Genomic DNA, 110,168 nt, shown 5'->3' on the forward strand with positions numbered 1-110,168 from the left:
TCCAACGCCCCAGCGACACCCGCGATGCGCGCACACTCAAACGCAACCTGCTCGACTCACTGTCATGGGCATGGCGCGCCTACCCCGACTCCTCGACCGCTTACGTCCCCTGCTAGGCCGCGTTTCGAAAGTTGTTTGCGTCGAGGGACAGCGCTACCCGGCGCCTTGGTGCGAATCGTGTGGGGCGACATAGTCTCGCGCGGTGCACTCTCATCTGAGTTTTGAGAACCCTCCTGCGCTGCCTCACGAGGACGAGGAGGACGAGGGTCAGGTGACGATGCGGACTGCGTAGGGCATGATGCCGTCTTCGCGGACGGCGGCTACGCGGACGACGTCGCCGCTTTGCGGGGCCTCGATCATCTTGTTGTTGCCGAGGTAGAGGGCGACGTGTTCGCTGCCGCCGGGGCCCCAGAAGAGCATGTCGCCGCGGGCGCGTTCGGCGACGGGAATCCTTGTGCCCATGGTGTATTGGTAGCCGGAGTAGTGGGGTAGGGAGACGCCGATGCCGGCGAAGGCGTAGATCATCAGGCCGGAGCAGTCGAAGCCGGTCTTGTTGTAGTCGCCGTAGCTGTCGGCGGTGCCGCCGTCGCGGATGCCGAGGGTGGGGCCGTTCTCGTCGCCGCCGCCCCAGGCGTAGACGACGCCCAGCTGGGACATGGCACGGTCGACCACGGTCTCGATGAGCTGGGAGTTGGAGCCCGGTGGCCGGCTGGGCTGGATGGAGCGCTTCGGTGGCGGTGAGGTGTCCTGCACGACGTGCGGGCGGTGGCCCTGGCCGACCTGGCTGGCGCGATCGGTGGCGGCGCGGTCGGCGGCCACGCGGGCGGCGGCGGCCACCGCGGCGGCGCGGGCCGCGGCCTCCTCGGCCTTGCGCTGCTGGTCCCAGGCGACGAAGGTGTCGCGCTGGCTCTGCAGGCCCGCCACATTGGCGCGGGCCGCGTCCAGCCGCTGCTGGGCCGAATCACGCTGCCCGACAATGTCGTTGCGGCGGAGGTTCTGCTGGTCGAGTTCGGCCTGAGCGGCAGTGACCGCGTTCTGGGCGTCGGTCTTCTTGGCGTCGGCGGCGGCCGCGGCGGCATCGGCGGCCTGCTGGGCCTGTTTGGCGGCGGAGGTCTTGTTGGCCTGGTCGATCTGGGCGTGGCGCAGGCCGTCGACCACCTGCTGCTGGTTCTTGGAGGCGATGGTCAGCACCTGCGCGCGGTTGAGCGCGATCTCGGGGCTGGGCGCGGCCAGATAGCTGACCAGTGAGGTGGAGCCGGGGCGCATGTAGACCTGGGCGACGTACTTGTCGAAATTCCCGTGCGCGGTATCGACTTTCGCGCCGGCATCGGTCAGATCCTGCTGGCACTGGGTGACGGCGCGGCCGGCGGTGTCGGCGGCGTCGCGGGCCATCTGCAGATCCACCAGGGCCTTGTTGACGGCCTCACGGCGACCGGCGACCGCGTCGTCGAGTTGCTGCAGCTGCTGTTCGGCGGCGGCCACCTGATTGATGAGGGCGCCGACCTCGCCGACACCGGCGTCGACCTGGGCGCCTGCGGCATTGAGGTCGCTGTCGCTGGGGTTGGGGGGCGGCGGTGGTACCGCGTGCCCGCCGGCCATGGGCAATGCCAGCACGATGAGCGCTACGAGCAATTCTGTAGCGACCCGCGCCGGGCGTCGTAGTCGCTTCGCCGGTCGTCGCATCGCACCTCCCTGGAGTCCCATCCGGCACAAAATCCCCAACCGTGCCATCGCGAAACCGTACGGCACGTTCAGGATCCCGCCGCTCAGGCACGCCACAATCACATGGATGCAATTCGCTGGTAGCCATGAAGTTGCAGGTAAATCCCACAATCACCACGCGTCACAACACGCGGCACTCGGTACGTTTTCGGCGTGTCGCGGACGAACCGGACTCTGCACACCCCGATCCGGGCATGAAAAAGGGGCCCGGGACGAACCCGAACCCCGAACGGAGACACCGCCTCCCAGCGTGAACGCGCTACCCGACCGGCGTCGGCGCACCCGACGCATGCTGCCCGCGCCGCACCTTCACCGCGTACAACCCGCCGATCGTCGCGATCAGCACACCGAGGATGACCAGCGTGATCACCGTCCACGACACGGTCTCCGGCTGCTCGAGCCGATCCACGAAAACCCGCGCGGCGTCGGTGGTGTGCTCGGGGCCGCGGTACTTGGCCTTGTCCTCGGCCCACTCCAGGTGCCCGCGGCTGAACTGGTCGCTGTAGGTGCCCACCCAGTCGTCACTGAAGACCACCACGGTGCCGTGCTCGATCTTGCCGACCTCGTTGGCCAGATCGCGCAGGTTCGCCTCGATCCCCGGATTGCCCTGCACCACAATGATGTCGAGCTGAACGCCGTGCTCACGCGCGTCGGCGGCGATGGCGGCGAGGGCCTCCTGATCGCGTCCGGTGGGGGCGGCGACATGATCATCGGCGAGATCGGCGATGATGGCATTCAGGTCGGTGTTCGGCGGTAGTTCCGCCTTCGAGGGCGTGAAAACCGAGGAGTGCGGAGCGGTCACGAAACGCAGGGTACGGGACGGCGTGTCATATCACCTCACCGCGCCGTGCGAATCACCTCACCGATCGCGCGAAATCGTGTCTCGCGCTGGGCGGAATCCCGGGCCCGACGGCCCGATAGCCCGCCCCCCCGATGTGCTCACAGGACAAGCGTACTGTTAATGTCGGAAAACGGACGAGGCCCGCGCCTCGACGAGCCATCGGCACAGCCCCGCCGGTGGCCCTCCCATTCACAGACGAGTGGAGCTGAACGTGACGAGTATCGATACCTTCGGCGCCAAGGGCACCCTCGAGGTCGGAAGCAACTCTTACGAGATCTTCCGCCTCTCGGCCGTGCCCGGCACCGAGAAGCTGCCCTACGCCCTGAAGGTCCTCGCGGAGAACCTGCTTCGCACCGAGGACGGCGCGAACATCACCGCCGACCAGATCCGCGCCCTCGCGACCTGGGACCCGAACGCCGAGCCGGACACCGAGATCCAGTTCACGCCCGCCCGCGTGATCATGCAGGACTTCACCGGCGTGCCCTGCATCGTCGACCTCGCCACCATGCGTGAGGCCGTCACCACCCTCGGCGGCGACCCGAACAAGGTCAACCCGCTGTCTCCCGCCGACATGGTCATCGACCACTCGGTCATCCTCGACGTGTTCGGCACCGCCGACGCCCTCGAGCGCAACGTCGACCTGGAGTACGAGCGCAACGGCGAGCGTTACCAGTTCCTGCGCTGGGGCCAGGGCGCGTTCGACGACTTCAAGGTCGTCCCGCCGGGCGTCGGCATCGTGCACCAGGTCAACATCGAGTACCTGGCCCCCACCGTCATGGTCCGCAACGGCCAGGCCTACCCCGACACCTGTGTCGGCACCGACTCGCACACCACCATGGTCAACGGCCTGGGCGTGCTGGGCTGGGGCGTCGGCGGCATCGAGGCCGAGGCCGCCATGCTGGGCCAGCCGGTCTCCATGCTGATCCCGCGGGTCGTCGGCTTCAAGCTGACCGGTGAGATCAAGCCGGGCGTGACCGCCACCGACGTCGTGCTCACCGTCACCGACATGCTGCGCAAGCACGGTGTGGTCGGCAAGTTCGTCGAGTTCTACGGCAAGGGCGTCGCCGAGGTGCCGCTGGCCAACCGCGCCACCCTGGGCAACATGTCCCCCGAATTCGGCTCCACCGCCGCGATCTTCCCGATCGACGAGGAGACCATCAACTACCTGCGCCTGACCGGCCGCAGCGACGAGCAGCTCGCGCTCGTCGAGGCGTACGCCAAGGAGCAGGGCCTGTGGCACGACGCCGACAACGAGCCGGCCTACTCGGAGTACCTGGAGCTGGACCTGAGCACCGTGGTGCCGTCCATCGCCGGCCCGAAGCGCCCGCAGGACCGGATCCTGCTGTCGGACAGCAAGACCCAGTTCCGTCAGGACATCCGCACCTACACCAACGACCCCGTCCCGCACACCGCCCTGGACGAGGCGCTGGAAGAGTCCTTCCCGGCCAGCGACCCGGTCGCCTCCGGCACCGCCTCCGACGGTTCGGCCGTGCCGACCGCCGCCAACGGCAGCGCCGGTCGCCCGTCGAAGCCGATCAAGGTCTCCGACCCGGAGCGCGGTGAATTCGTCCTGGATCACGGCGCCGTCGTGGTCGCGGGCATCACCTCCTGCACCAACACCTCCAACCCGTCGGTCATGATCGGCGCGGCCCTGCTGGCCCGCAACGCCGTCGAGAAGGGCCTCGCGTCCAAGCCGTGGGTCAAGACCAACATGGCCCCGGGCTCGCAGGTCGTCGCCGACTACTACGAGAAGGCCGGTCTCTGGCCGTACCTGGAGAAGCTGGGCTTCTACGTGGGTGGCTTCGGCTGCACCACCTGCATCGGCAACACCGGTCCGCTGCCGGAGCAGATCTCGGCCGCGATCAACGACAACGATCTGTCGGTCACCGCGGTGCTCTCGGGCAACCGCAACTTCGAAGGCCGTATCTCCCCCGACGTCAAGATGAACTATCTGGCCTCGCCGCCGCTGGTCATCGCGTACGCGCTCGCGGGCACCATGGACTTCGACTTCGAGACCGACGCCCTGGGCAAGGACCAGAACGGCAACGACGTCTTCCTGAAGGACATCTGGCCGTCCGCGCAGGAGATCGACGACACCATCAAGTCGGCGATCAGCCGGGACATGTTCACCAAGTCCTACGCCACCGTGTTCGACGGTGACCAGCGCTGGCAGGGCCTCAACACCCCCGAGGGCGACACCTTCGCGTGGGACGACAAGTCCACCTACGTCCGCAAGGCCCCCTACTTCGACGGCATGTCGATGGAGCCAGCCCCGGTCGAGGACATCAAGGGCGCGCGCGTGCTGGCGCTGCTGGGCGACTCGGTCACCACCGACCACATCTCCCCCGCCGGTCCGATCAAGCCGGGCACCCCGGCCGCGCAGTACCTGGACGCCAATGGTGTTGCGCGCAAGGACTACAACTCGCTGGGCTCGCGTCGTGGTAACCACGAGGTGATGATCCGCGGCACCTTCGCCAACATCCGGCTGCGCAACCAGCTGCTGGACGACGTCTCGGGTGGCTACACCCGCGACTTCACCCAGGACGGCGGCCCGCAGGCCTTCATCTACGACGCCTCGCAGAACTACCAGGCCGCGGGCATCCCGCTGGTCGTGCTGGGCGGCAAGGAGTACGGCTCGGGTTCCTCGCGTGACTGGGCTGCCAAGGGCACCCGTCTGCTGGGCGTCAAGGCCGTCATCACCGAGTCGTTCGAGCGCATCCACCGCTCGAACCTGATCGGCATGGGCGTTGTGCCGCTGCAGTTCCCGGCCGGCGAGTCCGCCGCGTCGCTGGGCCTGGACGGCACCGAGGTCTTCGACATCGAGGGCATCACCAAGCTGAACGAGGGTGTGACTCCGAAGACCATGAAGGTGACCGCCACCAAGGAGAACGGCGAGAAGGTCGTCTTCGACGCGGTCGTCCGCATCGACACCCCCGGTGAGGCGGACTACTACCGCAACGGCGGCATCCTGCAGTACGTGCTGCGCAACATGATTCGCGGCTAGTCACCGCGATACCGCCTCGGTTTCGAAGGGCTGTTTCGAAGCCGAGACGTGGTGGCAGGCGGTGGATCTCGCGATTGTCGCAGGTCCGCCGCCCGCCACGCGGCCCGCTCCCGGGCCGCTTCGCTCGTCGCTCGTGCGGGTTCCCCGATTTGGTCGCAAGATCGATAAGGAGAACCCGCACAACACGTTTCGGAGGAGCCAGTGCCCAAGGTCAGTGACGACCACCTCGCCGCCCGGCGCAGCCAGATTCTCGACGGAGCCCGCCGCTGCTTCGCCGAGTACGGCTACGAGGGCGCCACCGTGCGTCGACTGGAGGAAGCGACCGGTCTGTCGCGGGGCGCGATCTTCCACCACTTCCGCGACAAGGACGCCCTGTTCCTGGCCCTGGCCCAGGAGGACGCGGGCCGCATGGCCGAGGTCGCGGCCACCCAGGGCCTGATCCAGGTCATGCGCGATATGCTGGCCCGCCCGGAGGATTTCGACTGGCTCGGCACCCGCCTGGAGATCGCCCGCCGCCTGCGCAACGACCCCGAATTCCGGGCCAACTGGGAAGAACGCTCCGAAGAGCTCACCGCCGCCACCGTCGCCCGCCTCGAACGCCGCAAGGCCGCCGGCGCCCTGCGCGACGACGTCCCCACCGAAGTCCTCCTCGGCTACCTCGACCTGGTCCTCGACGGCCTCATCGCCCGCATCGCCTCCGGCCACGCCAACGACAACCTCGAAGCCGTCCTCGACCTGGTGGAAGCCTCCGTCCGCCGCAAGCAGTGACGAACCCGTAGATCGCCGGGCGCAGAGATCATCCCTCGGTGAGTTGCGCCGCGACCCGGCGGGGCGGATTGGGCAGGCCCAGTGTCTCATTCAGGCGATAAGCGCCACCGCGGCCGTGGAAGACGGCCATCACGAACGTTCCGGCACCTATACCGAGGACGGCGGGCCAGGGGTGCGCGGGCAGCTCCGTCGCATAGATCAGCAGGCCGGTGATGATGAGTCCGAGCCAGCCGGCGAGGGCGTTCCGCAGGGGCGAGTTGCCCAGGACGTTCGGGAACTCTTCACCGACAAGGCCTTTGATGAAGTGCGGGAGGGCATTCGCGCCCATGACTCCGGCGAGAACGGACAGCAGCACCGTGTACCACATGGGGCACCTCTTCAGTTTCAGTCAACAGCGGTAGACCGAAACTACGCCTGGGGGTTGAATCGAGTCAACATCCGTAGACTGAACAAATGGATCCCGCCACCACTCGCGCGCAGCAACGTCGAAATACCGAGGCCCGGATCCTGACGGCCGCGGGGCGGCTGTTCGCCGAATCAGGCTACGACCGCACCACGATTCGCGCCGTGGCAGCCGAGGCCGACACCGATCCCGCGCTGGTGATGCGGTACTTCGGGTCGAAGGAGAATTTGTTCGCACAGGTCGCCGTGGTGGGGAACGTGGAGGCGATCACGGGAACGCCCGAGCAGGCCGCGGAACTGCTGCTGAAAGCACTCGCAGCCAAGCTCACCGAGGAACCGGTGAACGCGCTGGCGGCGATTCGGTCCATGCTCACCCACCCGGACGCCACCGGCGAGGTGCGCGCGGCCATGGCCGCGCAACAGCGCCAGGCCGCCGGGCACCTCGCCGAGGGCGAGGCCGAGTTGCGCGCCGGGCTGCTCGGCGCGCTCACCATCGGCGTGGTGATCGGGCGCCACCTGCTGCACCTGGACGGACTGAGTGACGCGCCGCCGGAACGGATCACCGCACTGCTGCGCGGCGCGTTCCACGACATCGCCCACGGCCTCGCCCAGCCCGATCCCCTCGCCTGACCAGTCGCTCGCGGCACGCGTCCGGAACCCGGCCCGGTCAAATCACGCCGTGCAGTGGTGGAGGTTGAGTTCGGCTGCGGTACTGCGGGTTCCGCCGACCTCGAACACCGCCGCGGAGACCTCGTCGGCGGCGCGGTCGGCGCGCACCTTCACGCCGGGCGTGTCCGCCGGCCGCACCGTGCGCCCGGGTCAGCCCTCGCGTTCGAGCTCGGTCAGCAGGCGCCGGGTGAGGCGATCGAGGGAGGCGCGCTCCTGGTCGGAAAGCACGGAGAGGATCCGGGTTTCGTTCTCGAAATGCTCGGTGACGACGATGTCGATGAGGTGCAGGCCGCGATCGGTGAGCGCGACCTTGATCGCGCGCCGGTCACCCGGGTCGGCGATCCGCCGGACCAGTCCCGCCTTCTCGAGCCGGTCCAGGCGGCCGGTCATGCCGGCTCGCGACATCATGAGGGTGTCCGCGAGGCCGGAGGGGTTGAGCTCGTAGGGCTCGCCCGAACGTCGCAGTGTCGCAAGCACATCGAACTCGCCGCGCTGCAATCCGTGTGCCGTGAACACGGATTCGATCCGCTCGGTCGCCACCACGGTGAGCCGGCCCAGCCGCCCGATGATGGCCATGGCCGCGCCGTCCAGGTCCGGTCGCTCCCGCCGCCACTGCTCCTGGATCACGTCCACGGCGTCGGTCTTCTTCTCACCCATGGACAACACTCTATTCGATGACATATAGTTCGGTAGCGAATTATCTCCCATCGAATCACATGGAGTTCGACATGACCACCGCTTCCCGCCCCGCCGCCATCCGCCAGCCGCAGGACGCCGAGATCATCGGCGGCGAGCCCGTCTCGGTGCGGCTGCTCATCGACTCCAATGAGGCGGGCGGGTCGGTGAGCACCGTCGAGGTCACCATGACCCGCGGCGCCGACGGCGCGGCGCCGCACTACCACACCCTGTCCGACGAGCTGTTCTACGTGGCCGACGGCGAACTCCAGGTCATGGCCGGGGACAAGATCGTCACCGTCGGCGCGGGCGGCGCGATCGTCATCCCCAAGTTCATGCCGCACGCCTTCGGCGCGGCCCCCGACAGCCCGGCCCGCATCCTCATCGCCCTCATGCCCGGCGTCGAACGCCACGGCTACTTCCGCTTCCTCGAGCGGCTCGCCCATGGCGAGACCACCCCGGCCGATATCCAGGCCGCCCAGCAGGAATACGACAACTACTTCATCGACGCACCGCAGTGGTGGGCCGAACGCAACGGCAACCGCGCCTGACCCCGCGCACCACCCGCGCGGATCCGCGAAACCAGCACTGCCGCAGGCGAATCCGGCGAACCGAATCGGTGATCACGCGATTCCCGCGACGGGCCGTGCGGCACACCGGCTACACCGGCCGGTTCCCGTTGCACCGCCACGATCCCGAGCGCGCAATCCAGGGCACAATGACCGATCCGCGGGTCACGCACCGGCACCGAGAGCGGCACGGCAACCCGCCGCTATACGCGAGAACGCCGTCCTGACTCCCCAGTAGCCCGGCGGTCGCCGGCGGGGGTGTGCCACAGACCACCGAAAACGCGGAATGATCATTGCCGCGAGCCGGGTTGGTACGTTCATGGCATTCTCTGTCCCCATCACCGTCCGCGGGTACGAGCTCGATATCAATGGGCACCTGAATCAGGCCGTCTATCTGCAGTACGCCGAGCACGCGCGCTGGGAGCTACTACGGGCGGGCGGGCTGCCGGGCGAGAAGATGGTGGCCGCGGGAATCGGGCCGGTGGTGCTGGAACAGACCGTCAAATACCTGCGCGAACTGCATCTGGGTGACGAGGTCGCGGTGAGCTGCGAATTCGAATGGACCGGCGGCAAGATCTTCCGGATGCGCCAGCAGATTGTGAAACTCGACGGCACGGTGTCGGCGCAGATCGATGTCGTCTCCGGCATTCTCGATCTCGCCGCCCGCAAACTGGTTGCGGATCCCGGTGCGGCCCTGCGGGCGGTGGCCGACTCGCCGGACATCCTCGGCCTCTGATCGGACGCCGACCACACCGGCCGGTCCGGGTTTTTCTGCGAAAATCTTTCGGCGGGAGCGGTTTCCGAAAACCGGTCAGAGTTTGCCGGAGTAGCTGAAATCTTTCGTTGCGGACCGAATTCGGCGCCCAGCGGGATATGATTCAGATCACGCTCGGCCCCGCAGCAAATCCCGAGCAGATCGGAGTTCAGCATGACCGGCGCCCTGCACCGAACGGGATCGGCGATCCTTGCCAGCACCTCGCCATCGCTACCGGGCTATCTTGTCGCAGCGACCGAGCGAAGTATCAGCGTGCGTGTCGGCGACGGCACCACCTGGACCTTCCATCGGACCGATGTCCTCGACATCACCCGGTGGGATGCTGCGACGGCGCAGGGCAGCTGTGACGGCCGCCCGGTGCTGGTGCGCGTACGGTCCGGCGCCACTGCCGATTTCACGCGGCGCCGTCGTGTCGAGGTCACCGATCGTCCCCTCACCCTGTCGCCGGATCACAGTCCCGCACGGGGCGACGACGAACTGCGCGCGCTCACCGAAATCTGGGCCCGCGGACTGGATCTCACCACTCGTCCCGGTGCCGGCGGGGCCACCATGACCTGCTGCCAGACCCGGTCGCACCTCGGTAGCGACGACGGCATCGCCTGCGACAGCCTGGACTGACGGAAGCGCGCATGGCCGCCCGCACCATGGGATCGGTGCTCATCGTCACCGAGGCCGAGGACCTCCACGGCGACGCCCTCGCCGCCACCCTGCGCAAACACCACGGGCACAACCCGATTCGCCTCGATATGCGCGACTTCCCACGCGAGAACGGCACTTTCCGACTCGGCGGGGACGGCTCCTACCGCAGCCTGTCGCACATCTTCGGGCTCGACGACGTCACCTCCGTGTGGTGGCGTCGGCCTCACCCCTGCGCTGTACCGGCCGGTCTGTCCGAGGAGGACGACACCTACCGCCGCGCCGAATGCGACGGCTTCCTCCAGGGACTGCTGTGGTCGATCCCGGCCCTGTGGGTCAACGACCCCGGGGCCGACCGCACCGCGAGCCGCAAGGTCGTGCAGCTGGAGACGGCCTACCGCGCCGGCTTCGCCGTCCCGGAGACCCTCGTCACCAACGATCCCGACGAGGCGCGCGCCTTCATCGAATCCCGGCCCGGGTCAGTGGTTTACAAGCGCACCGGCACCGGGCGCGGCGCGTTCACCGAGACCCGGCTGTTCGCCCCGGCCGATTTCGACCGGCTGGCCACGATCCGCAACTCCCCCACCATCTTTCAGAACTACATCCAGGCCGAGAGCGATCTGCGCATCGTCTGGGTGGACGGCATCGAGTGGGTGGTGCGTATCGACTCGCAATCCGGTGTGGGACGGGTGGATTCGCGCCTGGACACGTCGGTGGCCTTCACCGCCGATCGCCTGCCCGCCTCGGTGAGCAAATCGCTGACCACGCTGATGGGCGCGCTGGGACTGGCTTTCGGCGTGCTCGACCTGCGGGTGGGTCTCGACGGCGAGTTCTACTTCCTGGAGGTGAACCCCCAGGGGCAGTTCGCCTATCTCGAAATCAAGACCGGTCTGCCGATCTTCCAGAGCCTCGCAAACCTACTGGTTCTCGGCGACGGGACCGTGATGCCCTAGCGGCCGCACGCCATCGCGAATCGTCGAACATCGCACCGTATCGTCCGAATTCGCCGCTGGTCGTCCTGAATCGCAAGTCGTCGACCGGCTTTCGCCGGTCGAGAACCCGCAATCCACTCCCGGAAAAGGGAAAGACGCTACTTGCCGGCCTTGGCGGCCTTACGGCGGTTCGCACCGCCCCGGCTGCGGAGTTGCACATGCGACTCCACGAGCACGTTGTGGATGAAGCCGTACGACCGCCCGGTCTCCCGGGCCAGGGACCGGATGCTGGCTCCGGCCTCGTACTGCTTCTTCAACTGGGATTGCAGGCGATCGCGGGATTTCCCGGTGACGCGCGTGCCTTTACCCAATACGGCTTTACCCTGTGCGGGCCTGTCACTCATGGCTTCCTCCGAGTCGCCGTGGGCGCCTCATTCCAGGTTAGAGACTCGGATGCCTGTGATCAACGAAACGCTGTGATGTGAGTCACCGACTTTTGGCGACCACGCGTTTTTCCGTGTGGGAGGCGCATTCTCACGCCAGCTGGATCAGTTCCAGGTAGTCCTGCGACCAGTGATCCTCGGTGCCGTCGGGGAGCATGATGACCCGCTCGGGGTTGAGCGCCTCGGCCGCACCCGGGTCGTGGGTCACCAGGACGACCGCGCCCGCGTAACTGCGCAGCGCGTCGAGCACCTGTTCACGCGAGACGGGGTCCAGGTTGTTCGTAGGTTCGTCCAGCAGAAGGACATTCGCGGCCGAGGAGACCAGACCGGCCAGTGCCAGACGGGTCTTCTCACCACCGGACAGGGTGCCGGCGGGCTGCTCCAGCTGCGGGCCGGAGAACATGAACGCGCCGAGCAGACCGCGCAGATCCTGTTCGCCCGCATCGGGTGCGGCGTGGCGGATGTTCTCCCAGACCGTGGCCTGATCGTCCAGAGTGTCGTGCTCCTGGGCGAAATATCCGACCTTCAAGCCGCGTCCGGGCTCGATCTGCCCCGCGGTCAGGGTCTCCACCCCGGCCAGCAGCCGGAGCATGGTGGTCTTGCCCGCACCGTTGAGGCCGAGGATCACGACCCGGCTGCCCTTGTCGATGGCCAGGTTCACGCCGGTGAAGATCTCCAGCGACCCGTAGAGCTTGGTCAGGTTCGTGGCCATCAGCGGCGTCTTGCCGCAGGGGGCCGGCTCGGGGAACTTGATGCGCGCGACCTTGTCGGCCACCCGGATCTCGTCGGCCTCGGCCAGCATGCGCTCGGCGCGCTTGACCATCTGGTGTGCCGCAGCGGCTTTCGTGGCCTTCGCGCCGAGCTTGGCGGCCTGCTGCTTGAGCGCGGACGCCTTCTTCTCGGCATTCGCGCGCTCGCGGACACGGCGCTGCTCGTCGGTGGCGCGGGCGTCGAGGTACTTCTTCCAGCCCATGTTGTAGATGTCGGCCTCGCCGCGCACGGCGTCGAGGAACCACACCTTGTTCACCACGTCGCCGAGCAGGTCGACATCGTGGGAGATGACGATCAGGCCGCCGTCGTGGTTCTGCAGGAAGCTGCGCAGCCAGGTGATGGAGTCGGCGTCGAGGTGGTTGGTGGGCTCGTCCAGCAGCAGCGTGGTGTCGGACTTGCCGCCACTGCCGTCGGAGGCGCTGAACAGGATGCGCGCCAATTCGATTCGGCGGCGCTGACCGCCGGAGAGGGTGCGCAGCTGCTGGTTCAGCACCCGATCGGGCAGGCCCAGGCTGTGGCAGATGCGGGCGGCCTCGCTCTCGGCCACGTAGCCGCCGAGGGCGGAGAAACGCTCCTCGAGCCGGCCGTACTTGCGGATGGCCTTCTCGCGTTCGGCGTCGTCGGCGACCTCGGCCATGAGCGCCTGCTGCTTCTCCATATCGCGCAGCAGGGCGTCGAGCCCGCGCGCCGACAGCACGCGATCCTTGGCGAGCACATCGAGATTGCCCTCGCGCGGATCCTGGGGCAGATAGCCGACTTCTCCGGAACGGATGACCTTGCCCGCGTAAGGTTCACCCTCACCGGCGAGAATGCGCAGGGTGGTGGTCTTCCCGGCACCATTGCGCCCCACCAGCCCGATCCGATCCCCGGCCTGCACCCGCAGCGCCGACCCCGGCGCTGTCAGCAGGGTGCGGACTCCGGCCCGGACCTCCAGGTCGGTCGCGGTGATCACAAGCGTCTCCTCGGGTACAGCGGGTGCTGGTAGTTAACTGAACGAGTGTGGGCCATCGCGGCACACAAGAACCACCGATTTTACCGGGGCCACCTCCCTGGGACCGAATCGAGCACATCCCTCGCTACCGCAGACCGGGAACCGGGTAACGGCGGTCACACTCCCGGAGCCGGTCGGCGCGCGGCGGGCAACCCCGGCGAGGGCCGCTCGCGAGGCGCATCGCCGATGGGTCGGCGGGGTGCGCACCGCCGTGGCGAACAGGGAACGACACGCATTCCAATCGACGATGCATTGGGATGTATGGCGGGCCGCATTGCCGCGTCGGCACCTATACCCACCCTGTAAATATTTGGATTCGCCATGGCTTGGGAGCGCAGCCATCGACTCTATTCGATTCAGCTCATGCGAGTCTCTCCCGACTCGGGAAGTCTGAACGTCAGCGTGCATTCGAATTATTGAGTCGCGTAATCGAACTGGACGGATGGTAAATTCCCATGTAGCGCGCACACCCGAATTCCACTCCGGTCGACAGGATCAACAATGAACGACTTTCCGCAGGGTGCCGGGCCGCGGCAGGGGCGCGATGGCACCTGGCATCCACCGCAGTCCATGCATCCTCGGCGTCGGGGCTCACCACCGAACAACAGTTCCTGCGCGATGCCGCGGCCACCGAGGTCATTTCGCGCGACCCGAATGTGAAGGCGGACGTGAATCTCCAGGCGGGATTCGAGTCGAATGTCGACATTTACTCCCTGGTGACCGCTTCTGTACCGACCTGAACAATGGCGCGAACAAGGCCAACGAAGTCAATGGTCGTTATCAGGAAGCGCTGGACGAATCCACCACCACCGGAATTCACCTCTCGCACGACGATGCGGCCAAATTGGTCGACCTCGCAATAAAGGACGTCTGCCCGACAGCAGGAAAATAGTCCGGACGCACCGGCCGGTTCTTGAACAGTGCGATCTCAGTAGCTGAAGGTGACGGCCGGTCACCGATCCACTGCCCACATCGGGACGGTGCCCTGGAGTTCTGGGCGTCGAACTAGATCGGACACACGCAATAGCGGCACCCCCCGCCTCGTACCGCTTGCACAGCTCGGCTGGCGGCGGGCGGCCGTCGCAGGCGACGCCGACCGCGCTACCGGACCCATGGGGCGAAGGCGGGCGCGGTCCGGCGACGTGTCATCGGGTGTTCGCCCGACGAATCCAGACCGATCCCGGCACCGGCAATTCTGGCTTACATGTTGACATTTCACGTTGATTTGTCACACACTCGCCAGGCTCAACGGTGATGAGGAGGGGTTCGGCGATGACCGATCACGCGCGGGCCGCGCTCGAGCTGTTGCGGGACAGCAGCGAGTTCAAGTGGTACGTGATTCCGCTGCTGCTGGTCGTCATCTACGTCTATGCGACCGAGGTCGAACGGCGGAACTGGAATGTGCTGTTCGCGGGGCTGGCCCTGTGGGGCATGGACTGGTTCAACGAGATCTGGAACTCGCTGGTCTTCCACGCCACCGGGCGCGCGCCGGTGTGGGGCGCGACCGGGCCCACGGCGTATCAGATCCTGATCGGCCTCAATATCGAGATCTGCTTCATGTTCGCCATCATGGGTGTGGCCGCGGCGAAGATGCTGCCGCCCAAGGAGGTTCGCATCCTGGGCCTGCCCAACCGGCCGGTCCTCATCGCGGTGAACTCCGCGGCCGCGGTCGGCGTGGAGGTGCTGCTGAACAAGGCGGGTGTGCTGACCTGGGATTGGTCCTGGTGGCACGCGGGCTTCCCGTACCTCATCTGGCTGTTGGGATACGTGCCGTTCTTCGTCGCCTGCTTCTATGTCCACGACCTGAAGACGGTGCGGGCGAAAGCCATTGCCGTGGGCGCGATTCTGGGGATCGACGCCCTCGCCCTGATCGTCTTCGGCTCCCTCGGGTGGTTGTGATGCCCGAACCCGCAGTGCGGCGCGGCGTGCTCGCCGCGGCCGCCGGGCTCGCGCTCGCGGTGGCGGCGCCCCCGCAGATCGCGTCCGCCGAACCGCCCGCGTGCACGCTGCTCGGCACGGTCGGCACGCCCGAGCCGGCCGCGGACGAGACCACGGCCGGACTCGACGCATTCCCGGCCGCCACCATCCCGCTACCGGATCAGGTCTTCCTGCGAACCACCGCGGAGACGTTCAACCGCCGCTGGTCCTTCGCCGTGCGCGACGGGTCCGTCTACGTGAAACAGGCGGCCGCGCAGGGCGGTTGGCGCACGCTGCCGCTGCCCGGGTGCATGGCGGGCCGGATCGCCGGCGTCTCGGCGGACGACGACGAACTCATGGCCATCGACGTCGACGGCCGCTTCTTCACCATGGACCACATCCTGAGCGCACCCGCGGACTGGAACTGGAGCAGCCGTTACGGCACACCGCTGTGGACCGGCCCCGGCAACACCCTGCCGCCGGGCACGATCGCCTGGACCTGGTCGGTGCTGTCGCCCAACGAGGATCACCTCTGGCGCGACACCGCCGGCAATGACCACAATGTCGGCGGCGCGAAGGTGTCGCACGTCTTCGCGCTCACCGACGACGGCCACCGTATCCACTACGTGGACCCGTGGCTGCCGCTGGACCACAGCTACGAGATGTCCACACCCGACCAGGGCCGCTTCCGCGCGGTGGCGCTGTCCACCAGCGGATCGACCACGCTGGTCGTGGATCGGTTCGGCAATCTCTACACGCGGCTCTACGATTTCGACATCTCCGGCGCGGACAAGGTGTTCTTCCGCTACTCCTACGAGGATCAGCGGGGACGGCCCGCGGCGCCCGACATGCTCGGTGAGCGGATCGACGATCACTACGCGGCGATCCAGCTACCCGCGCCGGACTGGCTGCGGCAGCCCAGGATTCCCGGCCGGATCACCGATCAGGTTTCCGTGCACAAGACCGGAATCGGTTCCGACGCACGCGAATTGCGTGTCGAAGGCGTCGACGGCGGGCGCACCGGCTGTTGGGTGAAGGAACTCACCGCCGACCATTGGGATTTCGTACCCACCGACCTTCCGCTGGCAGGCCGCCTGCTGGACAACACCGGCACCGACCACTCGGCCGATGACACCGTCGCGGCATCGCCGTACACCTACGCGGGCCGGACCGCGTCGGGCGTCGCCGTGCGGATCGAGTCCTTCGATGTCGCGGTCTCCCCCACCCCGGTGCGCCTGGACTTCGCCGACGGCAGCCACCTCGACCTGACCCTGCACACCGTGGACGGACTCCGCCAAACGGTCCAGCCGTCCGGAATCACCGATCAGTCCAGGGCTTTCGACGGCACCGTGGAGATCCCCGCGGACACCCTCGCGACACTCCCGGATCAGCCGGCACCGGTCCGCGAGTTCCTCCAGACCGCCCTCGCGGGACGCCGTTTCACCGATACACCGGTCCGCGTCACCACGAACGAGTTCAGTATCGAAGGGCTCGGACTGACACTGTCGCGCACCCGCTGAATCCCCGTGGTGTGACGGTCGACTCGCCCGCGATGACGCTGCGGGTCACAGGTAGATCCAGAAAGGCATACGGGACTCCGTGATCGATGGCGGTCGCCTCCCTCCAGCCGGGTCGGCTGGGCCGGATCGAGTTCGACGGTGACCACCCGGGGTTGTCCGCCAAGGGGCAGGGCTGGGAAACCGGCAGGGGTCGGTGGCCCGACTACCCCCGCGGCTCAGTGGTCGGGCAGCCAGTTGCCGTGGAAGCCGTACGGGATGCGGCGGGGCAGGTGGATGGTGGCCACCGGTGCGGCCGCCAGGTCGGTGGCGTCGAGGATGACGAGGTCGCTGCGGTCCTCGGCGGAGTCGTAGACGTAGGACATGAGATAGCCTGCGCCGCCGGGGGTTTCGTCGGCGGGGGCGAAGGATGCCTCGGCAGGGAGGCGGCCGGGACCGAAGGTGTGGGCGGTGCTCGAGCCGGTGCGCAGGTCGTAGCGGAGCAGGGCGCCGGCGCCGCCGCGGGAGACCGAGACGTGACCGTGGCGGGCGTTCAGGCCCGCGAGGCGGTCGTCGATGCGCGGGAATTCGGCGATGCGGTCGTCGAGTTGGTCCTCGCGGACCGCCCCGGTGGCGAGGTCGATGGTCCAGCGCCACAGGGTCGCGCCCTCGTCGAAGTCACGGGAGTCGGTGCGCCACATGCTCCGATAACGCATGGCGTGCAGCACGATCCGGCCGTCTTCCTCGTGCGCGTTGAGGGTGTGGAAGACGTAGCAGGGTTCGATGGCGAACCAGCGCACCTCACCGTGTGGGTCGTCGCGGCGCAGTACGCCGAGGCGGGCCTGGTAGTCGTCGCTCCACCGGAATGGCATGCCGGCGCCGGTCATGGCGGTCGGCAGGTCGAAAACCACCGGCAGATCCATGAATACGACGTGGTTCGCGGTGAGCGCGAAGTCGTGGTGCATGGTCGCGGCCGGGACGTCGATCTGGCGGCTGAGCTCGAGCGTGCCGGCCGCGTCGGCGCGGTGATAGGTCAGGTAGGGCTCGAAGAAGTCGTAGCCGAAGAAGTGCAGCTCCCCGGTGACCGGGCAGGTCTTCGGGTGCGCGGTCATGGCGGTGGTGAGCTTGCCGTCGAAATCGTGCGGTCCCAGAGTGTCCAGATCGCAGGTCAATTCGTAGGGAAACGAGGATTCGACGAGCGCGAACGTGCGTCCGGCGTGCCGGATGACGTGCGTGTTCGCCACGCCCGCAGTGAAATCCCGCCGGCCCTGCTCGTCGATGCCCCGGGCGCCATCGGAGAAGGTGCTGGTGCGCACCCACCGATTGCGATAGGACACCGCGCGCCCGCCTTCGATCCGCACGCCGTGCACCATGCCGTCGCCGAGGAACCAGTGTTTGGAGGCCGCCGCGTGCGGGTTGGGCCCGTTGCGCAGGTACCAGCCGGTGAGTTCCTCGGGAATCGTTCCGGTGCAGGGTAGGTCGTAGGTGGTGAGCTCGTCGGCGACGGGCGCGTAGTTGCCGGTGAGGTGGGGAGGTGTGGTCATGTTCGATACCTGCCTGCCGGAGGAGCCAGGCTCCTCGACGTCGCGACATTCCAATTCTGACATGTCCAAGACTGAGCCTCCATGCTCGACATGTCAATACTGGAATGTAAAGTAGGGGGCATGAGTCTCCGGTACGCCCTGCTCGGGCTGCTGTCCGATGGTCCCGCCAGCGGCTACGACCTGCTGCGGACCTTCAAGCACTCGCTGGCCAATGTCTGGCCCGCGACACAGAGCCAGATCTACACCGAGCTCACCAAACTCGCCGACACCGGATTCATCGCCGTCAGCGACGAAGGCCCGCGCGGCCGCAAGGAATACACCATCACCGACGCCGGGCTCGACGACCTGCGCACCTGGCTCACCACCACCCACCCGAAACAGGTGACGCGCAATGACACGCTATTGCGCGTGTTCTTCCTCGGCATCCTGCCGCCCGAGCAGGCCCGCGCCTACCTGGCCGGCATCGCGGAACGCGCCGAACGCGCCCACGCCGAACTGGGCGAACTCGAGCAGAACATCGACTGGACCGACAGCAACCTGTCACATTACGGCCACCTGGCGCTGGAATACGGCGCCCGGGCCACCGCCATGAACCGGGACTGGGCCCGATGGGCGCTGGAACAGCTACCGCCGGAACAGGATTGACCGGCTCGCGCTACAACCCGAGCCCGCGCGCCAGCACCGGCCAGGAGGCGGGCAGCTCGTCGTCCCAGTAACCCCAGGAGTGGGTGCCGTAGGGGTGCAGTTCCACGGTGGCCGGGATGCCCAGATCGGCGAGCCGATCGGCCATGGCGTGCGTGCACTGGTCGACGGCGGCCTCGAGAATGCCGCCCACCAGGATCTGGTTCGCGAGACTGTCTCCGGCACCGGCGAAGTGGCGGTCCCCCGCCTTGTCGTGCGGCCCGGGCATGCCATTGCCGCTGGACAGGTACAGGTCGAGCCCGCGCAGCGCCTCGGCGTGCAGGTAGGGATCGTTGGCCGCCCACATCGGGTCACCGGACGGGCCGTACATATTGCCGGCGTCGCCGCCGCCGAACCCGACCGTGATCCGGACAAACATCTCGCCCACCGGATCGGCGATCCGCGCGCAGCCGCTGAAGGCCGCCACCGAGCGGTACAGGCCGGGTTTGGCGATCGGCAGCTGCAGGACCGATGTCCCCGACATCGATACTCCGACCAGACCGTTCACGCCATTGGTCCCCAGCGCGGCATCGATGAGCGGGGGCAGCTCCTCGGTGAGGTAGGTCGACCACTTCATGACGCCCAGTCGCGGATCCGGCTGCCGCCAATCGGCGTAGTAGGACGCCGCGCCGCCGATGGGCTGCACGACATTGACGTCCTTGTCGGCCAGGAAGTCGAAGGCATTGGTGCGGCGATCCCAGGAGGCCGCGCCCTTGCCGCCGCTGCCGCCGCTGAGCATGTAGAGCACCGGGCGGGGCGCGGACCGGTCGGCGGGCAACTGCACGTCCACCGGAAAGTCGAGGTTCATGGCGGCGGAGTGCACGGTGAGTTGGAGGTGCCGCTCGTCGATGCGCCGGGTGCCGACAATGGCCGAACTGTCCGGCGCTGTCGGCGCGGTCCCCGGATCGGCGGGCGTCACCACATCCGGTTGGGCGCGCGCCGCCGGATCGAAGGGTGTCGCGGACAGCGAGACGAGCCCCGCCGCAGCCATTACTGCCATGCTGCACATGATCGAGCGGTAATGCACGTTCTGGGTCCTGGTTCTCGCGTGCCGCCGGCACGCATGACCTGGCGACTGTTCTGCTCCGTCGGCGACGGCCGTCCGCGGCCCGACGGGATGCTCATCGGGCGCGCGGCGGCAGTCTGGCAGCCGCAGTCTAACGGCAGGTTTCAGAATGTTGTCGGGCAGAAAACAGCTTGCGCACCGAAGGCTCAGCCAAGAGTGAGCAACCTCGCAGTCCCGGAGACGACGGTCTGGCTCTGATCGACCAGCGCGACCCGGACCTGCACGGGGGCGCCCGCTACCAGAGGCGTCTCCCCCGCCACCGGGGTGAGCGCGATGCTCGCGGCATGCTCGGCGCCGTCACAGGTGAACGAGTTCTGCTCGCCGGTGGCGGCCGGCCGATCCGCGTTCGGATCACCGACCATGGCCAGGATGCCGGCGACGCCCGCGGACGCCTCGCACGTGTAGTCGATGCCGATCGACGAGGCTCCCGCCGACTCGACCGTGATGGAGTTGGCGGCCAGCGCGGGTGCCGCGGTAAGCAGCGCTCCCGAGCCCAGGGCCGCGACGACAGCGGCGGTGACGGTGGAGCGGCGATGGTTCCGAATGATGACCATGGGATTTCGTTCCTCCTGTGTGACGGATCTGGATCGCTGAACACACCTGGAAAGACGCACAGCCAGTATCGCGCCGAAGCTTCGTCGTCCAACCCCCGGCCCCCGGGAAGCGAGAGAACCGCACCACGCGGCGAGTCCCGCATCCACCCCGCAACCACGCGGCAGCCATCGAACCGGGTGTGCAGGTGCGCGACAGGGGTCGAGGATTCGGGCCGCGGGGGTCACTATGGGAGCCGAGGCAATCGCATCCGGATCATGAGGAGCGCCGGTGGATTCCGACATCTGTTACGCGTCCGCGCGGGAGCTGGCCGGCTGGCTGCGCGCCCGCCAGGTCTCGGCCGTCGAGGTGGTACGCGCCCACCTGGATCGGATCGAGCGGATCAATCCCAAGGTCAATGCCATCGTCACCCTGGTCGGCGAGCAGGCGCTCGACGCCGCCCGCGCCGCCGACCAGCGCGTGGCCGCCGGGGCCGAACCCGGTCCCCTGCACGGAATTCCAATGGCGCACAAGGACACCCACGACACCGCGGGCATCCGCACCACCTACGGCAGCCCGCTGCTGGCGCAGCAGATCCCCGAGCGCGACGAGCTGCTGATCGAGCGGCTGCACGCGGCCGGGGTCATCACCGTGGGCAAGACCAATGTGCCGGAATTCGGGGCCGGCTCGCACACCGTGAATCCGATCTTCGGCGCCACCCGCAATCCCTACGATCTCGGCAAGTCGGCGGGCGGCAGCAGCGGCGGCGCCGCGGCCGCGCTGGCGTGCGGTCTGCAGCCGCTGGCCGACGGCAGCGATATGGGCGGGTCGCTGCGCAATCCGGCATCGTTCTGCAATGTGGTGGGCTTCCGACCGTCGCCGGGCCGGGTGCCGACCTGGCCGGATCCCCACGCGTGGGGAACGCTGACGGTGCCGGGGCCGATGGCGCGCACGGTGGCCGATGCGGCGCTGCTGCTGTCGGTGCTGGCGGGCCCGGATCCGCGCAGTCCCATCGCGATCGCCGAACCGGGCTCGATCTTCACCGGATCCCTCGACCGGGATCTGCGCGGGCTGCGGGTCGCGTGGTCGCCGGATCTGGGCGGCGCGGTGCCGGTCGATCGGGCGGTGCGGGACGTGCTCGAACCCGCGGTCCGGGTGTTCTCCGAACTCGGTGCGGTCGTGACCGCGGACTGCCCGGATCTGTCGGGCGCAGAACAGGTTTTCCGGACGCTGCGCGCATGGCTGTTCGCGCTGGCGCTGGAACCGCTACTGGCACACCGGGATCGGGTCAAGCCGTCGCTGGTGTGGAACATCGAGCAGGGGCTGGCGTTGAGCGGGCGCGACATCGCCGAGGCCGAAGTGCTGCACACGATGCTGTTCCATCGAATGCGGGAGTTCTTCGAACGCTATGACGTGCTGCTGCTACCGGTGAGCCAGGTACCGCCGTTCGATGTGGAGCTCGAGTATCCGGACACGGTGGACGGCGAGCCGATGTACACCTATCTGGATTGGATGAAGTCGGCGTATTTCATCAGTGCCACGGGATGTCCGGCTCTGTCGGTGCCCGCCGGATTCACTACCGCGTGGCTGCCGGTGGGCTTGCAGATCGTCGGACCGCATCGTGCCGACCGCCTGGTTCTGGAGGTCGGGCACGCCTTCGAGCAGGCCACCGGATTCGGCACCGTGCGGCCACCCATCGCCGCAGGCTGATTCACTCTCCAAGCACGGGGCCGAGACACTGTCGAGCTTTCCCGCGGAGCCGCATTCGCAGGCCGGGCGCGAACCCGGCCCGCGAACGGTGGTGACTACTCGCCGCCCAGCCGCACCGGCAAACTCGTGTGCCCGTTGGAGATGAAGCTGCCCAGCGGGGTCAATTCCGTTGCGTCCGTGGCCAGCCGGAGGTTCGGGAAGCGCTCGAACAGCGCGGGCAGCGCGATGGCGGCCTCCAGCCGGGCCAGCGGGGCGCCCAGGCAGTGGTGGGCGCCGTAGCCGAAGGCCACGTGCTGGTCCTTGGTGTCACGGTGGATGTCGAAGCTGTCGGCGGTCGCACCGTGGATCCGCGGGTCGCGGCTGGCGCCGGCATAGGAGGCCAGGATGGCCTCGCCCTTGGGGATGGTGAAGCCGTCGATCTCGATGTCCTCCACCGCGTATCGCAGCGGCAGGTGCGCCACCGGCGACTGGAACCGCAGGGTCTCCTCGATGACGTCGTTCCACGACGCCTGCTCGGCGACGACCGCGGCCAGCTGCTCCGGGTGGGTGAGCAGGGCGACGATGGCCTGGTCGAGCAGGTTCACGGTGGTCTCGTGCCCGGCATTGATGACGAGCATGAGGGTTTCGACGAGTTCCTTGTCGGCCAGCTGCGAACCGTCCTCGTCGTTACGGGCGGCGATCATGGCGCTGGTGATGTCGTCGCCCGGATTGTCACGACGGTAGGCGACGAGTTCGCCCACGCGCTCGTACATTTCGAGGAAGTTGGCCATCGACTCCTCGGCGGACAGGGACCCATCGAAGAAGCCGTCGACACACTTGTGGATCGCGGCGTCGAGGTGCTCGGGCACCCCCATGAGGCCGCTGATCACGCGGATCGGGACCGGGTAGGCGTAGAGCGAGCGTAGGTCGGCGACCGAGCCCGCCGGGAGCGCGGCCAGCTCGTCGAGCAGCTCGGCGACGATGGCCCCGATGCGTTCGCGCATGGCGGTGGTGCGGCGGTGGGTGAAGGCCGGGGACACCAGCTTTCGCAGCCGGCGGTGGTCGGCGCCGTAGGCGGTGAACATGTTCTCCACGGCCACCCAGGGCAGCAGCGGCCAGGCCTCGGTGATCTCGCCGTTGATGAACGCGGACCAGTGCTGGCGCGGATCCTTGGAGACGCGGGCATCGGCCAGCAGGGTCTTGAGCACCGCCTGGTCGGTGACCGACCACGCCGTCACGCCGCCGGGCAGCTCGACCAGCGTGACGGGGCCCTGCTCGCGAATCCGGGCGGATTCGCCCTGGATGTCGGTGCCGGTGACATCCAGCACGATCGGGCTCTGGGACATGGAGCGCTCCTTACACCGCGCGCAGCGCGGGACTGATCGGGAATTCGACCGGCAGTGCCACCATGGCGCGGTGGAACGGGCCGGGCCGCCAGGAGATGTCGTGTTTCGGGACGGCGAGCGACAGGTCCGGCACCGCGTCCAGCAACTGGTCGATGGCGGTCTGCGCGACCAGGTAGGCCACCGATCGGGCGGGGCAGGCGTGCGGGCCCGCGCTCCAGGCCAGGTGCGACCGGTTCCCCGTGCGGTCGCCGCCCGCGATGTCGGGATCGTTGTTGCAGGCCGCGAGGCTGATCAGGACCGGCTGATGGGCGGGCAGCCAGGTGGTGTCGATGAGGATGGGCTGACGCGGGTAGCTGATGGAGAAGTTGGCCATCGGCGGGTCGTTGAAGAGCACCTCGTCGAGCGCGTCGCGGGTGGATAGGCTGCCGCCCAGCATGTCTCCGCCGAAACGTTCGTCGGTGAGCATGAGCAGCAGGGTGTTACTGATCAGGTTCTGCATGGGCTCGAGGCCCGCGCCGTAGAAGCTGACCAGCTGGTACAGCATCTCCTCGTCGTTCAGCGCGGACGGGTGATGGGCCATGCGCGAGGTGACGTCGTCGCCGGGCTCGGCGCGGCGCATGGCGATGAGCTCCATGAGCGCCTCGGCCAGCGTCTGCATGCCCCACGCGGCATTCACGGTGTCGAACAGCGCGGCCATGCCGGTGGCCACCCGCTGGCCGATATCCGCTGGGCAGCCGACCAATTGGTTGAGCACCTCGAACACCAGCGGCAGCGCGTACTGCGACACCAGGTCCGCGCCGCCCTCGGCGGCCAGGCCCGCGATGAGCCGGGCCGCGATCTCCTCGACCGTGGAATGCACGGCGTGCAGATCGATCCCGTCGATACCGGCGGTGTAGGCCTGCCGGTAGCGGGTGTGCTCGGCACCCGCGTTGCGCAGCGCGTTGGGGTACCACTGCATCATCGGCCGGATGGGCGAATCCTCGGGGATACCCTCCTGCCAGACCCGCGGATCGGCCGGAAAGTGCTCGGGATCATTGAGGATTCGCAGCGCTGTCCGATAGCTCACCACCAGCGTCGCGGGCACCCCGGGCGCCAGCTCGATGGGCACCATGGAGCCATACTGGCGGCGCATCTCGCGGTACGCGCGGTGCGGATCGGCCGCGAATTCGGGTGTCCCCAACAGAATCCGGCGCTCTTCCAGGCCAACCGGCGACCCTCCGCGCACCGGGCAGCCCCCAGCCCCCGAGACCCCGCTCCACGATCCTGTCGACTCCAAGTCCGAAACTCCCTACCGACGAACGACTTTCACCGGACCCACCGGGTCGTCCCCGTCGAGTCAACGCTTCGAACCCTAGCAGCCTCGCAGCACACCCACCCCTTTTGTGAAACGGCAACCGCCGGTCCTACTCCTCGACAATCGAGGTGATGAGTGTGCGGCTGCCGACGGTGCGGGTGGTGACGGTCTGGGTGAAGACGTCCTGGAGTTCGCCGGGACGCTGCTGGGCGACCTTCACCGCCCAGTGGTCGTCGTCGGCGGCGGCGATCCGGCTGACCTGCACGCAGTAGCGGGTGCCGACGGGCAGCGAGTCGATGCCGCTCTGGATCTTGGCGGCGTCCGCGACATTCACCGCGTCCTCGGCCACGAATTCCCGTGCGACGCTACCGGAGCGGAGCACGTAGTAGGCGTACTCGAAGGCGAGGACGGCGTCGGGGCCGCTGGCGATGCCGCCCGGATCGGTGCCGGTCACCCCATCGGGGGTGCGGCGGGACTGGCAGCCGTCGGCGGCCGCGCCCGCGCCCGCGGACGTACTGATCGAGGTGGGGACGACGCTCGTGCTGCGGCGGGTGGGTACCGCCGCCGTGGAGCTGGTCGGGGCCCCGGCCGCACTGTGCGGGGTGGAGTCGGCGAGCGTGGTCAGGATTCCGACGGCGGCGGCCGCCGCTCCGGCCAGCAGCGCCACGGCCAGGAACACCAGCAGGGTGCGCGAGCGGGTCCACTGGCGCGACGATGGAATCGCCTTGTGGCTGTGTGTCTCCCGAGGCGGGGGCGCCGGTGTCCGAGGCCGCGCGCGCTCGATCGCCTCGCTCACCGCGACCGACAGCTCGGTGCAGGTGGCGAATCGGGCCCGGGGATTCTTCGCCATCGCCCGGGCCAGCACCGGATCCAGGGCGGCGGGCAGTGCCGGATTCCGTTCCCGCACCGAGGGCACCGGCGCCCGGACGTGCCGGTAGATCAGGCGCGGCAGATCCGTGTCGGCAAACGGCGGTGCACCGGTGAGCATTTCGAACAGCGTGCAGCCGAGGGAGTAGACGTCGGCGCGGCGGTCGACCCGGGCCTCGCCACTGAAACGCTCCGGCGCGGTGTACTGGAAACTGGCGACCACCTCACCGTTCTCGGTGAGGCCGCGCACCTCGTGCCGGGACTCGGCGATGCCGAAGTCGGTGAGCAGCGCCCACTCTCGCGGCTGGGCGGTCAGCAGCACATTGGCGGGCTTGACGTCGCGGTGCAGCACGCCCGCCTCGTGGGCGTAGTCCAGGGCGCGCGCCAGGTCGGCGGTGATGGCGGCGGCGCGGGCGGGCTCCAGGGGCCCGTCCAGCAGTTCGGCGGCCAGATCGGAGCCGTCGACGTAGGCCATGGCCAGCCAGAGCTGTCCCTGTTCCTCGCCGCGGGCGTAGATGGTGACGATGTTCGGATGCGACAGCCGGGCAATGATGTTCGCCTCCCGCAGGAAACGCTGCCGGGTCTCGTCGTCATCGCTGGCCACGCGATTGAGCAGCTTCAATGCGACGAACCTGGGTAGGTCCCGATCGTGGGCCAGATACACCTCACCCATCCCACCGGCACCCAGTAGTCGCTCGACCCGATATCCGGCGAAGACCACGCCGGTTCGGAGCTGCTCAGCCAACCAAATCCTCCCGATCCACGTGCACCGCAGACAATACCGGGCACCCGGGGCCGAGTCCGCCGCCCGCCCCAACCGGTTCCGCGGCCCGGTATCCGGCACGAAACGGGGGTAAACGGGGCGTGCGGATTGGATACGCTGGAGGGGAGCGACTTCCGCGCGCTACGGGGCGAGTCGTCGGGGGTCGTCTCGGGCCGGATGGCGGGAGCCGGGCTGTGCGGTCGTGGAATTCGGCCGGCCGGAAGGACATCCGATGATGAGGACTGTACGGATGCTGGCGGGGGCGATCGCGGCCGCCGGGCTCGCGTTGGGCGTCGGCGGGTTGGGCGCGGCCCCGGCGCGGGCGGATTGGCTGCCGCAGTGGGCGCCGTTCGGCACCACGGTGTTCACCTTCGGGGACGCGAATTTCTGCGCGGGGCAGATCTCGGTGGGTCTGGAGGCCGCGCACGGCATGCCCGGCCATGTGACCGCGCACGTGACGCCGCTGGGGTATCTGGGTGGGCCGTGCGGCAATCACATCGTGCTGGGCTGGCTGGGGTCCGCGGGCGGCGGCTCGCGCGATGTGTATGTCCGCACCGGTGCTGGTCCGGGTGAGACCCAGACGGTCGACCTGTGGGTCGGGATGGGACTGGCCAAGCTGCTCGCCAATAGCTGGCCGCTGCAGGGCCCGTGGGCGGAGTGGTACCTGATCGTGCCCTGAACGAGCGCTGTGTGCCCTGGCCGCAGCGCTATTCGGGCGTCGCCGGCCGTAGGCAGGCGATCGCGGTGGCCGATTCGGACACGATCTCGCGCATGGCGGATTCGGCGCCGGGGCCGTCACCGGACTGGATCGCCGCGGCGACGGCGGCGTGCAGCTGCAGGGCCTGCGGATTGGCCTGTGCCGGCATGAGCTCGTGTTCGGTTCTGCCGGTGAGGACTTCGCGAATGATCGGGGCGAAGACCTGTAGCAGTGGATTGCCGGACGCGGCCAGCAGGGTGGCGTGGAAGGCGATGTCGTGGTCGAGATAGGCGGCGGTGTTGGCGGCGCGGGCCGTGGCCGACATACCCATGACCGCCGCGGTCAGGGTCGCGCACTGCTCCGGCGTCGCGTGCGCGGCGGCCCCGCGGGCGGCCAGTGGTTCGATGCCGGAACGGAGTTCGGCCAGCCAGGCCAGCTGGGCGAAGCGGTGGGGGCCGGCGAGCTGCCAGCGGATCAGCTTGGGGTCCAGCGCATGCCAGTGCGCGGGGTCCAGGACGGTGATGCCCGCGCGCCGCCGGATGCTGACCATGCCGAGGGATTCCAGCACCCGCACGACCTCGCGGGCGACGGTGCGGGAGACGTCGAAGCGGGTGGCGATCTCATCGGAGGAGATGCGCGTGCCGGGCGCGATGCCGCCGGAGGCGATGTCGGCGCCGAGCCGATCCAGCACCGATTCGTGCAGGGGCAAGGACTCGGCGCGGTCGACCATGGCTTCAGTGTCACACATCTGAGGCATATCTATCGGTATCCAGTGGGTAATACGTAGTACTTATTCGCGGCACGGCTTGATATAGTCCTCCATATTGGGCTCTGTGCCCTGGATCACTCCACCTCGACTCGAAGAAGCGTCATGCCCAACCTCGAACCCCTCGCTGCCGCGAACCTGGCCGACGCGGCCACCCGGCACACCGGCAACGCCCAGCTCATCACCGCGGCCGTGCTCGGCGTCGCGCTCATCGTCGGCCTCATCACCTGGCTGAAAATGCATCCGTTCCTGGCGCTGGCCATCGGCGCGGTCGCGGTCGGGCTCGTCGCCCGGCTGGGCGCGGCCGACACCGTGGCTTCCTTCGTGAAGGGCTTCGGCTCGACCATGGGCAGCGTCGGCATCCTGATCGGCTTCGGCGCCATGTTCGGCAAGCTGCTCGCCGATTCCGGCGGCGCGGATCAGGTGGTCGACACCCTGGTGAACCGGGCCGGGCCGCGGGCGCTGCCGTGGGTGATGGGCCTGGTGGGCGCGATCATCGGCCTGCCCATGTTCTTCGAGATCGGCGTGGTGCTGCTGATGCCGGTCATCTTGCTGGTCGCCGGCCGGTCGCGACTTCCCCTGATGGCGGTGGCGATTCCGGCGCTGGCAGGCCTGTCGGCCATGCACGGGCTGGTGCCGCCGCACCCGGGTCCGCTGGTCGCGGTGGCGGCGCTCAGGGCCGATCTCGGACTGACGCTGGGTCTCGGCGTGCTGGTGGCGGTGCCGACGGTGATCATCGCAGGGCCGCTGTTCGGCAAGCTGGCCGCGCGCTGGGTGAATGTGCCGGTGCCGGAACTGTTCTCGACCGGTGAGCCCGCCGGGCGGCCCGCCGAGGAGCAGGGGCCGCGACCGAGCTTCACCGCCACCCTGGCCACCATCCTGCTGCCGGTCGTGCTGATGCTGGGCAGTGCCGTCTTCGACGTGGTCTCGCCGAAGTCCGGGTCCCAGGTGAAGAAGGTCCTGGATGTGCTCGGCACCCCGGTCGTCGCGCTGGGTATCGCGCTGATCGTGGGCATGATCGTGCTCGGCCGTGGCGGCCGCATGACGCGGGACGCCCTGGCGGACACCATGAACAGCGCGCTGCCGCCGGTCGCGGGCATACTGCTGATCGTCGGCGCGGGTGGCGGCTTCAAACAGGTGCTGGTCGACACCGGTATCGCCGGCACCATTGCCGACGCGATTCGGGACAGCAGCCTGCCGGTGCTGCTGCTGGCCTGGTTCGTGGCCGCGCTGATCCGGGTCGCCACCGGGTCGGTCACCGTCGCGACGGTGACGGCGTCGGGCATTCTCGCTCCGGTCGCGGCCGGGCTCAGCACCTCCCACGTGTCGCTCATGGTGCTGGCGATCGGCTCGGGCTCGCTGTTCCTCTCGCACGTCAACGACGCCGGGTTCTGGTTGGTCAAGGAGTATCTGCGCCTGGACGTCGTGCAGACGCTGAAGTCGTGGAGCCTGATGGAATGCGTGATCTCACTGGCCGGGCTGGCGGGCGTGCTCGCCCTGAGCGCGATCGTCTAGGAGCAGCGATGGCAACCCCCGCGCGACCGCAGATCGTGGTGCTCATGGGCGTCTCCGGATCCGGGAAATCCACGGTCGCGGGCATGCTGGTCAGCAGCCTGGGCTGGGATCTCCTGGAGGGCGACGACCTGCACCCGCCCGCCAATATCGCCAAGATGGCCGCGGGCCACGCCCTCACCGACGCCGATCGGGAGCCGTGGCTGGAGGCCATCGCGGCCTGGATGTCCAACGAGTTCACCGCGGGCCGCTCGGCCGTCGTGACCTGCTCGGCCTTGAAGCGCTCCTACCGGGACGTGCTGCGCCGCAGCCTCGCCGGGCACCCCGGCGCGGTGCTGACCTTCCTGCATCTCACGGGATCCCGGGACGAGTTGCAGCGCCGCCTCACCGCGCGCATGGACCATTTCATGCCGCCGGGCCTGCTCGATTCCCAGCTCGGCACCCTGGAGGCGCCGGGTCCCGACGAGCATATTCTCAGCATCGAAATCGGCCCTCCCCCAAACGAAGTCGCCGCGGCGGCACTGGCCGCCATCCGGGCTCACAGCTGACACAAAGCTTCAGCCCAGCTTCAGGCTGCCTCTCTACGATCACTCGCGTGAACGCACCGAGATTCGCCGCAGCGATCCTGCTGTCCACCGCCTTCATGGCCGCCGGGTGCGGGCACCCGCAGGCCCGCGCCGCCGGCGATACCACCGTCACCCTCGAATACGGTGGACTGCAGCGGCAATACATCGTCCACTACCCCGCCAACCGACCCCAGGGCCTGCTGCCCGCCGTGCTCGCCTTCCACGGTGGCGGCGGCAATGCCGAGAACATGGCCGGTTCCTTCGGCTTCGACAAGGCCTCCGACGCCGACGGTTTCCTCGCCGTCTACCCGAACGGCTACGAGAAGTCCTGGAACGACGGCCGCGGCGACGACACCAATGCCAGTGCCGCGAATATCGACGACGTGGGTTTCGTTGCGGCCGTGATCGACCGGATCATCGCGAACGACTCCGTGGACCCCACCCGCGTCTACGCCACCGGCATGTCCAACGGCGGCATGTTCACCGAGGACCTCGGCTGCCGCCTGTCCGGGAAGCTGGCGGCCATCGCCCCGGTGGCGGGCCCGCTCCCCCAGGCCGACGTATCCGCTTGCACCCCAACCCATTCCCTGCCGGTGCTGGAGATCCACGGCACCTCCGACCCGATCGTCCCCTACGGCGGCGGTGTCGTGCGTGTCACTTCCGGCCACCACGGCGCGGGCTCGAGCCCGGTGCTCTCGGTCGACGCCACCCAGCAGCTGTGGCGGGAGAAGAACTCCTGCGACGCGGCCACCACGACCACGCTCCCGCAGCGCGCCGACGACGGCACCACCGTGACCGTCCAGTCCTCCGACTGCGCGAACGGCGCCAAGGTCCAGCTCTATTCGATCGCCGAGGGCGGCCACACCTGGCCGGACGGCCCGCAATACCTGCCGCAGGTGATTGTCGGCAAGGTCACCCACCAGTTCGACGCCACCGCCGTGATCTGGCAATTCTTCGCACAGTTCCACGCCTAGCCGCCCGGCGAATCCGCGCACAGCCGCCAGGTGAACACGGGATGACCAGGACGTACCGGTACCGTGGACCAATGGCCGCCTCACAGTTTGCCTGTCGGTAACTCTCGTATGAAACAACCAACGCACAAGCGCCGGATGGTTCCCCGAGAGGTGGGCAGCACCTAATGCCGCAACAGCAGGCCGAGACCGAGATAGTCGCGAACCCGATGCTGCGGGCCGCCCTCGCACCGCCGGCCCGCACACTGGTCGATATTCTCGCCGCCACCGCCGCGGCGTACCCCGACGCACCCGCCCTCGACGACGGTGAGGTGGAGCTCGGATACGCGGAACTGCTCGCGGAGATCGCGCTCGAGGTCGAGCGCCTGGCCGCGGCCGGGGTGCGGGCGGGCGACCGGGTCGGGGTGCGGATGCCGTCCGGCACGCGTGGGCTGTACATCACGATCCTGGCGGTCCTGCACGCCGGAGCCGCGTACGTGCCGGTGGACGCCGATGATCCCGACGAACGCGCGCGGCTGGTGTTCGGAGAGGCCCGGGTCTCGGCCATCGTGACCGCGGCCGGGATCGAATCCACTAGAGTGGCAACGGAATCCGGCGACCGGGTGACGTCGACGGCCGCGCCCATGCCTGCCGACGACGCGTGGATCATCTTCACCTCCGGCTCCACCGGCACGCCGAAAGGTGTTGCGGTGACCCATCGCAATGCCGCGGCGTTCGTCGATGCCGAGGCGCGGCTGTTCCTCCAGGACGCGCCGATCGGGCCCGGGGATCGCGTGCTGGCCGGACTGTCGGTCGCCTTCGACGCCTCGTGCGAGGAGATGTGGCTGGCGTGGCGCAACGGCGCCTGCCTGGTCCCGGCGCCGCGCGCGCTGGTGCGGACCGGCGCCGATCTGGGTCCGTGGCTGGTCCGCCGGGAGATCAGCATCGTCTCGACCGTCCCCACACTGGCGGCCACCTGGCCCGCCGAGGCGCTCGAACCCGTGCGGCTGCTCATCTTCGGCGGTGAGGCGGTGCCGCCCGAGCTGGCCGAACGCCTTGCCGGCAACCAGGATTCCGAGCGCGAGGTGTGGAACACCTACGGCCCCACCGAGGCCACCGTGGTGGCCTGCGCCGCGCTGCTGGACGGCGGCTTCCCGATCCGGATCGGGCTGCCGCTGGACGGCTGGGACCTGACCGTCGTCGACGCGGCCGGAGATCCGGTGGGCGAGGGCGAATCCGGTGAGCTGGTCATCGGCGGCGTCGGGCTGGCGCGCTATCTCGACCCGGCCAAGGACGCCGAGAAGTACGCGCCGCTGCCGTCGGTCGGCTGGGAACGCGCCTACCGCAGTGGCGATCTGGTGCGCAACGATCGCGAGGGACTGGTCTTCCTGGGGCGGGCCGACGATCAGATCAAACTGGGCGGCCGCCGCATCGAGCTCGGCGAGATCGACAACGCGCTGCAGCATCTGCCGGGTGTGACGGGCGCGGCCGCCGCGATCCGGACCACCAAGGCGGGCAACAAGATCCTGGTCGGCTACCTGACCGGACCCGGCGCCGATTACGACCTCACCGCCGCGAGAACCATTCTCGCCGAACAGCTTCCGGCCCCGCTGGTGCCGCGGCTGGCCGTGGTCGGGGAACTGCCCACCCGGACCTCCGGCAAGGTCGACCGCGACGCGCTGCCCTGGCCGCTGCCCAAGGCCATCACCGCCACTCCCGAGAGCGGTCTGTCCGAGACCGAGCGGTGGGTCGCGGGACTGTGGGATTCGATTCTCGGCGCGGAGGTCACCGACCCGAACGCCGACTTCTTCGATCTGGGCGGCGGCTCGCTGGCGGCCGCCCAGCTGGTGGCGGCGCTGCGGGAACGGCAGCCGCGCATCGCCGTCGCGGACCTCTACGACCATCCGCGGCTGGGCGCCCTGGCCGCCCTGCTCGACGGCTTCGCGCCGACCGCCGCGGTCGAGGAGCGACTGGTCCGGCCGGTGCCCCGGTCGGCGCAGCTGTTCCAGGTGCTGGCGACGATTCCGCTCACCACCCTGACCGGTCTGCAATGGCTGACCTGGCTGGCGATCGTCGGCAATGTCGCCGCCTGGTCGGGTTCGCTGCCGTGGCTGCCGCACCTGTCGTGGTGGTGGACGCTGGTGGCGTTCCTGCTCTTCATCTCCCCGCCCGGCCGGATGGCGCTGTGCGTGGCCGGTTCCAGGCTGCTGCTGCGCGGCCTGCGCGCGGGCACCTATCCGCGCGGCGGGCGGGTGCACCTGCGGCTCTGGACGGCCGTGCGACTGTCCGAGGCCAGCGGCGCCGAGAACCTGTCGGGCGCACCGTGGATGGTGCCCTTCGCGCGGGCGCTGGGCGCGAAGGTGGGCCGCGGCGTCGACCTGCACACGCTGCCGCCGGTCACCGGCATGCTGGAACTGGGCGACGGCTGCAGCGTCGAACCCGAGGTGGATCTGTCCGGCTTCTGGATCGACGGCGATCTCGTGCACATCGGGCCCATCGAGATCGGGCCGGGCGCGGTGGTCGGCGCCCGCTCGATCCTGCTGCCCGGCACCAGGATCGGCCGCAATGCCGAAATCGCGCCCGGCTCCTCGGTATCGGGCAAGGTGAAGGCCGAACAGGAGTGGGCGGGCTCCCCCGCCGTGAAAGTCGGCCGGGCACAGCACCGCTGGCCCGACGAGACGCCCGCCCGGGCCGCGCACTGGGTGGCGATCTTCGGCATCACCTCCATGGCGCTGGCCTCGGTGCCGATCTTCGCGCTGGGTACCGGCGGTCTGCTCATCGCCTGGTGGATTCGCGACACCCGGACGCTCGCAGCCGGATTCGAACGCGCCTTCGCGGTCCTGCCGGTGGCCATGCTGCTGGTGCTGGGCGTGTACGCGGCGGTCACCATCGTGGCCGTGCGACTGCTCGGCATCGGGCTGACCGAGGGCCATCACCCCGTGCGCAGCCGCCAGGGCTGGCAGGCGTGGGCCACCGAACGACTGCTGGATTCCGCGCGCACCTTCCTGTTCCCGCTCTACGCCAGCCTGCTGACTCCGATGTGGCTGCGTCTGCTGGGCGCGAAGGTCGGCAAGCGCGTGGAGGTTTCGACGGTCCTGCTGCTGCCGAAGTTCACCGTGGTGGCCGACGGGGCGTTCCTGGCCGACGACACCATGGTCGCCAGTTACGAACTCGGCGGCGGCTGGCTGCGCATCGGCGAGGCCAAGGTCGGCAAGCGCGCCTTCCTCGGCAACTCCGGCATGACCGCGCCCGGGCGGCGGGTGCCCAAGAACGGCCTGGTCGCCGTGCTGTCGGCCGCACCGTCCAAGGCGAAGGCCGGCTCGTCGTGGCTGGGCAGCCCGCCGACCCGCCTGCGCCGCGCCGCCGAATCCGGTGACACCGCACGCACCTTCGATCCGCCGTTCCGGCTGCGCGTGGCCCGCGCGGTGGTGGAGACCTGCCGGTTGATCCCGGTGTTCGTGACCTTCGCGATCGGCCTCGGCGTGCTGTTCGCCCTGGCCTGGCTGGCCCAGACCCTCGGCCACCTGCCCGCCGCACTGCTCAGCGGTGTGGTGCTGCTGGCGGCGGGCGCGGCGGCCGGCACGGCCTCGGTGCTCGCGAAATGGCTGCTGGTGGGCCGGATTCGCACCGAGGAGCATCCGCTGTGGAGTTCGTTCGTGTGGCGCAACGAGGTCGCCGACACCTTCGTGGAGCATGTCGCCGCGCCGTGGTTCGCGCGCGCCGCGACCGGTACGCCCGTGCTGAATGTCTGGTTGCGTGGACTCGGCGCCACCATCGGCCGCGGGGTATGGTGCGAATCCTATTGGCTTCCGGAGGCTGACCTGGTGACACTCGGTGACGGCGCGACCGTGGAACGCGGCTGTGTGGTGCAGACCCATCTGTTCCACGACCGCATCATGGCCATGGACACCGTCACCCTCGGTGCGGGCGCCACGCTCGGACCGCACTGTGTCGCCCTGCCCGCCAGCGTGATCGGCGCGGGCGCGACCATCGGACCGGCCTCGCTGGTCATGCGCGGCGACAGCGTGCCGCCGTCCACGCGCTGGTGGGGCAACCCCATCGCGCCCTGGCCGGAGGGCGGTCGCTGATGCCCGACCGGCTCGACCAGCCCATCGACGATTACCTGCCGCAGAACGGGAATCGCGGCTACCGGGTCTCCCGCTACGAGCTGGAGCTGGAGTACAAGGTCGCCAGTAACCGGCTGGCCGGGCGGGCCGACATCACCGCGGTCACCACCGGGGTGCGAGATCGGTTCGCGCTGGACCTGTCTCAGGCGCTGGCGGTGTCCAAGGTGTTCGTGAACGGGGCCAAGCCCGCCAAATTCACCCATCAGCGCGGCAAATTGGTGATCACGCCGCGGCAGCGGATTCCGGCGGGCGGGGCGCTGGCGCTCACCGTGCAGTACGCGGGCCCGCCTCGGCCGCTGCGCGGCCAGTGGGGCGAGGTCGGGTGGGAGGAACTCACCGACGGCGTGCTGGTGGCCAGCCAGCCCAATGGCGCGGCCTCCTGGTTCCCGTGTGACGACCACCCGAGTTCCAAGGCCAGCTACCGGATTTCGATCACCACCGACTCGCCGTACTACGCGCAGGCCAACGGCACCCTGGTGCGCAAGCAGACCAAGGCCAGCCAGACCACCTGGGTGTACGAGCAGCCCGAGCCGATGTCCACGTACCTGGCCACCATCCAGATCGGCCACTACCGCAAGCAGCGGGTCGACGCGCCGCGCGGCGCGGTGCCCATGCAGGCCGTGCTGCCGCCGCGGCTGCGCGCCGCCTTCGAGCACGACTTCGCGCGGCAGCCTCGCATGATGGAGGTCTTCGCCGAGAAGTTCGGGCCGTACCCGTTCGAGGCCTACACGGTGGTGGTCACCGATGACGAACTCGAGATTCCCATTGAGGCGCAGGGCATTTCGGTCTTCGGGGCGAACCACTGCGACGGGCGGCGCGGCTACGAGCGGCTGGTCGCGCACGAGCTGGCCCACCAGTGGTTCGGCAACAGCCTGACCATCGCGCGGTGGCGCGACATCTGGCTGCACGAAGGCTTCGCCTGTTACGCGGAATGGATCTGGTCGGAGGCGGCCGGCGGGCCGAGCGCGGACCAGCTGGCGCGCACCGCACACCGGAATCTGGCGCGGCTGCCGCAGGACCTCCTGCTCGCCGACCCCGGACCGGACCACATGTTCGACGACCGGGTGTACAAGCGCGGCGCGCTGACCCTGCATGCATTGCGGCTCACCCTCGGCGATTCCGCCTTCTTCGATCTGCTGCGCGAGTGGACCACGCGGTATCGCCACGCCTCGATCACCACCGAGGAATTCACCGACCTGGCAGGGCATTACAGCACCAGGTCACTGCGATCACTCTGGGACAGCTGGCTGCACGCACGGTCCCTACCCCAACTACCCGCGCTCCCCGCGTTCGGGGCCAATTCCGGTACCGGGTAGACTTCCAGCGAACACGTTGTTGATCATGGATGTGCCGCGCCCGGACAAACGCACGGTCACATCCGCGTCGTAGATCGCTTCGAACTTCCAAGCAGCCCCCACTGCGCGGCTTAGCTTTCCTTACGGCGATCGATTTTGCCCACTGGCAATCTCGCCACCCTGTGCCCCCGGCGCGGATCCGAGATCCGCAGCACGGCTCGGGCACACCCCGATGCCCGAAAGGCACTGCAACACCGATGACTTCTGCCCCTACCTCCTTTGCCGCGCTCGGCGTCCGCGACCCTCTGGTCCGTGCGCTCACCAACGCCGGCATCACCGAGCCTTTCCCCATCCAGGCCGACACCCTGCCCGATTCGTTGGCCGGGCGCGATGTGCTCGGGCGCGGAAGGACCGGCAGCGGAAAGACCCTGGCGTTCTCCATTCCGATGGTGGATCGCCTCGGCGAGCGCGCGCAGCGGTGTGCGCCGAATCGCCCGGCCGGGCTGGTGCTCGCGCCGACCCGGGAACTGGCGACCCAGATCGCGGCCACCCTGGAGCCGCTCGCGGCCGCCTACCGCATGTCGGTGACCACCATCTTCGGCGGCGTCTCGCAGCATCGGCAGGTGCAGGCACTGAAGCGGGGCGTGGACATCGTGATCGCCTGCCCGGGCCGCCTCGAGGATCTGATGCGGCAGGACCTGATCAGCCTGGACTCGGTCGAGATCACCATCATCGACGAGGCCGATCACATGGCCGATCTGGGCTTCCTGCCCGGCGTCACCCGCATCCTGGCCGCGACGCCCGGAGACGGTCAGCGCCTGCTGTTCTCGGCCACCCTGGACAACGGCGTCAACAAGCTGGTCCAGCGCTTCCTCCCGGATGCCGTGAAACACGCTGTGGACGAAGCGAATTCGCCGGTAGCCGCCATGACCCACCACGTGTTCGAGGTGCCGACCGCGGAGGCCAAGCGCGCGGTCGTGCACCGCCTGGCCTCCGGGTCCGAACGCCGAATCCTGTTCACCCGCACCAAACATCAGGCCCGCAAGCTGGCCCGCCAGCTCACCACCGCCGGCATCCCCGCCGTCGACCTGCACGGCAATCTCACCCAGCCGGCCCGCGATCGCAACCTCGCCGCCTTCGCCGCCGGCGCCGCCAAGGTCCTGGTCGCCACCGATGTCGCGGCCCGCGGCGTCCACGTCGACGGCGTCGAACTCGTGGTTCACGTGGATCCGCCCGCCGAGCACAAGGCCTACCTGCACCGCTCCGGCCGGACCGCCCGCGCCGGCAACCACGGCGACGTCATCACCCTGGTCCTCCCCGACCAGCGCACCGACCTCGCCGCCCTCATGCGCAAGGCCAAGATCACCGCCACCCCGCAGTCGGTCACCGCCGACTCCCCGGCGGTCACGCAGCTGATCGGCGAGGTGGCCCCGCTGGTCGCCCTCCCCGCGGCCGATGCCGCCGCACCGCACCGCGTGGACACGTCGGCCGCCTCGTCCACGCGGGGAGCCCGCCAGCCCAAGAAGCGGACCCGCCCGGCCGCGACCGACGCGAAGCAGGCCGCACCTCGGAACCGCCGCAGGCAGGGCTCCCAGCACACCGACGATGCGCGCACCCCCGACCGCCCCGCGGCCCGGAAGCCCGACACCGCCACCGACGGCCGGCCCGCGCGCCGGACGGGAGGCCGTGCCGGCGGAAAGCCTCGCGCCTCGGCCACGAGCACCTCGAACGGCCACAATCCGCGTACCGGCATCACCCGCGACGAGAACCAGGGGACCCGCACCCGGACCGAGCGCCGCGGCACCGCCAACTCGCGGCAGGGTGCCCCCGCCGAACCGCGTACCCGCGGCACCTCCGGCCGGACCGCATCCCAGCGCACCGACGGCGCCCCGCGCCGTCGTCGCGGCAACTGACACCCCCGGCGACCGACGCCGCGGCCACCTCGCCGGTGCGCCCGCGGCGCGGCGGCGCGCGGGAGAGTGCGTCCAGAATGTGACGTTTGCCCGTATCTAGCGGGCGCGGATTTTCCTACAGTTATTGAATAGCAAGCAGCTACCCGCTCTTACCTCGTGAATTCTCATCTGTCGTCCCGGACGCTTTGACAGGGGTCAGGAGAGCAAGTCATGAAGACCGACGCCCCCTTGAGTGAGCGGGTCATCGTCAAGTTCGAACGGGTCGAGAATCGCTATCGGGTCTCGGTGACGCCGATCGATCGGCTGCAGTGGCGGGTGGGGTACGCGCCGGATATGAAAGCGGCCGTGCAGCTGGCCCGGGAACTGGCCCGCTGAGCACTACAGGGCGGGTGCGCCGGGTTCCAGGAGCCGCTTGGGGTGCATGCCGTCGACCTGCCCGATGAAGGGCGGATGAATGCTGTAGCCGAGCATTCGGCGAATATCCTCGGACACCGCGCGGACCGTATCGCGGGTCATGGAGAGCGTGAACGCCTCCTGGGGGCGCAGCCACGGTTCGCAGTATTGGGCGGTGAGTGCTAGGCGGGGATCCGGGGAGCGATTCGCGCCGCCGCCATGCCACAGAGTGCCGACGAAGAATACGCAGCTACCTGCCGGCATCACCACCGGTTCGCGACGGTCGGATTCCCCGGGAAGGCGGTCGCCCCACAGGTGGCTGCCCGGAATGATGTCGGTCGCGCCGTTCTCGGCGGTGAAGTCGTCGATGGCCCAGATGGTGGCCGCCCCCAACCCCTTTCGCGGCCGCGGCAGTGGGTAGAAGCCGTCGTCGGTGTGCAGCATCTGTGCCTGCTCGCCGGGCAGGATGTTGATCACCTGCAGCATGGACAGCAGGTAGTTCGGCAGGAACAGCCGGTCCAGCAGGGCCAGTACCCGCGGGTGGTCGACGATGCGGTCGCAGGCGCGAGTCTTGTTCAGCACGCTGTAGATGCGCTGTGTCGAGTGCCCCTCGAAGTTGTTCCGGCCGATCCGATCCAGCAGTGGCACAACACTTTCCCGGATCCGGTCGAGCTCGGCCGGAGTCAACATGCCGGGCAGGATCACGTAGCCGTCCCGCTCGACCGCGGCCAGATCGGCCTCGACCACCGCCGGATCCACGCTCGCGCCACTGCTCGCGGTGCGCCGGTAGGTTCCGGCCAGATCGCCGTCCAGATCGCGTAGCGATGTCACCTTCGCGCTCATCCCGCCATCCTTTACATAACTGAGTTCTGTTATTGTTCGACTGTGGCACGAGCACCGATCGGACGTCAACAACTTCTGGACGCCGCCCGTGACGAACTGGTCCATGCCAACGGCACCCTGGAACTGAGCGCGCTGACCCGCCGCACCGGCCTGAGCACCGGTGCGCTCTACCACCACTTCGGCTCCAAAGTCGGTCTGCTGGCGGCCATCTGGGACGACTTCTACGAGGGCCTGAGCCGGGCCATCGCCGACGACCGGCTCCCGGCCGACGGCGACTGGGCCACCCGCGAGCGCGCCCGCACCCACTGTTTCGTGGCCTTCCACTTCGAGCACCCGCTCGCGGCGCTGCTGCTCAACCGCGCGGCTCCCGATCCGGGCCTCACCGAGATCGAGGCCGTCTACATCCGCAATCTCGGCGAGGCGGCCGCCACGAACATCCGCCGCGGGCAGGCCACCGGCGAGATCCCCGCCGATCTCGACTCCGACAGCGCGGGTGCGTATGTCATCGGCGGCCTGCGTCACGGCATCGCCCAGCAGCTGCGCGTGCACCCCCGTCCGCCCGTCGACCTTGCCGCCGAACGCCTTTGGCGTTTCACCGCCGCGTCGCTGTCCCTGCCCTGATCCGCAAAACAACTGGCGATCGCGCCCGCCGCCGCGTATCACTGCGTGCTATGTCGATCTCCACGGCCGACCGGCTGGCCATTCACGAATTGCTCGCCCTGCACGGACATCTCAGCGATGCCGGCGCCTTCGACCGCTTCGGGGAGGTCTTCACCGACGACATCGCCTACGACCTGACCGCCTACGGCGCGGGGGTGGTCACCGGCCGGGATGCCCTGCGCGATATGGCGCTCCAGCTGGGCGACGGCAATCCGCTGGGGCATCACGTCACCAATATCGTGGTGTCGCCCACCACATCCGATACTGTGCGTGCCCTGTCGAAGGGCCTCGCGGTCGCGACCGACGGCACCACCGGCAGTGTCACCTACGAGGACATCGTCGTCCGCACCGCTTCCGGCTGGCGCATCAGCCATCGGCGCGTCGTCCCACGCCGGCAACCCCTCCACCCCTGACGCACCGGCAACTCCTGGGCGGGGCGCCATGGCCGTCACCGATCCCGAATCGCCTCGGGGCCGCGCTGATCGAGCAGGGTGAGGTAGGTGTCGAGTTGGGCTGCGCCGGTGAGGAGGTCGCGGCTGCGGGTGGTCAGGCGTTCTTGCCAGGCGTCGAGGAAGACGGTCAGAGCTGCTGTGCCGCCTGCGGTTCGGAGGGCGTCGAGGAATTGGGTGATCTGGGACAGCTGGTAGTTGCCGCGGCGCAGTTGGCGGGCGATCTCGGCGTCGCGCACGCAGTCCGGGCCGTAGTGGCGGTAGCCGGTGGCGCGATCGCGTTCGGGATGCAGGATGCCCTCGGTTTCCCAGGTGCGCAGGGTCGCCGGGTGCAGGTCGAGGCGGCGGGCGAGTTCGCCCACGGTCAGCGGCCTGCGCGTGGTATCCGGCGGGATCGGGGTGGACAGGCTGTGCAGGGCCCTCGCGACGTCGGCTCTGGTGGCGCGTTCGGTGTGCAGGGCGAGGTGGGTGGCGTCGATGACCCGGTAGGCGGCTTCGGTGTCGCGGCGGTTGATCGCGCGCATGATGTCGATGGCCGGCTGATGGCTGTGACCACGCCGTAGCGCCAGGAAGGCGCGCAGGGCCTGGGCATGCAGGGGTGTGTAGAGCCGGTAGCCCGTGTCGCTGCGTTCGGTGGGCGGGAGGACGCCTGCCTCGTCGTAATTCCGGATGGCCTGTGCGGACAATCCGTGTTCCCGCGCGAGATCGATGGGTCGCAGATCGCACCTCCGTTTGAGGGTTCGAACACCTGACACGTGGTCACTTTCGGGCAAGTTTCACACGAACCTTCAACGATAGTGTCGAAGGCAGTTCCTTCTGGAAGGGGTCTCCATGTCAACTGCCACCGCAATACAGGCCATCGGCCGCCCGATCGACGACCCGGAAAACCTGGGCCGCGCCCTCGACGACCTGCTCGCCACCCGCACCGAACCGCCCGCCCTGTTCGCGCTCGGCGAGCCGACACATGGCATCGCCGCATTCCCGCTGCTGCGCAACGACGTTCTCGGTCATCTCATCGAACGGGGTTATCGGTCAATCGTTTTGGAGACCGACTACTTCGCCGCGTCCATTGTCGACGACTACGTGTGCGGCGCGTCCACCCAGATCGACACCGTGCTCGCCACCGGGTTCAGCCACGGTTTCGGCGCGGTGCCCGGCAATCGCGAACTCGTCGAATGGCTCCGCGCGCACAACACCTCCCGCGCGCCGGAGGATCGGGTGCATTTCCACGGCTTCGATGCCCCGGTGGAATACGCCGGCGCCCCCGGCCCACGCCATGCCCTCGCCCGGGCCGCCGCCCGCCTGCCCGATGCCCTGCGTCCCGAATCACTGAGCAAACTGGACGAATTGGCCGGTGAGGACGCCGACTGGACGAATCCGGCCGCCATGTACGACCCGGCGGCATCCATCGGCAACTCCCCCCGAGCCCAGGCCCTCCGCCTCCTCGCCGACGATCTCGCGAGCGCACTGCACCGCGCCTCCCCCGGCTTGCGCCCCGCCGACCCCGACGCCTACGACCGAGCCGTGTCCTACGCCCGCACCGCCCAGGGCCTGCTCCGCTTCCACGCCGCCATGGCCACCGACACTCCCGACCGCATCGACACCGTCCTCAGCGTCCGCGCCGACATGATGGCCGACTACCTGCTCGCCCTAGTCGCCCGGGAGCAACACCGGGGCCCATCCCTGGTCTTCGCCCACAATGCCCACCTGAGCCCCGCCCATGATGACACCAAGAGCTGGTCGAATGCCGGTGCGCTGGTCCACATGACGCTCGCGGACCGCTACCTGTTCGTGGCAACCGACGCCAGCCCCGATCCCGACCCGAACACCCTCCAGCACTCACTGGCAGCAGCCACACCCCACCGCACCCTCTTCCCGGCAGCGCCCCTGCGCGCGGCGCTCTCCCCGTCCACCGGCACGAGCACACCGATTGTGCCCGGCCACATCCCACTCACCCCCGCCGACCTGTCCGGCGCGGCCGCGGTCGTCTTCATCGCCGACACCGACGGAAAGCGCCATCAGTATTGGTAGCGAGACCGCTGGCATCGAACCGATGCCTCAGCGGGAGAGCTCACCCGTGAGCAGAAACTGTTCCAGCCGAACAGAATACGGCGTCGGATCGATGCCCTGTCCCGCGAGCCAGGCCTCGCTGTAGTACTTGTCGAGGTAGCGTTCGCCCGGGTCGCAGAGGAGGGTGACGACGCTGCCCCGGTCGCCTCGGGCGAGCATGCCGGAGATGACGGCGAAGGCGGCCCAGACCCCGGTGCCGGTGGAGGCGCCGCAGCGGCGGCCGAGCAGTCGCTGCAGGAGGTGGACGGTGGCGACCGAGGCGGCGTCGGGGACGCGGATCATGCGGTCGATGGCGTGCGGGAGGAAGCTGGGTTCGATGCGCTGCCGGCCGATGCCCTCGATGCGGGATCCCTTGGCGGAGGTGGTATTTCGGTCGAGGGTGCGCCAACCTTCCAGGAACGCCGAGTTTTCGGGGTCGGCGACGCAGATGCCGGTGTCGCGCTGGGTGTAGTGGACGTAGCGGGCCAGGGTCGCGGAGGTGCCGCCGGTACCCGCGGTGGCGACGATCCAGCTCGGCTCGGGGTAACGCTCCTGTTCGAGCTGGCGGAAGATCGACTCGGCGATATTGTTGTTGCCCCGCCAGTCGGTGGCGCGCTCGGCGTAGGTGAACTGGTCCATGTAGTGGCCGCCCCGTTCCCCGGCGAGCCGGGCCGCGACCTCGTACACCTCGCTGGGGTCGTCGACGAGATGGCAGGCGCCACCGTGGAATTCGATGAGGTCGATCTTGGACCGCACGGTGGAGCGCGCCATGACGGCGATGAACGGCACGCCGATCAGCTTGGCGAAGTACGCCTCCGACACCGCGGTGGATCCACTGGACGCCTCCACCACCGGGCGGCCGGGCCGCAGCCAGCCGTTGCACAGCGCGTACAGGAACAGTGACCGCGCCAGCCGATGCTTGAGACTGCCGGTGGGATGGGTGGATTCGTCCTTGAGGTAGAGGTCGATGCCCCATTCCGGCGGTAGCGGGATGGTGAGCAGGTGGGTGTCGGCGGAGCGGTTGCCGTCGGCCTGCACCTTGCGTACGGCCTCGCGCAGCCAGCTCCGGTACTCCGGGTCGGAACGGTCGATGTCGGTCTCGTCGACGAGCGTGTTGTCCTGGATCACAGCCATCTCGGTGTCCTTCTGGTTCAGGCCCGCGAAGCGGAGCAGGGCACCTTCGACGCTAGCCGGGAATAAGGGTCTCCCAGTGTGACCTGGGGCGATATTTCCCAAGCAGCTGTAATAGGGGGTGAAAGCCCCGCTAATGGCCCGGTGCGGTGACCCGTACGCCGAGGCCACCATCGGGGCTAGTGCGAGACGGCGGCCTCCACCAGCCGCGCGGACTCCCGCAGTCCGCCGATGACCGCGCGCACCGCCGGAACCGACTCGAGTTTGGGCAAGGTGACCGCCAGCACCCGCCGCTCCATGGCGGGTTCCACCGGCAGCGAGCGCACCGCCCCCGGCGTCGGCACACCGGACAGCGCGAGTTCGGTGGCGAGCGCGACACCCAGCCCCTCGGCCACCAATCCGGCGACCGCGCCCGGATTCTCGGTGGCATAGGCGATGTCCGGATGGAATCCCGCGTCCGCGCAGGCGTCGACGAGGTGTCCCCGGCACTGCGGACAGCCCGCGATCCACGTCTCCTTCGCCAGTTCCGACAGCTGCATCGGGGTGGTGCGCGCGGTCCCCGCCAGGCGGTGCCCGGCCGGCAGCAGCGCCCGCAGCCGATCGGTGAGCAGGGTGTGCGCATTCAGCTCGGAGAGGTCGGGACTGGCTGCGTCACAGGAGCTTTCGCTGTCCGGCACCTTGCCGTGCGGATAGTCGAAGACGATGGCGATCTCGCACTCCCCCGCCCGCAGCATGGCCACCGATTCCGGCGGCTCGGCCTCGATCAGGGCGACCTTCAGCCGTGGTTCCGCGGCCTGGATGCGCGCAATGGTCTTGGGCACCAGCAGATTACACGCGCTCGGAAACGCCGCCAGCCGCACCGTCCCGGCCCGCAGTTCGGTGAGCGCCCGGATCTCGGCCTCGGCCGCGTCGAGACTGCCGAGCACGGTCGCGGCGTGCCGGGCCAGTGCCGCACCGGCCTCGGTGAGCTGCAGCTGATGGCCCGACCGGGTCACCAGCGGGGTGCCGAGCACGCGTTCCATGGCCTTGATCTGCTGACTGATCGCGGGCTGGGTATAGCCGAGCTGCCGGGCGGCGGCGGAGTAGGACCCGGTTCGCGCGACCGCCCTGAAGATCTTCAGCTGCCTGATCTCCAGCATGGTCCCCATCCTAGGCACACCAGGTTGTACGGCCGGGAAAGGCGCTGGTCAGGCCGCCAGACCGAGATTGGCCACCAGGCGGCGAACCCGGTGTTCGATCGCGTCGCGAATGCCGCGGATCTCCTCGATGCCCCCACCCGCCGGATCGGGCAGCGGCCACTGCTCGAAGCGGTGCCCGGCGATGATCGGATCGGTGTCACCGCAGCCCATGTCGACGACCACATCGGCGGCCCGCATCAGCTCATCGGCCCACGGCTTCGGGAATTCGTCGGCGATGTCGACCCCGCGCTCGGCCATCGCAGCGACGACGAGCGGATTGACCACAGTGTTCGGCGCCGAACCACACGACCACGCCGAAGCCCGGTCCCCGGCCAGCCGGTTGAAGAATCCGAGCGCCATCTGTGAACGTCCCGCATTGTGCGTGCACACGAACAGCACCGCCGGACCGGTGCGGATGGCGCGTCCCTCGGCGCGGGCCAAGGCCGCCAACCGTTCGCGCGCGAACCGCTCGGCGACCCCGGCCAGCCGGGCACGGTCGATGCCGATGGCGTCGAGGTGCGCGTAAGAGCTGTCGAGGATGCGCTCGACGGTGGCGGCGTCCACCGCCGCGCCGAATTCCTCCGTCAGCCGTTCCGATACGTCCTCCGCGATCATCGGGTCCGAATCGGGAGCGGTGGAAGGCAGGGCGGCGCCGGATGTCTCGTTCACGATCGCTCCCTCTGCACGTTGGTCAGCCTATCCCCGTCCTCTGGTCGCCGCTGGACCGCGAAACGCCACCGGCTCGCGGTGATAGGCAACCGCTACCGGTACGCAACCATCAAACCCCGGCCCGGCACCGCTCGTCGAACGGCTTCGCGCACAGCGAACATTCGGGCACAACGGGCAAGTGTGATTACAGCCACGCACCGGACATCGACGCGAAACCGGTCACACCCGAGCACCCGGCCCGGCGTCGGCGAAGCTGTCGCCACTCAGCACGGGAACCGCTGCGCTGCTGTCGATCTCGACCGCGATCGCCACATCGTCGCCGAATCCGATGGCGGCCAGCTCCCGCCCGGAGGCGCAGTCACCGATCAGCGCGGGCACGTCGGGGATGCCGGAGTAACCGGCCCGCGCGGCCATCGACTCCGGTGACAAGGGCCCGGCTCCGTGCTCCGACAGTGCCGCGATGACCGCACCGGCGCCGAGCCAGTCCTCGATCGCCGGGCGCAGCACCTCCCGCCCCGGCCAGTGCTCACCGGCGGCGATCACCCCGACCGGCCGATCCACGGTGCCCCAGCCCTGCTTCACGATCCACCGGCCCACCGCCGGCGCGTTCCGCAGGCAGGCCGCCACCACCGGAATCCCCTCGACGGCAGCGGAAATGGCCGACCCGTTCGGCGACGGCAGCACCAGCCGTTCCGGCGCGGGCGCCCGGCGCAGCGCTGCCGGGGACAGCGACCACGGATTCGCGGCGCTCATCGCAGTGCGGCCGACGGCCAGCCGGGCATCCCGGGACACCGCGAAATCCACTGCCGTGGAATCGCGTGCGGGATACGGGAACACCCGCGTACCGGACTCGGCGGCGACCGACACCGCGGTCGTGAACGACAGCACATCGATCACCACGAGCACCGCACACCCCGGCCCGAGTGCCCGCGCACCGGTCAGCCCCCACTCGAATCGCACTCCGTACCCGTCCTGCCTCGACCATGCGGGCAGCTCCGACATTCCGATTCCCCTCTCCGCGTATGCCGTCCACATGGTTTCCACTGTGCGTCAACCACGATTTCCGGCCAGTAGGAGTGGGCATTGTCGCATGGCGGGGCGTTCGGGGCGCGATTAGCTTGCGGGGCATGGCAGCGGAGAGCAGTGGTCCGGGGGCGGGCCGGGGAGTCAGCCGGCGCGGGTTGTTCACGGCGACGGCCGGGGCCGCGGCGGCGGGGATCGCGGCGGGGGCGGCGGGCACGGTGGCGTTGCGTTCCGAGGGCGGGAGCGGAGCGGCCGAATTATGGCGGAAGCCAACGGATTCGGAGGCTCCCGCGGTGCGCGGGGTGCATCTGCAGTACGGCGCGGACGCGGCCCGGGAGGCGGTGGTGTCGTGGCACACGACGGTGTCGGTCACCGCACCGCGGGTGCGGTACGGCACGCCGGAGGGCGGGCTCGGCATCAGTGTGACGGCGCGGACGCGCACCTACCGGGATGCCAAGTCCGGCATCGAAGTTCAGGTGCACCATGCCCGGCTGACCGGACTCACGCCCGACACCACCTATATCTATGCCGCCGCGCACGACGGCGCGACACCGGAGCTGGGCACCCTGCGCACCGCCCCGGCGGGCCGTGCGAAGTTCCGGTTCACCAGTTTCGGCGATCAGGGCACGCCTACCCTCGGCAAAACCGTTGCCGCCCCGCCCAATCCGCTGCTGAAGGGACTGCTCGTCGCGCAGAGCGACAATCTCGGCACCCAGGTGGCCGGTGACATCACCGATGCGGTGGAGCGGATGGAACCCCTGTTCAACCTCGTCAACGGCGATCTCTGCTACGCCGCCCTGGCGCAGGACCGGGTGCGGACCTGGAACGACTGGTTCACCAGTAATGGCCGTTCCGCACGGAATCGGCCGTGGATGCCCGCACCCGGCAATCACGAGAACGAGCTCGGCAACGGCCCGATCGGATACGACGCTTTCCGAACCTATTTCACCGTCCCCGATTCCGGCGCCGAGGAGCAGTTCACCGGCCTCTGGTACGCCTTCACCGTCGCCGGCGCACGCATCATCGCCCTGGCCAATGACGACGTCTGCTATCAGGACGGCGGCGACACCTATGTGCGCGGCTATTCCTTGGGCGCCCAGCAGCGCTGGCTCGAGGAGCAATTGCGCAGCGCTCGCACCGATCGCGAGATCGACTGGGTCATCGTGGTGAGGTCACGGCTCCCCAATCCTGTTGTGGTTCAGCGCATGCGGTTGCGGGGGCCGAGCTGGTCGCGGAATTGGCCCGGGGTGAGCCCGGTTTCCTCGCGGAACGCCCGATAGAAGTGGCGGTCCGTCGCGAAACCGGACGCGGCGGCGACGGCGGCCAGGGATCGGGAGGGGTCGGCGCGGATGAGGCGGCGGGCATGGGCGATCCGGGTGCGGCGGACGATCCCGCCCGGCTCACCGAAGCCCTCGCAGACCCGGTACAGCGTGCGCCGCGAGATCAGGCAGGCATGCGCGATCTCGTCGACCGTGAGGTCCGAGTTCGTGAAGTTCTTGCGGATGTAGGCCAGCACCTGCTGCCGCGTGTAGAGCGAATCCGATGGGCCGGGCGAACTTTCGCCGTTCGCCAGCAGCAACGCCGACGCCATCATGCCGGCGGCGTCACTGCCGAAGACGGTGACCGCACGCGCTATGTCGTCGGGCGGTAGCTCGGCCAGATTGCGGAAGAAGCCGGCGACCACGCCCAGCGCCCCCGTGGCGGGAACAGCGGTGGCGGTGGGTAGCTGGTCGCGGGTGAGGCCGGAGTGCTCGAGCACCAGTTGCAGCGGGGCGCGTACCAGCGTCGACAGGCAATTGTCGGTGGTGCGGCTCTCCAGCGGCACACCGCTGTCGAAGAACGAGATGGTGCCGGGCTTGCATTCGGCCGTCTGGCCGCGCTGCTCGGTCCAATTCGTTCCTTCGAGCACGATATTCACCAGTAAGAACTCACCGGTCGACTGCGCCACCATCTTTTTTGTCCGCAATGCCCGTTGCGCGCTGGCCTGCATGCGCGACACCGCGAATCCGTCGAATTGAGTTGTGGCGACTTGTCCGTGCCAGTGCCCTGTGCGCAATGGCTCGATCACCGACGGTGCGACCGCATCCGCCATCAGGGCTTCCCACTGCTCGAACGCCTGACGTGGCGAAAGGGTCGAGGACGACGAGATCTCGACAGCGCCGAAAACGGCTTGCTCCACGTCGGTAATCCTCCCACCACATTTCGCTCAGCAACCACGTTTCGAACGAGTTCCGTCCGTGGTCAGTGACCAAGGTCCCACCATGGCCTCACCGTAGCGGTGAACCACTCATGAGCAGGGCGGTCAATGTATACAGACGCTCGATTCTAAGCGGCGATCCAAGATCTTTGTAGTGCCACAATGGGGTTCGCGTCGAATCGGCCGTCGCGGCGTCATAGCAATCGGCAAGAAAAATGTGAGACCGGCGCAATGCACGGGCCACCGAACGCTCGGCCGACGGGTTCGCACAGGCGCACAGCGCGTGCACCGCGCACGCCGTCTCCTCCGCGGTGGGATGCCACACGCCCCCAGGATCCGCCCGGCCGCTGGGTCGCGAGCAACCAGGAATCGCCCGGGCCACCGCCAGCAAGGCATCGGCGGAGAACTCCGATTCGATCGCGCGAACCAGCGCCATGGCCGCGGCGGCGGTCGGCGGATACGGCGAGGCCACCGTCCGGCCGTCCCAATGACCGTCCAGTTCTTGCGTTTCGACGAGCCGGCGCACCGCGGCGACCCGTCTGCCACGGTACGAATCGCGCCCCGCCCATCGCGCGACCGTGTCGGACACCTTCGCGAGTCGTTCCAGCAGTACCGGAATCGTGCACTCGATCGCCTCGAGACTGGGCAGTCGTTCTGGAAGAAAGACTTCCGGATCCGCGAAGAGGAACTCGCTCCCCCGGCTGCCGTCGCCGTTCTGGGTGCGCGCCAACGCATTCAGCCCCAGCCGCGCCGGCGTCGCGGACAGCACTCGGGGTGTTTGCCACAGCCCGTCCGACCACGCCGGCCGTAGCGTAGGGCGACCCACTGATCATGCCGTCGGGGTCCTCGTCGACGACCCTGATCAACTGCCACAACGACATCAGCGCGTGCTTGCGGACCGCGGCGGTGGATTCCTCGTACACAATGACTCGCAGGGGTTTGCGGACCGGACGGGAACCCCTTCACCGTACCTCCGGCAGCTGTTGCGCGGCCGTCCGCGGTCCCGGCGAAATTGGTTGCCGCTCTGCGGATCTTGCGAATCCGCGAATATCGCCCGAAATGTCGGTTACGCTGATCGCCGGAGGGATCCCGCCTCCACCCGAGTGAACCCAGGTGTTACCGATGAACGAACACGACTTGCGGCACCTGGAGATCCCGCTTCCGTTCCTGCCGCAGCGGCATTCGATGAGCGATCGAGCGCAGGAAAGAGTTCAGATCTGGGCACAGCGTTTCGGATTGCTCCAGGACGAGGCGGCGGCCCGCAAGTTCGAATCGCTCGGCTACGCGCGATTCTCGGCATATTGGTGCCCCACCTCGTCTTTCGCCGACATGCTCCTGGTCGCCGAATGGATCACCGTATTCTTCGTCTTCGACGATCTGCAGGATCTGGCCATCACCACAGGTCGGCTCGGCGACTACGACCGCCTCCGGCACGCCGCACTGCGGGTGGTGCACGAGCGCGGGGTCGCGGGTCCGGTACCACCCGTCATCGCAGCTCTGTCCAATCTCTGCACCCGCACCTTCCCGCGCAATTCCGAGGCCTGGGCGCGCCGATTCGCATTGAACCTGGAATTGTGGCTGGTCGGTCACGCGCGCGAGAATGCATTTCGCCAGGCCGGCAAGTCGCCGAGTCCGGAAGAATATCCGCGACTACGCCGGGACGCGTGCACGGTATTGCCGACGGTAGATTTGGCGGAGGTGATCGAGCACACCGAAATTCCCGACGCCCTGTATTACGGTCCCGCGTATCAGGAGATAATCGCCACCACCGCCGATATCATGTGCCTGATCAATGATCTGCATTCGCTGGCAATCGAAACCGATTCCGAGGACACCATCAATCTGGTGACGACTCTGCAGCATCATCTGGGAATGGAACTGCCACAGGCGGTCACGGAAGTCCGCCGTTCGATAGACGCCCGAATCGCCGACAATCAGGCCGCGGCCCAGGCAATTACGGCAGAAATGGATGCACTGCAGCTGCCGCCGAGAATGCGAAATGGCGTCCGCCGCTGCATTCGCGACTGCCAGTCCGCCATAGCCGGAATGGAACTGTGGGATCGCACCGACACGGTGCGATTCACGCCGGATACGGATCTGCGTGATGCCCGGAACATCGACTACGGCAACGGTTTCCTCGATCGGGTGTGATCGCCGGAGTCCGCGCTAGGGGGATTCGCGGAGGGTGTAGCCGACGCCGCGCACGGTGTGGATGAGCGGCGGGTGGCCGGTGTCGATCTTGCGGCGCAGCTGGCTGACGAAGGTCTCCACCACCCGGTCGGCGCGGCCCTCCTCGGCCTGCCACACGCGATCGAGGATCTGGCGCTTGCTCACCACCTTGCCCGCATTGAGCATCAGGTAGTGCAGCAGCTTGAATTCCGTGGCGGACAGCCAGATCTGTTCACCGGCGCGGAACACCAGGTGGGTGCCGGCGTCGAGTTCCAGGTCGGCGAAGCGCAGCCGGCCGGGTCCGTCCTCGTCGCCGGGCCGGGTCCGGCGCAGGATCGCGTGCAACCGCAGGACCACCTCTTCGAGGCTGAAGGGCTTGCTCACGTAGTCGTCGCCGCCGGCGCTGAGTCCGGCGATGCGGTCCTCGACGGCGTCGCGGGCGGTCAGGAAGAGCACCGGCACCTCGCTGCCCGCCGCGCGCAGCCGCCGGGCGACGCTGAATCCGTCCAGGTCCGGCAGCATGACATCGAGGACCATGACATCGGGTCGCCGCCGGGTCGCCGCCTCCAACGCGCCGCGGCCGGTGTCGGCCGAGTACACCTCGAACCCGTTCAGCCGCAGCGCGGAGCAGAGCAGGTCCAGAATGTAGGGCTCATCGTCGACGACCAGCACGGTCGCCGCCCCCGCCGGGGCGCGATCGCTCACGCTCGACACCCTATGCGCACCCGCGTCCCACACCGATTCATACCGGTCATCCTGGTTGCCGCCACCACCGCTCCAGCTCGGCGTCAGCTGGGCGTTTCCTGTGAACCCCGGCCGGTGGCGCCGGGCGTGTCCGATATCGGGAACACGATCCGGAACGTCGTGCCGGCGCCCGCGCCCGTGAGCAGCTGGATCCGAGCGCCGTGCGCGGTCAGCACGGCCGCGACGATCGCCAGGCCGAGGCCGGAACCACCGGCGCGCGAACGAGATTCGTCCACCCGGTAGAAGCGGTCGAACACGTGCGCGGCCTTCCCCAGCGGGATGCCGGGCCCGGTGTCCGACACCTCGGCGATCACGGCCGCAGCGCCCGCGGGCAGTTCCGCCCCGGCCGCCGCGACCACCCCGGTGCCGCGCGGCTCGGCACCGGCCGTCCCGGTCCGGGGCCACTCCGCCCGGCCGCCCGCGGTCTCGGCGGGCACCGCGCCCCACCCGATCCGAACATCGAGCTCCGCTGCGGCGGGGGTGTGCACGAGCGCGTTGCCGACCAGGTTGGTCAGCACCTGACGGAGCCGGTGCTCGTCGCCGACGACGTGCACGGGTTCGTCCGGAAGACGCAGCCGCACAACGCGTTCCGGCTGCCGGACCCGTGCGTCCCGCACCACCTCGTCGGCGACGGTGGACAGGTTCACGTCGGTCGGATCCAGCGGGCGCTGTTCGTCGAGCCGTGCGAGCAGCAGCAGATCGTCGACGAGCACGCCCATGCGCGCGGCCTCGTCCTCGATGCGCCGCATCATGGTGGCGACCTGGGCCGGGTCCGCGCCGCCGCCCATCCGGTACAGCTCGGCGTAGCCGCGGATCGAGGTCAGCGGAGTGCGCAGTTCGTGCGAAGCGTCGGCGACGAAGAGCCGCATGCGCGACTCGGATTCCTCGAGCCGCCGCATGGTGGTGGACAGCCGCTCGAGCATCACATTGAACGCGGTCCCCAGGCGCCCGACCTCGGTATGGGTATCCGCGTGCTCGACTCGGCGATCCAGATCACCGGCCGCGATGGCCTCGGCCGTGTGCTCGATGCGCGACAGCGGCCGCAATCCGACACGCACCAGCCAGGCCGCCACGCCGCCCAGCACCAGGATGAGGCCCGCACCCGCGATCAATTCGATGGTCCGCAGCTCACGGGCGGTCGCGTAATAGCCGTCCAGCGGCATGACGACCGCCGCCGTTCCGCCGTCCGGCTGGTCTTCGTTGGGCGGTTGCGCGACTGTGCGCACCCGCCACGGTGTCCCGTGCGAGTCGTCGACCTCGAAGATCTTGCTCCCGCGCGCCTCGACCGCGGACCTGTCCATCGCGGGCAGGGCCAGATCGTTCGCGCCGACCCCGATCTGCCCGACCTGCTGTCCAACACTGTCGAAGAACTGGATCTGGAACGTCGATGGCAATCCCTGCACCGTCGAGGTGGACCGCGGCGGCGGAGGCGGATGGCTCTGGGCGGCCATATCCACCGCCACCGAATTCAACTGCCCATCGATTCGCGCCAGTTCCGACCGTCCCAGCGCCGCCACACTCAGCACCCCGAACGCCGTCAGCCCGACCACCGCGATGGCCACGACCGCCACCAGCAGCCGCGTCCGCAGGGTCCACCGCCGCAGACCCCGAACCCGCCGCGCAGCACCCGTTGCCGCCGCCTCCCCGGCTGGTAGCTCGCTCACGCCACCCACCTAAACACAGGCACGGCCCGCTCCCGCGCATCCGACAAGTGGCAGGCGGCAACTCGCCGCAGCACCGAACGCGCAGCGCAGACCGGGCGCCTGATCCCTCACGCGCGTCCTCCCCCTGCTGATGCGCGGCCCGCACCAGTCCGTCGACCCCGAATGCTCCGGCTCCCCGACACTCCGATCTCCTTCCGCCCCGCCGCGTTCGCGCGGGCCGGGCCGACGGTATCCACCCAACCTCTGGCCAACTCGAGAACCACCGCTCAGACCGCAGCCGGGACTTGGTGCATGCCTCGACACCGGGCGGATCGCAGTCGGCGAACATCTCGTGGATCGCGCCGCACGCCGCAGCACTGTCTGTCAGGCAGCCGCGATGCAGCAGGCCGCACGGACTGCGGTGGCCGCGCGCAGCCGCGGTGTCTGCTCGGCAGACTTCTGCTGCCTGTCGGCGATCAGGCCGCCACCCTGGATCGTGAAGTTCGGATCACCCGGTGGAAGACGGTGTCCGCGTAGTGGCGCGCCTTGACGTAGGCCCCTCAACCGGCCCGAGCGCGTGCGGTGCCGACTCTCGAGGCAGCCCGGCACGGGCGCGACGCCGTGGTTGAATTCGGCCGCGCCCGTGCGCCGGGTTCGGGGCACAGCGGAGGCGCAGGGTGCTCACGCGGCATTGCCAGCTGGTTCCCAGGTTCGCGCCACATTCCCCCGAGGGCGGTCGATCAGGATCGGGTTCGAGAACCGCGCCGGAGCAACGGCATGGCGGTGAATGAAGGGACGTGGAGATGACATCGACGACGCAGCGGCCGGGGGTGGCCGGGGCGCACCGGCTGACCGAGCGCAGCGGATCGGATCGTGAGAACTGGTTCGGGCGAGCGCTTTTCGGGCCTCCGCAGCAACCGCGGTGGGCGCGGCCAGGTCTGCTCGGTCTGCTGGCCGTGACCGCGGTGCTGTATCTGTGGGACCTCACGAATTCGGGATGGGCCAACGAGTACTACTCGGCGGCCGCGCAGGCAGGGTCGCAGAGTTGGAAGGCGTTGCTGTTCGGGTCGTTCGACGCGGGCAATGCCATCACTGTCGACAAGCCGCCCGCGGCGCTGTGGGTGCTGGGGTTGTCCGGCAGGCTGTTCGGGTTCGGGCAGTGGGCGGTGCTGGTGCCGCAGGCACTGATGGGTGTCGCCTCGACCGGGCTGCTGGTCGCGACCGTGCGCCGGCTCAGCGGACCGGGCGCGGGACTGGTGGCCGGGGCGATCGCCGCGCTGACCCCGGTGGCCGTGCTCATCTTCCGATTCAACAATCCGGACGCGCTGTTGGTCCTGCTGCTGGTCGCGGCCGCTTACTGCACGGTCCGCGCGATCACGGCCACCGGCGACCGTCTGCTCTCCGCGCCGACGCTCTGGCTGGTATCGGCCGGTGTCGCAGTCGGTTTCGGGTTCCTCACCAAGATGATGCAGGCGTTCCTCATCCTGCCCGGTCTCGCACTGGCGTATCTGATCGCGGCCAACGCGCCACTGCGGCAGCGGATCTGGAGCCTGATCCTGGCCGGCTTCGCCGTGGTGGTCTCGGCAGGCTGGTACATCGCGCTGGTGGAGCTGTGGCCGGCGGACTCGCGGCCGTACATCGGCGGTTCCACCACCAACAGCCTCTGGCAGCTGGCGGTCGACTACAACGGCCTGGGCCGGATCTTCGGCGGCCACGGCAACCCGGGCTCCGGCGGGGGCGGGGGCGGGGGCGGGTTCGACCTGCCCGAGGGCATGCACAGCGCCCCCAGCTTCAGCGGCGCCAATGGCATTACCCGCCTGTTCAATTCGGCGATGGGCGCGGAGATCTCCTGGCTGCTGCCCGCCGCGCTGATCGGGCTCGTCGCCGGGCTCTGGCTCACCCGCCGCGCCCCGCGCACGGACCGCACCCGCGCGGCCTTCATCCTGTGGGGCAGCTGGCTGCTGGTCACCGGCCTGACCTTCTCGTACATGAGCGGCATCGTGCACCCCTATTACACGGTCGCCCTGGCCCCGGCCATCGGCGCGCTGGTCGCCCTGTCGGTGCGTGAATTGTGGTCCCGGGCAGGGCATCCCGCCGCACGGCTGACGCTCGCGGCCATGGCCGCCGGCACCGGCGCCTGGTCCTTCGTGCTGCTGCACCGCACTCCCGACTGGCTGCCGTGGCTGCGCTGGACGATCCTCGCCGGCTCGATCCTGGTCGCGGTTGCCCTGGTCGCGGGCACCCGCGGCGCCCGCCGCTACACCCTCGCACTGGCCGCCGCGGGCCTGCTGTTCGGGCTGGGCGGCACCGGAGCCTGGGCGATCGCGACCGCGGGTCAGGGCCACAGCGGCGGCAGTCCGAACTCGGGGCCCACCAGTCAGCCCTTCGGAGCGATGCCCGCCGGCGGTCCCGGCTCGGGCGGGGACGCCTCCGGCGGGTTACCGGCCGATGGCTCCGGCCAACGGGCCGAAGGGTTTCCGAGTGGCGGCCCGGGCGACGCGCCGGGCGGGCAGGGACCGGGTTCCGATACCGGGAACAATGCCGAGCTGGTCAGCCTGCTGGCGCACACCGCCGGACGCTGGTCGGCCGCGTCCGTCGGCTCGATGTCGGCGGCAACGCTCGCCCTGAAGTCCGGAACCTCGGTCATGGCCATCGGTGGCTTCTCCGGCGGCGACAACTCCCCCACGCTCCAGCAGTTCCAGCAGTATGTGTCGGCCGGTCAGGTCCGGTACTTCCTGGAGGGCTTCGCCATGGGCGGTTCGAATTCCACCGCCGCCCAGATCACCGAGTGGGTGAAGTCCCACTTCGCCACCGTCACCGTGGGCGGAACCACCGTCTACGACCTGTCCCAGCCGGTGAGTGCGTGACCCACGAACAGCTGCGCCGGCCCCGCCCGGGGCCGGCGATCGAGCTCTATTTCGCCTCGGCCGCCAACAATCTCGTCGCCGCGGCCCGCACCCTCGAGGAGATCAGGCTCGACGTACCCGACCCGCACGGCGTGCGGGTCCGGCTCTCCGCCTTCGCGCGGGTCAGCCACCAGCTGACCGAACAGCTGGTGTGCGTGCTGGTCGCCGAACGCTTCGAGACGCCCGATCGCACCGAGCTCTACCGCGTGGCCAGCGCCCTCGACTACGCGGTGGACCGCCTGGAATCGGTGGGTCACATGATCGAGATCCACGGCCTCACCGGTTTTCCCGACGAGGTCCTCGATCTCATCCGCCGCACCGCCGACGCCGCCTGGGCGACCTCCCAGGCCCTGGCGCTCGTACGGTCACCGCGGACCATGCCGGCGTATTGGCTGGAGCTGAACCGGATCTCCGGCGACACGGACCGGATGCTGCGCGCGCTGTACACCCGCTGCTTCGGGATGGACTGCCCTGCCGAGGCGGCGGCCCTGCGCGACGTGAGTATCGAAATCGCTGACGTCGTCAGGATTTTGGCCATTTCCGCCCGCACCATGCAGGGCGTGATCGACCGCTGGACCCAGCCGCAGGGGGTGCAATCGAACTGATCGAACCGGCGGTCAGATCAGCGCCCTGTGCCGGTGTATGCGCCGGCGCACGTCGGCCATCATGGTGCGGGTGCCCATGGTGCGCAGGAACTTCGGGATGAAGCGGTTGACGAAGCCGACGAACAGGAACAGGTGCTCGAAGCGGCGTTGGTCGGCGGCCGTCCACTCGACACCGAGCTGCTCGCGGAAGTACGGCGGCAGGTAGCCGACGGTCAGGAAGCGCAGCAGTCCGCCGAAGACGACCCGGAGATACCAGTGGATCATGCGGAGGTGCAGTAGATCCTCGATGAAACGGCGGATCTTGTCGTCGGCGGCCACCTGACGGCATGCCTCGACCCAGTATTCGTCGAACTCGGCGCGGGTCCCGGGCCACATCTCCTCGGTCACCTGCAGCGTGGTGCCCAGCGGCGCGGCCGTGGAGTAGAACGCCTCCGCCTGTTCGGGACTCATCCGGCCGTTGAGCAGCTGGTAGGAGTCCTCGAACCCGATGTAGAGGCAGGCCGCGACCCACATCTGCAGGTCGCGGTCGAAGGCGTTGTACTTCACCGCGGCACCGGGTTCCGACTTCACCTGGCGGTGCGCCACATTGACCGCTTCCCGGAAGGCGATCTTCTCCTCGGGCGTGCCCAGGATGGCCACCGCCAGATAGGAGGCCGTGGTGCGCAACCGCTTCCAGGGATGCACCATGAGCGCGCCGGATTCCACCCTGCTGTCGGCCACCCCGTGGCCGACGCCGGGTCGCGCCATCTGCATGGCGACATTCGCGGCGGCCCCCGAGAACTGCCAGAAGTCCATCGCGTCTTCGAGCTTCGGCGGCCGTTTGGCGTCCGGGCGGTGCACGCCAGGGATGTGGATGCGCGTCTGCTCCAGGGTCAGGGCCGCCGCGCCCCCGGCCGCCGGTGCGGACGCCACCGAGATCCGCCGGACCAGGGGTCTGCCCCGGCCCCCTGCCGGATCCGGATTCGACTGTGCCTCATCATCATTCCAGCCGGACGGCTGCGCTGCCCCGGTCGTCATATGGGTTCCCTCTCTCCGTGGCGGTCACGGCGTACCCGACCCTCGCCTGCATCGGACACTCCTCGCCGAACCTGCGCCGAGCACCCCGGCACGGCTGCTATGTTACTGATCATTCTCGATCTCAGACAGTCGTTTGGCGGAGGAATGGAAAATAACTTAGATACTCGGTTCCGACAGTAACAGGCCGATACCCGCGTTACTGCAGAGCATATTGACCGAAAAAGATCATCGAAACCACTTCCACATCAGAGAATCGTTAGTAACATACGCTGCTGCGGGCGGCACTCGCGAAGCGGCCCGGGGGCGCACCGGCATCGGGGACAGCGCGGCACCGGCAATGAGGCACGCACCGCGCCCGAGGCCGGCAGGGAAGTGAAAGGACATACGCGACATGTTGAAACGATTGGATCGGCTACTCGGCTACGAGATGAAGGTGTCGGAATTCCTGGGGACCCTCATCATTCTCGGCATCCCCTACGGGCTGGTCGGGGTGATCTGGACCCTCACTCACACCTCGCATCTGAAGCAGCTGCACGGCATCGACGTGATCATCTCGTTCCTGGGATCCATCGTGTGCTGGCCCGTGCTCACCTTCTCGAATGTGTGCATGACGTAGATGATGGCCCTGGTCTGGCTCATCGACATCCTGGTGATCGGCATCAAGATCCTCGGTGGGCGTATGGAAGTCAATCCCGTGCTGCGCTTCGGGCTGTGGGCAGCCGTGCTGTGCACCGTGGCCGCGGGCCTCTCGGTGGCCGGGTACCTGCTGGTCCTGCTGCAGCACTATCTCGAGGACATGGCCTGATGACGACACTCGAAAAGCCCTCCGCCGCAGCGGATGCCGAACCCACCGAGCTCGAGCGGATCGGCGAGAGCGTGCGCGGGCTGTGGCGGCGGCATCCGCAGCGTTCGCTGGAAACCCTTGGGCGACAAGTCGATCTGGGCCGCGACGCGCTGCGGCAGCTGGTGGTGTCGATCCTGCGCCGGCGGTTCCCGTATCAGGAGTTCGTCAAACAGTGCGCGTTCATGACGAGCGTGTCGGCCGCGCCGACGGTGCTGGTGGCCATTCCGATCTCGGTGGTGGTGTCGATTCAGCTGGGCGCGCTGGTCAACCAGGTCGGCGCGACCACGTTCATCGGTGCGGTGGCCGGGCTCGGCATCATCCGCCAGGGTGCGCCGCTGGTCACCTCGCTGATGATCGCGGGCGCGGTCGGGTCGGCCATCACCGCCGATCTGGGCTCGCGGACCATTCGCGAGGAAATCGACGCCATGATGGTCATGGGCGTGGACCCGGTCCGGCGGCTGGTCGCGCCACGCATCGCGGCCGCGGTGCTGGTGAGCATGCTGCTGTGCGGGTTCATCGTCTTCGTCGGCTTCGCCACCGCCTACATGTTCAACGTCTACGCCCAGTCGGGGACGCCGGGTTCGTTCATCGGCTCGTTCGCGTCCTTCGCGGTGGCCAATGATCTGGTCATCGCGGTGCTGAAGGCGGCCGTCTTCGGCCTGCTGACCGCGGTGATCGCCTGCGATATCGGCCTGCACGCGCACGGCGGCCCCGGCGGGGTGGCCAATGCGGTGAACTCGGCGGTGGTGAGCTCGGCGCTCATGCTGTTCGCCACCAATATCGTGCTCACCCAGCTCTACAACACGCTGCTGCCGTCGAAGGTGGTGTGAGGTGGGCACGACCTACACTCCCCCGGCGCTCGTGCCGGTGCGGATGGCCGCGAATGTGATGTCCGTTCCGGTGCGGGCCAATCAGCGCCTCGGCCACCAGGTCATCACCTTCTTCCAGGCCCTGCTCGCGATTCCGTTCGCGCTCAGGCACTATCGCCAGGAGGTGCTGCGCCTGACCGCGGACATCGGCTGGGGCAACGGCTCCCTGGTGGTGGGCGGCGGCACCATCGGCGTGGTGGTGGCGCTGTGCGGCTTCGGCGGCATCACCGTCGGCATGGAGTCGTTCACGGCGCTGAACCTGCTCACCATGTCGCCGCTCACCGGCGCCATCTCCGGTTTCGCCACCACCCGCGAGATCGCGCCGGTCATCGCCACGCTGGCGTTCGCCATTCAGGCCGGGTGCCGGTTCACCGCGCAGCTGGGCGCCATGCGCATCTCCGAGGAGATCGACGCGCTGGAATCCCTTGCCATCCGGCCGCTTCCGTATCTGATCAGCACCCGCATGATCGCCTCCACGCTGACCATCATCCCGCTCTACAGCGTGGGCCTGGCGGTGGCGTACCTGGCGACCAAGCTGTCGGTGCTGTTCCTGGGCGGCACCACCGCCGGCACCTACGACCACTACTTCTTCCAGTTCCTGCTGGGACCGGACGTGTTCTGGTCGCTGCTCAAGGTCATGGTCTTCGTGATGATCTCGACGTTCATCCAGTGCTACCACGGTTTCGTCGCCACCGGCGGGCCGGAGGGCGTCGGGGTGGCGGCCGGGCAGGCCATCAAGATGGTCATCGTCGTCATGGTCTTCGTCAATCTCTTTCTGACCCTTGCGATCTGGGGTATCGACCCCGGCTTCCGCATCTCGGGATAGGTGTTTCGATGATTCTCGATCCCAGCGGGCGGGGCCCCACGGCCCGGCAGCTCACGCTGGCCGGACTCGCCCTGATCGCCACCGTATCGCTGCTGCTGTATCTGCTGGCCATGCGCTACAACGGCCGCTTCGAGGACAAGGTGGCGGTCACCGCCGAGCTCACCAGCACCGGCGACGGGCTGCCCGACCACGCCGACGTGAAATTCCGGGGCATGGTCGTCGGCCGCGTCGAGGAGGTGTCGGTGGTGGCCAAGGGCGAGCGGCAGCGGGCCGCGCTGGCGCTGAAACCGCAAGTGGCGGGCACCATTCCGGCAACCGTGGCGGCGCGGGTCATTCCCAACAACCTGTTCGGGGTGACCGCCGTCGAACTGGTCGACACCACGCCCACCGGGGACACCCTGCGGGCGGGCGCGACCATTCCCGAGGACACCAGCAGCGCGACCGTGCAGCTGCAGACCACGCTCAATGTGCTGCGCACGGTGCTGACCAACATTCAGCCGGAGAAGCTGGGCCGGGTGCTGTCCACGCTGTCCGCGGCGCTGGATCCGTCGGCGCGCGTGCCCGGTTCCACCGTGGAGCGGCTCGATCACTGGATCACCGAGGTGCGCGGCATCGAGGGCATCGGGGGTCTGCTGGGCGATCTCGGTCGCGCGGCCACCGCCCTGAGCGAGTCGGCCCCGGATCTGGTGGGGACACTGGCGAAGTCGGTGACCACCGCGCGCACCCTCACCGAGCAGCGCGCTGCGCTGATGGACCTGCTCACCAGCGGCGGCACCGCCGTGGACACGGTGAACGGGCTCTTCGCCCGCAATCCCGACTCCGGCAAATTCCTGGTGTCGGGCCTCGACCAGCTGTTCGGCAGCCTGGCCCAGGACCCGCAGGCGATTCCGACCGCCATCGCCAATCTCAATACGGCGCTGCAGCGTCTGCAGGGCACCTTCACCTTCGGACCGAAGAAGCAGATGGTCTGGCGGATGGACGTGGCCTTCACGCCGTTCCAGCAGTACACCGCGGCGGACTGCCCGCACTACGGTGACCTCGCCGGGCCCCGCTGCGGCGGTGCGACCGTGCCGGAAACCGCTCCCGCACAGGAGTTTCCGCAGCAGCTCAGGCCCAAGCGACTCGAGGCCGCGGGGCCCGCACCCGTCGAGACCACCCAGCCGGCGGCACCCGGCCTGCCCGCGATCCCGGGCCTGCCCTCGATTCCCGGTCTACCGGCGATCCCGGGGCTCACCGCACCGGCCGCGGCCACCGAGACGAATCCGGCTGCGGCCCAGTCCGCCGAGCTGCGCGGCACCGACGCCATCGCCGCCCTCGTCGGCGGCAGGCCCAATGCCGCACAGGTCCTGCTGCTCACCCCCATTCTGGCCGGTGGATCGCTGGTCCCCGCCGAGCCCGGAGGTGCCTCGTGAAGTCCGGAAAAGCCCTGGCGGGCTTCAGCCTTTTCGCCGTGGTGGCGATCGTGCTGACCTACACCATGTGGTCCACGCTGCAGCGCTCCGTGCCCGGCCGCACACACGACTACTCCGCCGTGTTCTCCGACGTCCTCGGGCTGCGGATCGGCGACGACATCCGCATGGCGGGGGTGCGCGTCGGCCGGGTCGACACCATCGAGTTCACCGACGGCTACCGGGCCAGGGTCGACTTCCGGATCGAGGACGACCAGCATCCGACCACCACGACCAAGGCGCTGGTGCGATATCAGAACCTCATCGGGCAGCGCTATGTCGCGCTGATGCCCGGCAAGGACGCCGGTGCCCCGATGGCGCCGGGCGGACAGATCCCGATCGAGCGCACCGAACCCTCCTTCGACGTCTCCTCACTGCTGTCCGGTTTCGAGCCGCTGTTCAGCGTGCTGCAACCGGATCAGGTGAATTCGCTCTCGGAGACCCTGATTCAGGCCCTGCAGGGCAATGGCGTCTCGCTGAGCGCGCTGGTGACCCAGTCCGCACAGCTGGCCGGCACGTTCGGCCAGCGCGACGAGATTCTCGGACAGGTGGTCGGCAATCTCAGCAGCGTCATCTCCGGGCTGGCCCACCGCAGCAATGAGCTGGAAACGCTGATCACCCAGGCGCGGGCACTCACCGAGGCGCTGTACACGCAGGGCTCCACGCTGAAGTCGTCGGTGGAACGCGTTGCGACGGCAACGAATTCGCTGGTGAACGTGCTCGCCCAGGTGAAGCCCGGCGCGGCCGCGGCCCAGACCGACGCCTCCGCCGGTGTCGCCCTGCTGCTGCTCAACGGCGCCTCACTGGACAAGGCGGCCGTCGAACTGCCCGACATGCTCAATGGCGTGGCGCGTTTCAGCAGTTACGGCGCGTACGGCAATGCCTACCTGTGCAGCCTCGACGTCTCGCTGTGGGGCGTGCTGCTCCCGCCCGGTCTGTTCAATCAGATCGGCGGCCAATCCCATTCGGAGGTGTGCCGATGAGGCGGCCACGCGTTCCGGCGCTGCGCCGGCCCTCGATCCACTATCCCGGCTTCCTGCGCAACCGCTATCTGCGGCTGGGTCTGATCGCCTCGGCGTTCGTGGTGCTACTGCTGGTCGGCTCCACCCTGATCGAGCAGGCGCAGCTGGGCGACAAGACGATTCACGCCGAGTTCGCCCAGGCCGCCGGGTTGCGGCCGGGCGCGACCGTGGACGTGTCGGGCATCGAGGTCGGTCAGGTCAGCGCGGTCAAGCTCGACAACGGCAAAGTGCTGGTGGACATGCGGGTGCACCGCGACATCCAGCTCGGCGACGAGGCGCGCGCGGCCATCAAGATGTCGACGATCCTGGGCCGGTTGCACGTGGATCTGACGCCCGGCGCCGGGCGCGCCCTGTCCGGCGACCGGATCAAGCTGGACCACACCTCGGTGCCCTACAACCTGGGCAAGGTCATCCAGGATCCGCAGTACAAGAACAGCTTCGAGCGCGTCGAGAAGCTGGATCCGCAGAAGCTGCGGCAGGCGCTGGATCTGGTGGATCAGCAGATGGGCAACTCCCCCGAGCTGACCGTGCAGGCACTCGACAGTGTGGGCGCGCTGGCGAAAGTGATCAATGACCGCCGCGACGAGGTGGACACCCTGCTGAAGAGCATGGATACCGTCTCGCAGCTGACCGCTGACAACCAGAACAGCGTGCTGTTGCTGCTCACCCGCGGGGAGGCCATCGGCAGCGCGGTGCAGCAGCGCCAGACGCTGTTGAAGCAGCTGCTGGACAATGTGGCGTCGCTGTCGAAGCTGTTGCAGCAGATGGGGTTGGAGAACAACAACCAGCTCGGCCCGCTCATCACCGACCTGAACACCATGTCGGAGGGCCTGGAGAAGAACAAGGGCAACCTCGACCGGCTGTACCAGATCATGCCGGTGACCTTGCGGCAGTTCAACAATGTGCTCGGCGACGGCCCGTACGGAAATGTGTACGCGCCGTGGCTGTTCCCGGACAACTGGCTGTGCTTCGCACAGGCCGTGCAGGGGTGCAAGTGATGACACTGCGCAAACGAATGAAGCTGGCCGCGGCCTGCGGCGCGCTCCTGCTCGCCGCGGCGTGCGGCATGCTGCCCGATTCGGTGTCCTCGCTGTCGAAGGAGTATCTCGGCGGGCAGCTGAAGGTCACCGCGGACTTCGAGAACGTGGCGGGCCTGTACGCGGGCAATGGCGTTGCGGTGCTCGGGGTTCCGGTCGGAACTGTCGAAACCGTCACGCCCAAGGGCAGTTACGTCCAGGTCACCATGTCGCTGGACCGGGATGTCAAGATTCCCGCCGATGCCATTGCGGCACTGGTGAATCCACAGCTGATCACGAATCGTCACGTGGAGCTGGCCCCGGCCTACACCGGCGACGGCCCCACCCTGACCGATGGCGCCTACATTCCGTTGCAGCGCACCAGGGTTCCGGTCGAACTGGACCGTATCCTCGCGACCTTCTCCCAGCTCGGCGATGCGCTCGAGGGCGACAACACCACCGGCCCGATGGCCAGCCGGGTGCTGTTCCCGCTGCTCAACGGCAATGGCGACAAGCTGCGCGAGACCCTCGACCAGCTGTCCTCGGCATTCGAGGTGACCTTCGCCAACAAGGATCAGATCTCCAACACCATCATCAAACTCAATGACATCACCCAGGTCATCGCCGCCAACGATCAAACGGTGCGGGACTTCAGCGGGCGGCTCACCGAGCTGGTGAACCTGATGGGCGACCAGGCCCCCGGCATCGACGCGGTGCTGCGGCAGCTCGACGACTTCGTCACCAATACCTCGACCCTGGTGGGGCAGAACAGGGATCAGCTGGCCGGGGCGCTCACCCGCTTCGTGGCCATCACCGATCAGATGCGCGCCAATGCCCGCGGTCTGACCGAGATCGTGGACGTCGGGCCGCTGCTGTTCCAGAACATCGCCAATGCCACCAGCAAGGAGGATCAGGCGCTGCGGCTGCACGGCCTGCTGGACAAGTCGCTGCTCGACGGTGAGATCCTGTCGACCTTCTGCGAGCGCATCCAGCTGCGCCTCGATGGCTGCCGCACCGGCAAGGTCCAGGACTTCGGCCCCGACTTCGGCCTCACGGCCGCGCTACTGGGAATCGCGAACCTGAAATGAGACTACGCACAACAGCTCTCGGCGGACTGCTCACCGCCGCCACCCTACTCGCCACCACCGGATGCGCGGTCACGGTGGACACGCTCCCTATGCCCAAGCCGGGCCTGGGAGCGCCCGGGTACACGATTCACGCGGCCTTCGCCGACGCGCTGAATCTGCCCGACCACGCGCACGTCAAGATCGGCGGCACCGATATCGGCGTGGTCACCAGGATCAAGAGCACGAACTTCATCGCCGACGTGCAGATGCTCATCCGCGACGACATCCGGCTCCCGAAGGGCACCACGGTCGAGTTGCGGCAGGCGACCCCGCTCGGTGACATGTTCGTGGCCATGACGCTGCCCTCCGCGCCGGAGGCCGGGGATCCGCTGCGCGACGGCGACACCATCGGCACCGATCACACGGCGGCGGGCGCCTCGGTGGAGCAGCTCATGATGTCGATCTCGCTGCTGCTCAACGGCGGCGGCATCAATCAGGCCGCCAAGATCACCGGCGAGATGAACTCCATGTTCGCGGGCCAGGCGCCGGAGCTGTCCCATCTGATCACCGAAATGACCGCCGCCATCGCAGCGCTCAATGCCCGCACCGGGGATATCGACCAGGTGCTGGGCGGGATGAACTCGCTCTCGGGTGAATTGGCCCGGCGCAAGGCGCAACTCGGCGCCGCCGCCGACACCTTTCCCGCGCTGATCGCCCTGCTGACCGAGAACAATCAGCAGATCGTGGACCTGCTGTCGAAGGTGGCCACCACCACCGACGCGCTCGGCGACTTCGCCGACACCAGCGGCGGGGATTTCGTGAGCCTGTTCAACAGCATTCAGGCGCTCATGTCCGGATTCGCGCAGAGCGATCAGCTGACCGGGGCGCTCGACGGGCTGCACACCATCTACCCGTCGCTCACGGCCAGCCTGCGCGGACCCGCGCTGGCGGTCGCGGCGACCGTGTCGCATCTGAGCGTCGGCGCGCTCACCGACCCCAGCGGCAGCCGCTGGCCCGAACTCGGCGACGCCGGGCAGTTCATCGGCAGCCTGGCGCAGGTGCTGGAGAAGGTGTTCGGGCGGCTCACCAGCCCGCCGCGGCAACCGGACCCACAACCGGACCCGGCGCAGCCCGGCCCGGCACAGCAGGGAGGGGATCGATGAATCCGCCACTGTTGCACTGGGTGGTGCGGCATCGCATCGTCATCGCGAACATCGGGCTCATCGTCGTGCTGGTGCTCGGGTCGGGCTACATCGGCGGATATGTGCTGCGGTTCAACCCGATTCCGCACACCTACCAGGTGACCGTCGAGCTGGCGTCCTCGGGCGGGCTGCTGCCCGGCAATGACGTCACCTTCCGGGGCAGCCGGATCGGCAAGGTCACCGACGTGCACGTCGCCGGGGACGGTGTAGCGGCGGTCGCCGAGATCGACGACAGCGCACAGCTTCCCATCGGCGGCACCGTCGCAGTCGGGCGACTCTCGGCGGCCGGCGAGCAGTACCTGGACTTCCGGCCCGACTCCGACACCGGGCCCTATCTGCACGACGGCTCGCTGGTCGAGCGGGCGCGCACCAGCGTGCCGGTGCCGATCCAATCGGTGTTCACCAATCTCAGCGATCTGATCGGCGGCATGAACCCGGACCGGCTCGACGTCATCATCGACGAGCTGGACAAGGCGCTGACCGGCGGCCCGGATCGGCTGCGCAACATGATCTCCGGCATCAGCCGGGCCATGAACGGGCTCGACGACCTGCTCCCCCAGACCCGCCGGCTCATCGAGAACCTCGAGGTCATCGCGGGCACCACCCAGCACGCCCAGCCCGACCTGGGCACACTGACCAAGGCGGGCAGCGTGCTGTTCGACCAGTTCGCCTCCGCCGACCAGGAATTGCGCACACTGCTCCAGCAGGGGCCGGGACAGCTGGCCACCCTCAACGGGTTCATCACCCAGACCCAGGACCCGATCACCAATCTGGTGACCAACTTCGTGGCCGTCACCAAGGCCGCCAAGCTGCGCGCGCCGGCCATCGCCGCGCTGTTCCCCGCCCTGCGGGTGGGCACCGAGGCGCTCGGGATCCCCGCGCACGACGGCGCGTACAACACCCTGGTCGACCCCTGGCCCCGGCCGAGTTGCGACTACGACACCATCCCGGTGGTGCCGACCGATGTCCAGGCCGATACCCGGGTCCGGCTCTACAACTACTGCGTCACCTCGAATCCGGCACTACAGATCCGCGGCTCGGCCGACGCGCCACGGCCCGACGTGCCCGACAACGGGGTCACCAAACCGCCGGGGGCCACCGGCGACGAAATGTCCCAGCCCGTTCCCCGTTAGGAGACTTCCCATGAGCGAGAACACGATTCAGCACGATACGGCTGCGAGCGCCGAGAACGTCGAGATGAGCACCGACGCCGCGCACACGAGCGCTGCAACCATCGAACCGGATACCGAGACCGTCAGCGGTGCTGCGGACAAGGCCACCGTAGAAGCAGAGCAGGCCGGGCCTGCGGAGACCGAGTCGGCGCAGGAGCCCGCCGACGCTCCGAAAGCCGCTGCGCGCGTGAAGAAGTCGCGGCTGCCGCGATCAATACCCGTACTGGGCAAGCGCGGCCGCATCGTGGCCCGGGCCGCGGTCGTGCTCGCGCTCGCGGGGTCGATCGGCTCGAGCATCGTCTTCCACCAGCAGGACGCGCACCATCGCGAGCTGCTCGCCGCCCAGGAACAGGCCCGGGCCGCGGCCTGCACGTACGCGCCGCTGCTGGCCACCTACGACGCCAAGAACCTCGACGCCTACTTCACCGCCGTCCTGGACGGCGCGACCGGCGACTGGCGCAAGCAATTCGATTCCACCAGCAAGGATCTGCGGGACGTGCTGACCCAGGGCCAGGTGGTGTCCAAGGCCACCGACGTGCAGTGCGCGGTCCGCACTGCCGACCGCGATTCCGCCGAGGCCATCGTGGTGATCGGGCAGACCATCACCAGCCTCGGCACCCAGGGCAAGCCCGCGCCCGGGCAGCTGTCCATGGTCATGCGGCTGCAGCGGTCCGGCGACCGGTGGCTGGTGAACAAGGTGAATTCGCCGCTGGCACAACAGCCGCAGTCGTGAACCGCGCCACCACGCCCGCCTCCGATCCGGGAGCGCGGGCGGTGCGGCGACGCCCCAAGAACCGGCGGGCCCAGATCGCCGCGGTGTCCGCGGCCGAGTTCGCCGCACTCGGGTATCACCGGGTGAGCATGGAGGACATCGCGGCCCGGCTCGGAATCACCTCCACGGCGCTGTATCGGCACTACCCGAGCAAATACGCGCTGTTCGCCAGCGAACTGCTGCGGCTGGGCGCACTGACCGTGGCCGCGGTGCGCCTGCCGCCGGAGGCCGCGGCCTGGCCCGCCCGGCGGCGGCTCGGGCACGCCATCGACGGGATCATTGCGGGCACCATCGCCAACCGGACCACGGTCGGGCTGGCGCGCTGGGAGTTCCGCTACCTCGACGACGCCGACAAACGCACGGTGGACGGGAACTTCGCGACTGCTCTCACCGCGCTCGGCGGTCTGGTGGGTGAGGTGCGGCCCGAACTGTCCGATCACGAGCGGCGGGTCCGGGCGGTGGGCGTCTTCAGCACGGCGAGCGGCCTGGGCGATCACCGCATCACAATCGGCGCGAAAGCCACTGCCGCCCTGTTGAATTCGGCCTGCTGGGCGCTGGTCGAGGCCGATCTGCCCGCGCCCGGACACCCGGCGGCCGCGCCGCGCGCGGTGGAGGTGCCGCCGATACTCGAGCACGAACTGCTGCTGCACCGGGCGATCCGGCTGTTCTACGAACGCGGCTACCCGAATGTCAGTGTCGAGGACATCGCCACCGCGGCGGGCCTGCCCTCGCCCTCAGCGGTGTACCGCTACTACCGCGGCAAGAGCGACCTGCTCGATGCCGCGTTCCGGCGGGCTGCCGACCGTGTGTCGGCGGTCATCGGCCCGACCCTGGCCGAATCCTCCGGTCCTGCCGACGCTCTGGCCAAACTCGTCGACATGTACGTGGCCGGAGCGTTCGACGAACGCGAACTGATCTTCGTCTACTTCGCCGAATTCGGCCACGTCCCCGACGACGAACGCGCGACGCTGCGGGTCGTGCAACGCCTCGTCGTCGCCGAATGGGCGACCCTGCTGGCCCGGGTCCGCCCCGAGCTCAGTCGCGCCGAAGGGCAGATCCTCGTGCACGCCGCCCTCGGGCTGGTCGTCGACTACGGCCGCGTCTTCGGCGACGACGAGCGAATCTACCCGCGCCAGTGGGTGATCCGCCTCATGGAGTCCGTCCTCTTCGGCCACGTCGCACCCTGACATGCCGGGCCACCGAGGATCACCTGGCCTGAGAGACGGTTCGATCGTGCCAGGCGGCCTTCGCCCCGCTGTCCCCGATGCGATAGACCTGCACGACGGATCCGACGGACACGGCGAGGGCAGCCACCGCGACCATGGCCGCGATCGCACGGCGACCGGAGACCGCATCGACCCGCGGGACCCGCCGCCGCAGCAGGTCCCGCGCGCGCTCACTGTGCATCGCCCACCACACGGTGGCGAACACGAACGTCGCCGCCGACCAGACGAGCAGATCGTCACCGAGGTGAGTGTGGACGCGCAACAGCGGATCTCGCGGCGTGCGGTGTTCGAGCCATTCACCGGAGTGGGTGGTCAGCGGCACGAACACCAACGTGAGGAAGGCGACCACCGGCAACAGCACGCCGATCCGGCGCCGCGCCGAGGGCCACAGCACCGCGGCCCCGACGAGTAGTGCGGTCACCGGCACCAGCACGACCACAGCGTGAACGAACAGAACGTGGGCCGGCAGCCCATTGATGGTCGTGGGTCCCATGATGATCCGCACTCTCCTGTCGTGACGTCGGCGGTGAGCCTACGAGGCCGTCCTCGAGGTTTAGCGGAACGTCGCTGAGAGGACGCTGTGATCGATCGCCCGACCCGGTGCGGGCCGCCGCTACGAAACCGGGAGAGCCGACGTCGCGACCACCAGCCCGAGATCGCCGTCGTAGCGCCGGTAGAGCAGGCGGCCGCGGCCGTCCTCGGCGTCGGTGAAGAAGAGGAACGGGAGTCCGTAGCCGCACAGGCGGAGGGCGGCGGCCGACTCGGTGAGGATGCGGGTCGGGTGGGGGTTCATGGTCAGTGGGAGATGCTCGAAATCGCGTGGCGGGCAGGCTCGGCGCTGGCGGGCCATCCGGACGCCCAGGGGCCCGGCCCAATACACGATGGCGTCCTCGCCGGTGTCGAGGTCGGTGAAGAGGTGGGCGTCGTAGTCCAGGGCGTCCATGGTCGCGACGGCGGCCGCCGGGTCGCACCGGTGTGGCACGCAGTGCTTGCGGCGGACGATGGGGCGTTCCTCGCCGACGGTGACCAGTGGCGCGCGGTCCGGGTCGGGCGCCCAGCGCGGGGGTGCTTGCGCCAGTTGGCGATTCAGCGAGCGGTCGAGGCGTTCGGCGGCGAAGCGGGGGACGAGAATGCCGGGGCCGTCGATCTGGCAGCGCACCGGTGTCCCGGCGATGCACAGGTTGACCTGCGCGACGGACGTGCCGTCGATGCGGGCGTCGTGGGTGAGCCGCAGGCGTACGCTGCCGGCCAGGCCGTGGCGGCGCAGTACGTCCGTGAGCTCAGCGCGAGCCCGGTCCGTCTCCTGCACGGAGGCCGTGCCGTCCACGATCACCTCGACGAACGATTCCGGCATGGTGGCGACCTCGTCCGCGTACACGCTGCACGACCTCCTGGTGGTGATCGACCTTGATGTCGACGCGTCCATGTCACCACCGGTCACTGCGGCGCAAACAGGGCCGAAGGTCCCGGGATCAGGTGGCGAGCCGCACCTTTCACCGATTTCAAGATCCAAGTCCCGGTCCGGTGAGGACCTTCGGCTCTGTCGCCGCCGGGCGCGGCGCGGAACGGTGGGCGGTGGCCGCATGGCCTCCACTCATCGGACAGGAAGGCGGACAGGACTCGTGGCGCGTGAGCTGACGCAGCGGGAGATTCTCGTGGAACTGGAGCCGGTCGCCGGGCAGGCGCTGGACCGGCATCTGTCGGTGTTCAAGGATTGGCATCCGCACGATTACGTGCCCTGGGACGAAGGTCGAAATTTCGCGCAGCTCGGTGGAATCGATTGGGATCCGGACCAATCCGGGCTCTCCGAGGTGGCGAAGGCCGCGCTCATCACGAATCTGCTCACCGAGGACAATCTGCCCTCCTATCACCGCGAGATCGCCGAGAACTTCTCCCGCGACGGGGCGTGGGGCACGTGGGTGGGCCGCTGGACCGCGGAGGAGAACCGGCACAGCGTCGTCCTGCGCGACTATCTGGTGGTCACCCGCGGCGTCGATCCGGTCGCGCTGGAGAACGACCGGATGACCCATATGACCAATGGTTTCGCCGCGCCCGTCGATCCCGGCACCGCGGCCGCGCATGCCGGTTTCCTCTACTCGGTGGCCTATGTCAGCTTCCAGGAGCTGGCCACCCGGATCAGCCACCGCAATACCGCCGAGGTCTGCGCGGACCCGATCGCCGACCGCATCATGCAGCGGCTGGCCCTGGACGAGAACCTGCACATGATCTTCTATCGCACCCTGTGCGGCGCGGCCCTGGACCTCGTGCCCGACCAGGCCATGGCGGCCATCGACCTGATCGTCGAGAACTTCCGCATGCCCGGCACCGGCATGCCCAACTTCCGCCGCCACGGGGTCCTCATGGCCAAGCACGGGATCTACGATCTGCGCCAGCACTACGAGGACGTGCTGATGCCGGTACTGCGGCACTGGAATGTCTTCGGCCGCACCGACTTCGGGCCCCAGGGTGAACAGGCGCGGGAGCGGCTGGCACGCTACCTCGACAATCTCCACCAGGTGCAGATTCCGCGTTTCGAGGAGCAGCGCGACCGCTCCCTCGCCCGTGAGCGCGCCCGCGTCTGAGCGGACGGGTCAGGCCGGGGTGACGATCTGGATGAGATTCCCGCAGGTGTCGTCGAATACGGCGGTGGTGACTGTTCCCGCCGTCAGCGGCTGCTGCGTGAACGTCACCCCGAGGCCGCTCAGCCGCTCGAATTCGGCCTGCACATCCGGCACCTGGAACGAGGCGGCCGGAATGCCGTCATCGACGAGCGCGTCCTTGTACGGCTTGACCGCCGGATGCCCATCCGGTTCGAGCAGCAATTCCGCGCCCTCCGGGTCCTCCGGCGACACCACGGTCAGCCAGCGGGCCCCGGGGCCCAGCGGCACATCATGCTTCTTGGTGAAGCCCAGTACACCGGTGTAGAAGTCGAGCGCCTTCTGCTGGTCGTCCACGAACACGCTGGTGATGTAAATCCGCACGGCCCTTACCCTTTCCTGTGCACCGGCCACCGTTCCTGAATGGCGGCCAGCGGAGTCGTATCGAGGTGGTGGAACTTGTACCTGCCCTGCTTCCGCGTCTCGACCAGCCCGGCCTCCTCCAGCACGGCCAAATGCTGCGACACGGCCTGCCGCGTCAAACTCAGCTGATGCCGCCCACTGAGCCGGGCACAAATCTCGAACAGCGTCTGCCCATCCCGCTCGGCCAACTCATCGAGAATGATCCGCCGCGTGGGATCGGCGAGGGCCTTGAAAATATCGCCCACCACCCGACCATAGGCAAGTGACTACTTGCCTGTCAAGAACGCCCCGCCAACCCCGCGATTCAGCCCGTACCAGCAAGAACCGAACGATTCCGGATCAACTACACGCCGGCGAGGTCTGATTACCCAACGACAGCATGGTGCACAGCCACTCCTTCTGCACCTTCCATCTACCGTCCTCGGCAACGCACAGACGGCTCACACAGTTGCCGACCGGAGCCCCTACGCTGGCGGGGTGTTCTCGCTCGCCGAACCGCCCCTGTTCAGCCGGTTGAAGTCCGCAACGAGTGTGCTGATCGCCGGTGCGGGTGGAGGTTTCGATGTGTACGCCGGTCTCCCGCTGGCGATCGCACTGCGTGCCCAGGGCAAACAGGTTCACCTGGCGAACCTGTCCTTCAGCGATCTCGATCGACTCGAGCTCGACGATTGGGCAGCGCCGGCGCTCGCCGCGATCGGACCGCACAGCACCGGACCCGACGACTACTTCCCGGAACGAACCCTGGCCCGCTGGCTCGAAGTCCAGGCAATGCCCGCGACCGTATATGCCTTCCCCGGCACCGGTGTTCGACCGCTGCGAGTCGCCTACCGGGCACTGGTCGAACGGCTGGCACTGGACGCGATCGTGCTGATCGACGGCGGCACGGATATCCTGCTGCGCGGCGACGAGGCCGGCCTCGGGACGCCCGAGGAGGACATGACCAGTCTCGCGGCGGTGGCCGGACTCGACGACATACCGCGGATCGTGGCTTGCCTGGGCTTCGGAATCGATGCCTACCACGGGGTTTGCCACGCGCACGTGCTCGAGAATCTCGCGGCGCTGGATCGTGCGGACGGTTATCTGGGCGCGCTGTCGATCCCCTCGAATTCGCCCGAGGCGCAGGGCTATCGGGATGCGGTGGCGCATGCCCGCGCGGCGACACCGGCGCGACCGAGCATTGTGAACAGTCAGATCGCGGCCGCGCTGCGCGGCGAATTCGGCAATGTGGGTGCGACTCCGGACACCGCGGGTAGCGAACTGTTCGTCAATCCGCTGATGGGCGTGTATTTCAGCGTCGATCTGCCGACGCTGGCCGCGTCGGTGGGATACCTGGATCGGCTGCGGGATACCGAGACCATGTTCGATGTTCATCGGGTGATCGAAGAGTATCGGGGGCAGGTGGATCGACGGGAGCGGCGCAGTTTTCCGCATTGATGGCGCGGACTTGAAGCTGACGTCGGGTCAGGATCTAGCGTCGGGGGGAGAGCTACGGGAGCTTGTGCCGAGAATCGATCAGGACGAAGTCCGGTGCTGCGTCGACACCGCGCGGATCACCAAGGTATTCAACGGCTATTTTCGCGCTCTGGATGAGATGTGCTTCGACGTAACACGTTTCGAGCAGATCTCTACCGGCGATGGGCGAATCGTGCGGCCGAACGGGGTGGCTGTGGCGGGTCCCGCGCGAATCGCGGGCAGTCATGCGGTGAGCTCCGCTCGCTTCGACGCCACCCAGCATCTGCTCACCGGTCATGATGTCGCGATCGACGGTGACACGGCCGACGTGCGGGCCAATCTCGTTGCGATACATCTGTGGAAGGACATGCCCGTCGAGTCGAGCATGCTCGAGCGGTCGTTCACGGCAGGCGGCATCGTTACCGCGGATCTGGCCCGCACCCCCGATGGGTGGCGTATGACCGAGGTGCGGAACCGCAACGTCTGGCGTACGGGACACTTCGGGAACATGATCGAAACCCGCTGACGGCGGGGATGCGCCCGGTACCGCGGAGTGACGGTGGCCGAACGGGTTTCACGAGGGTGCGGGCCGGCCGAGGGTTATCGGCGGTGCGGGCGTCAGCCGGCCGCGTGGACGACCATGACGGGGCAGTGGGCGTGCTGCACCAGCGAGTGCGCGGTCGACCCGAGCAGCAGGCCCAGGAATCCCCCGCGGCCGCGATTGCCGACCACGACCAGCTGTGCGTGCTTGGACCAATCCTGCAGGTGCGCCGCCGGAGCGGAGAAGTGGACGCGGCGGATCACGGTCACGTCGGGGTATTTCTCCTGCCACCCGGCGAGCCGCTCGGCCAGGACCGACTCCTCGACGGCTTCGACGTCGTCGAGCATCGGAGTCGGATGATCGCCGGCGAATACCCCTGCACTCCAGTCACTCCAGACGTGCACCGCCACCAGGTCCGTGCCCCGCTCCGACGCCTCGGCGAACGCGGCGGCGATGGCAGGCTCGCTCACCGGGCCGCAATCGATGCCGACCACCACCGGACCGGAATCGCGAACGATGTTGTCCGCCTGGTGATCCGGGCGCACCACGAACACGGTGCCCGCGGCGTGCGAGGTGACCGACAGCAGTGTCGAGCCCAGATGCGCGAAGGTTCCGGTGGTCCCGGTGGCGCCGAGCACCACGGCGTAGGCGCGGGCGCTGAAGTCGATCAGCAATCCCGCGGCGGAATCGTTGAACAGGTGCGCTGTCACCTGCAGATCGGGGTGCGCGGCCCGCGCGGTCTCGACCGCATGCCGAACCACGTCCCGGCCCTTGGCCTGTGCAGCGTCGATCACCTCGGGTGTCACCACCGCGTACGGGCCCATCACGGCACTGGTGCCCACCAGGTCCAGCCCGTGGACGACCTGCAGTGTGCGTCCCCGGCGCGCCGCCAGGTCGGCTGCCCAGCACAGCGCGATGTCCGATCCCGACGACCCGTCCACGCCGACGACCACTCCCGCGGAGACCAGTCGGTGCGGATCGTCGTATCCCTGCTCAGCCATTGCCATCTCCCGGCGGTGCGGTTTATCGGGCGGCGGATCACCGCCCACCCTCACGGTATGAATCACCGGGGTACCGACACTGCGGCCGATGGTCATGGGACCAGGGGCCAAAAGACCGCCTCGCCGCGGGCCGATGGTCGCGGGAGGCGATCGGCGGCTACTTGCCGGCGGTCTCGTGCTCGCCGTCGCACCACTGCTCGGCGGGGACGCTGACCTTGACCTGGTCGATGTGCTCGCCGCAGCCGGCCCAGGTGATCTTGCCGCACTCGCAAGGGGTCGGTTGACACATGATGGTGGTCCTCTCGGGATAGGTCGGGTCGGACGGCGTCGTCGGATCGGCACATCATCCGAGACGCGGCAGCGTGGATGGTAGCCGGAGCGCCGCTCACCGGAGCGGCTCGGCCCCGATCGATTCCCGCTCGACCAACCGGATACCGGTGACCAGCGTCGGCTCGATGACCACGATGGTGTCCATGATCCCGTCCACCCACGGCCGTACCAGCGCATCGTATCGGGCCACCAGGTCCGGGGCCGTGATGGTCCGCGCGAGGCCGGTCACCACGACCGACCAGCCCAATCGGGTCACCCGATCGATATCGTCGGCCTCGTAGGCGACCACCACATCGGAGTCGGCCCGCACGGTGGAGGTCAGCCGCGACGTCAGCCGGGTTCGCACGATGAGGGTCTCTCCGTCGACGATGTGATTCACGGGCCGGATCGCCGGCAACGCGTCACGGGTGAACACCACCCGGCCGAACGGGACACTGGCCAGCAGGCGCATCGACTCATCCCGGGAGAGGTCCACCACGCTGCGTGTGGCCTCCTCGGCCATGCTCCGCGTAGCCTCCTCGGCCCGGAAACGGTTCATGCCGTCATCTCCCGTCATGGTTCATCGATTCGATGGGCATTCGATCTCCATAGGACCATTGAATGCTCCTGCCCGGCAGGGCCTAAGGTCCTCGATGACCGTCCTGACTTCCGAGTGGCACTGCGTTTCTGCCTCAGGCGCGGGGACATTCGCCTCTGTGGCGGACGCGGGCCCGAGTCGGACTCTGAAGAAACACCCGTCGAACAGGAGGCACGTGATGAACTATCGAATCGGTCTGTGCGAGACGGCGCCGCAGACCGTCGTGCAGATCCCCCTCGAGATCCCGCCCGATCGACTCAGCGACGCCATCGTCGCCGGCGTCGAGCGCATGGCGGAAGTGGCCGACCGTGCCGGTCTGACAGCCTCCGGCGCACCCACCATTACGTTTCATCACCAGTCGCCTGCCGGGGATTCCATCAAGGTCGATTTCGGACTACCCATCGAACCCGCGCCCAATCTCGGGCCCGCGTCCGGGGCGCAGCTGGCGGTGCTGCCGTCGACACTGGTCGCACGCACCTGCCACCGCGGTGGCTACGGCGGATTGGACGCCGCCTACCGCGCGCTGGCCGACTGGGTGCGGGAGTCGGGCTGCACACCGATCGGGCCACCGACCGAGGCATATCTGATCGGCCCGGACGAGGTCAGCGATCCGCGGCAGTTGATCACCGAAATCCGGGTCCCGGTCGCACCCGCACCGGCGATTGCTGTACACCTCGACGGCAACCTCACCGATGCCGCCGTTCGGACGCGAGAAGCGTTGCACCGGCAGGGCTTCGGAGTCGTCGCCGAGATCGACATGCAGGCGATGCTGCGGGAGAAGACCGGTGAGCACATCGGGGCATACCTGATTCTCGAGGTGTGCCATCCGCGGCTTGCCGCGCGAGCGCTGGAGGTCGACCAGCGTGCCGGTCTGCTGCTGCCCAGCCGGATCGTGCTGCGCGAGGACGAGACCGGGGTGCTGATCGAAGCAGCCGATCCCGAGGTTCAGGTAGGTACGCTTGCGCAACCCGCGCTCAACGGTATTGCCGCCGAAGCACACCGGGCTCTCGGTGCGGCGCTCGCCGCGCTGCACCACCCGGCCGCGGTAGCCGGGTGAGTTGATCCGGCTCCGGCGCAGCGCCAATACACTGTGAGCGAGCGAGAGCTCGGATTCGCCCGCAACAGCCCCAGGATGCCTTCAGATGACTTCCCCCTCCGATGCCGAGCACTCGGTGCGAAGCACATTGTCGCAGTTGCGACTGCGTGAACTGCTGACCGAGGTCAAGGATCGGGTCGATCAGATCATCGACGCGCGCGACCGGATGGACGGACTCGTCGAGGCCATGCTGTCGGTGACCGCCGGGCTGGATCTGGACCAGACCCTGCGCACCATCGTGCGCACCGCCATCAGCCTTGTCGACGCCCGCTACGGCGCACTCGGCGTGCGCGGCCTGGACGCGAACCTCATCCAGTTCGTGCACGAGGGCATCGATGACGACACCGCTGATGCCATCGGCGACCTCCCGGCCGGGCGCGGTGTGCTGGGGGTGCTGTTCCATCAGCCTGAGCCGATCCGGCTCGACGACATCGCCGGTCATCCTGCGTCGGTGGGGTTTCCGGCCAATCACCCGCCCATGCACACCTTCCTCGGGGTGCCGGTGCGGATCCGGGACGAGATTTTCGGCAATCTGTATCTGACCGAGAAGAAGAACGGGATGCCGTTCAACGAGGACGACGAGGTGATCGTCCAGGCACTGGCCGCGGCGGCCGGAATCGCCATCGACAATGCGCGGCTGTACGAGTCGGCCCGCGCCCGTCAGGCATGGATCGAGGCCACCCGCGACACCGCCACCGCGTTCCTCGCCGGGACCGCCGCCGACGAGGTGCTCGCGCACGTGGTCGAGCATGTCCGGACGCTGACCCAGGCCGAACGCGCGTTCCTGGCGATCGAGGACGATCCGGATATTCCGGCAGAGGACACATGGGAGCTGCGGATCGCACGCTGGGCTGGGCCCGGCGCCGGGCCCAGCAGCCTGGTCGTCCGGACCACCGGCACCGCGATCGGACGGGCGATCACCGAGGGCACGCCGCTGAGCTTCGACGACGCAAGCGATATCGATCTGGGCAAACCGATCGCCGATCCCGGCCCGACGCTGATTCTCCCGCTGCACGCCCAGGGCGCCACCTTCGGCGTGCTGGTGATCGTCCGACCGATCTCCGCTCCCCCGTTCTCGGCCGAAACTCTGGAATTGGCAACGGCCTTCACCGAGCAGGCGGCGCTGGCCATCCAGCTGGCCGAGGCCCAGCAGCGAGTGCGCGAACTCGACATCCTCAGCGACCGCGACCGCATCGCGCGCGACCTGCACGACCACGTGATCCAGCGTCTGTTCGCCGCGGGCCTGAGCCTGCAGGGCACCATCGCCCGTACCCGCGCCCCCGAGATCCGACAGCGCCTGTCGGATGTGGTCAGCGACCTCCAGGACGTGGTGCAGGAGATCCGTACCTCGATCTTCGACCTGCACGGCGCCAATGCCCAATCTCCGGGCCTGCGTCAACGGCTCGAACAGGTGATCGCCCAGCACACCGCCGACATCGACCTGCGTACCTCCCTGCGCACCTCCGGCCCCCTCTCCGTCGTCACCCCCGTCCTGGCCGACCACGCCGAAGCCGTTGTCCGAGAAGCGGTTTCCAACGCCATCCGCCACGCCAACGCCCGCTCCCTCGCCGTCACCCTCGACGTGGCCGACGACCTCACCATCACCGTCTCCGACGACGGCACCGGCATCCCCGACAACATCACCCCCAGCGGCCTCTCCAACCTCGCCCGCAGAGCCCAGGAACTGGGCGGCACCTTCACCATCCTCCCCAACCCGGACGACACCGGCACCCGCCTCCGCTGGTCGGCCCCGCTCCAATGACCGGCCGCCTCGGAACCCATCGGTCCGAGGCTTCCTCGGGCGTAACGGTCTTCTGGTCGGCCATTCTCTGCTAAGACCTGTGGATCGTCGGTGAAAGGTGAATATGTTGTCTCGCTCTGTCATTCGGGTTCGGTCGATGTCGTTCGCGGTGGCTGCGGTGGCGGTTGTCGTGATGGCGCCGGGGGCCGCCGCGCTGCCGACCGGATCGTCCGATCTGCCGACCGGGACGTCCCAGAGTTCAACGGGGACGCCGCCGGCGGCGGGGACGAGCGTCTCGACGGCGTACGGGTCGATCGGGGTGTGGATGTTGCAGTCGAACGGCGATGTGGCGGACTGGCTGGGGCAGCAGTATCAGGGCAAGTCGTTGTTCGAGCCCATCGATGTGCTACTGGTCGATCGGACCTCCACCACGGCCGATGCCGCGACTTCGAAGCTGACGAGCCAGCTTTCGGCGGCGGGGTTCCCAGTGCGGTGGCTGCACAGTACGGGATATCAGGGGCGCATCAATGGTCAGCTTTATGCGCAGCAGCCGCCGGACGGCAGTGATTCGGCCTTCTCCGACGCGATCGCGATCGAAACCAACGACCACGGCAGGGTTTTCGGCCCGGCCCCGCTGCCCGGCGGCGGATTCGTGTGGTCTGCGGCCTTCAGTCGCGAGAAGTTCGAAGTGGTCACCCATACCTACGTGTCCTTCACGCAGGCCCGCGACAATGTCCGCACCGCGGTGCTCGCCAAGGGCGGAACCGATCTCGGGACGGTGCCGCTGGGTAACACGTACAACACCGCCACCGCCTCCACCGGCGATCACGACGGCAACGCCGTGGTCCTCGGGTTGAACTGACTGTCGGCCCCCGGATTCGGAGGCCCCGAGCCGGGCGAGTCGGGTCACCTCGCTCGGGACGGCCGGTGTGAGGCATATCGCGGCAGATACCCCTGGGGGTATGCTAACTTGGGTTCATACCCCATGGGGTATCTGCGACGCGGCTGATCGGACGATGCCGCGCCTCGCCGAAGCAACCGAAGGAGTAGCCATGTCCGCACCGACCGACGTCGCCCACGCCTCGCCGCACGGCAAGGCCGTCCTCAACGAACTGTCCCCTCTCCATCGGGAGCTGCGACGCGCGATTCCCGAGGTGTACAAGGGTTTCGGCGAGCTCAGCAAGGCGGCGTTCGCGCCGGGCGCGCTGGATCGCAAGACCAAGGAGCTGATCGCGCTGGCGATCGGGGTGGTCGAGGGCTGCGACGGCTGCATCGCCTCGCACGGCCAGGCCGCGGCGCGCGCCGGTGCGACCAGGCAGGAGGCCGCCGAGGCCATCGGCGTCACCTTCCTCATGCACGGCGGCCCCGCCACCATCCACGGCGCCCGCGCCTACGAGGCGTTCTGCGAATTCGCCGACGCCATCGAATCCGGCGAATCCCCCGCCTGACCACCCCGGAGAAACCACCCATGTGCCATCCCGCCCGATGCCGGACCTGCGGCAAGACCACCTGGTCCGGCTGCGGCGCCCACGTCGCCCAGGTCCGCGCCGCCGTCCCGGCCGACCAGTGGTGCCCGGGCCATCAGGACACCGCCCGTGACAGCTGGATCCGGCGAATCCTCACCCGCTGACCAGTAACTTCAACTTTGTAGTGAAAGCCACTTCCAAATGCTTCAAGTTTGAAGCTATGGTGGGGTCGTGGGAGAGCAGAGCGAACCGCATTGGCTGGATGCCGACGAGCAGCAGATCTGGCATGCCTTCGCGTATCTGCTGATCCGGCTGCCCGCCGCACTGGACACCCAGATCCAGCGAGACGCCGATATCAGCCATTTCGACTACCTGGTGCTGTCGGCACTGTCCTCGGATCCCGGGGGCGCGCTGCGGATTAGCAGGCTCTCGCATTTCACGGGCGGTTCGCTGTCGCGGCTGTCCAATGTGGTCGCCAAGCTGGAGAGGCGCGGCTGGGTGCGGCGTGAACCGGATCCGGGCGACGGGCGCGCCACGCGCGCGGTCCTCACCCGGGACGGGTGGGCCAAGGTGGCCGCCAGCGCGCCCGCTCATGTCGAGGAGGTGCGCCGCCTCGTCTTCGATGCTCTGACCAAGCCTCAGCAGCGGCAGCTCGGCGTGATCTCCGAACGCGTCCTGGCCGCCATCGACCCCGAGCGTCCCTGACTCGGCGGCCGTTCCTGTCAGATCATCGAGGAGTATCCGCATGCCCACCATCGCCATCGTCGGAGCCGGACCCGGCCTCGGACTGTCCATCGCGAAAGTCTTCGGCAGCAAAGGATTCGGCGTCGCACTGATGGCCCGCAACCGGGACTCGCTCGACGGCTTGGTCCGCGAGCTGGCCGAATCCGGTATCACCGCCGCCGGATTCGCCGCCGACACCGGCGATCACACCGGTCTCACCGCCGCATTGACCTACGCCGCAGCACATTTCGGCGCGATCGACGTCCTGGAGTTCTCCCCGCACGCCGGCCTGGTCCTGGTCGAACCCAAGGATGTCACCATCGACAACCTCCGACTCCAGATCGACCAGTACCTCTACGGCGCGGTCGCCGCCACGCAGGCGGTACTGCCCGCCATGCAGGCCGCAGGCGCCGGCACACTGCTGTTCACCACCGGCGGCGGCGCGATCTCCCCGTACCCCCAACTGGCCACCCTGAACATCGCCCAGGCAGGACTCCGCAACTGGGCACTCAACCTCCACAACACACTCGCGGGCACCGGCATCTACGCCGCCACCATCGCCATCAATCTCAAGATCGCGGCGACCGCGCCCGACGGCATCCCCCACCTCGCCCCCGACGAAATCGCCAAGTCCTACTGGACCCTCTACACCGAACGCGAACGGTCCGAACTCGTCATCGCCTGACTACGTCCCCGGACCGTCGGCTTCCGCCACAGGGTCGCGTCCGCCCGCCCGATCCTGATGGTAGGTAGGCGGGAAGCGCTGGGCGGTACCGCGATTCGGCCCGTGCGCCGGTCCGTCGCAGGCACGCTGTAATCCTGTTGCGGGGCACTATGTCTGGTGAGCGTTCGGGTGGCCATCCTCTGTAGTTTGTCGACCACGGCAGGGTCGACCTCGGCCAGGGAGCGGTCAGGGCCCGCCGCCCACGACAGGAAGGCGTTCATCCACGATCCGGAGGTCGAGATCGGTGACGAAGTCGCGGTCGCCCTTGGAATGAACCTGCACCGTTATCGCAACACTCTCGGTACTAGTTTCCTTCCAGTACAGCCTCGGCTTCCTTTTGAAGGTCGTTGAAGGATTCCTTGCCGATGTCGACGGTGACGTCCCGGATGGTTCCTCCGACAAAGGCGGCTGGGCTCTGGTATTGCGGAGATACCGTGTCGCCACTGTTGTAGCCGACGCTGAGTCCCCCGGCGAGGCCGAATCTGGCGGGTTGGGCGCGCATCGGACCCTTGCCGACGGGTTGGCCGTCGATGTACAAGGTCGTGGTGCCTTCGGATTCGCCATGCTTCCCGGTCTTCTCGCGACTGAATTCCATGCCGAGAGTGTGTTTTCCCGGGGTGATCAGTGCCGAGGCGACGAAGTCCTGTTCGGGTTGGATGCCGAGGAAGTTGTAGACGTAGTGCAGCCTGCCGTCCTTGATGAACAGGGAATGCCCACCGAAGCGGGAGCCGTGGGCGAAGATGACGCCTCGGGCTTCGGAGGTGAGATCGACGTTGGCGACGATCTTGTAGGACCTCCCGCAGACATTGACGGCGGCGCCGTCCGGGACCGGCGAGGTGCCCGGGTAATAGACGTAGCGGTCGCGGGGTGGTTCGGCCTTCGGTCGTTCGAGGCCGAGTTGTTCGACGGCGGAACGATCGTCGAGGGGGAGGACGTAGTTGTCCTTGGCTTCCTCGTTCCAGGCGTTGATCAGTTCTTTGAGCTTGCCGGGGTACTGGCCGGCGAGATCCTTGGATTCGGAGCGGTCCTCGTCGACATGGTAGAGCTCCCATTTATCCTGGTCGAAGTGGCCCTTGTTGCTGAGTGCGGCGTGCAGCGAGGCGGCTTTCCATCCGTTCTCCCAGATGCCGCGGGTGCCCAGCATTGCGTAGTACTGGCGTTTCTTTGTCGTGGGTGCGTCGGCGTTGTCGAAGCTGTAGCGCATCGACACACCATTGATGGGGTATTGCTTCACCCCGCGGAACTCATCGGGCATCTGAATGCCAGCGATCTCGAGAATGGTCGGCACGATGTCGGTGCAATGGTGGTATTGATGCCGGATCTGCCCTTTGGCCTTGATTCCTTTGGGCCAGTGGATCACCATCGGGTCGCAGGTGCCGCCGGAGTACTGCGAGTAACGTTTGAACATCTGGAACGGGGTGGAGAATGCCGCAGCCCAGCCGGTCGGATAATGATTGTAGGTGTCGGGGCTGCCGAGCCGGTCCAGATATCGCATGTTTTCGGCGGGATCGTCGGGATAGCCGTTGAAGAATTTGTTCTCGTTGACCGACCCGTTCGGCGAACCTTCACCGGAAGCTCCATTGTCGGCGCAGTAGAAGATGACAGTGTTGTCGAGCTGGCCGGTCTGTTCCAGATAGTCGACGATTCGCCCGATCTGGACGTCGGTGTACTCGGAGAATCCAGCGAAAACCTCGGCCATCCGCGAGAACAATCGTTTCTCGTCGGGATTCAGCGAATCCCAGGGGCGTACCGAGTCCGCTGGGTTTGCAACATCTTTGGGTAGCGGGTTGATCGGCGTGAGGGCGGTGCCCTTCGGCATGATGCCCTTGTCGATCATGCGCGCGAGTACCCATTCTCGGTACGCCTCGTAACCGTCGTCGAACTGGCCTTTATATTTGTCGGCGTATTCGGCCGGGCTGTGGTGCGGGGCGTGACTGGCACCGGGGCAGAACCACATGTACCAGGGTTTGGACGGATTGCTCGACCGCTGGTCGCGCAGCATCTTCAGAGCGTTGTCTGCCAGGTCCTTCGACAAGTGATAGCCCTGTTCTGGGCTATAGGGCGTCTCGATGAACCGGTTGTCCTCCACCAGGTTCGGGTACCAGTTGCTGGTTTCACCGCCGAGGAATCCGTAGAAGCGGTCGAAACCTTTCTGCAACGGCCATTCCGACTTGGTGCCTCCGCTGGATATGTCGCTTTCGGGTACGTTGTGGTTCTTGCCGAGCCAGAACGTACTGTAGCCGTTTTCCTGGAGCACCTCTGCGACTGTCGCACATTGTGCGGGCAAGCGACCGGCCGCGCCAGGAAAACCGTTGGTGCCCTCGACGATCGATGCGAATCTGTTGACATGATGGTTGCGGCCGGTCAAGAAGCAGGATCGGGTAGGCGAGCACAGGGCCGTGGTATGCCACTGGGTGTAGGTCAGTCCATCGTTGGCGAGGCGTTGCAATACCGGCATATTGATCCGGCCGCCATACGGTGACCAGGTCGCCAACCCTACGTCGTCGAACAGCACCACCAGGACATTCGGGGCGCCGACGGGCGCCTTCTTGATCTCGTACGGGGTCCAGTCCGGCTTGGAGTCGCGCGCGTCGAGTTCGACCTTGCCGTGAAATCCATCATCGATCCCGGTTCCGTAATCGGGTGGAGTGTCATTCTTGGAGTTTTCGGACGCGACGATCAGCGGGATGGCTGCGGCAGTTGCCCCTGCCGCGGCGAAACCGCCCAGAATCGAACGCCTGGAGAGTCTTTTGCGGGAAGGTAGAGGGGTGGAATTGGATTCGGGCGAGGACTGCTCGTTGGACCGTTCCATAACTGAGAGAAGAACCTTTCGGTATCAATCCTGCGGAAAACCATTGCGTCAAGCGGATCAAAGGGTTTGAACCGGAGCCAGAAACTGAAGAGCGGCCGGCCGATATCGCTATGACGGTTACCCGTCGCTGCGGCCGTGGTACCGGATCACCGCGGTCATATGGGCAAGGCGCAACGGAACCCGAGGTGACATGTCGCCGTGTCCTCGGTCTGGCCTTGGCGCGCTGCGGGCCGGTACCGCAAGCAGTAGTTCGGTGCACACAGATACGAACCGCCCTTGACAACCCGCCGTCGGAACCGCTCACCGGCCTCCGGTTCGGGTGGCGCGTCAGCACCGGTGGCGCCGCCTCCCGGGGCGCAGCACGAGCCCGTCGGAGCACGGTGTTCGGGGCGGAAGTAGTCGGTAGTCCACTCCCAGACGTTGCCCGACACATCGAACAGTCCGTACCCGTTCGGCGGGTAGGTCCCGACCTTGGTCGTGCCCGGCTGCGCCGCCTGGCCTTTGCCCGGCAAGAACTCCCACGGAAAGCGGCCCATCCACGTGTTGGCCATCCGCCGCCCTCGCGGGGCGAACTCCTCACCCCACGGGAAAGTCGTAGCGTCCAATCCGCCGCGGGCTGCGAATTCCCACTGGGCCTCGCTCGGCAGCGCCTTGCCCGCCCACTCGGCATAGGCGACAGCATCGGCGTAGGCGACATGGGTCACGGGGTGGTGGGTGCGCCCATCCAGAGTCGTGCCCGGCCCGCCCGGATGCCGCCAGCTTGCGCCCGGCACCCACGACCACCACTGCCGCCAATCATCCAGTGGGACTGGTCCGCCCGGCGAACGGAACACCAATGCGCCCGGTACGAGATCCGCAGGATCGGCACCAGGGAAGTCCGTCGGATCAAGTTCCCGCTCGGCCACCGTCAGATATCCCGTCTCACGTACAAACCGGTGAAATGCCGCGTTCGTGACCGGGTGGATGTCGATCCAGAACGGCTTCACCACAACCTCACGCACCGGCTGTTCCTCGGGAAAGAAATCCAGCGAACCCATTGCGAACCTGCCGCCCGGGATCCACGTCATACCTCTAGGCGCACCCGCTGCCGCATCACCTGACATCGCCCGAGCCTCCCGTTGAATCGATCAGAACCTCGTGCATCCTCGGACAGGGTTGAGGCAATCTACTGCGGTCATCTGGCTCGGTTGGCGACCCGCGAAGGCAGTCTTCGTCGAGTCCGTCATCGTTCGAGAGGCTGCGGCATCGTCCGAACAACCGGGAGAGCCCGCGGCCCTGATCGCCCCATCCGATGAGGGTGGGCCGTCGATGTCCGGCAACGGCTGAAAGCAGTTCGGACCGCCAATCCAGCCTGATGCTCATCACTGTGGGGCCAAGGCGATCTTGCGGCCAGCAGCGTGCACCGATTCGACCGAGCCAGCCGGGGCCGCTTCGGCTGATGTCCCACCGGGCTAGGTTCACCTCGCGGGTGGCGCACCGGAGGGCGAGTCCGCTGCCGCTGCCGGTGATGGTCGCAACACGGCCCGACAGGTCGGTTCTGAACGAGGAAGCGCGTGTTGGCACAGCCACGAAGCTAGGTGTGCCACGATGCAGAGCGCTCGTCGTCGAGAGCCAAGCTTGGTGCCACTCCTTGTTGCGCCACGACAAACATGGGTAGATTCGGCGGCCGTGCAGACGGAGTGACCGCCGGATTTGACGGTGAACGCCGAGCGCCCATGGCGGACGGTTCGACGAGCATGACCGTCGGGCCTTGTTGAAAAGGGGCCTGATCTCGACGGTCCAGCGGCGGTGTCGATCTGGCTGTACGCCACGTCGCGGTGCGCCAGTTCGAATTTGGAGACAATCTGCTCGAAAACGTCTATCGGCGAACTGATTCCGGCTTAAGCCCCATCGCCCCTGGCTCCGGCGCCCACCAGAACGCGTTGATCACCGGATCAGCGCGGCCCCACGGATCCAGGAAGAACGGTCTTCCGTCCATCGCGCCGTTGTGCCGCCCGAGATGCGCGCAGTAGGCGTCCATCACGGTCACCGCGCCCGCCGCGGAACGCCAGGCGATCAGATCGCGGCCGAAGTAGGTCATCCGGTGCACGTCCCCCACGGCGATCTCGGGCGACCAGGCCACTTGGAACCGTCCCGTCGGTTTCATCGATAGCGGCGGCTTGACCATGCCTGCTGCCCTCCCACTGCGCACAGAGAGTCGTGTATTCGTTTATCCGGAAGGGGCGGGATGCCCTCAGGCCCGGTCCCGGTCCGCTCCGGGTTGTGGTGCGACGTAGGTGTCCAGCGCATGTCGCAGCCACCGTTCCCGCGATCGAAACGCCCGGCGGCTCACCTCGGCGCGGGGAACGAGCCGGTCGAAGCCGTGCCAGCAGCCGGGATGGACCTCGAATTCCACCGGCACGCCGCAGGATCGCAGGTCATTCACGTAGGCGATCGTCTCGTCCCGGAACGGCTCGAGGCCCCCGACATAGGTGAAGGTCGGCGGCAGACCTCGCAGATCACCGGCCCGCGCGGGCGCCGCGTACACCGGAACCCGCTGCGTCCCATGCAGATCCCGCAGATACAGCTTCCACGCCGAGGCCAGCGTGACCGAATCGAGCAGGGGCGCGTCGTTGTCACGAGCCGATTCGGTGGACTGCCGGTCATCGAGCATCGGATAGATCGGCATCTGGAAGGCGATGTTCACCTCGCCCCGATCCCGCGCCAGCAGGGTGAGCGCGGCGGTCAGTCCCCCGCCCGCGCTCTCCCCCGCGACCGCCAGCTGATCCTCGCGGATGCCGAGCCGAATCGCATTGTCGCGCATCCAGATCAAGGCGGTGTAGCAGTCGTCGAGGGCCGCGGGATACGGGTGGGCGACGCTGAGCCGATAGTCGGGCGCGACCACCACGCATCCGGTCCGCTCGGCCAAACGCCGGTAGATCCGCATGTCCTGTTCCGGTCGCCCGAGGAAGTATCCGCCCCCGTGCAGCCAGAGCAGTCCGGCGGCGGCGGTGGTGGGCGCCGGCGGCGAATAGACGACCACGCGCAGCCGCGTTCCGTCGCCGCGATCGATTCCGAACTCCTCGACCCGCAGAGTCTTCGGGCGGCGGGCCCGCGCGAGCCACAGCAGCCCGCCGACCAGAGCCCCGGCGACGCGAAGCCGCCTCTCACTGTGCCGAGACCCCATGCGCCGCAACCACACACCGGTCGCACGCAGCTGACCGTCCATCATCGCGTCGGTGATCTGCATGCCGGCCCTTTCCCAGGTCCAGCGACGTTATCACAGACCTGGAAGCTGATACAGACAGTAGTCCAGACTTCATGGTGCCAGTATCATCCAGACACATGTCCGAACTCGCATCCACCGGTTTCGAGGCAACCCGGCGGCGACTCACCGAGAAGCAGGCCGACACCGTCGACCGCCTCACCACGGCGGCAGTCGAGGTGTTGTCCAGGGAAGGCTTCTCCGGCACGACGATTCGGCTGGTCGCCGCGGCCGCGGGAGTCGGCACCGCCACCGCCTACACCTACTTCTCGTCCAAGGAGCACCTGATCTCGGAGGTGTTCTGGCGGCGACTGGTCGCGGCCCCGAAACTGGACACCGGCACCGGGGACCCGGCCACCCGGGTGGTCGCCGTGTTGCGTCAGGTATCCCTGCTCGTGGCCAATGACCCGGCTCTCGCCGGTGCGGTCAGCAACGCACTGCTGGGCGACGATCCCGATGTCCGGCATCTGCGGGTGCGCATCGGCCGGGAGATTCGCGGCCGACTCGCCGAGGCATTGGGATCCGATGACCCAGAACGGGTTTCGATGCTGGAGCTGCTCTATGCGGGCGCGCTGCTGCAGGCCGGGATGGGCCTGCTCTCCTACGAGCAGGTCGCCGACCGGCTGGAACGGTCCGCGCGCCGACTGCTGGCAGATCCCTCGGCCGAGTGATCGACGGGCATCGAACACAGGCCTGCATAGCACGCGGCCGCCGATCCGATTCACCGTCCGAAACCGGCCGCGGACCTTGTCGCGCGCCGCCGACCATAGTACCGTCCAGACACGTGTCCATCACATGTCTGGACAAGATTATTCGTGGAGGGATTTCCAATGACGCTGGTCAAGCCGCAGCGAGTGTCCGGGGGCGCGGATGAGCACGGACACCTGGAGGAGTTCCGCACCGATCCCATCGCGCTGATGCGGCGGGTGCGCGCCGAATGCGGCGATGTCGGGGCCTTCGAGCTCGCGGGGCGCGATGTGATCCTGCTGTCGGGCGCCGAGGCCAACGAGTTCTTCTTCCGCGCCAGCGACGAGGACCTCGATCAAGGTGCGGCCTACCCGTTCATGAAGCCGATCTTCGGCGAAGGCGTGGTCTTCGACGCGCCGCCCGAACGCCGCAAGGAGATGCTGCACAATCAGGCGCTGCGTGCCGACCACATGCGCGGGCACGCGGCCACCATTGCCCGCGAGGTGGATCGCATGCTGGCCCGCTGGACCGACGAGGGCGAGATCGATCTGCTCGAATTCTTCGCCGAGCTGACCATTTACACGTCCTCGGCCTGCCTGATCGGCCCCAAGTTCCGGGAGCAGCTGGACTCCCGGTTCGCGCATCTCTATCACGAACTCGAGCAGGGCACCGACGCACTGGCCTACGTCGACCCCTACGCGCCGATCGAGAGCTTCCGCCGCCGCGACGAGGCCCGCGCCGCACTGGTCGAGCTCGTACAGGCGATCATGGATCAGCGCGAGGCGAATCCGCCGACCGGCAAGGACGATCGCGACATGCTCGACGTCCTGATCTCGGTGAAGGACGAGCACGGCGTGCCGCGTTTCTCGGCCAGCGAGATCACCGGCATCTTCATCTCCATGATGTTCGCCGGGCACCACACCACCTCCGGCACCGCGGCCTGGACCATCATCGAGCTGCTGCGCCATCCGGACACGCTGGCCACGGTGGTGACCGAGCTCGACGAGCTGTACGCCGACGGCGCGGAGGTCAGTCACCATGCGCTGCGCCAGATTCCGAATCTGGAGGCCGCGCTCAAGGAGGCGCTGCGCCTGCACCCGCCGCTGATCATCCTCATGCGTATCGCCCGGGCCCGGTTCGAGGTGTGCGGGCATCGGATCGAGGCGGGCGACATGGTGGCCGCAACGCCCGCCATCTCCAACCGGATACCGGAGGACTTCCCGGACCCCGACACCTTCGACCCGGGCCGCTATCTGGATCCGCGGCAGGAGGATCTGGTCAATCGCTGGACCTGGATCCCCTTCGGTGCGGGCCGCCACCGCTGTGTGGGCGCACCGTTCGCGCTCATGCAGCTCAAGGCGATCTTCTCGATCCTGTTGCGGGACTGGGAATTCGAGCTGGCCCAGCCGTCGGAGACCTATCGCAACGACCACTCCAAGATGGTGGTGCAGTTGCAGCAGCCGTGCCGCGTCCGCTACCGGCGCCGCCGTCGCTGAGTCCGTCCCGGTCCACAATGATGCCGGCCCCTCAGGAGGCAGCCGTGTCCGCGCCGTCCATTCCCCCCGGATTCGATTTCACCGATCCGGCGCTGTGGGAGACCCGAAACCCCGTCGCAGAATTCGCCAGGCTGCGCCGCACCGCCCCGGTGTGGTGGAACCCGCAGACCGACGCCCAGTCCGGCGGATTCCGCGACGGCGGCTACTGGGTGGTCACCAAACACGAGGACATCAAGGAGATCTCGCGCAACGCGGAGCTGTTCTCCGCCCGGTCCAAGGGCGCGGTGATCCGCCTGCCCGGCGAGATCACGCCCGAGCAGATCGAGCTCACCGGCGCGCTGTTGCTGAACATGGATCCGCCCAAGCACACCAAGATCCGGCGCATCATCTCGAAGGGCTTCAGCCCGCGCGCGATCGAGGGATTGCGCGGCGCACTGGCCGAGCGGGCGGCCGCGATCGTGCGCGCGGCACGGGAGACCGGCGGTGGCGACTTCGTCGAGCAGGTGGCGTGCGAGCTGCCGTTGCAGGCGATCGCCGAATTGCTGGGCGTGCCACAGGAGGACCGGCGCAAACTGTTCGACTGGTCCAATCAGATGCTCAACTACGATGACCCGGAATACGGGGACAACACCAGCACGACCTCGTCGACCATCGCGTCGATGGAGATCCTCGGTTACGCCTGGACCATGGCCGAGCAGCGCCGCGCCGATCCGCTCGACGATATCGTCAGCCGGCTCGTGCACGCCGATCTCGACGGGGAAGCCCTGGGATCGGACGAATTCGGCTTCTTCGTCATCCTTCTGGCGGTGGCGGGCAACGAGACCACCCGCAATGCCATCACCCACGGGATGAAGGCGTTCATCGATCACCCCGAGCAATGGGAGCTCTACCGCCGGCAGCGCCCGCGCACCGCGCCCGACGAGATCGTGCGCTGGGCGACGCCGGTGACCGCGTTCCAGCGCACCGCCACCGCCGACACCGAACTGGGCGGGCAGCCGATCCGGCGGGGCCAGCGGCTCGGATTGTTCTACAGCTCCGCCAATTTCGACGAGGACGCCTTCGACGACCCGTACCGGTTCGACATTCTCCGCGACCCCAATCCGCATCTGGCCTTCGGCGGCACCGGCGCGCACTACTGTGTCGGCGCGAATCTCGCCCGGCTGGAGATCGATCTGATGTTCAATGCCATCGCCGACGCGATGCCCGACCTGTCCGAGGTCGCCGCGCCCGAGCGGCTGCGGTCGGGGTGGATCAACGGCATCAAGCACTGGCGGGTCCGGTACGAGTAGCCGGGCCGCCGTATCGCCGGAGAGATCGCCCGGTGCATACTCGATCGGCGAGGATCGGACGAGAAGCTGTCCCCCGCAATCACATTGGGAGTAGATGATGAAGACCCGCCTGAGCTGCCCCTGCGGCGAATACATTCGCGGCGAGAACGAGGACGACCTGGTCGAGAAGACCCAGGCCCACCTCGCCGAGCGGCACCCCGATCACGACTATTCCCGCGACGAGATCCTCTTCCTCGCGTACTGATCGCGCATTCGGGGAAGTAGCTCATCAGGGCCCGGGGCGCGCCCAGGCGTGGCTCGCCTTCGCCGAGATCCTCGAGAGCGGTCGGCCCGGCTCCGAATGAGCCGGGCTCCCCCACTACTTCGACGGCAACGCGTTCTGCAGGCCGCCCACGTCGGTGATCTTCCATCCCGAATTGCGGTCGACGGTCAGCGAATACGTGACGGTGGTCTGGGCGCCGTCGGGAGTCTGCGCGCTCGTGGACGTCACCGTGAGGTAGGCGTTGACCTTGTAGATTCCGCCGGATTCGGAGATCACGGCCGCGGACAGGGGCGCTGCCTTGGAGCTCCACTGCAGCGGCAGCAGAATCTGTTCGAGTTGCGGTGCGGTGGCGTCGAATTTGGCCGAGAGTTGCGGCGTCGTGCCGGATTGCAGGCGGCCGATCCAGCCCTTCACGTCGTGATAGTCGATGGTGGAGGCACCCAGCGAGTAGTCCGTCGCGATCTGTTCGGCGTGCCGGTCGTCTGCCGCCTTCCCGTCACGGTCGGCGAGAGTGGATCTGGCCGACCAGTACAGCGATGCGAACGTCACCGCTACGGCGGTGAGCAGTGCGATACCGGCGCTGACCAGGACCGTCGACAATCGTATCGACACCGTCCGCGGCGCAGCCGCGCGATCGCCGGAAGCTGGTGAACTGCTTTCCGTTTCGGCCGAGGCGGGTGCTTCATCGGTGAGTGCGCTCATGGTTGTGTCCTTCCGCCCGCGCGGTGATGCCCGACGGTGTCTGTGTTCATTTGATGGCGATCCGGAGATGCACTGCGCCGTCCTCACCGACGCCCTGCAGGGCCTGGTCGATCAACGCGCTGATATCGATGGCGGGTGCGCGACCGACCGCGTCACGCATCGGTTCGAGCACCGGCGCCAGCGGCGCGATGGCGGGACCGATCTTGTCCAGCAGCGCGTTCAGATCGGTGAGGAACGGGACGAGCCCGTCGCCGGTGAAGTAGTCGGGGACCGGCCGGCTTTCGGCCAGCAGTGAGCCCGAGGCGACGATCTGGTTCAGGGTGATGCCGAATTCGCCGAACTTCGGCCCGGCATCGGCGAGCGAGGGGCCGAGCCACTCCATATTGCCGCCGATGGCCTGCATGTCGGCGAACAGCTGCCGCAGGGCGGCGGTGCGGCTGAGCAGCGCGGCGGCGAGCAGGGTCGTCGATCGCTGCAGGGTCTGCACGGCCGCGTCCGTTCCGGCCAGCGCGGTATCGAAGGTGCCGACCAGGCGCGAAATCGACTCGGGATGAACCTGATTCAGCAGCTCCACCACCCGAGTGGACAGAGCCGTGATCGTCATCGGCGTCCTGATCCGGTCGGCCGCGATGGTCTGACCGTTCTGGAGATACGGCCCGGCGGCGGTACCGGGCGCGAATTCGATGTAGGGCTCGCCCAGCGCCGAGAGCTGTTCGATGCGCACATCGCCGGCCACGGGGATGCGGTACCGGTCGTCGATGCGCAGCCGAACCAGCACACCGGCGGGCTGCTTGCGAACCGACTCGGCGCGCCCCACCTGGATGCCCGACAGCAGGACGGGCGTATTCGGCCCCACACCACCCGAATCGGGCAGATGCATCTCGGCGACGATGAACGACCGCCGCGGATCCAGGTGGAGGACGCCCACCGACATGTAGCCGACGCCGAGGACCAGCACCGCGGCGATCGCCGAGAGCGACACTGCCGCACGCAGATTCATCGGACCACACCGATCATCCGGAGGGTGTCGAGAATCCGGCCGGTCTGCTCATCGGGTGACATCGCGGAACCCGCAGCAGGGTCGACGGCGACCTGGACCAGATCGACCTTCGGGCCCCGGTCGACGAAGGGAATGATCCGGTTCTGGATGAGATCCACCAGCCGCTTCATATTGGACGGGGAATCGGTGTCGAGCGGGTGCGCGCCGAAGAGCACGGGCACCACCGCCCGCACACTGCCGTCGAGCGATTGCAGCAGCGGCGCCAGCCATTTCGCGGCGGGTGCGAGCGGGTCCAGCGAGGTGAGCACGAAGATCACGCCGATCTCCGCGTTCACCGCATCGGTGGTGTGCTGCACGCCGTACGGGGTGAGCAGATCGTCGAGCACGGGTGCGTTCTTCCGTAATCCGTCCTCCACCGTCGCCTGCAGGCCGTCGAGCACCGTGTCGATCGAACCCAGGTGATCACCCAGATCCGAAAGATCCGAGCCCAGGATCCCGGCGATGCGCGCCGTGTCCGCCGGATCCTTGGGGAGTATCGCGTTCGCCTGGCGGACGATGCTCTGCATATCCGACACCGCACCGCTGCCCACGAAGGTGGACAGGCCCGCGAGAATGTCCTCGATGGAGGCCGATTGGGTGGTGTTCGCGAGCGGGATCGTCGCGCCCACCGCCAGCTCACCCCCGGCCGGCGCGGCCGGTTCGGTGAGCGCGATGTGCACATCGCCGAGCGGAGTGTCCTGTCGCAGTTCTGCCGTGGTGCCCATCGGCAGTCGCACCGAGGTCCGGATGGCGATGTCGGCGATGGCGTATCCCCGGCGGGCGGGCCGGTCCGCAGCGGCGGCCACGGGGTCGACGAGCGTCACCCGGGTCAGCTGTCCCACCCGGACGCCGTCAGCGATCACTTTGGCGCCCTGGGGAAGATTGAGCACGTTGGCGAATTCGATGTGCAGCGCATAGGTTGGGCCACCCACTCCGGCGCCGGGGACGGGCAGGTCCGCGGGCTGGAAGCCGCACCCGACGGCGCAAGCCACGGTGAGCGCTGCGACCACCGACCGCGCCACGCGGCGTGACGCCTTGCTTGCGCGCCCGGCCGTCATCGCGCACCCGCCGCGGCCAGCAGCGCGGGCAGGGCGGGCACCGTCACCACGCCGCCGGAGTTCCGGCACTCCTGACCGGTGAGTGCCCGCACGGCGGTGCAGATCTGATCCGTGTCCTGTTGCGCGAGCGCGAGTTTCGGCGGTGCGTAGCCGATGGTCGGCTTGCCGGACACCGGGTCGACAGCACTAGCGAACCCGTCCGCCACCGCGGGCGCCATCCGGATCACGTCCGCCAGCGAGCCGACCCCGGACGCGATCCGGTGCGGCAGGTCGGGAATCGACTCCAGTGCGCGCAGCGCGGGCGACCCCAGCATCATGAGCGCGTCGTTGGCCTGTGGCAGGACCTCCGCCAGCGCGGCGACGAGATCGATGATGGGCGGGAACGCGATCGTGTCGATATCACCGAAGGTCTGCGGCAAGCCGGTCACGGTGTCCTGCACCCGATCCCATCCGCCGCGGGCGCGATGCGCGAGTTCGGTGAGCGCGTCCAGCAGCTTGCCGAGATGGCCGATCGCCGCATCGGGCGCCTGCAGCGCCCGGGACAGCGCGAGCAGGATGGCGTTGATCTGGTCACCGGTGCCCGCGGTGGCGTTGTCCAGCGCGTCCAGCCCGTCGGCGAGGGCGGAGCGCTGACTCGGGTCCCGGGTGCCGTCGAGCTTGTCGACCAGGCCCGCGAGGGCCGCGAAGGTCTCCGAAAGGCTCTTGGGTGTCAGGGTTTTGGTGATGCAGTGGTCTGCGTCCCAGCCTGGCCCCGCGGGTTCGGTGCCGATCAGGGCCAGCTTCCGATCGGCGACCAGGGTGTCGCTGACCGTGACCGCGCCGACCTCCGGCGGCAGTTTGCGATCGGCCCGTATCTCGAATCGCACGCGTGCCGAGGTGCCGACGGGCCGGATGTCGGTGACCCGGCCGACCGGCACGCCCATGATGGTGACCGCGCTGCCCTGGTACAGGCCGATGCTGTCGGGCATGTCGGCGCAGTAGCCGCGCAGCTGCGGATGCGGTCGGCTCAGTTTCAGGCCGATGGCGGCGGCCAATACGAGGGTCACGACCACCGTGGCCGACATCAGCCCGCGCGAGGCCAGGATTCTCCTCACCGTCAACATCCCCCTCCCGGAACGGGTACGCACACCGCCGAAACCGCGAGCGTGGCGGCGGACTGGTCGACGCTCACGCCGCCGCCGGCGGGCAGCAGCGGAAGCAGACGTTGTTCGAAGCCGCGCAGGGAATCCACCAGTGCGCCCAGCCGGCCGCCGAGTTCCGACAGCTTCGGGATCGCGTCGGCGAGCGGTTGCGCCCGCTGTTTCAGCGACACGTCCCACGCTCGGCCCAGCGGGGTCAGATCACGCAACACCGCGGCCAGATCCCGCAGCGCCTGAGCCACCTGCACCTTGTTGTTCTGGACGATCGTCTCGAGGGTGCCCAGTGTGGTCAGCAGCCGCGCCAGCACATCCGAATTCTGGTGCAGCGCGGTCAGATACTCGTCGGCGAGGGACAGGGTGCGGGAGATGGCGGCGTTCTGTTTGTCCAGGACCTCCACCAGATCCCCGGCCGCACGGACGGCGACGCGGACCGAGTCCGGGTTCGCGCCGATCGACTGGCCCACGGCGGCGAGATCCTGCCGCAGGACGTCGCCGTCGATCCGCTGGACCGGTTGTATCGCGTCCTGGAAAGCCTGAGTGAGGTTGTAGGGCACGATGACTCGATCAGGCGGTATCACCGACGACCCGAGTGGCTTGCCCCCGGCGGGTTCGACCGCGACGTAGTAGCCGCCGACGACCGTCAGCATGCGGATGTCGAGGGTGGTCTGATCGCCGAGGAACGCCCGCTCCGAGACGGTGAACTCCATGCGGACCCGATCCGCCAGCAGGGTCAGCGATTTCACCTTGCCGACCGGAATGCCCGCGATTCGGACATCGTCGCCGGGCCGGACGGCACCGGCCTGGGTCATCTCCGCCGTATAGGTTCGTTCCGGGGAGGTCCCGGAGATGTAGACGGCGCTGATCGCGATCACCAGCACGACCGCGGCGCAGATGCCGGCGATCCCCCAACGAAGGTCGCGGGCGGACTCTCCCACCGGCGCGCGGTGCGGGTCGTGCGGGGTGCGTCGCCGCCACGAAATCATCTGTGGCATAGGACGATCCTTTGTCCGGCGATCAGCATGCGCAGGGGTTCGGGTGCGGTGGCAGCGCCGTGTGAGCAGGTCATGGCGGCTTCCGGGCCGGTCGCCGGGACGGCCGCCGTCATTGCCTGGATCAGGCCGGGCAGGCGGTCGAAGACCGCTACCGCCTCCCGAGGATCCGGGAACGCCTGTTTCAGCACGGCGTCCAGGTCGTGATCGGGGGCGCCGGTGACGCCCAGCACGGTCAGCATGCTCCGAAGTGGTTGCAGCACCGGGGGAATCTGGTCGGAGAAGCTGACCAGACCGGGCAGCTTGTCGCTGATGGTGACGAACAGGTCGGTGAGGTTCGTCAGCAGTTTCATCGCATTGCCCGATCTGCCGCCGAGGTGATCGGAGATCTGCGACAGGTTGGCCACCAGGGTCGAGAGCACCGCCTGCCGGTCCGAGGCGTAGTGGCTCAGCTTCTCGATGGCGCCCAGCGCCGGTCCGAGCCCGGTCCCGTCACCCTGGATGACGGCGAGCATGCCGGCGCCGAACTGGTTCAGGTCCTCCGGTGACAGTTGCGCCAGCACCGGTTGCAGGCCCTTGAACAGGGTCGTGATGTCGAAAGCGGGGACGGTCTCCGCGGTGCCGAAGACCATTGCCGGATTCCGGTGTGCGCCGGGCCGATCCGGCTGTTCGATGTCGAGATAGCGGAATCCGGTGAGGTTCTGGTACCGGATGGCGATTTTGCTGTTGACGAACAGCGGGTGGGCGCGGGTGACGCTGAACCGCACCCGCGCCAGCGTGCCGTCCAGCCCGACGTCGCGGACCTTGCCGACCTGAACGCCGTAGAGGCGCACGTCGTCACCGGGGCGCAGACCGTTCGCATCGGTGAACAGTGCTGTGTAGGAGTCGGTTTCGCCGCTGACGGGTCGTTCGACGACGCGGAACACGCCCGCCAGCACCACACCCATCAGCGCGGTTGCGAGGGCCACGCGCAGTAGCAGGGCACGGGTGGACATCAGCGGCCTCCCGTCACCGGGTGCGAGCCGAGGACCGCCGCGAGCGGCGTCGCCAAACCGGGCACGCCCGTCAGTTCCACGGATGCGTTCAGCACCGGTCCATCCGGTGTGTCGTGGAACGCCGCGCCGAGCCGGGTGAGCAGTTCGGTGAGCTCGCTCGCGGTGCGGTCCGGCGTGCTGATCGACGCGGACACCTGGTCGAGAATCGTTGTGCCGATGGGCAACAGGCCGGAGAAGTAGCGCTGCGAGGTGCCGAGCAGGGTCGTGGCGGTAGGCAGCAGATCGGTGCGGATGCCGGAGAACATGGCGCCGAATCGGGCCAGCTGTTCCGGGGAGGCGAGCTGCTTGTTCACATAGCTCGCCTCCAGGACGGCCAGACCGCCGGTCAGCATGGGCGGCAGTCCCGCCAGTGCCGAGCCGAATCGGTCGAACAGCAGCGACGGCGGCAGCTGCTGGGTTTCGGCGAACGCCCGGGCGGTGGCGCCGATGGCCTGCAACAGCGGGGTGAACGCGCTGAGGTCGTGTGCGACGGTGCGCAGCAACTCGGTCAGCTGCGGTGTGAGCACGGTGCCGGTCAGTTTGCCGGTGGACTTCAGCAGGGTCGCCAGCGTCGCGTCCCGGACCCGATCGGCCGTCCCGGTCAGATCCACGGTCATCCCGTCGGTGAGCACCGTGCCGCCCGTCGCCGAGTGCAGGTCCAGGGCGCTGATACCGAACAGGTTGCCCGGCGCGTAGTCGACGTTCACCGCGTCGGTGAGGCCGAACAGCTGGGAACCGGTCAGGCTCAACATGATTCGCTGGCGACCACGCCCGGCGACGTCGATGGCGCCGACCGATCCGACGCGCACGCCGTCGAGCCGCACATCGGTCCCGTGCCCGACGCCCGCGCCGACCTGGCTCACCACCAACGCCACATGGATCTCGTCGGCCGGTGCGGATACCGGCCACGCTTGCCGGCCGATGCCGGTGCACACGGCGAGCACGAGCGCGCACACGCCGAATATCCGCGCCCGGCGCGGGCCGACTTCGGTTCCGGGCAGTGCATAAGGTGGCATGGCGTCACCCGGTGAAGGAGATGGGCGAGCGGAAACCCCACAGCACGATGGTGGCGACCATGTCGAGGGCGATGATCGACACCAGGCTCGCCCGGATCGCGCGCCCCGAGCCGATCCCGACGCCCTCGGGCCCGCCGGTGGCGAAAAACCCTTGGTAGCAGTGGATCAACACAACCGCCACCGCGAACAGCATCACCTTGATGGTCGCGGCGATCACGTCCCAGCCGGCGACGAACTGATCGAAGTAATGGTCGTAGGTGCCCGAGGGCGTGCTGTGGACGGTGGTCACGATCACCTCGCACGAGAAGTAGCTGAGTATCAGGGCGACGACGAATGCCGGTGCGACGGCGATGATTCCGGCGACGACCCGGGTGGTCACCACGAACGGCACCGACCGGATGCCGAGCGATTCGAGAGCGTCGATCTCCTCGGAGATGCGCATCGAGCCGATCTCCGCGGTCATCCGGCACCCGGCCTGCGCCGCGAAGCCGACGCCCGCGGCGATCGGCGCGAGCTCGCGCGTCACCCCGAACGCCGAGATGAGGCCGCTGAGCTGGCCGAGGGACAGCAGATTCAGGGCGCTGAAGGCCTCGATGCCGATGGACGCGCCCATCGCCGCACCCAGCAGCAGCATCAGCGGCACCACACCGCCGCCGATGATCACCGAGCCGCGTCCCCAGGTCATGTCGGTGATCACCGCGATCGTCTCGCGCCGGTAGTGGACCAGCGTGTACGGCAGCGACGCGAGCACCTGCCAGCCGAAACCCAGTGCGAAACCGATGGATTCGATCGGGTGCAGCGGATGTACGAGACCGCGGCGGGCCCACCGCGATCCGGCCGGGAGGTAGGACGCCGCCATCACGCCATCCTCACCGGGAAGAACATGGTGACCACCTGGGTGATCGCGGTGTTCAGCACCGCGACCGCCGCCACCGACATCACGACCGCGGCATTCACCCCGTCCGCGACACCGCGCGGGCCGCCCTTGGCCTCGAGCCCGCGCTGACAGGCGATCACCACCACCAGCAGCCCGAAGATCAGGGCCTTGGCCAGCGACACCCAGATGTCGATGGGTGTGGTGAAGGCGCCGAACGATTGCCAGTAGCTGCCCGGAGTGACATCGAGCGCGGCCACCGCCACGGCGAATCCCGAGGCGATGCCGATGCACACGATCAGCACATTGAGCAGCGGGGCGACCAGCATCATCGCGGCGATGCGCGGAACAACCAGGCGCTGAATGGGATCCACGCCCATGACCCGCATCGCATCGACCTCCTCGCGAATGGTCCGCGCCCCGAGATCGGCCGCGATCGCGGCCGCGCCCGCACCACCGAGCAGCATCGCGGCGGCCATCGGCGCACCCTGCTTGATCACCCCGAGCCCACCGGCCGCGCCGATCATCGAGTCGGCGCCCAGCTGCGAGACGATATTGCCGACCTGCGCGGAGACGATGACCCCGAACGGAATCGCCATCAGCACGCTGGGAATGGCGGTCACCCGGATCAAAAACCAAGCCTGCGTGAGCGTTTCGTGCACTGGGAAGCGCAGCCGCACGACATCGATGACACCGATGCGGATCGCGCCGACGCCGATCCGCAATGCGCGCCCCAGTGTGGCCAGGCTCGACAGCACGGTCTCGGCGAAGTTCCGGCGCAGTACCCGCGCCACGGTCATCCCCTCGGCATCCGGCCGCACCGGCATCTCAGCCGTCGACATCGAACCTCCTCGTACGACCGGTCTTTCAACCCTCGAGGGCAAGCCGGACGCCGCGCGCCGACCCCCGCCCCACGGCCGTGTGATCAACCTCGATCTGTGCGCGGGTGACGCTACCATATGAAATGGACCACATTCCAGACACTGGTCTAGAAATGTGCTCGCTCACCAAGCCAGGCGGATTCTGTCGCTGCGGGACACGCTGCTACGCGAGCGCCCGGTGGATAAACGCTTGCAGGGCAGCGTCGATGGGATGGGGCTGCGGCGCGACGGCGGGACGGTTCCAGCGTTGGAGGTTCACAGCGGCGGAGAGTTGGCGGGTGCCGTCGACGCTGGTCATCGAGATTGCGCCGCCGCCCCAGACGGAGCCGTCGTGGCCCCAGCAGGTAGCGGGGCCGGGGGCCGGCAGCGTTTGGAGGCCGAGACCGTAGTCGAGGGTCTTTCCCTCGAACGAGATGACCGGAACGGTGCGCTGCATCTCCGCCAGGGCTGGGCGGCTGATGATTTCACCGGCGAGCAGTAGGCCGAAGAAGTGGTTCAGGTCCGCGACGGTGGAGATCAGTGACGCCGACGGTCCGACCCACGACATGTCGAAAACGCTGTAGTCACGCGGCGGTTCGATCATGCCGAACCACGACTCGTAGTGCAGGGAGTGGGGACCGTCGATGTGCGGTCCGGCCGGGAGTTCGGTGTCGCGCAGCCCGGCACGCTCGATGATGTCGCTGGTGATGCACTTCTCGGCCGAGGTGCCGGTGACCGACTCCAGAAGTTCGCACAGCAGAAGGTAATTGGTGTTCGAGTAGATCCCCGGGGTGCCGCCCGGGGCTCCGGTGGGGGGCGCCGAGACACCCATCTCGATCAGCTCGGTCGGGTGGAAGCGGGTGAATCGGTTGTCGTCCAGGCTGTCCGGCGTCGTCCGCGCCAGGTCCGGAAAGGCCGCGAGTGACGGGTAGGCATGGGGCAGGTATTCGGCGAGGCCGCTGGTGTGGTTGAGCAACATCCGTACCGTGATCGCCGCACCCCGATCCCCGGGAACCAGACGGGGTAGGTAGCGGCCGATCGGTGCGTCGAGCTCGATCTCACCGTTGTCGACCTGCCGCAGTACGGCGGCGGCGGTGAACGTCTTGGTGATGCTGCCGACGCGGTGGCGCATATCGCTCGTGACGGGCCGGCCGGTTGCGACGTCGGCGACTCCGGCTGCGCCACACCAGATCTGGTCACCGGCGCGGACTTCCGCGAAGATTCCCGGCATGCCCGCACGGTGGACGGCGTCCAGGGCGGCCTGCAGCAGCGTGGAATCGAGGGTGGTGGTCACGACATGTGTCCTCTCGTTGTCGATGTCGATGGCCACCACTATCGGCCGGGCTACCCGGCCCGGTATTGGAAAAATTCTCCCCAGGCCCGGTACCGGTGCCGGGCGATGGCGGGCAGATAGTGTGCGGTGAGAGCCCTCGGGGTGTCGTTCGCGAAGATCGATACATCGCGGCACAGGTGAGCCTGATCGGTGTACCCGCACTCCGCCGCCACGTCGGCGGCGGGCCGGCCCGCCATCAGTTTGTCGACGGCATACCGGAATCGGGCCAGCATCGCCGCCCGCTTGGGAGTGAGTCCGATCTGGGACTCGAACCGCGACCCCAGCCGCTTGTGACTGCAGCCGAGCGATCGGGCGAGTTCGCCGATCCGCAAGCGGCCGTGCGCGGACTCGATTCGAAACCAGGCCTCGAGTACCTCCGGGTCCGGCGACCGATTCTGGGTGTCGCACTGTGCCAGAAACGATTTCGTCAGCGCGAAACGCTCGTCCCAGGCCGGGGCGGAGGCGAGCTGCTCGCGCAGTACCCGAACCCGCGGTCCCCAGAGATCCTCCAGCGCGACAACGCCGCAGCCCAAATCGAGTGGGGGAACACCCAACAGGGAGTATGCCTGTATCGGCGACAGGCGAATCTCGATACACGCGGCTCGTTCGCTGCGTACGCGCATGGCCGAGAGGGCGAGCCCGGCGGCGAACCCGTCGAGGGTTCGCCGGCCGATGACATCGTCGACAAGCACCGCGCCGGCACCGAAGCCGATCACCACGGTGACCGCCGTCGTCCCGGCAACCCGGAGGTCCAGTCCGGCCCTGCCCATATCGCGATAACCGATCATCGCGCCGCCCGGCCATCCGGCATCGTCCGGACCCGCGAAATCCCACCCCGTACCGGGCTCGTCACCGAAGTCCACAGCATCCACCCCGTCCAGGCTACAAACCCGGCGGACTCACCTCGGTTACGCGGGGTGGGCCCAGGTCGCGGCAGCAGGCTCGATGCGGGTAATCAGCCGGCCTGGCGCATCAGGCCCTGGGCGGAGACGGACGCCACCAGATCACCGGCCTGGGTGAAGATCTGGATCCGACCGAACATTCGGCCGCCACCGGCGAACGGGCTCTCGCAGTGCAGCAGCAGCCAGTCGTGCATCGTGAACGGCCGATGGAAGGTGACGGTCTGGGTGAGCATCGCGGACGCGCCGCGGCCGCCGCGGCGCGCGATCTCGGATTCCGAATACGGCCGCAACGCGACCGGGCCCAGGAAGCCCTCGCTGCCGTACGCCAGCAGCGCGCGACCGAGGCCGGGCAGATCCGGCGCCTTGTCACAGCGCATCCACACATCCAGGGCCGGCGGTCCCGAGAGCTCGGCCGCGAGCGCGTCCGCTCCGCCGAGTGTCCGCACCTCCCAGGGCAACAGCGCACACGGCAGCTCTTCGCACTCCTCCGGCCCCGGCACCCCCTCGGGCAGGTACGCACCGTGGCTGAGGAAGTCCGGCTCCTCCGCGCTGAGCATCGTCAGCACCCGCGCGTGCTCGCGCCCCTCCTGGGAGAACGAAACCTGGACCGTCCCCAGCGCCCGCCCCGACTGCACCACCTCGACCGCCACATCGACGTCCCGGTCGGCATACCCACCGCGTGGAAAGACGCCGTGCAGCGACTGCACGGCCATGTGCGGCACCGTCCGCTCCGCGGCAACCACGGCCTGCGCGAGCGTCTGACTCCCGAGCGTCGTCGGCAGCGTCGAGGTGACATTGCGAGCACGGAACCGACCCGCCCCGACCTCGGTCAGATCGAGGACATCGAGCAGATCGGCCAGGTCGACCACCGGCCACATATGCGTTCCACCAGCCATTGCGAAATATTTGCACACGCCGGAAAGCACACGATCGGCGATTCCCGATGAGCGGCATGGTGAAGTGTTCGAGCCGGTGGCGATCGCGACCGAGGTCACCCGCGCGACACGAGGGCCGGCTCGGTCATTCACCGTGGGCCGGAGGCGGCCGGGTGTACTGTCTTCGTGGTCGATCCAGGCGTGCCCACCGGGACCCGAACGGCCGAATTGTGTTGAATGCTGCCCTGATTGGGGATGTGGTGAGGTCGTCTCGCGTCAATCGTCAGGTCCGGTCCCTCCGGCTGGCGCTGACTGTCGTTGTGATCGCCGGCTCGCTCATCGGATGCGGATCGCCCTCGGGGACATCACATCCGGCGGAGACGTCGAGCGTTGTCGCCGACGCCGCGGGGTTCGTGCATCCGGGAGTGTTGGAGTCGCGGGGGCAGCTGGATTTCGTGCGGCAGCAGGTGCGGGCGCAGGCGCAGCCGTGGAAGGCGGCCTTCGACACGATGATGGCGAGCCAGTACGCGGGCCTCGGGTACGTGGCGAAGCCGCGGGCAGTAGTTGATTGCGGACCCTACGACCACCCCGACAACGGGTGCAGTGATGAGCGGCGCGACGCCGACGCCGCCTACACCAGTGCGCTGGCGTGGTATCTGACCGGTGACGAGCGCTATGCGCGGAAGTCGATTCAGGTCATGGATGCGTGGTCGGCGACGCTCACCGATCACACCGGCAGCAACGCCCCGCTACAAAGTGGATGGGCGGCCTCGGTGTGGACCCGCGCGGCCGAGATCGTCCGCTACACCTACTCCGGCAGCTGGCCGGATCTGGCTCGATTCCAGGACCTGCTGCGAAACGTATACCTGCCCAAGGTAATCACCGGCTCCACGTCGAACGGCAACTGGGAGTTGTCGATGATCGAGGCCACCCAGGGCATCGGCGTCTTCCTCGAGGATCACCACGCCTACGACACTGCGGCAACGATGTACCTCGATCGCGTCCCCGCCTATATCTACCTCACCTCGGACGGTCCACAACCGCGGATCTCGGTCCGCACCCACGCCTCCACCCCGGATCAGATCACCAAATACTGGTGGGGCCAATCGTCGCTCGTCGACGGCGTCGCACAGGAAACGTGCCGCGACTTCGCGCACACCGGATATGGCCTGTCAGCGATCGCCCACATCGCCGAAACCGGCCGCATCCAACAACACGACCTCTACCCCCAAGTAGCCGACCGCCTCCGCGCCGCCCTCGAACTACATTCGAAATACCAACTCGGACAACCGATGCCGACCTGGCTCTGCGGAGGGCAGCTACAACGCGAACTCGGCCCCGTCACCGAGGTCGCCTACAACGCCCTGCACAACCGAATGCACCTGGACCTCCCCGACACCGAGCGCCTCACCGACAAGCAACGCCCAGCCGGGCTGGACATGTTCTCCATGTGGGAAACCCTCACCCACGCCGACAATCCGGGCTGAGATACCGGAGCCGACCACGCGCTGACCGAACCGGCCGGCGCGGCTGCGTGGAAGATCAACGGGCAGAAGTCATCTGGGCCCCGACCGAACCTCGTCAGCGCGCGGTATAGCCGACGGGCGGGCGCGTTGAACCTTCGTCCACGCTTCAAAGCAGGACAGGTAAACTGCACAGTTAGGCTGTATATCTCACTACGGGGGATCGATGAAGACCGTGCACTTGCGCGTCGATGGACGGCGACGGTCGTTCGCGCTACGGCTACCCGCCGTGCCGCGTGCGGACTTACCGCTGGTGCTGGTTCTGCACGGGAACCGGTCGTCGGTACTCGGACCGCTCCAGCGCTTCGCCGATTCGATATCGCAGCGCACCAACGGATTTGGCGCGTGCACCGATCGGCATGGCATCGCGGTGGCCTATCCGGAGGCTTTCGGCGGAGCCTGGGCGGACGGCCGCGGTGTCACCACCGGTGACCGACATGCGGTGGACGACGTCGCCTTCCTACGGACAGTCGCCAAGTGGTGCGCCGATCACCACGGCACCAGACATGACGGATTGCTGTTGGCGGGCATCTCGAATGGCGCGTTCATGGCGCACCGGATGGCACTGGAGGCCTCCGAATCGGTTGCCGTGTTCGCCGCGATCGCGGGCGGGTTACCCGCCGAGTTGGCCGACCTGCAGCCGACCCACGCAGTCTCAGCGCTGCTGATCAACGGCACCGCCGATCGGGTGGTCCCGATCGAGGGCGGACACTCACGACGCCGCGGCCCGAATGGCGAACTCCGCGGACGGACCCTCTCACTTGCCGACACTGCTCGGCACTGGGCCGAAATCGATCGCTGCACCGCCGAGGAGACGGTCGAAGAACGGCCGGCAGGTTCGGTCCCCAATCATCTGGCGGTAACCCGGCGCGCCGTCGGCGGTGGCGTCGGCGGGACCCGCGTGGAGGCATGGACCATTCACGGCATGGGCCACACCTGGCCCGGCGCGCCCGCCCCCCGCATCCTCGAGCCAATGCTGGGCAAGACCCCACAAAACGTCGATGCAGCTGAAGAACTGTGCCACTTCGCCCTTCCCCTACTCATCCCGGCCGACGACCGCCGACTCTGAACACCAGCAGCCAGTCCGTTCGAGACATCTCATCGCTCCGTCCCCGCAGTCGGCGTATCGACAATCGTGAGACTCGCGGCGAACGTAAATGCACGCTGATGCCGCATACCGCGCTGAGCGAACCGGTCAGCGCGCGGCAGCCGAAGATCGACCGGCCGTGCCGATCCGGGGCCGGCCGAACGCACCATCATGCCGAATGCAGTGCACTCCACGGAAAGTTCCGTCGCTCGACTACCGACTCACCGACACCGGTATCACCGTTCCGGCGTTGCCGGTGATCGGCCCCGCAGCTGGCCTTCGAGATCGTGGCAGTGGAGCCAACGTCCCGAGTCACGAGAGTTAGAGGATGTCGCGTGGGTCGGTGGGACCGGCTGCGGCTGCTGCGTGCACTCTGCCTTCTTCTTCGAAGGTGTGGAAGCCCTCGTAGGTGAGGAAGCCGCGCTGGCCTTCGTCGCGGTTGGGGGTAGCCCGAGGTTGAACAGTGTCTCCTCGGCGGTGTTGTACCAGGTGCCGAGTTTGAGGATCTGCCGTGTCTGCTCGGGCGTCGCGATCGGTCGGCCGAGCTCCTCGGCGAAGCGCACCATCTTGCGGATCATTTCCACGGTGGTGAACCTCTGGCCCTTGACCGGGCCCCACAGGTTTTCTTCGATTCCGGCACGGACGTGCTGACCGAGCGCGATGCACATCGCTGAGATCGGATATACCAGCCGGAACACCGACTGGTAGGTGAAGCACGATCCCTGTGGAGCGCGGCGGATGAGTTCCATCAGGTCGAAGGGGTTCGAGCCGGCCGCGCCGCCGCCGACCATGCTGTAGAACCCATTGACCGGACCCATGTATAAGCCTTGCCGGATGAGTCGTTCGACGATCTCGAGGTTGTGCACGTGGGCCAGCGCGAAGTAGGGCTGAATGCGGTTTTCGCGTAGGCGTCTGAGGTTTTCGATGTAGAACTCCGGCGTGGCGTCGGCGACCATTTGCGAGTACTGCCACATGATGTGCGGATCGGCCATGTGGGTGCCCTCGATATCGTCGACGGTCAGCATCGAGGTGATGTCGTATTGACTGGAGCCGATGGCCACGGTGACCTGGTCGGGCTTGGGGTCCAGCTCGGTCAGCATGTGCCTGGTGTCATAGCTTTGCCATTTGGCGACGGCATCGCCCTCCGGAGCAAACGAGATGGAGCCGCCGACTTGCAACACCATGTCGGGCACGGCCTCGCGCAGCCGGCCGATCTGGGCGCTGTACTCGTCGAAGTTCTTGGAAATCTTGCCGGTTTTCGGGTCACGGACGTGGATGTGCAGCATGCGGGCGCCGGCCTCGAAGCAGTCGACGGCTTTCTGGACCTGCTCGTCCCAGGTCACCGGGATGTCGTCGGGATAGTCCGACGGCATCCACAACGGCCCGTAGGGGGCCGCGGTGATGATCAGCGGTGCCTGGTTCTCGGGGAGCAGTGATCGATCAGTGAAGTACATGTTCTCGCCTCCGAAGCTCTCGGTCGAGATACGTCAAATTCGCGGGTGATGATCGCTGTACTGCTATGTCCCATCCTATGGCCCGATTTCACTCATGCGACTCGACTCGAGACAGCTCATCGGCGAGGATCGCGGCACCGAGGTTGCATGCCTGCACTCCCTGGGCGACACAGAGTTTCAGGACTTCCATGATCTCCTGAGTCGTCGCGCCGGCGCCCAGCGCAGCCTTGATATGGCGTCGAATCCCGGGTGAGTACAGGTGTGTGAACGACGCATCCAGGGCGATGCTGAGAAGCTCGGTCTCTTTGGCGGACATGACCCCGCTGCGATAGATGCCGACAGCGGTCGCCATGAACTCGTCGGTCCATATGGGGTCGAGGTCGAAAAAGGGATTCCACGCCTCATTCCACTGTCCGGCAGCGCGCATCACATCACACGACGGAGTCGGCGGCCCGCCGGTTTCAGACACGGGTTCGCTCCCGCTGGCTTGTACCTGGTCGAGCAGGATCGGCGCGGCGACGCTGCACGAGTGGAGCGAGACCATGGTCGCGCACTTGATCACGAACAGGATCTCGGAGCGCGTCGCGCCGGCGGCAAGCGCGGCACGCATATGCCGCCGCGTCGCCTGCCCATCAAGATTGGTACACGCCACGGCCAACCCGACACTGACCAATTCGACGAACTTCCGGCTCAGGACCCCACTACGCCACGGATTGGTCGCCATCTTGTTGCACGCGTCGGCCCATGCTGGGTCCCACGTCCGCAACAGTGACAAGGCTGATGCATCCCAAGGACCGGCATCGGCCGCGGCAGCGTCCATCGGGTCGGGCATCGACATGTCGTCAGCGGACACAGGTCATCCTCCGTCTGATCGGCGCAGCTCATTGGATGGATCCATACGGTTGGCGATGACGCTTGCATGTAGGAGATTACGGCCACGGGCCAGGCACGATATGACCTGGATACACCGCGCTGACCGAAACGGCCCGCGCGAACCCTCAGAAGATCACCAGCCGAGTGTTGTACACCCGCTGCAATGCGCAGTCATGCCAGCCGAAACGTCCGCCTCTGCCGCAAACCGCGCTGACCGAACGCCAGCGCGGGGCATCGGAAGATCAACGGGCAGAGCGCCATACAGCCGCCGGCCGAACGCACCGTACTGCCGAATGTCGCGCACGGACGTATATCGGACACGATCTCGACTGCGAGCGCCGATTGCGAAGGATCCAGGCTCAACTACAGGTGGTAGTAGACATCGAGTGAGCTTGTTTGTAACCTCGTCCCGAGGCTTCGCACGGTGGAGTGCCGAGGCAGGTCGCGACTCCGAATCGCGTTGGGGAAGAACGAAAGGAGGGCGGAGAACGCGCATGAACGATGCAGCGAATACTTCGGCGACACCAGCGAGGCTCCGTAGGAGCGGTTCAGGTGAACCCCTTCTGCTGCTACACGCGTTCACGCAGACGTGGCATTGCTGGGATGGGGTGATCGACGAGCTGTCGAACGAGTTCGACATTCTCGCACCGACTCTCCCATTCCACTGGGAGGCCCTGTCGGCAACCGGCCGCTGACCGTTGCCGCAGGAGCCGACCATATCGAAACACTGATGGACGAGACTGGTTGGGAGACAGCGCACATCGCCGGCAACTCCCTGGGAGGGTGGATTGCGCTCGAGCTCGCCCAGCGTGGCCGAGCGCGCAGTGTGACTGCCATCGCCTCCGCGGGACTATGGTCGCGCGGCAGCCGCCACGCCGACCGGCTGCGGCGCAAGTTCCAGCTCGGCGCATACCTCGCACCACTGTCGAGGGGGTTCGCGAACCCGGCACTGGCCGCCATCGGCAAGGTCACCACGATGCGTACGTTCTGCCACCGGCCAGGACTTGTCGCGCCCGACCTGGCTGCGATCGTCATGCAATCGGCCGGATACTGCACCGCGCGAGACATCAACGCAATATGGCCGACCGACACAGCGCTGGAGATTCTCGACCGGATCACCACGCCGACCACAATCGTCTTCAGCGCCTGTGACCGCGTGATCCCGCCCTCGCGCTTCGGCGCACAACTGGTCACACCGTCAGCCAGCCGCCAGGTTGTCATGCTGCCCGATGTGGGACACGTACCGATGCTCGAGGCTCCGGACAGGGTAGCTGCCGAAATTCGCCGCACAGCAACAGAACCAGTGGTCGACGCAATTTGAAGTCACCGCGAGAACGTCCGCTACTGCCGCATACCGCGCTGACCAAGTAGGCCAGCGCCGGGCATCGAAAGATCAACCGGCCATGCTGATCTGAGCGCCCTGGACGTCCGCTACTGCCGATGATCGAGCACTCTGCGGGGCACGTACGCGCTGTCGCTTCCGAGAAGTTGTTCCCTCAAAATTTGAAGCATGCTCGTTTCATCATGGCCGTGAAGGCGTATCGTCCGTCTGGCAAGTTGTCACGAGCAAAGGTAGTCAAAATGACCCGAA

101 protein-coding genes and 3 pseudogenes are annotated in these 110,168 nt (G+C 67.9%); 55 read left to right on the top strand and 49 right to left on the bottom strand.

Annotated elements, in window-relative coordinates:
* Positions 1-267: 267 nt before the first annotated feature.
* Entirely contained in the window at positions 268-1,683 is a 1,416-nt protein-coding gene (locus ACWEKS_RS29920) for an NlpC/P60 family protein (protein WP_452343177.1), read from the bottom strand.
* Between the two features lie 298 nt (positions 1,684-1,981).
* Complete coding sequence (locus tag ACWEKS_RS29925) at positions 1,982-2,524, bottom strand: Rv1476 family membrane protein (RefSeq protein WP_452343178.1); 543 nt, start codon at positions 2,522-2,524, stop codon at positions 1,982-1,984.
* A 250-nt stretch (positions 2,525-2,774) separates the two neighbouring features.
* On the opposite strand from ACWEKS_RS29925, the gene acnA reads away from it, so the two are divergent.
* The gene (gene acnA / locus ACWEKS_RS29930; RefSeq protein ID WP_452343179.1) at positions 2,775-5,567 is read left to right on the top strand and encodes an aconitate hydratase AcnA; all 2,793 of its coding nucleotides are present in this window, start codon (positions 2,775-2,777) and stop codon (positions 5,565-5,567) included.
* A 201-nt stretch (positions 5,568-5,768) separates the two neighbouring features.
* Positions 5,769-6,335: a TetR/AcrR family transcriptional regulator gene (locus ACWEKS_RS29935; RefSeq protein WP_452343180.1), complete on the top strand. Its 567-nt coding sequence runs from the start codon at positions 5,769-5,771 to the stop codon at positions 6,333-6,335.
* Between the two features lie 28 nt (positions 6,336-6,363).
* Here the strand turns inward: ACWEKS_RS29935 and ACWEKS_RS29940 are convergent, their stop codons facing one another.
* Positions 6,364-6,702, bottom strand: a complete 339-nt coding sequence (locus tag ACWEKS_RS29940) for a hypothetical protein (RefSeq protein WP_452343181.1) — start codon at positions 6,700-6,702, stop codon at positions 6,364-6,366.
* 86 nt (positions 6,703-6,788) lie between these two features.
* Here ACWEKS_RS29940 and ACWEKS_RS29945 point away from each other — a divergent pair, with 86 nt between their 5' ends.
* The gene (locus tag ACWEKS_RS29945; protein WP_452343182.1) at positions 6,789-7,367 is read left to right on the top strand and encodes a TetR family transcriptional regulator; all 579 of its coding nucleotides are present in this window, start codon (positions 6,789-6,791) and stop codon (positions 7,365-7,367) included.
* 189 nt (positions 7,368-7,556) lie between these two features.
* Here the strand turns inward: ACWEKS_RS29945 and ACWEKS_RS29950 are convergent, their stop codons facing one another.
* Complete coding sequence (locus ACWEKS_RS29950; protein WP_452343183.1) at positions 7,557-8,063, bottom strand: MarR family winged helix-turn-helix transcriptional regulator; 507 nt, start codon at positions 8,061-8,063, stop codon at positions 7,557-7,559.
* Between the two features lie 71 nt (positions 8,064-8,134).
* Between ACWEKS_RS29950 and ACWEKS_RS29955 the strand changes: the two genes are divergently transcribed.
* The 4 genes from ACWEKS_RS29955 to ACWEKS_RS29970 all read left to right on the top strand — a co-directional run bounded on the left by ACWEKS_RS29955 (position 8,135) and on the right by ACWEKS_RS29970 (position 11,014).
* On the top strand, positions 8,135-8,632 hold the full coding sequence (locus ACWEKS_RS29955) for a cupin domain-containing protein (RefSeq protein ID WP_452343184.1): 498 nt from the start codon (positions 8,135-8,137) through the stop codon (positions 8,630-8,632).
* A gap of 337 nt (positions 8,633-8,969) precedes the next feature.
* On the top strand, positions 8,970-9,386 hold the full coding sequence (locus ACWEKS_RS29960) for an acyl-CoA thioesterase (RefSeq protein ID WP_452343185.1): 417 nt from the start codon (positions 8,970-8,972) through the stop codon (positions 9,384-9,386).
* A 192-nt stretch (positions 9,387-9,578) separates the two neighbouring features.
* Entirely contained in the window at positions 9,579-10,043 is a 465-nt protein-coding gene (locus tag ACWEKS_RS29965) for a hypothetical protein (protein WP_452343186.1), read from the top strand.
* A gap of 11 nt (positions 10,044-10,054) precedes the next feature.
* Complete coding sequence (locus ACWEKS_RS29970) at positions 10,055-11,014, top strand: hypothetical protein (protein WP_452343187.1); 960 nt, start codon at positions 10,055-10,057, stop codon at positions 11,012-11,014.
* A gap of 137 nt (positions 11,015-11,151) precedes the next feature.
* On the opposite strand, the gene ACWEKS_RS29975 is transcribed toward ACWEKS_RS29970, so the two are convergent.
* A complete protein-coding gene (locus ACWEKS_RS29975; RefSeq protein ID WP_033087059.1) occupies positions 11,152-11,397 on the bottom strand; it encodes a helix-turn-helix domain-containing protein in 246 nt (81 codons plus the stop codon).
* Positions 11,398-11,527: 130 nt separating this feature from the next.
* A complete protein-coding gene (locus ACWEKS_RS29980) occupies positions 11,528-13,159 on the bottom strand; it encodes an ABC-F family ATP-binding cassette domain-containing protein (RefSeq protein ID WP_452343188.1) in 1,632 nt (543 codons plus the stop codon).
* Between the two features lie 1,311 nt (positions 13,160-14,470).
* Between ACWEKS_RS29980 and ACWEKS_RS29985 the strand changes: the two genes are divergently transcribed.
* Positions 14,471-15,097 carry a hypothetical protein gene (locus tag ACWEKS_RS29985; RefSeq protein WP_452343189.1) on the top strand — a complete coding sequence of 209 codons (627 nt, stop codon included), beginning with the start codon at positions 14,471-14,473 and terminating at the stop codon, positions 15,095-15,097.
* Entirely contained in the window at positions 15,097-16,635 is a 1,539-nt protein-coding gene (locus ACWEKS_RS29990) for a hypothetical protein (RefSeq protein ID WP_452343190.1), read from the top strand. Before ACWEKS_RS29985 ends, ACWEKS_RS29990 begins: the two co-directional genes overlap by 1 nt.
* Positions 16,636-16,850: 215 nt before the next feature.
* Here the strand turns inward: ACWEKS_RS29990 and ACWEKS_RS29995 are convergent, their stop codons facing one another.
* Positions 16,851-18,155 (bottom strand): carotenoid oxygenase family protein, encoded by a 1,305-nt coding sequence (locus ACWEKS_RS29995; RefSeq protein ID WP_452343191.1) that lies wholly within the window; start codon positions 18,153-18,155, stop codon positions 16,851-16,853.
* 120 nt (positions 18,156-18,275) lie between these two features.
* Here ACWEKS_RS29995 and ACWEKS_RS30000 point away from each other — a divergent pair, with 120 nt between their 5' ends.
* Complete coding sequence (locus ACWEKS_RS30000) at positions 18,276-18,800, top strand: PadR family transcriptional regulator (RefSeq protein ID WP_452343192.1); 525 nt, start codon at positions 18,276-18,278, stop codon at positions 18,798-18,800.
* A 10-nt stretch (positions 18,801-18,810) separates the two neighbouring features.
* On the opposite strand, the gene ACWEKS_RS30005 is transcribed toward ACWEKS_RS30000, so the two are convergent.
* Together ACWEKS_RS30005 and ACWEKS_RS30010 are read right to left on the bottom strand one after the other, a co-directional pair.
* Positions 18,811-19,836, bottom strand: coding sequence for an alpha/beta hydrolase (locus ACWEKS_RS30005; RefSeq protein WP_452343193.1), 1,026 nt, complete (start codon positions 19,834-19,836; stop codon positions 18,811-18,813).
* Positions 19,837-20,048: 212 nt separating this feature from the next.
* Positions 20,049-20,456, bottom strand: a complete 408-nt coding sequence (locus ACWEKS_RS30010) for a hypothetical protein (RefSeq protein WP_452343194.1) — start codon at positions 20,454-20,456, stop codon at positions 20,049-20,051.
* Positions 20,457-20,724: 268 nt separating this feature from the next.
* Here ACWEKS_RS30010 and ACWEKS_RS30015 point away from each other — a divergent pair, with 268 nt between their 5' ends.
* Positions 20,725-22,143: an amidase gene (locus tag ACWEKS_RS30015; protein ID WP_452343195.1), complete on the top strand. Its 1,419-nt coding sequence runs from the start codon at positions 20,725-20,727 to the stop codon at positions 22,141-22,143.
* A 95-nt stretch (positions 22,144-22,238) separates the two neighbouring features.
* Here the strand turns inward: ACWEKS_RS30015 and ACWEKS_RS30020 are convergent, their stop codons facing one another.
* From ACWEKS_RS30020 to ACWEKS_RS30030, 3 genes are all read right to left on the bottom strand, one after another.
* The gene (locus ACWEKS_RS30020; protein ID WP_452343196.1) at positions 22,239-23,468 is read right to left on the bottom strand and encodes a cytochrome P450 family protein; all 1,230 of its coding nucleotides are present in this window, start codon (positions 23,466-23,468) and stop codon (positions 22,239-22,241) included.
* A 10-nt stretch (positions 23,469-23,478) separates the two neighbouring features.
* Entirely contained in the window at positions 23,479-24,648 is a 1,170-nt protein-coding gene (locus tag ACWEKS_RS30025) for a cytochrome P450 (protein ID WP_452343197.1), read from the bottom strand.
* A gap of 223 nt (positions 24,649-24,871) precedes the next feature.
* Entirely contained in the window at positions 24,872-26,374 is a 1,503-nt protein-coding gene (locus ACWEKS_RS30030) for a serine/threonine-protein kinase (RefSeq protein WP_452343198.1), read from the bottom strand.
* A gap of 250 nt (positions 26,375-26,624) precedes the next feature.
* Between ACWEKS_RS30030 and ACWEKS_RS30035 the strand changes: the two genes are divergently transcribed.
* Positions 26,625-27,071, top strand: coding sequence for a hypothetical protein (locus ACWEKS_RS30035; protein ID WP_452343199.1), 447 nt, complete (start codon positions 26,625-26,627; stop codon positions 27,069-27,071).
* Between the two features lie 28 nt (positions 27,072-27,099).
* Here ACWEKS_RS30035 and ACWEKS_RS30040 read toward each other — a convergent pair whose 3' ends face one another.
* Positions 27,100-27,819, bottom strand: coding sequence for a FadR/GntR family transcriptional regulator (locus ACWEKS_RS30040; RefSeq protein WP_452343200.1), 720 nt, complete (start codon positions 27,817-27,819; stop codon positions 27,100-27,102).
* A 141-nt stretch (positions 27,820-27,960) separates the two neighbouring features.
* Between ACWEKS_RS30040 and ACWEKS_RS30045 the strand changes: the two genes are divergently transcribed.
* The 7 genes from ACWEKS_RS30045 (at position 27,961) to ACWEKS_RS30075 (ending at position 38,593) form a co-directional block, all read left to right on the top strand.
* Positions 27,961-29,370, top strand: coding sequence for a GntP family permease (locus tag ACWEKS_RS30045; RefSeq protein ID WP_452343201.1), 1,410 nt, complete (start codon positions 27,961-27,963; stop codon positions 29,368-29,370).
* A gap of 8 nt (positions 29,371-29,378) precedes the next feature.
* Positions 29,379-29,915 carry a gluconokinase gene (locus ACWEKS_RS30050; protein ID WP_452343202.1) on the top strand — a complete coding sequence of 179 codons (537 nt, stop codon included), beginning with the start codon at positions 29,379-29,381 and terminating at the stop codon, positions 29,913-29,915.
* 47 nt (positions 29,916-29,962) lie between these two features.
* On the top strand, positions 29,963-30,907 hold the full coding sequence (locus ACWEKS_RS30055; protein ID WP_452343203.1) for an extracellular catalytic domain type 1 short-chain-length polyhydroxyalkanoate depolymerase: 945 nt from the start codon (positions 29,963-29,965) through the stop codon (positions 30,905-30,907).
* A 164-nt stretch (positions 30,908-31,071) separates the two neighbouring features.
* Entirely contained in the window at positions 31,072-34,971 is a 3,900-nt protein-coding gene (locus tag ACWEKS_RS30060; RefSeq protein WP_452343204.1) for a Pls/PosA family non-ribosomal peptide synthetase, read from the top strand.
* A complete protein-coding gene (locus ACWEKS_RS30065) occupies positions 34,971-36,326 on the top strand; it encodes a M1 family metallopeptidase (RefSeq protein ID WP_452343205.1) in 1,356 nt (451 codons plus the stop codon). Before ACWEKS_RS30060 ends, ACWEKS_RS30065 begins: the two co-directional genes overlap by 1 nt.
* Positions 36,327-36,562: 236 nt before the next feature.
* Positions 36,563-38,218, top strand: coding sequence for a DEAD/DEAH box helicase (locus ACWEKS_RS30070; RefSeq protein WP_452343206.1), 1,656 nt, complete (start codon positions 36,563-36,565; stop codon positions 38,216-38,218).
* A 210-nt stretch (positions 38,219-38,428) separates the two neighbouring features.
* Positions 38,429-38,593: a hypothetical protein gene (locus ACWEKS_RS30075; protein ID WP_452343207.1), complete on the top strand. Its 165-nt coding sequence runs from the start codon at positions 38,429-38,431 to the stop codon at positions 38,591-38,593.
* A 3-nt stretch (positions 38,594-38,596) separates the two neighbouring features.
* On the opposite strand, the gene ACWEKS_RS30080 is transcribed toward ACWEKS_RS30075, so the two are convergent.
* A complete protein-coding gene (locus tag ACWEKS_RS30080; protein WP_452343208.1) occupies positions 38,597-39,454 on the bottom strand; it encodes a phytanoyl-CoA dioxygenase family protein in 858 nt (285 codons plus the stop codon).
* Positions 39,455-39,496: 42 nt separating this feature from the next.
* Between ACWEKS_RS30080 and ACWEKS_RS30085 the strand changes: the two genes are divergently transcribed.
* On the top strand, positions 39,497-40,075 hold the full coding sequence (locus tag ACWEKS_RS30085) for a TetR/AcrR family transcriptional regulator (RefSeq protein ID WP_452343209.1): 579 nt from the start codon (positions 39,497-39,499) through the stop codon (positions 40,073-40,075).
* 50 nt (positions 40,076-40,125) lie between these two features.
* Positions 40,126-40,527: a nuclear transport factor 2 family protein gene (locus tag ACWEKS_RS30090; protein WP_452343210.1), complete on the top strand. Its 402-nt coding sequence runs from the start codon at positions 40,126-40,128 to the stop codon at positions 40,525-40,527.
* 35 nt (positions 40,528-40,562) lie between these two features.
* Here the strand turns inward: ACWEKS_RS30090 and ACWEKS_RS30095 are convergent, their stop codons facing one another.
* Positions 40,563-41,282 (bottom strand): MerR family transcriptional regulator, encoded by a 720-nt coding sequence (locus ACWEKS_RS30095; protein WP_452343270.1) that lies wholly within the window; start codon positions 41,280-41,282, stop codon positions 40,563-40,565.
* A gap of 112 nt (positions 41,283-41,394) precedes the next feature.
* On the opposite strand from ACWEKS_RS30095, the gene ACWEKS_RS30100 reads away from it, so the two are divergent.
* Positions 41,395-42,594 (top strand): erythromycin esterase family protein, encoded by a 1,200-nt coding sequence (locus tag ACWEKS_RS30100; protein WP_452343211.1) that lies wholly within the window; start codon positions 41,395-41,397, stop codon positions 42,592-42,594.
* 27 nt (positions 42,595-42,621) lie between these two features.
* On the opposite strand, the gene ACWEKS_RS30105 is transcribed toward ACWEKS_RS30100, so the two are convergent.
* From ACWEKS_RS30105 to ACWEKS_RS30120, 4 genes are all read right to left on the bottom strand, one after another.
* A complete protein-coding gene (locus ACWEKS_RS30105) occupies positions 42,622-43,746 on the bottom strand; it encodes a PLP-dependent cysteine synthase family protein (RefSeq protein ID WP_452343212.1) in 1,125 nt (374 codons plus the stop codon).
* A gap of 176 nt (positions 43,747-43,922) precedes the next feature.
* Positions 43,923-44,882, bottom strand: coding sequence for a LysR family transcriptional regulator (locus ACWEKS_RS30110; protein ID WP_452343213.1), 960 nt, complete (start codon positions 44,880-44,882; stop codon positions 43,923-43,925).
* A 48-nt stretch (positions 44,883-44,930) separates the two neighbouring features.
* Entirely contained in the window at positions 44,931-45,590 is a 660-nt protein-coding gene (locus ACWEKS_RS30115; protein WP_452343214.1) for an arsenate reductase ArsC, read from the bottom strand.
* 219 nt (positions 45,591-45,809) lie between these two features.
* Positions 45,810-46,592, bottom strand: a complete 783-nt coding sequence (locus ACWEKS_RS30120; protein ID WP_452343215.1) for a 2-phosphosulfolactate phosphatase — start codon at positions 46,590-46,592, stop codon at positions 45,810-45,812.
* A 125-nt stretch (positions 46,593-46,717) separates the two neighbouring features.
* On the opposite strand from ACWEKS_RS30120, the pseudogene ACWEKS_RS30125 reads away from it, so the two are divergent.
* Positions 46,718-47,779: pseudogene (locus tag ACWEKS_RS30125) on the top strand (fibronectin type III domain-containing protein); the annotation flags it as partial.
* Positions 47,780-47,811: 32 nt separating this feature from the next.
* Here the strand turns inward: ACWEKS_RS30125 and ACWEKS_RS30130 are convergent.
* Together ACWEKS_RS30130 and ACWEKS_RS30135 are read right to left on the bottom strand one after the other, a co-directional pair.
* The gene (locus ACWEKS_RS30130) at positions 47,812-48,792 is read right to left on the bottom strand and encodes an AraC family transcriptional regulator (RefSeq protein ID WP_452343216.1); all 981 of its coding nucleotides are present in this window, start codon (positions 48,790-48,792) and stop codon (positions 47,812-47,814) included.
* An 88-nt stretch (positions 48,793-48,880) separates the two neighbouring features.
* Positions 48,881-49,579, bottom strand: a complete 699-nt coding sequence (locus ACWEKS_RS30135) for a hypothetical protein (RefSeq protein WP_452343217.1) — start codon at positions 49,577-49,579, stop codon at positions 48,881-48,883.
* 353 nt (positions 49,580-49,932) lie between these two features.
* Here ACWEKS_RS30135 and ACWEKS_RS30140 point away from each other — a divergent pair, with 353 nt between their 5' ends.
* A complete protein-coding gene (locus ACWEKS_RS30140; RefSeq protein ID WP_452343218.1) occupies positions 49,933-50,961 on the top strand; it encodes a terpene synthase family protein in 1,029 nt (342 codons plus the stop codon).
* Between the two features lie 15 nt (positions 50,962-50,976).
* Here the strand turns inward: ACWEKS_RS30140 and ACWEKS_RS30145 are convergent, their stop codons facing one another.
* Positions 50,977-51,684, bottom strand: coding sequence for a response regulator transcription factor (locus ACWEKS_RS30145; RefSeq protein ID WP_452343219.1), 708 nt, complete (start codon positions 51,682-51,684; stop codon positions 50,977-50,979).
* Between the two features lie 83 nt (positions 51,685-51,767).
* Positions 51,768-53,387 (bottom strand): sensor histidine kinase, encoded by a 1,620-nt coding sequence (locus tag ACWEKS_RS30150; RefSeq protein WP_452343220.1) that lies wholly within the window; start codon positions 53,385-53,387, stop codon positions 51,768-51,770.
* A 782-nt stretch (positions 53,388-54,169) separates the two neighbouring features.
* On the opposite strand from ACWEKS_RS30150, the gene ACWEKS_RS30155 reads away from it, so the two are divergent.
* Complete coding sequence (locus tag ACWEKS_RS30155; RefSeq protein WP_452343221.1) at positions 54,170-56,233, top strand: ArnT family glycosyltransferase; 2,064 nt, start codon at positions 54,170-54,172, stop codon at positions 56,231-56,233.
* Complete coding sequence (locus tag ACWEKS_RS30160) at positions 56,230-56,877, top strand: DUF47 domain-containing protein (protein WP_452343222.1); 648 nt, start codon at positions 56,230-56,232, stop codon at positions 56,875-56,877. The genes ACWEKS_RS30155 and ACWEKS_RS30160 overlap by 4 nt, the downstream gene beginning before the upstream one ends.
* A 12-nt stretch (positions 56,878-56,889) precedes the next feature.
* On the opposite strand, the gene ACWEKS_RS30165 is transcribed toward ACWEKS_RS30160, so the two are convergent.
* Positions 56,890-57,894 (bottom strand): oxygenase MpaB family protein, encoded by a 1,005-nt coding sequence (locus tag ACWEKS_RS30165; RefSeq protein WP_452343223.1) that lies wholly within the window; start codon positions 57,892-57,894, stop codon positions 56,890-56,892.
* A 391-nt stretch (positions 57,895-58,285) separates the two neighbouring features.
* On the opposite strand from ACWEKS_RS30165, the gene ACWEKS_RS30170 reads away from it, so the two are divergent.
* From ACWEKS_RS30170 to ACWEKS_RS30225, 12 genes are read left to right on the top strand one after another with little or no spacing between them, the layout of a single operon-like run.
* Positions 58,286-58,510, top strand: a complete 225-nt coding sequence (locus tag ACWEKS_RS30170; protein ID WP_452343224.1) for a hypothetical protein — start codon at positions 58,286-58,288, stop codon at positions 58,508-58,510.
* Positions 58,511-58,699, top strand: coding sequence for a hypothetical protein (locus ACWEKS_RS30175; RefSeq protein WP_452343225.1), 189 nt, complete (start codon positions 58,511-58,513; stop codon positions 58,697-58,699).
* Positions 58,699-59,568: an MlaE family ABC transporter permease gene (locus ACWEKS_RS30180; protein WP_452343226.1), complete on the top strand. Its 870-nt coding sequence runs from the start codon at positions 58,699-58,701 to the stop codon at positions 59,566-59,568. The genes ACWEKS_RS30175 and ACWEKS_RS30180 overlap by 1 nt, the downstream gene beginning before the upstream one ends.
* 1 nt (position 59,569) lies before the next feature.
* Positions 59,570-60,433: an ABC transporter permease gene (locus tag ACWEKS_RS30185; protein ID WP_452343227.1), complete on the top strand. Its 864-nt coding sequence runs from the start codon at positions 59,570-59,572 to the stop codon at positions 60,431-60,433.
* An 8-nt stretch (positions 60,434-60,441) separates the two neighbouring features.
* Positions 60,442-61,845 (top strand): MCE family protein, encoded by a 1,404-nt coding sequence (locus tag ACWEKS_RS30190; RefSeq protein WP_452343228.1) that lies wholly within the window; start codon positions 60,442-60,444, stop codon positions 61,843-61,845.
* Positions 61,842-62,864, top strand: coding sequence for an MlaD family protein (locus ACWEKS_RS30195; RefSeq protein ID WP_452343229.1), 1,023 nt, complete (start codon positions 61,842-61,844; stop codon positions 62,862-62,864). The genes ACWEKS_RS30190 and ACWEKS_RS30195 overlap by 4 nt, the downstream gene beginning before the upstream one ends.
* Positions 62,861-63,901 (top strand): MlaD family protein, encoded by a 1,041-nt coding sequence (locus ACWEKS_RS30200; RefSeq protein ID WP_452343230.1) that lies wholly within the window; start codon positions 62,861-62,863, stop codon positions 63,899-63,901. Before ACWEKS_RS30195 ends, ACWEKS_RS30200 begins: the two co-directional genes overlap by 4 nt.
* Positions 63,901-65,007, top strand: a complete 1,107-nt coding sequence (locus ACWEKS_RS30205) for an MCE family protein (RefSeq protein ID WP_452343231.1) — start codon at positions 63,901-63,903, stop codon at positions 65,005-65,007. The genes ACWEKS_RS30200 and ACWEKS_RS30205 overlap by 1 nt, the downstream gene beginning before the upstream one ends.
* The gene (locus ACWEKS_RS30210; RefSeq protein ID WP_452343232.1) at positions 65,004-66,149 is read left to right on the top strand and encodes an MCE family protein; all 1,146 of its coding nucleotides are present in this window, start codon (positions 65,004-65,006) and stop codon (positions 66,147-66,149) included. Before ACWEKS_RS30205 ends, ACWEKS_RS30210 begins: the two co-directional genes overlap by 4 nt.
* Entirely contained in the window at positions 66,146-67,321 is a 1,176-nt protein-coding gene (locus ACWEKS_RS30215) for an MCE family protein (protein WP_452343233.1), read from the top strand. The genes ACWEKS_RS30210 and ACWEKS_RS30215 overlap by 4 nt, the downstream gene beginning before the upstream one ends.
* Before the next feature lie 10 nt (positions 67,322-67,331).
* Positions 67,332-68,093 carry a hypothetical protein gene (locus ACWEKS_RS30220; protein WP_452343234.1) on the top strand — a complete coding sequence of 254 codons (762 nt, stop codon included), beginning with the start codon at positions 67,332-67,334 and terminating at the stop codon, positions 68,091-68,093.
* On the top strand, positions 68,090-69,319 hold the full coding sequence (locus ACWEKS_RS30225; RefSeq protein ID WP_452343235.1) for a TetR/AcrR family transcriptional regulator: 1,230 nt from the start codon (positions 68,090-68,092) through the stop codon (positions 69,317-69,319). The genes ACWEKS_RS30220 and ACWEKS_RS30225 overlap by 4 nt, the downstream gene beginning before the upstream one ends.
* Positions 69,320-69,338: 19 nt before the next feature.
* On the opposite strand, the gene ACWEKS_RS30230 is transcribed toward ACWEKS_RS30225, so the two are convergent.
* Together ACWEKS_RS30230 and ACWEKS_RS30235 are read right to left on the bottom strand one after the other, a co-directional pair.
* Positions 69,339-69,851 carry a DUF2231 domain-containing protein gene (locus ACWEKS_RS30230; protein WP_452343236.1) on the bottom strand — a complete coding sequence of 171 codons (513 nt, stop codon included), beginning with the start codon at positions 69,849-69,851 and terminating at the stop codon, positions 69,339-69,341.
* Positions 69,852-69,971: 120 nt separating this feature from the next.
* On the bottom strand, positions 69,972-70,736 hold the full coding sequence (locus ACWEKS_RS30235) for a sigma 54 modulation/S30EA ribosomal C-terminal domain-containing protein (RefSeq protein WP_452343237.1): 765 nt from the start codon (positions 70,734-70,736) through the stop codon (positions 69,972-69,974).
* Between the two features lie 244 nt (positions 70,737-70,980).
* Here ACWEKS_RS30235 and ACWEKS_RS30240 point away from each other — a divergent pair, with 244 nt between their 5' ends.
* Entirely contained in the window at positions 70,981-71,940 is a 960-nt protein-coding gene (locus ACWEKS_RS30240; RefSeq protein WP_452343238.1) for an acyl-ACP desaturase, read from the top strand.
* 9 nt (positions 71,941-71,949) lie between these two features.
* On the opposite strand, the gene ACWEKS_RS30245 is transcribed toward ACWEKS_RS30240, so the two are convergent.
* Positions 71,950-72,339: a VOC family protein gene (locus ACWEKS_RS30245; RefSeq protein WP_452343239.1), complete on the bottom strand. Its 390-nt coding sequence runs from the start codon at positions 72,337-72,339 to the stop codon at positions 71,950-71,952.
* Positions 72,340-72,344: 5 nt separating this feature from the next.
* Positions 72,345-72,623, bottom strand: a complete 279-nt coding sequence (locus tag ACWEKS_RS30250) for an ArsR/SmtB family transcription factor (protein WP_354845514.1) — start codon at positions 72,621-72,623, stop codon at positions 72,345-72,347.
* A 232-nt stretch (positions 72,624-72,855) separates the two neighbouring features.
* Here ACWEKS_RS30250 and ACWEKS_RS30255 point away from each other — a divergent pair, with 232 nt between their 5' ends.
* Complete coding sequence (locus ACWEKS_RS30255; RefSeq protein ID WP_452343240.1) at positions 72,856-73,812, top strand: DUF1152 domain-containing protein; 957 nt, start codon at positions 72,856-72,858, stop codon at positions 73,810-73,812.
* A 64-nt stretch (positions 73,813-73,876) separates the two neighbouring features.
* Positions 73,877-74,356 (top strand): nuclear transport factor 2 family protein, encoded by a 480-nt coding sequence (locus ACWEKS_RS30260; protein WP_452343241.1) that lies wholly within the window; start codon positions 73,877-73,879, stop codon positions 74,354-74,356.
* Between the two features lie 92 nt (positions 74,357-74,448).
* Here the strand turns inward: ACWEKS_RS30260 and ACWEKS_RS30265 are convergent, their stop codons facing one another.
* From ACWEKS_RS30265 to ACWEKS_RS30275, 3 genes are all read right to left on the bottom strand, one after another.
* Entirely contained in the window at positions 74,449-75,372 is a 924-nt protein-coding gene (locus ACWEKS_RS30265) for a universal stress protein (protein ID WP_452343242.1), read from the bottom strand.
* Positions 75,373-75,529: 157 nt separating this feature from the next.
* Complete coding sequence (locus ACWEKS_RS30270; protein WP_452343243.1) at positions 75,530-75,661, bottom strand: hypothetical protein; 132 nt, start codon at positions 75,659-75,661, stop codon at positions 75,530-75,532.
* A 96-nt stretch (positions 75,662-75,757) separates the two neighbouring features.
* Complete coding sequence (locus ACWEKS_RS30275; RefSeq protein WP_452343271.1) at positions 75,758-76,240, bottom strand: pyridoxamine 5'-phosphate oxidase family protein; 483 nt, start codon at positions 76,238-76,240, stop codon at positions 75,758-75,760.
* Between the two features lie 217 nt (positions 76,241-76,457).
* Here ACWEKS_RS30275 and ACWEKS_RS30280 point away from each other — a divergent pair, with 217 nt between their 5' ends.
* From ACWEKS_RS30280 to ACWEKS_RS30310, 7 genes are all read left to right on the top strand, one after another.
* Positions 76,458-77,336 carry a DUF302 domain-containing protein gene (locus tag ACWEKS_RS30280; RefSeq protein ID WP_452343244.1) on the top strand — a complete coding sequence of 293 codons (879 nt, stop codon included), beginning with the start codon at positions 76,458-76,460 and terminating at the stop codon, positions 77,334-77,336.
* 85 nt (positions 77,337-77,421) lie between these two features.
* Entirely contained in the window at positions 77,422-79,137 is a 1,716-nt protein-coding gene (locus ACWEKS_RS30285) for a sensor histidine kinase (RefSeq protein ID WP_452343245.1), read from the top strand.
* Between the two features lie 136 nt (positions 79,138-79,273).
* Entirely contained in the window at positions 79,274-79,978 is a 705-nt protein-coding gene (locus tag ACWEKS_RS30290) for a hypothetical protein (protein WP_452343246.1), read from the top strand.
* Between the two features lie 190 nt (positions 79,979-80,168).
* The gene (locus ACWEKS_RS30295; protein ID WP_364611923.1) at positions 80,169-80,564 is read left to right on the top strand and encodes a carboxymuconolactone decarboxylase family protein; all 396 of its coding nucleotides are present in this window, start codon (positions 80,169-80,171) and stop codon (positions 80,562-80,564) included.
* Between the two features lie 20 nt (positions 80,565-80,584).
* Positions 80,585-80,746: a hypothetical protein gene (locus tag ACWEKS_RS30300; protein WP_379445727.1), complete on the top strand. Its 162-nt coding sequence runs from the start codon at positions 80,585-80,587 to the stop codon at positions 80,744-80,746.
* 67 nt (positions 80,747-80,813) lie between these two features.
* Entirely contained in the window at positions 80,814-81,287 is a 474-nt protein-coding gene (locus ACWEKS_RS30305) for a MarR family winged helix-turn-helix transcriptional regulator (protein WP_452343247.1), read from the top strand.
* 40 nt (positions 81,288-81,327) lie between these two features.
* Positions 81,328-81,990, top strand: coding sequence for an SDR family NAD(P)-dependent oxidoreductase (locus tag ACWEKS_RS30310; protein WP_452343248.1), 663 nt, complete (start codon positions 81,328-81,330; stop codon positions 81,988-81,990).
* Between the two features lie 343 nt (positions 81,991-82,333).
* On the opposite strand, the gene ACWEKS_RS30315 is transcribed toward ACWEKS_RS30310, so the two are convergent.
* From ACWEKS_RS30315 to ACWEKS_RS30330, 4 genes and pseudogenes are all read right to left on the bottom strand, one after another.
* Entirely contained in the window at positions 82,334-84,841 is a 2,508-nt protein-coding gene (locus ACWEKS_RS30315) for a sulfatase-like hydrolase/transferase (RefSeq protein ID WP_452343249.1), read from the bottom strand.
* 155 nt (positions 84,842-84,996) lie between these two features.
* Positions 84,997-85,908 carry a formylglycine-generating enzyme family protein gene (locus ACWEKS_RS30320; RefSeq protein ID WP_452343250.1) on the bottom strand — a complete coding sequence of 304 codons (912 nt, stop codon included), beginning with the start codon at positions 85,906-85,908 and terminating at the stop codon, positions 84,997-84,999.
* 914 nt (positions 85,909-86,822) lie between these two features.
* Positions 86,823-87,008, bottom strand: a pseudogene (locus ACWEKS_RS30325) (Rieske 2Fe-2S domain-containing protein); the annotation flags it as partial.
* 66 nt (positions 87,009-87,074) lie between these two features.
* Positions 87,075-88,070: an alpha/beta hydrolase gene (locus tag ACWEKS_RS30330; RefSeq protein ID WP_452343251.1), complete on the bottom strand. Its 996-nt coding sequence runs from the start codon at positions 88,068-88,070 to the stop codon at positions 87,075-87,077.
* A gap of 95 nt (positions 88,071-88,165) precedes the next feature.
* Between ACWEKS_RS30330 and ACWEKS_RS30335 the strand changes: the two genes are divergently transcribed.
* From ACWEKS_RS30335 to ACWEKS_RS30350, 4 genes are all read left to right on the top strand, one after another.
* Positions 88,166-88,756 carry a TetR/AcrR family transcriptional regulator gene (locus ACWEKS_RS30335; protein WP_452343252.1) on the top strand — a complete coding sequence of 197 codons (591 nt, stop codon included), beginning with the start codon at positions 88,166-88,168 and terminating at the stop codon, positions 88,754-88,756.
* Between the two features lie 159 nt (positions 88,757-88,915).
* Positions 88,916-90,268, top strand: a complete 1,353-nt coding sequence (locus ACWEKS_RS30340; protein WP_379395934.1) for a cytochrome P450 — start codon at positions 88,916-88,918, stop codon at positions 90,266-90,268.
* A 44-nt stretch (positions 90,269-90,312) separates the two neighbouring features.
* A complete protein-coding gene (locus ACWEKS_RS30345) occupies positions 90,313-91,557 on the top strand; it encodes a cytochrome P450 (RefSeq protein ID WP_452343253.1) in 1,245 nt (414 codons plus the stop codon).
* Positions 91,558-91,654: 97 nt separating this feature from the next.
* Positions 91,655-91,801: a DUF1059 domain-containing protein gene (locus ACWEKS_RS30350; protein ID WP_354845559.1), complete on the top strand. Its 147-nt coding sequence runs from the start codon at positions 91,655-91,657 to the stop codon at positions 91,799-91,801.
* A gap of 114 nt (positions 91,802-91,915) precedes the next feature.
* Here the strand turns inward: ACWEKS_RS30350 and ACWEKS_RS30355 are convergent, their stop codons facing one another.
* The 12 genes from ACWEKS_RS30355 to ACWEKS_RS30410 all read right to left on the bottom strand — a co-directional run bounded on the left by ACWEKS_RS30355 (position 91,916) and on the right by ACWEKS_RS30410 (position 103,661).
* Positions 91,916-92,521: a hypothetical protein gene (locus ACWEKS_RS30355; RefSeq protein WP_452343254.1), complete on the bottom strand. Its 606-nt coding sequence runs from the start codon at positions 92,519-92,521 to the stop codon at positions 91,916-91,918.
* 46 nt (positions 92,522-92,567) lie between these two features.
* A complete protein-coding gene (locus ACWEKS_RS30360) occupies positions 92,568-93,521 on the bottom strand; it encodes an MlaD family protein (protein ID WP_452343255.1) in 954 nt (317 codons plus the stop codon).
* Positions 93,518-94,618 (bottom strand): MlaD family protein, encoded by a 1,101-nt coding sequence (locus ACWEKS_RS30365; RefSeq protein ID WP_452343256.1) that lies wholly within the window; start codon positions 94,616-94,618, stop codon positions 93,518-93,520. The genes ACWEKS_RS30360 and ACWEKS_RS30365 overlap by 4 nt, the downstream gene beginning before the upstream one ends.
* On the bottom strand, positions 94,615-95,721 hold the full coding sequence (locus tag ACWEKS_RS30370; protein WP_452343257.1) for an MlaD family protein: 1,107 nt from the start codon (positions 95,719-95,721) through the stop codon (positions 94,615-94,617). Before ACWEKS_RS30370 ends, ACWEKS_RS30365 begins: the two co-directional genes overlap by 4 nt.
* Entirely contained in the window at positions 95,715-96,749 is a 1,035-nt protein-coding gene (locus ACWEKS_RS30375) for an MlaD family protein (RefSeq protein ID WP_452343258.1), read from the bottom strand. The genes ACWEKS_RS30370 and ACWEKS_RS30375 overlap by 7 nt, the downstream gene beginning before the upstream one ends.
* A complete protein-coding gene (locus tag ACWEKS_RS30380; protein WP_452343259.1) occupies positions 96,737-97,741 on the bottom strand; it encodes an MlaD family protein in 1,005 nt (334 codons plus the stop codon). Before ACWEKS_RS30380 ends, ACWEKS_RS30375 begins: the two co-directional genes overlap by 13 nt.
* The gene (locus ACWEKS_RS30385; RefSeq protein ID WP_452343260.1) at positions 97,741-98,796 is read right to left on the bottom strand and encodes an MlaD family protein; all 1,056 of its coding nucleotides are present in this window, start codon (positions 98,794-98,796) and stop codon (positions 97,741-97,743) included. The genes ACWEKS_RS30380 and ACWEKS_RS30385 overlap by 1 nt, the downstream gene beginning before the upstream one ends.
* 4 nt (positions 98,797-98,800) lie before the next feature.
* The gene (locus ACWEKS_RS30390) at positions 98,801-99,658 is read right to left on the bottom strand and encodes an ABC transporter permease (RefSeq protein WP_452343261.1); all 858 of its coding nucleotides are present in this window, start codon (positions 99,656-99,658) and stop codon (positions 98,801-98,803) included.
* Positions 99,655-100,512 (bottom strand): MlaE family ABC transporter permease, encoded by an 858-nt coding sequence (locus tag ACWEKS_RS30395; RefSeq protein ID WP_452343262.1) that lies wholly within the window; start codon positions 100,510-100,512, stop codon positions 99,655-99,657. The genes ACWEKS_RS30390 and ACWEKS_RS30395 overlap by 4 nt, the downstream gene beginning before the upstream one ends.
* Positions 100,513-100,714: 202 nt before the next feature.
* Complete coding sequence (locus ACWEKS_RS30400; protein ID WP_452343263.1) at positions 100,715-101,824, bottom strand: serine hydrolase domain-containing protein; 1,110 nt, start codon at positions 101,822-101,824, stop codon at positions 100,715-100,717.
* A gap of 50 nt (positions 101,825-101,874) precedes the next feature.
* Positions 101,875-102,735 carry a helix-turn-helix domain-containing protein gene (locus tag ACWEKS_RS30405; protein ID WP_452343264.1) on the bottom strand — a complete coding sequence of 287 codons (861 nt, stop codon included), beginning with the start codon at positions 102,733-102,735 and terminating at the stop codon, positions 101,875-101,877.
* A gap of 83 nt (positions 102,736-102,818) precedes the next feature.
* On the bottom strand, positions 102,819-103,661 hold the full coding sequence (locus tag ACWEKS_RS30410) for an acyl-CoA thioesterase (RefSeq protein WP_452343265.1): 843 nt from the start codon (positions 103,659-103,661) through the stop codon (positions 102,819-102,821).
* A gap of 404 nt (positions 103,662-104,065) precedes the next feature.
* Between ACWEKS_RS30410 and ACWEKS_RS30415 the strand changes: the two genes are divergently transcribed.
* Both ACWEKS_RS30415 and ACWEKS_RS30420 read left to right on the top strand, forming a co-directional pair.
* A complete protein-coding gene (locus tag ACWEKS_RS30415) occupies positions 104,066-105,127 on the top strand; it encodes an alginate lyase family protein (protein ID WP_452343266.1) in 1,062 nt (353 codons plus the stop codon).
* A gap of 202 nt (positions 105,128-105,329) precedes the next feature.
* Complete coding sequence (locus ACWEKS_RS30420) at positions 105,330-106,232, top strand: alpha/beta hydrolase family esterase (protein ID WP_452343267.1); 903 nt, start codon at positions 105,330-105,332, stop codon at positions 106,230-106,232.
* A 432-nt stretch (positions 106,233-106,664) separates the two neighbouring features.
* On the opposite strand, the pseudogene ACWEKS_RS30425 reads toward ACWEKS_RS30420, so the two are convergent.
* Together ACWEKS_RS30425 and ACWEKS_RS30430 are read right to left on the bottom strand one after the other, a co-directional pair.
* Positions 106,665-107,704, bottom strand: a pseudogene (locus ACWEKS_RS30425) (3-keto-5-aminohexanoate cleavage protein); the annotation flags it as partial.
* Positions 107,705-107,792: 88 nt separating this feature from the next.
* Positions 107,793-108,557: a carboxymuconolactone decarboxylase family protein gene (locus tag ACWEKS_RS30430; protein WP_452343268.1), complete on the bottom strand. Its 765-nt coding sequence runs from the start codon at positions 108,555-108,557 to the stop codon at positions 107,793-107,795.
* Positions 108,558-109,166: 609 nt separating this feature from the next.
* Between ACWEKS_RS30430 and ACWEKS_RS30435 the strand changes: the two genes are divergently transcribed.
* Entirely contained in the window at positions 109,167-109,898 is a 732-nt protein-coding gene (locus ACWEKS_RS30435; RefSeq protein WP_452343269.1) for an alpha/beta fold hydrolase, read from the top strand.
* Positions 109,899-110,168: the final 270 nt, after the last annotated feature.

This window comes from Nocardia sp. NPDC004711, from assembly GCF_053601595.1.

Bases quoted from the DNA above. Each gene is read 5' to 3' on its own strand.
- ACWEKS_RS29920 (WP_452343177.1), bottom strand. From the start codon at position 1,683: ATGCGACGACCGGCGAAGCGACTACGACGCCCGGCGCGGGTCGCTACA.
- ACWEKS_RS29940 (WP_452343181.1), bottom strand. From the start codon at position 6,702: ATGTGGTACACGGTGCTGCTGTCCGTTCTCGCCGGAGTCATGGGCGCG.
- ACWEKS_RS29945 (WP_452343182.1), top strand. From the start codon at position 6,789: ATGGATCCCGCCACCACTCGCGCGCAGCAACGTCGAAATACCGAGGCC.
- ACWEKS_RS29950 (WP_452343183.1), bottom strand. From the start codon at position 8,063: ATGGGTGAGAAGAAGACCGACGCCGTGGACGTGATCCAGGAGCAGTGG.
- ACWEKS_RS29955 (WP_452343184.1), top strand. From the start codon at position 8,135: ATGACCACCGCTTCCCGCCCCGCCGCCATCCGCCAGCCGCAGGACGCC.
- ACWEKS_RS29960 (WP_452343185.1), top strand. From the start codon at position 8,970: ATGGCATTCTCTGTCCCCATCACCGTCCGCGGGTACGAGCTCGATATC.
- ACWEKS_RS29965 (WP_452343186.1), top strand. From the start codon at position 9,579: ATGACCGGCGCCCTGCACCGAACGGGATCGGCGATCCTTGCCAGCACC.
- ACWEKS_RS29970 (WP_452343187.1), top strand. From the start codon at position 10,055: ATGGCCGCCCGCACCATGGGATCGGTGCTCATCGTCACCGAGGCCGAG.
- ACWEKS_RS29975 (WP_033087059.1), bottom strand. From the start codon at position 11,397: ATGAGTGACAGGCCCGCACAGGGTAAAGCCGTATTGGGTAAAGGCACG.
- ACWEKS_RS29985 (WP_452343189.1), top strand. From the start codon at position 14,471: ATGACCGATCACGCGCGGGCCGCGCTCGAGCTGTTGCGGGACAGCAGC.
- ACWEKS_RS29990 (WP_452343190.1), top strand. From the start codon at position 15,097: ATGCCCGAACCCGCAGTGCGGCGCGGCGTGCTCGCCGCGGCCGCCGGG.
- ACWEKS_RS29995 (WP_452343191.1), bottom strand. From the start codon at position 18,155: ATGACCACACCTCCCCACCTCACCGGCAACTACGCGCCCGTCGCCGAC.
- ACWEKS_RS30000 (WP_452343192.1), top strand. From the start codon at position 18,276: ATGAGTCTCCGGTACGCCCTGCTCGGGCTGCTGTCCGATGGTCCCGCC.
- ACWEKS_RS30005 (WP_452343193.1), bottom strand. From the start codon at position 19,836: ATGGCAGTAATGGCTGCGGCGGGGCTCGTCTCGCTGTCCGCGACACCC.
- ACWEKS_RS30010 (WP_452343194.1), bottom strand. From the start codon at position 20,456: ATGGTCATCATTCGGAACCATCGCCGCTCCACCGTCACCGCCGCTGTC.
- ACWEKS_RS30020 (WP_452343196.1), bottom strand. From the start codon at position 23,468: ATGTCCCAGAGCCCGATCGTGCTGGATGTCACCGGCACCGACATCCAG.
- ACWEKS_RS30035 (WP_452343199.1), top strand. From the start codon at position 26,625: ATGATGAGGACTGTACGGATGCTGGCGGGGGCGATCGCGGCCGCCGGG.
- ACWEKS_RS30040 (WP_452343200.1), bottom strand. From the start codon at position 27,819: ATGGTCGACCGCGCCGAGTCCTTGCCCCTGCACGAATCGGTGCTGGAT.
- ACWEKS_RS30045 (WP_452343201.1), top strand. From the start codon at position 27,961: ATGCCCAACCTCGAACCCCTCGCTGCCGCGAACCTGGCCGACGCGGCC.
- ACWEKS_RS30050 (WP_452343202.1), top strand. From the start codon at position 29,379: ATGGCAACCCCCGCGCGACCGCAGATCGTGGTGCTCATGGGCGTCTCC.
- ACWEKS_RS30060 (WP_452343204.1), top strand. From the start codon at position 31,072: ATGCCGCAACAGCAGGCCGAGACCGAGATAGTCGCGAACCCGATGCTG.
- ACWEKS_RS30065 (WP_452343205.1), top strand. From the start codon at position 34,971: ATGCCCGACCGGCTCGACCAGCCCATCGACGATTACCTGCCGCAGAAC.
- ACWEKS_RS30070 (WP_452343206.1), top strand. From the start codon at position 36,563: ATGACTTCTGCCCCTACCTCCTTTGCCGCGCTCGGCGTCCGCGACCCT.
- ACWEKS_RS30075 (WP_452343207.1), top strand. From the start codon at position 38,429: ATGAAGACCGACGCCCCCTTGAGTGAGCGGGTCATCGTCAAGTTCGAA.
- ACWEKS_RS30080 (WP_452343208.1), bottom strand. From the start codon at position 39,454: ATGAGCGCGAAGGTGACATCGCTACGCGATCTGGACGGCGATCTGGCC.
- ACWEKS_RS30090 (WP_452343210.1), top strand. From the start codon at position 40,126: ATGTCGATCTCCACGGCCGACCGGCTGGCCATTCACGAATTGCTCGCC.
- ACWEKS_RS30100 (WP_452343211.1), top strand. From the start codon at position 41,395: ATGTCAACTGCCACCGCAATACAGGCCATCGGCCGCCCGATCGACGAC.
- ACWEKS_RS30105 (WP_452343212.1), bottom strand. From the start codon at position 43,746: ATGGCTGTGATCCAGGACAACACGCTCGTCGACGAGACCGACATCGAC.
- ACWEKS_RS30110 (WP_452343213.1), bottom strand. From the start codon at position 44,882: ATGCTGGAGATCAGGCAGCTGAAGATCTTCAGGGCGGTCGCGCGAACC.
- ACWEKS_RS30120 (WP_452343215.1), bottom strand. From the start codon at position 46,592: ATGTCGGAGCTGCCCGCATGGTCGAGGCAGGACGGGTACGGAGTGCGA.
- ACWEKS_RS30140 (WP_452343218.1), top strand. From the start codon at position 49,933: ATGAACGAACACGACTTGCGGCACCTGGAGATCCCGCTTCCGTTCCTG.
- ACWEKS_RS30155 (WP_452343221.1), top strand. From the start codon at position 54,170: ATGACATCGACGACGCAGCGGCCGGGGGTGGCCGGGGCGCACCGGCTG.
- ACWEKS_RS30165 (WP_452343223.1), bottom strand. From the start codon at position 57,894: ATGACGACCGGGGCAGCGCAGCCGTCCGGCTGGAATGATGATGAGGCA.
- ACWEKS_RS30170 (WP_452343224.1), top strand. From the start codon at position 58,286: ATGTTGAAACGATTGGATCGGCTACTCGGCTACGAGATGAAGGTGTCG.
- ACWEKS_RS30175 (WP_452343225.1), top strand. From the start codon at position 58,511: ATGATGGCCCTGGTCTGGCTCATCGACATCCTGGTGATCGGCATCAAG.
- ACWEKS_RS30180 (WP_452343226.1), top strand. From the start codon at position 58,699: ATGACGACACTCGAAAAGCCCTCCGCCGCAGCGGATGCCGAACCCACC.
- ACWEKS_RS30190 (WP_452343228.1), top strand. From the start codon at position 60,442: ATGATTCTCGATCCCAGCGGGCGGGGCCCCACGGCCCGGCAGCTCACG.
- ACWEKS_RS30200 (WP_452343230.1), top strand. From the start codon at position 62,861: ATGAGGCGGCCACGCGTTCCGGCGCTGCGCCGGCCCTCGATCCACTAT.
- ACWEKS_RS30205 (WP_452343231.1), top strand. From the start codon at position 63,901: ATGACACTGCGCAAACGAATGAAGCTGGCCGCGGCCTGCGGCGCGCTC.
- ACWEKS_RS30210 (WP_452343232.1), top strand. From the start codon at position 65,004: ATGAGACTACGCACAACAGCTCTCGGCGGACTGCTCACCGCCGCCACC.
- ACWEKS_RS30215 (WP_452343233.1), top strand. From the start codon at position 66,146: ATGAATCCGCCACTGTTGCACTGGGTGGTGCGGCATCGCATCGTCATC.
- ACWEKS_RS30220 (WP_452343234.1), top strand. From the start codon at position 67,332: ATGAGCGAGAACACGATTCAGCACGATACGGCTGCGAGCGCCGAGAAC.
- ACWEKS_RS30230 (WP_452343236.1), bottom strand. From the start codon at position 69,851: ATGGGACCCACGACCATCAATGGGCTGCCGGCCCACGTTCTGTTCGTT.
- ACWEKS_RS30265 (WP_452343242.1), bottom strand. From the start codon at position 75,372: ATGGCTGAGCAGGGATACGACGATCCGCACCGACTGGTCTCCGCGGGA.
- ACWEKS_RS30270 (WP_452343243.1), bottom strand. From the start codon at position 75,661: ATGTGTCAACCGACCCCTTGCGAGTGCGGCAAGATCACCTGGGCCGGC.
- ACWEKS_RS30275 (WP_452343271.1), bottom strand. From the start codon at position 76,240: ATGAACCGTTTCCGGGCCGAGGAGGCTACGCGGAGCATGGCCGAGGAG.
- ACWEKS_RS30280 (WP_452343244.1), top strand. From the start codon at position 76,458: ATGAACTATCGAATCGGTCTGTGCGAGACGGCGCCGCAGACCGTCGTG.
- ACWEKS_RS30285 (WP_452343245.1), top strand. From the start codon at position 77,422: ATGACTTCCCCCTCCGATGCCGAGCACTCGGTGCGAAGCACATTGTCG.
- ACWEKS_RS30290 (WP_452343246.1), top strand. From the start codon at position 79,274: ATGTCGTTCGCGGTGGCTGCGGTGGCGGTTGTCGTGATGGCGCCGGGG.
- ACWEKS_RS30295 (WP_364611923.1), top strand. From the start codon at position 80,169: ATGTCCGCACCGACCGACGTCGCCCACGCCTCGCCGCACGGCAAGGCC.
- ACWEKS_RS30300 (WP_379445727.1), top strand. From the start codon at position 80,585: ATGTGCCATCCCGCCCGATGCCGGACCTGCGGCAAGACCACCTGGTCC.
- ACWEKS_RS30310 (WP_452343248.1), top strand. From the start codon at position 81,328: ATGCCCACCATCGCCATCGTCGGAGCCGGACCCGGCCTCGGACTGTCC.
- ACWEKS_RS30315 (WP_452343249.1), bottom strand. From the start codon at position 84,841: ATGGAACGGTCCAACGAGCAGTCCTCGCCCGAATCCAATTCCACCCCT.
- ACWEKS_RS30320 (WP_452343250.1), bottom strand. From the start codon at position 85,908: ATGACGTGGATCCCGGGCGGCAGGTTCGCAATGGGTTCGCTGGATTTC.
- ACWEKS_RS30330 (WP_452343251.1), bottom strand. From the start codon at position 88,070: ATGCAGATCACCGACGCGATGATGGACGGTCAGCTGCGTGCGACCGGT.
- ACWEKS_RS30335 (WP_452343252.1), top strand. From the start codon at position 88,166: ATGTCCGAACTCGCATCCACCGGTTTCGAGGCAACCCGGCGGCGACTC.
- ACWEKS_RS30340 (WP_379395934.1), top strand. From the start codon at position 88,916: ATGACGCTGGTCAAGCCGCAGCGAGTGTCCGGGGGCGCGGATGAGCAC.
- ACWEKS_RS30350 (WP_354845559.1), top strand. From the start codon at position 91,655: ATGAAGACCCGCCTGAGCTGCCCCTGCGGCGAATACATTCGCGGCGAG.
- ACWEKS_RS30355 (WP_452343254.1), bottom strand. From the start codon at position 92,521: ATGAGCGCACTCACCGATGAAGCACCCGCCTCGGCCGAAACGGAAAGC.
- ACWEKS_RS30360 (WP_452343255.1), bottom strand. From the start codon at position 93,521: ATGAATCTGCGTGCGGCAGTGTCGCTCTCGGCGATCGCCGCGGTGCTG.
- ACWEKS_RS30365 (WP_452343256.1), bottom strand. From the start codon at position 94,618: ATGACGGCCGGGCGCGCAAGCAAGGCGTCACGCCGCGTGGCGCGGTCG.
- ACWEKS_RS30370 (WP_452343257.1), bottom strand. From the start codon at position 95,721: ATGTTGACGGTGAGGAGAATCCTGGCCTCGCGCGGGCTGATGTCGGCC.
- ACWEKS_RS30375 (WP_452343258.1), bottom strand. From the start codon at position 96,749: ATGCCACAGATGATTTCGTGGCGGCGACGCACCCCGCACGACCCGCAC.
- ACWEKS_RS30380 (WP_452343259.1), bottom strand. From the start codon at position 97,741: ATGTCCACCCGTGCCCTGCTACTGCGCGTGGCCCTCGCAACCGCGCTG.
- ACWEKS_RS30385 (WP_452343260.1), bottom strand. From the start codon at position 98,796: ATGCCACCTTATGCACTGCCCGGAACCGAAGTCGGCCCGCGCCGGGCG.
- ACWEKS_RS30395 (WP_452343262.1), bottom strand. From the start codon at position 100,512: ATGTCGACGGCTGAGATGCCGGTGCGGCCGGATGCCGAGGGGATGACC.
- ACWEKS_RS30410 (WP_452343265.1), bottom strand. From the start codon at position 103,661: ATGGCTGGTGGAACGCATATGTGGCCGGTGGTCGACCTGGCCGATCTG.
- ACWEKS_RS30420 (WP_452343267.1), top strand. From the start codon at position 105,330: ATGAAGACCGTGCACTTGCGCGTCGATGGACGGCGACGGTCGTTCGCG.